This is a genomic window from Spiroplasma endosymbiont of Panorpa germanica (genome assembly GCF_964019765.1).
Lineage (GTDB): Bacteria > Bacillota_I > Bacilli_A > Mycoplasmatales > Mycoplasmataceae > Spiroplasma_B.
The window spans coordinates 865,070-980,412 of sequence record NZ_OZ026461.1; the positions used below are offsets into that span (position 1 = coordinate 865,070).

The 115,343-nt window shown below is 28.7% G+C and carries 97 protein-coding genes and 3 pseudogenes (1 of these 100 cut by a window edge); 15 read left to right on the forward strand and 85 right to left on the reverse strand.

The annotated features are described in order from the left end of the window. The first annotated feature begins 12 nt into the window (after positions 1 to 12). Positions 13 to 1,023, forward strand: a complete 1,011-nt coding sequence (gene trpS, locus AACK87_RS03990) for a tryptophan--tRNA ligase (protein WP_338971858.1) — start codon at positions 13 to 15, stop codon at positions 1,021 to 1,023. Between the two features lie 19 nt (positions 1,024 to 1,042). Here trpS and AACK87_RS03995 read toward each other — a convergent pair whose 3' ends face one another. From AACK87_RS03995 to AACK87_RS04205, 43 genes are all read right to left on the reverse strand, one after another. Continuing rightward, positions 1,043 to 2,608 (reverse strand): hypothetical protein, encoded by a 1,566-nt coding sequence (locus tag AACK87_RS03995; protein ID WP_338971860.1) that lies wholly within the window; start codon positions 2,606 to 2,608, stop codon positions 1,043 to 1,045. Between the two features lie 10 nt (positions 2,609 to 2,618). After that, positions 2,619 to 2,963, reverse strand: coding sequence for a hypothetical protein (locus tag AACK87_RS04000; RefSeq protein ID WP_338971862.1), 345 nt, complete (start codon positions 2,961 to 2,963; stop codon positions 2,619 to 2,621). Between the two features lie 995 nt (positions 2,964 to 3,958). Further along, positions 3,959 to 4,204 carry a hypothetical protein gene (locus AACK87_RS04005; protein ID WP_338971865.1) on the reverse strand — a complete coding sequence of 82 codons (246 nt, stop codon included), beginning with the start codon at positions 4,202 to 4,204 and terminating at the stop codon, positions 3,959 to 3,961. 455 nt (positions 4,205 to 4,659) lie between these two features. Beyond that, the gene (locus tag AACK87_RS04010) at positions 4,660 to 6,453 is read right to left on the reverse strand and encodes a hypothetical protein (protein ID WP_338971868.1); all 1,794 of its coding nucleotides are present in this window, start codon (positions 6,451 to 6,453) and stop codon (positions 4,660 to 4,662) included. Between the two features lie 129 nt (positions 6,454 to 6,582). Continuing rightward, entirely contained in the window at positions 6,583 to 6,795 is a 213-nt protein-coding gene (locus tag AACK87_RS04015) for a hypothetical protein (protein ID WP_338971871.1), read from the reverse strand. A 139-nt stretch (positions 6,796 to 6,934) separates the two neighbouring features. Next, positions 6,935 to 8,734, reverse strand: coding sequence for a hypothetical protein (locus AACK87_RS04020; protein ID WP_338971874.1), 1,800 nt, complete (start codon positions 8,732 to 8,734; stop codon positions 6,935 to 6,937). Between the two features lie 153 nt (positions 8,735 to 8,887). Next, positions 8,888 to 9,076 carry a hypothetical protein gene (locus AACK87_RS04025; RefSeq protein WP_338971877.1) on the reverse strand — a complete coding sequence of 63 codons (189 nt, stop codon included), beginning with the start codon at positions 9,074 to 9,076 and terminating at the stop codon, positions 8,888 to 8,890. Between the two features lie 139 nt (positions 9,077 to 9,215). Beyond that, positions 9,216 to 11,015, reverse strand: a complete 1,800-nt coding sequence (locus tag AACK87_RS04030) for a hypothetical protein (protein ID WP_338971879.1) — start codon at positions 11,013 to 11,015, stop codon at positions 9,216 to 9,218. A 149-nt stretch (positions 11,016 to 11,164) separates the two neighbouring features. Then, positions 11,165 to 11,545: a PTS glucose/sucrose transporter subunit IIB gene (locus AACK87_RS04035; protein ID WP_338971880.1), complete on the reverse strand. Its 381-nt coding sequence runs from the start codon at positions 11,543 to 11,545 to the stop codon at positions 11,165 to 11,167. 3 nt (positions 11,546 to 11,548) lie between these two features. Next, positions 11,549 to 13,453 (reverse strand): PTS transporter subunit EIIC, encoded by a 1,905-nt coding sequence (locus AACK87_RS04040; RefSeq protein WP_338971883.1) that lies wholly within the window; start codon positions 13,451 to 13,453, stop codon positions 11,549 to 11,551. A 45-nt stretch (positions 13,454 to 13,498) separates the two neighbouring features. Continuing rightward, positions 13,499 to 14,014, reverse strand: coding sequence for a lipoprotein (locus AACK87_RS04045; protein ID WP_338971885.1), 516 nt, complete (start codon positions 14,012 to 14,014; stop codon positions 13,499 to 13,501). Positions 14,015 to 14,192: 178 nt separating this feature from the next. Continuing rightward, complete coding sequence (gene rplT, locus AACK87_RS04050; RefSeq protein WP_338971887.1) at positions 14,193 to 14,552, reverse strand: 50S ribosomal protein L20; 360 nt, start codon at positions 14,550 to 14,552, stop codon at positions 14,193 to 14,195. Positions 14,553 to 14,568: 16 nt separating this feature from the next. Continuing rightward, a complete protein-coding gene (gene rpmI, locus AACK87_RS04055) occupies positions 14,569 to 14,763 on the reverse strand; it encodes a 50S ribosomal protein L35 (protein WP_115558397.1) in 195 nt (64 codons plus the stop codon). A gap of 22 nt (positions 14,764 to 14,785) precedes the next feature. Next, positions 14,786 to 15,319: a translation initiation factor IF-3 gene (gene infC, locus AACK87_RS04060; RefSeq protein ID WP_338971894.1), complete on the reverse strand. Its 534-nt coding sequence runs from the start codon at positions 15,317 to 15,319 to the stop codon at positions 14,786 to 14,788. 313 nt (positions 15,320 to 15,632) lie between these two features. Continuing rightward, the gene (locus AACK87_RS04065) at positions 15,633 to 16,124 is read right to left on the reverse strand and encodes a lipoprotein (protein WP_338971896.1); all 492 of its coding nucleotides are present in this window, start codon (positions 16,122 to 16,124) and stop codon (positions 15,633 to 15,635) included. Positions 16,125 to 16,240: 116 nt separating this feature from the next. Continuing rightward, positions 16,241 to 16,948: a phage minor capsid protein gene (locus tag AACK87_RS04070; RefSeq protein WP_338971899.1), complete on the reverse strand. Its 708-nt coding sequence runs from the start codon at positions 16,946 to 16,948 to the stop codon at positions 16,241 to 16,243. Then, positions 16,932 to 17,141 (reverse strand): hypothetical protein, encoded by a 210-nt coding sequence (locus AACK87_RS04075; RefSeq protein WP_338971902.1) that lies wholly within the window; start codon positions 17,139 to 17,141, stop codon positions 16,932 to 16,934. Before AACK87_RS04075 ends, AACK87_RS04070 begins: the two co-directional genes overlap by 17 nt. 14 nt (positions 17,142 to 17,155) lie before the next feature. Beyond that, positions 17,156 to 17,428: a hypothetical protein gene (locus AACK87_RS04080; protein ID WP_338971905.1), complete on the reverse strand. Its 273-nt coding sequence runs from the start codon at positions 17,426 to 17,428 to the stop codon at positions 17,156 to 17,158. A gap of 251 nt (positions 17,429 to 17,679) precedes the next feature. After that, positions 17,680 to 19,416 carry a lipoprotein gene (locus tag AACK87_RS04085; protein ID WP_338971907.1) on the reverse strand — a complete coding sequence of 579 codons (1,737 nt, stop codon included), beginning with the start codon at positions 19,414 to 19,416 and terminating at the stop codon, positions 17,680 to 17,682. Between the two features lie 1,185 nt (positions 19,417 to 20,601). Then, entirely contained in the window at positions 20,602 to 22,347 is a 1,746-nt protein-coding gene (locus AACK87_RS04090) for a lipoprotein (protein ID WP_338971910.1), read from the reverse strand. Between the two features lie 1,196 nt (positions 22,348 to 23,543). Next, complete coding sequence (locus tag AACK87_RS04095) at positions 23,544 to 25,283, reverse strand: lipoprotein (protein ID WP_338971913.1); 1,740 nt, start codon at positions 25,281 to 25,283, stop codon at positions 23,544 to 23,546. A 115-nt stretch (positions 25,284 to 25,398) separates the two neighbouring features. Continuing rightward, on the reverse strand, positions 25,399 to 26,499 hold the full coding sequence (locus AACK87_RS04100; RefSeq protein ID WP_338971916.1) for a DUF871 domain-containing protein: 1,101 nt from the start codon (positions 26,497 to 26,499) through the stop codon (positions 25,399 to 25,401). A 52-nt stretch (positions 26,500 to 26,551) separates the two neighbouring features. Beyond that, positions 26,552 to 28,753, reverse strand: a complete 2,202-nt coding sequence (locus tag AACK87_RS04105) for a PTS sugar transporter subunit IIC (RefSeq protein ID WP_338971919.1) — start codon at positions 28,751 to 28,753, stop codon at positions 26,552 to 26,554. 59 nt (positions 28,754 to 28,812) lie between these two features. Continuing rightward, positions 28,813 to 29,133, reverse strand: a complete 321-nt coding sequence (locus AACK87_RS04110; RefSeq protein ID WP_338971921.1) for a PTS lactose/cellobiose transporter subunit IIA — start codon at positions 29,131 to 29,133, stop codon at positions 28,813 to 28,815. A gap of 5 nt (positions 29,134 to 29,138) precedes the next feature. Continuing rightward, positions 29,139 to 29,435 carry a PTS sugar transporter subunit IIB gene (locus tag AACK87_RS04115; protein ID WP_338971924.1) on the reverse strand — a complete coding sequence of 99 codons (297 nt, stop codon included), beginning with the start codon at positions 29,433 to 29,435 and terminating at the stop codon, positions 29,139 to 29,141. A gap of 570 nt (positions 29,436 to 30,005) precedes the next feature. Next, a complete protein-coding gene (locus tag AACK87_RS04120; RefSeq protein ID WP_338971926.1) occupies positions 30,006 to 31,874 on the reverse strand; it encodes a lipoprotein in 1,869 nt (622 codons plus the stop codon). A 106-nt stretch (positions 31,875 to 31,980) separates the two neighbouring features. Continuing rightward, on the reverse strand, positions 31,981 to 32,814 hold the full coding sequence (locus AACK87_RS04125) for a sulfite exporter TauE/SafE family protein (protein WP_338971928.1): 834 nt from the start codon (positions 32,812 to 32,814) through the stop codon (positions 31,981 to 31,983). A gap of 219 nt (positions 32,815 to 33,033) precedes the next feature. Then, on the reverse strand, positions 33,034 to 33,930 hold the full coding sequence (gene murQ, locus AACK87_RS04130; RefSeq protein ID WP_338971930.1) for an N-acetylmuramic acid 6-phosphate etherase: 897 nt from the start codon (positions 33,928 to 33,930) through the stop codon (positions 33,034 to 33,036). 16 nt (positions 33,931 to 33,946) lie between these two features. After that, positions 33,947 to 35,674, reverse strand: coding sequence for a PTS transporter subunit EIIC (locus tag AACK87_RS04135; protein ID WP_338971932.1), 1,728 nt, complete (start codon positions 35,672 to 35,674; stop codon positions 33,947 to 33,949). A 93-nt stretch (positions 35,675 to 35,767) separates the two neighbouring features. Beyond that, positions 35,768 to 36,550, reverse strand: coding sequence for a MurR/RpiR family transcriptional regulator (locus tag AACK87_RS04140; protein WP_338971935.1), 783 nt, complete (start codon positions 36,548 to 36,550; stop codon positions 35,768 to 35,770). Between the two features lie 173 nt (positions 36,551 to 36,723). Further along, a complete protein-coding gene (locus AACK87_RS04145; RefSeq protein ID WP_338971937.1) occupies positions 36,724 to 37,551 on the reverse strand; it encodes a hypothetical protein in 828 nt (275 codons plus the stop codon). A gap of 6 nt (positions 37,552 to 37,557) precedes the next feature. Next, a complete protein-coding gene (locus AACK87_RS04150; protein ID WP_338971939.1) occupies positions 37,558 to 38,664 on the reverse strand; it encodes a MupG family TIM beta-alpha barrel fold protein in 1,107 nt (368 codons plus the stop codon). A 9-nt stretch (positions 38,665 to 38,673) separates the two neighbouring features. Continuing rightward, positions 38,674 to 38,982, reverse strand: a complete 309-nt coding sequence (locus AACK87_RS04155) for a hypothetical protein (RefSeq protein ID WP_338971941.1) — start codon at positions 38,980 to 38,982, stop codon at positions 38,674 to 38,676. Beyond that, positions 38,982 to 41,033 carry a PTS transporter subunit EIIC gene (locus AACK87_RS04160; RefSeq protein ID WP_338971943.1) on the reverse strand — a complete coding sequence of 684 codons (2,052 nt, stop codon included), beginning with the start codon at positions 41,031 to 41,033 and terminating at the stop codon, positions 38,982 to 38,984. The genes AACK87_RS04155 and AACK87_RS04160 overlap by 1 nt, the downstream gene beginning before the upstream one ends. 18 nt (positions 41,034 to 41,051) lie before the next feature. Continuing rightward, positions 41,052 to 41,363: a hypothetical protein gene (locus AACK87_RS04165; protein ID WP_338971946.1), complete on the reverse strand. Its 312-nt coding sequence runs from the start codon at positions 41,361 to 41,363 to the stop codon at positions 41,052 to 41,054. A 108-nt stretch (positions 41,364 to 41,471) separates the two neighbouring features. Then, positions 41,472 to 42,575 (reverse strand): MupG family TIM beta-alpha barrel fold protein, encoded by a 1,104-nt coding sequence (locus tag AACK87_RS04170; RefSeq protein ID WP_338971948.1) that lies wholly within the window; start codon positions 42,573 to 42,575, stop codon positions 41,472 to 41,474. A gap of 55 nt (positions 42,576 to 42,630) precedes the next feature. Next, positions 42,631 to 42,948, reverse strand: coding sequence for a PTS lactose/cellobiose transporter subunit IIA (locus tag AACK87_RS04175; RefSeq protein ID WP_338971949.1), 318 nt, complete (start codon positions 42,946 to 42,948; stop codon positions 42,631 to 42,633). A 187-nt stretch (positions 42,949 to 43,135) separates the two neighbouring features. After that, positions 43,136 to 44,524, reverse strand: a complete 1,389-nt coding sequence (locus tag AACK87_RS04180; protein WP_338971951.1) for a phosphatase PAP2 family protein — start codon at positions 44,522 to 44,524, stop codon at positions 43,136 to 43,138. A 34-nt stretch (positions 44,525 to 44,558) separates the two neighbouring features. Then, a complete protein-coding gene (locus AACK87_RS04185) occupies positions 44,559 to 46,427 on the reverse strand; it encodes a hypothetical protein (protein WP_338971953.1) in 1,869 nt (622 codons plus the stop codon). Positions 46,428 to 46,528: 101 nt separating this feature from the next. Further along, positions 46,529 to 47,011, reverse strand: a complete 483-nt coding sequence (msrA, locus tag AACK87_RS04190; RefSeq protein ID WP_338971956.1) for a peptide-methionine (S)-S-oxide reductase MsrA — start codon at positions 47,009 to 47,011, stop codon at positions 46,529 to 46,531. A gap of 710 nt (positions 47,012 to 47,721) precedes the next feature. Further along, entirely contained in the window at positions 47,722 to 49,563 is a 1,842-nt protein-coding gene (locus AACK87_RS04195; RefSeq protein WP_338971959.1) for a hypothetical protein, read from the reverse strand. An 85-nt stretch (positions 49,564 to 49,648) separates the two neighbouring features. After that, positions 49,649 to 51,490, reverse strand: coding sequence for a hypothetical protein (locus AACK87_RS04200; RefSeq protein WP_338971962.1), 1,842 nt, complete (start codon positions 51,488 to 51,490; stop codon positions 49,649 to 49,651). 62 nt (positions 51,491 to 51,552) lie between these two features. Further along, positions 51,553 to 53,535: a Vmc-like lipoprotein signal peptide domain-containing protein gene (locus AACK87_RS04205; RefSeq protein WP_338971965.1), complete on the reverse strand. Its 1,983-nt coding sequence runs from the start codon at positions 53,533 to 53,535 to the stop codon at positions 51,553 to 51,555. Between the two features lie 575 nt (positions 53,536 to 54,110). On the opposite strand from AACK87_RS04205, the gene AACK87_RS04210 reads away from it, so the two are divergent. Further along, entirely contained in the window at positions 54,111 to 54,536 is a 426-nt protein-coding gene (locus AACK87_RS04210; RefSeq protein ID WP_338971967.1) for a peroxiredoxin, read from the forward strand. An 88-nt stretch (positions 54,537 to 54,624) separates the two neighbouring features. Here AACK87_RS04210 and AACK87_RS04215 read toward each other — a convergent pair whose 3' ends face one another. Together AACK87_RS04215 and AACK87_RS04220 are read right to left on the reverse strand one after the other, a co-directional pair. Continuing rightward, the gene (locus AACK87_RS04215; RefSeq protein WP_338971968.1) at positions 54,625 to 56,148 is read right to left on the reverse strand and encodes a hypothetical protein; all 1,524 of its coding nucleotides are present in this window, start codon (positions 56,146 to 56,148) and stop codon (positions 54,625 to 54,627) included. Next, positions 56,138 to 56,866 carry an ABC transporter ATP-binding protein gene (locus AACK87_RS04220; protein WP_338971970.1) on the reverse strand — a complete coding sequence of 243 codons (729 nt, stop codon included), beginning with the start codon at positions 56,864 to 56,866 and terminating at the stop codon, positions 56,138 to 56,140. The genes AACK87_RS04215 and AACK87_RS04220 overlap by 11 nt, the downstream gene beginning before the upstream one ends. Positions 56,867 to 57,289: 423 nt before the next feature. Here AACK87_RS04220 and AACK87_RS04225 point away from each other — a divergent pair, with 423 nt between their 5' ends. Beyond that, complete coding sequence (locus tag AACK87_RS04225) at positions 57,290 to 57,703, forward strand: hypothetical protein (RefSeq protein ID WP_338971972.1); 414 nt, start codon at positions 57,290 to 57,292, stop codon at positions 57,701 to 57,703. Positions 57,704 to 58,036: 333 nt separating this feature from the next. Here AACK87_RS04225 and AACK87_RS04230 read toward each other — a convergent pair whose 3' ends face one another. The 11 genes and pseudogenes from AACK87_RS04230 to AACK87_RS04285 form a co-directional block, all read right to left on the reverse strand. Further along, on the reverse strand, positions 58,037 to 58,687 hold the full coding sequence (locus AACK87_RS04230) for a hypothetical protein (protein WP_338971975.1): 651 nt from the start codon (positions 58,685 to 58,687) through the stop codon (positions 58,037 to 58,039). Positions 58,688 to 58,744: 57 nt separating this feature from the next. After that, positions 58,745 to 59,422 carry a hypothetical protein gene (locus tag AACK87_RS04235; protein ID WP_338971978.1) on the reverse strand — a complete coding sequence of 226 codons (678 nt, stop codon included), beginning with the start codon at positions 59,420 to 59,422 and terminating at the stop codon, positions 58,745 to 58,747. A 31-nt stretch (positions 59,423 to 59,453) separates the two neighbouring features. Continuing rightward, positions 59,454 to 60,188: a hypothetical protein gene (locus AACK87_RS04240; RefSeq protein WP_338971980.1), complete on the reverse strand. Its 735-nt coding sequence runs from the start codon at positions 60,186 to 60,188 to the stop codon at positions 59,454 to 59,456. 695 nt (positions 60,189 to 60,883) lie between these two features. Next, complete coding sequence (locus tag AACK87_RS04245; protein ID WP_338971982.1) at positions 60,884 to 63,184, reverse strand: glucose PTS transporter subunit IIA; 2,301 nt, start codon at positions 63,182 to 63,184, stop codon at positions 60,884 to 60,886. Next, positions 63,184 to 64,638, reverse strand: coding sequence for a glycoside hydrolase family 1 protein (locus tag AACK87_RS04250; protein ID WP_338971984.1), 1,455 nt, complete (start codon positions 64,636 to 64,638; stop codon positions 63,184 to 63,186). The genes AACK87_RS04245 and AACK87_RS04250 overlap by 1 nt, the downstream gene beginning before the upstream one ends. Positions 64,639 to 64,737: 99 nt before the next feature. After that, positions 64,738 to 65,541: a hypothetical protein gene (locus AACK87_RS04255; RefSeq protein ID WP_338971987.1), complete on the reverse strand. Its 804-nt coding sequence runs from the start codon at positions 65,539 to 65,541 to the stop codon at positions 64,738 to 64,740. Between the two features lie 12 nt (positions 65,542 to 65,553). Continuing rightward, positions 65,554 to 66,309: an MIP/aquaporin family protein gene (locus AACK87_RS04260; protein ID WP_338971989.1), complete on the reverse strand. Its 756-nt coding sequence runs from the start codon at positions 66,307 to 66,309 to the stop codon at positions 65,554 to 65,556. A gap of 116 nt (positions 66,310 to 66,425) precedes the next feature. Then, entirely contained in the window at positions 66,426 to 67,775 is a 1,350-nt protein-coding gene (locus tag AACK87_RS04265) for a P-loop NTPase fold protein (protein ID WP_338971992.1), read from the reverse strand. 50 nt (positions 67,776 to 67,825) lie between these two features. After that, positions 67,826 to 68,944, reverse strand: coding sequence for a DNA recombination protein RmuC (gene rmuC / locus AACK87_RS04270; RefSeq protein ID WP_338971995.1), 1,119 nt, complete (start codon positions 68,942 to 68,944; stop codon positions 67,826 to 67,828). A gap of 220 nt (positions 68,945 to 69,164) precedes the next feature. Beyond that, positions 69,165 to 69,529: pseudogene (locus AACK87_RS04795) on the reverse strand (Rid family detoxifying hydrolase). Between the two features lie 408 nt (positions 69,530 to 69,937). Then, positions 69,938 to 70,624: a hypothetical protein gene (locus AACK87_RS04285; protein ID WP_338972003.1), complete on the reverse strand. Its 687-nt coding sequence runs from the start codon at positions 70,622 to 70,624 to the stop codon at positions 69,938 to 69,940. A 321-nt stretch (positions 70,625 to 70,945) separates the two neighbouring features. Here AACK87_RS04285 and AACK87_RS04290 point away from each other — a divergent pair, with 321 nt between their 5' ends. The 3 genes and pseudogenes from AACK87_RS04290 to AACK87_RS04300 all read left to right on the forward strand — a co-directional run. Further along, on the forward strand, positions 70,946 to 71,872 hold the full coding sequence (locus tag AACK87_RS04290) for a hypothetical protein (protein WP_338972006.1): 927 nt from the start codon (positions 70,946 to 70,948) through the stop codon (positions 71,870 to 71,872). 113 nt (positions 71,873 to 71,985) lie between these two features. Further along, the gene (locus AACK87_RS04295; protein ID WP_338972009.1) at positions 71,986 to 72,498 is read left to right on the forward strand and encodes a DUF4145 domain-containing protein; all 513 of its coding nucleotides are present in this window, start codon (positions 71,986 to 71,988) and stop codon (positions 72,496 to 72,498) included. Positions 72,499 to 72,740: 242 nt separating this feature from the next. Continuing rightward, positions 72,741 to 73,121, forward strand: a pseudogene (locus AACK87_RS04300) (family 1 glycosylhydrolase); the annotation flags it as partial. Between the two features lie 307 nt (positions 73,122 to 73,428). On the opposite strand, the gene AACK87_RS04305 reads toward AACK87_RS04300, so the two are convergent. Then, entirely contained in the window at positions 73,429 to 73,875 is a 447-nt protein-coding gene (locus AACK87_RS04305) for a family 1 glycosylhydrolase (RefSeq protein WP_338972010.1), read from the reverse strand. A gap of 389 nt (positions 73,876 to 74,264) precedes the next feature. Between AACK87_RS04305 and AACK87_RS04310 the strand changes: the two genes are divergently transcribed. Both AACK87_RS04310 and AACK87_RS04315 read left to right on the forward strand, forming a co-directional pair. Beyond that, positions 74,265 to 75,506 (forward strand): AEC family transporter, encoded by a 1,242-nt coding sequence (locus AACK87_RS04310; RefSeq protein WP_338972011.1) that lies wholly within the window; start codon positions 74,265 to 74,267, stop codon positions 75,504 to 75,506. Between the two features lie 22 nt (positions 75,507 to 75,528). Beyond that, complete coding sequence (locus AACK87_RS04315) at positions 75,529 to 76,527, forward strand: NAD(P)-dependent oxidoreductase (protein ID WP_338972014.1); 999 nt, start codon at positions 75,529 to 75,531, stop codon at positions 76,525 to 76,527. Between the two features lie 784 nt (positions 76,528 to 77,311). On the opposite strand, the gene AACK87_RS04320 is transcribed toward AACK87_RS04315, so the two are convergent. The 4 genes from AACK87_RS04320 to AACK87_RS04335 all read right to left on the reverse strand — a co-directional run bounded on the left by AACK87_RS04320 (position 77,312) and on the right by AACK87_RS04335 (position 79,575). Further along, complete coding sequence (locus tag AACK87_RS04320; protein ID WP_338972017.1) at positions 77,312 to 77,827, reverse strand: hypothetical protein; 516 nt, start codon at positions 77,825 to 77,827, stop codon at positions 77,312 to 77,314. A 76-nt stretch (positions 77,828 to 77,903) separates the two neighbouring features. Continuing rightward, the gene (locus AACK87_RS04325) at positions 77,904 to 78,443 is read right to left on the reverse strand and encodes a hypothetical protein (RefSeq protein ID WP_338972020.1); all 540 of its coding nucleotides are present in this window, start codon (positions 78,441 to 78,443) and stop codon (positions 77,904 to 77,906) included. A gap of 75 nt (positions 78,444 to 78,518) precedes the next feature. Further along, the gene (locus tag AACK87_RS04330; protein ID WP_338972023.1) at positions 78,519 to 79,103 is read right to left on the reverse strand and encodes a hypothetical protein; all 585 of its coding nucleotides are present in this window, start codon (positions 79,101 to 79,103) and stop codon (positions 78,519 to 78,521) included. A gap of 337 nt (positions 79,104 to 79,440) precedes the next feature. Next, positions 79,441 to 79,575: a hypothetical protein gene (locus tag AACK87_RS04335; RefSeq protein WP_338972026.1), complete on the reverse strand. Its 135-nt coding sequence runs from the start codon at positions 79,573 to 79,575 to the stop codon at positions 79,441 to 79,443. Between the two features lie 478 nt (positions 79,576 to 80,053). Between AACK87_RS04335 and AACK87_RS04340 the strand changes: the two are divergent. Continuing rightward, a pseudogene (locus AACK87_RS04340) lies at positions 80,054 to 80,446 on the forward strand (family 1 glycosylhydrolase); the annotation flags it as partial. Between the two features lie 162 nt (positions 80,447 to 80,608). Here AACK87_RS04340 and AACK87_RS04345 read toward each other — a convergent pair. The 3 genes from AACK87_RS04345 to AACK87_RS04355 are packed head-to-tail and all read right to left on the reverse strand — an operon-like array spanning position 80,609 to position 84,738. Beyond that, positions 80,609 to 82,516, reverse strand: a complete 1,908-nt coding sequence (locus AACK87_RS04345) for an AIPR family protein (protein WP_338972031.1) — start codon at positions 82,514 to 82,516, stop codon at positions 80,609 to 80,611. Then, the gene (locus tag AACK87_RS04350; protein ID WP_338972033.1) at positions 82,509 to 83,285 is read right to left on the reverse strand and encodes a hypothetical protein; all 777 of its coding nucleotides are present in this window, start codon (positions 83,283 to 83,285) and stop codon (positions 82,509 to 82,511) included. Before AACK87_RS04350 ends, AACK87_RS04345 begins: the two co-directional genes overlap by 8 nt. After that, a complete protein-coding gene (locus AACK87_RS04355; protein WP_338972036.1) occupies positions 83,254 to 84,738 on the reverse strand; it encodes an HsdM family class I SAM-dependent methyltransferase in 1,485 nt (494 codons plus the stop codon). The genes AACK87_RS04350 and AACK87_RS04355 overlap by 32 nt, the downstream gene beginning before the upstream one ends. A gap of 211 nt (positions 84,739 to 84,949) precedes the next feature. On the opposite strand from AACK87_RS04355, the gene AACK87_RS04360 reads away from it, so the two are divergent. The 3 genes from AACK87_RS04360 (at position 84,950) to AACK87_RS04800 (ending at position 87,906) form a co-directional block, all read left to right on the forward strand. Further along, positions 84,950 to 87,430, forward strand: coding sequence for a DEAD/DEAH box helicase family protein (locus tag AACK87_RS04360; protein WP_338972039.1), 2,481 nt, complete (start codon positions 84,950 to 84,952; stop codon positions 87,428 to 87,430). A gap of 199 nt (positions 87,431 to 87,629) precedes the next feature. Further along, a complete protein-coding gene (locus tag AACK87_RS04365; RefSeq protein ID WP_422397209.1) occupies positions 87,630 to 87,812 on the forward strand; it encodes a DNA/RNA helicase domain-containing protein in 183 nt (60 codons plus the stop codon). A 7-nt stretch (positions 87,813 to 87,819) separates the two neighbouring features. Continuing rightward, positions 87,820 to 87,906 (forward strand): hypothetical protein, encoded by an 87-nt coding sequence (locus tag AACK87_RS04800; protein ID WP_422397210.1) that lies wholly within the window; start codon positions 87,820 to 87,822, stop codon positions 87,904 to 87,906. A gap of 253 nt (positions 87,907 to 88,159) precedes the next feature. Here AACK87_RS04800 and AACK87_RS04370 read toward each other — a convergent pair whose 3' ends face one another. Genes AACK87_RS04370 through AACK87_RS04380 form a run of 3 tightly spaced genes read right to left on the reverse strand, consistent with a single transcriptional unit; the run spans position 88,160 to position 91,633 of the window. Continuing rightward, complete coding sequence (locus tag AACK87_RS04370; protein WP_338972041.1) at positions 88,160 to 90,709, reverse strand: Z1 domain-containing protein; 2,550 nt, start codon at positions 90,707 to 90,709, stop codon at positions 88,160 to 88,162. Next, positions 90,699 to 91,295, reverse strand: coding sequence for a hypothetical protein (locus AACK87_RS04375; RefSeq protein ID WP_338972044.1), 597 nt, complete (start codon positions 91,293 to 91,295; stop codon positions 90,699 to 90,701). Before AACK87_RS04375 ends, AACK87_RS04370 begins: the two co-directional genes overlap by 11 nt. After that, positions 91,295 to 91,633, reverse strand: a complete 339-nt coding sequence (locus AACK87_RS04380; protein WP_338972046.1) for a hypothetical protein — start codon at positions 91,631 to 91,633, stop codon at positions 91,295 to 91,297. The genes AACK87_RS04375 and AACK87_RS04380 overlap by 1 nt, the downstream gene beginning before the upstream one ends. 360 nt (positions 91,634 to 91,993) lie before the next feature. Here AACK87_RS04380 and AACK87_RS04385 point away from each other — a divergent pair, with 360 nt between their 5' ends. Continuing rightward, positions 91,994 to 92,800 (forward strand): hypothetical protein, encoded by an 807-nt coding sequence (locus AACK87_RS04385; RefSeq protein ID WP_338972047.1) that lies wholly within the window; start codon positions 91,994 to 91,996, stop codon positions 92,798 to 92,800. Between the two features lie 203 nt (positions 92,801 to 93,003). On the opposite strand, the gene AACK87_RS04390 is transcribed toward AACK87_RS04385, so the two are convergent. The 6 genes from AACK87_RS04390 to AACK87_RS04415 form a co-directional block, all read right to left on the reverse strand. After that, positions 93,004 to 94,662 carry a hypothetical protein gene (locus tag AACK87_RS04390; RefSeq protein ID WP_338972050.1) on the reverse strand — a complete coding sequence of 553 codons (1,659 nt, stop codon included), beginning with the start codon at positions 94,660 to 94,662 and terminating at the stop codon, positions 93,004 to 93,006. Between the two features lie 281 nt (positions 94,663 to 94,943). After that, a complete protein-coding gene (locus AACK87_RS04395) occupies positions 94,944 to 95,915 on the reverse strand; it encodes an LD-carboxypeptidase (protein ID WP_338972052.1) in 972 nt (323 codons plus the stop codon). A gap of 218 nt (positions 95,916 to 96,133) precedes the next feature. Beyond that, a complete protein-coding gene (locus AACK87_RS04400; protein ID WP_338972055.1) occupies positions 96,134 to 96,733 on the reverse strand; it encodes a hypothetical protein in 600 nt (199 codons plus the stop codon). Positions 96,734 to 96,753: 20 nt separating this feature from the next. Further along, positions 96,754 to 97,491: a putative cysteine peptidase gene (locus AACK87_RS04405; protein ID WP_338972057.1), complete on the reverse strand. Its 738-nt coding sequence runs from the start codon at positions 97,489 to 97,491 to the stop codon at positions 96,754 to 96,756. A 63-nt stretch (positions 97,492 to 97,554) separates the two neighbouring features. After that, positions 97,555 to 97,689 (reverse strand): hypothetical protein, encoded by a 135-nt coding sequence (locus AACK87_RS04410; RefSeq protein ID WP_338972059.1) that lies wholly within the window; start codon positions 97,687 to 97,689, stop codon positions 97,555 to 97,557. A 251-nt stretch (positions 97,690 to 97,940) separates the two neighbouring features. Then, a complete protein-coding gene (locus AACK87_RS04415; RefSeq protein WP_338972061.1) occupies positions 97,941 to 98,174 on the reverse strand; it encodes a hypothetical protein in 234 nt (77 codons plus the stop codon). 44 nt (positions 98,175 to 98,218) lie between these two features. Here AACK87_RS04415 and AACK87_RS04420 point away from each other — a divergent pair, with 44 nt between their 5' ends. Next, positions 98,219 to 98,350, forward strand: coding sequence for a hypothetical protein (locus AACK87_RS04420; protein WP_338972064.1), 132 nt, complete (start codon positions 98,219 to 98,221; stop codon positions 98,348 to 98,350). 154 nt (positions 98,351 to 98,504) lie between these two features. On the opposite strand, the gene AACK87_RS04425 is transcribed toward AACK87_RS04420, so the two are convergent. The 11 genes from AACK87_RS04425 to AACK87_RS04475 all read right to left on the reverse strand — a co-directional run bounded on the left by AACK87_RS04425 (position 98,505) and on the right by AACK87_RS04475 (position 111,556). After that, positions 98,505 to 99,359: a ribosome-inactivating family protein gene (locus tag AACK87_RS04425; RefSeq protein ID WP_338972066.1), complete on the reverse strand. Its 855-nt coding sequence runs from the start codon at positions 99,357 to 99,359 to the stop codon at positions 98,505 to 98,507. Between the two features lie 48 nt (positions 99,360 to 99,407). Continuing rightward, a complete protein-coding gene (locus tag AACK87_RS04430) occupies positions 99,408 to 99,968 on the reverse strand; it encodes a hypothetical protein (RefSeq protein ID WP_338972069.1) in 561 nt (186 codons plus the stop codon). 457 nt (positions 99,969 to 100,425) lie between these two features. After that, on the reverse strand, positions 100,426 to 100,692 hold the full coding sequence (locus tag AACK87_RS04435; protein WP_338972072.1) for a hypothetical protein: 267 nt from the start codon (positions 100,690 to 100,692) through the stop codon (positions 100,426 to 100,428). A gap of 245 nt (positions 100,693 to 100,937) precedes the next feature. After that, the gene (locus tag AACK87_RS04440; RefSeq protein WP_338972075.1) at positions 100,938 to 101,687 is read right to left on the reverse strand and encodes an ABC transporter ATP-binding protein; all 750 of its coding nucleotides are present in this window, start codon (positions 101,685 to 101,687) and stop codon (positions 100,938 to 100,940) included. Further along, positions 101,688 to 103,367 carry a hypothetical protein gene (locus AACK87_RS04445; RefSeq protein ID WP_338972078.1) on the reverse strand — a complete coding sequence of 560 codons (1,680 nt, stop codon included), beginning with the start codon at positions 103,365 to 103,367 and terminating at the stop codon, positions 101,688 to 101,690. 130 nt (positions 103,368 to 103,497) lie between these two features. Next, a complete protein-coding gene (locus AACK87_RS04450; RefSeq protein ID WP_338972081.1) occupies positions 103,498 to 104,247 on the reverse strand; it encodes an ABC transporter ATP-binding protein in 750 nt (249 codons plus the stop codon). After that, entirely contained in the window at positions 104,248 to 105,954 is a 1,707-nt protein-coding gene (locus tag AACK87_RS04455; protein WP_338972084.1) for a hypothetical protein, read from the reverse strand. A 20-nt stretch (positions 105,955 to 105,974) separates the two neighbouring features. After that, complete coding sequence (locus AACK87_RS04460) at positions 105,975 to 106,778, reverse strand: hypothetical protein (protein WP_338972087.1); 804 nt, start codon at positions 106,776 to 106,778, stop codon at positions 105,975 to 105,977. A 961-nt stretch (positions 106,779 to 107,739) separates the two neighbouring features. Then, positions 107,740 to 108,051: a hypothetical protein gene (locus tag AACK87_RS04465; protein ID WP_338972090.1), complete on the reverse strand. Its 312-nt coding sequence runs from the start codon at positions 108,049 to 108,051 to the stop codon at positions 107,740 to 107,742. Between the two features lie 442 nt (positions 108,052 to 108,493). Further along, positions 108,494 to 110,185, reverse strand: coding sequence for a PTS transporter subunit EIIB (locus tag AACK87_RS04470; RefSeq protein ID WP_338972093.1), 1,692 nt, complete (start codon positions 110,183 to 110,185; stop codon positions 108,494 to 108,496). Between the two features lie 9 nt (positions 110,186 to 110,194). Then, positions 110,195 to 111,556 carry a glycoside hydrolase family 1 protein gene (locus AACK87_RS04475; RefSeq protein ID WP_338972096.1) on the reverse strand — a complete coding sequence of 454 codons (1,362 nt, stop codon included), beginning with the start codon at positions 111,554 to 111,556 and terminating at the stop codon, positions 110,195 to 110,197. Positions 111,557 to 111,724: 168 nt separating this feature from the next. Here AACK87_RS04475 and AACK87_RS04480 point away from each other — a divergent pair, with 168 nt between their 5' ends. After that, a complete protein-coding gene (locus AACK87_RS04480) occupies positions 111,725 to 112,486 on the forward strand; it encodes a hypothetical protein (RefSeq protein ID WP_338972099.1) in 762 nt (253 codons plus the stop codon). A gap of 12 nt (positions 112,487 to 112,498) precedes the next feature. Here the strand turns inward: AACK87_RS04480 and AACK87_RS04485 are convergent, their stop codons facing one another. Continuing rightward, positions 112,499 to 115,343, reverse strand: partial view of a DEAD/DEAH box helicase family protein gene (locus AACK87_RS04485; RefSeq protein WP_338972101.1) — the 3' portion only. The gene runs 146 nt beyond the window's last position; 2,845 of the gene's 2,991 nt are visible here — the last part of the coding sequence; its start codon lies beyond the right edge, outside the window; it ends in the stop codon at positions 112,499 to 112,501.

Here is a 115,343-nt window from a genome sequence, read left to right on the forward strand (position 1 = left end):
AAATGGTGAACTATGGAAAAGAAAAGATTAATTTCAGGAATTACAAGTACTGGGAAAATGACACTAGGTAATTACCTAGGTGCAATGCAACAATTTGTGGAATTACAAGACAAATACGAGATGATGGTTTTTGTCGCAAATTTACACGCAATAGTTTTACCAATTGAAGCTAAGGTGCTTAAAGAAAACATCAAGAGCATGGTGGCACTTTATTTCGCTTGTGGATTAGATCCAAATAAAGCTACTGTCTTTCTGCAAAGTGATGTTTTAGAAGTTACTAACTTAGCTTGAATTTTATCTTGTAATTCAACAATTGGAGAACTTGAGAGAATGACTCAATTTAAAGATAAGTCGACAAAAGTCCGTGCTGATAATAAAACTAACTTTATTCCCACTGGTTTGTTAACTTATCCAACATTGATGGCTGCAGACATTCTAATTTATGACGCACAAGCTGTACCTGTTGGTAAAGATCAAAAACAACATATTGAACTTACCAGGAATTTAGCAGAACGTATGAATAATAAATTTGGAGATATGTTTACTATTCCAGAGCCAATTATAAGAGAAAACGGGGCTAAAATTATGGATTTGCAAGAGCCAAGCAAGAAGATGTCAAAGTCATCTTTAAATCCTAAATCTTATATCGGTCTATTAGATGATTTAAAACAAGTCGAAAATAAAATTAAAGCCGCAATTACTGATAGTGAAAACGTTATTAGATTTGATCCAGTAAATAAGCCAGGGGTTAGCAATTTAATGACAATTTATAGTTGCATTACTAAAAAAACTCATTCACAAATCGAAAAGCAATTTGAGAGCAAAAATTATGGGGAATTCAAAAACGAAATTGCCCTGGTTGTAGTTGAACTATTAAGTGGAATTCAAGAGAAATATCAAAAATTCTACAACTCCAACGAAGTTGATGAATGGCTCCAAAATGGAGCTGTCAAAGCAAGAGAACTTGCTCGCAGAAAACTTGAAAAAGTTGAATGAAAAGTCGGATTAAAATATAAAAAATAAAACCTTACGGTTTTATTTTTTATATCAAAAATTTAAACTGACTGTCTTGACCTTTTTTGGGAACATAGTCCTGGACTAATGAAATTGAATTAGCGGAATTAAAGTCTGTTGATAAAAATAATCTCAATCCTCAATTTATTTCACTAATTATTTTATTCTTTTCCGTGGCGTAAATATTACCCTTGTCATCAACATAGAAACTACCGTGATTTTTTAAACTCATTTGATTTAAGTTAAATGAGGGTTGAATTCCAAATTTATCAAGCTCTTTGATGGCTTCTTGGCAATCACTTGAACCTAAAATCGCTCCAAATAATTCATCATAGCTGTAATTTTTTGATAGTTCAATACTTTCGGGTTTATTAATTAACATAAACACATTATCACTCTCAGATTTTTTAGAAAATAAAGCGTTAAAGAAATTAGCAACCGCTTCGAGCAAATTCTCTTGGTAGTTTGTTGATTTAGCTTCCTGAGAAAAGATGGTTGACATTTCTGGTAAAACAAATTGATCACTACCTGCACTTACAATGACATTACTTACATTCATCCTTCCAAAGGCAATGGTTTCATCTTCTTTTGGTGATCAACTTTTTTCATCAAATAGGGTACCAAATTTTTGGCTTACATTTTTTTTAAAATTATCAAAACCAAATAGTTGATTTTTGCCTTCGCTTTCTGCCCCCATTTTTTCATAAAATTCTTTTAGCTTTTTACCGCTAGCCTCTCCACCTTTTAAAATTGCTCTTAATTCTGCTCTTTGAGTCTTACTGTGAACTAATCTTTGTGATAAACTATTGTAATTAAAAGGGTTTGTTGTGAATATAAAATTTTCGTTTACTGCGTCCAATTTAGTTTTAAAATCTGATTTTAATCCGCTATGAAAATTATCTGATCAAAATCTAGGATTAGTAACATCACTTTTAAAAACCAAATCGGCCTTATTAAGTGAGGATAAGGTTTTAGCATATTGTTTTGACAAAGCATCTGCTGTTGTTTTACCTTCTGAGTTGAAAACTACAATTGATTCATCAAATTCTATTCAATCTGTTTTTTCACCAAGACCTGATTCTTCTAAATAGTTAAAACTAAAAAATAAATTAAAAGTTACTAGAAAGGAATCTGTTTTCTTTTCAATAGCAGTTCCATCTACAGAGAAATTTATTTGTGTATTTTCTCTATCAGGTTTAATTAGTCGGTAATCAATTTTAGAATTAATGTCTCGGATGATATTTTCTCTAATATCGTTAATATTTATTATCTTACTTAAGTCTGATAATAGAAGCTTATCAAAATCTGTTTTCTCATCTACTTGGCTAAGAAAATTATAGTTTAGAAAATTAAACTCCTGTTCTTCATCATTATCATCGCTGATAATGATGTATTTTTGTGATAAAGTGTTTAAACCTTTTGAAATTAAATAGGTTTCGATTTCACTTTTGTACATTTGGGTTAAATAATGGTAATCCGCTGAGGGAAAATCTAGTCAACTATCTGATTTCTGATTACTTCCACATGATATAACCGAAGTTATAGGAAACGCTGAAAGCGACAAACTAGATAAAACTAACAATAACTTTTTCATTTTTCTCCCCCTACTGATGAAATTCTTCATCATATAATCATTTTACTTTGCGAATTTTCTCAATTCGCTTTGCTGCATTAGGCTTTTTTCTAAAAATCAAACACCCTTGATGAATTGCGATTAAATTATCTGACTGAAATAGCTCAGGTTGTTTTGTATTTATTAAGTCAACTGTTCAGTATAAAATATCTGCTGTTTTATCCGTGTAATAGTTTTCTTTTAACATATGAAACTTGCAGATATAACACATTTTTATTTTATTTGGATCGACATTTTCTAGTGAAATCGCCTTTTCTCAAGCCAAATTAAGTTCTAAGGTGTTAAACTCAACTTCATTACCTGTAATTTTTGCCATTTTTCTTTCCTTTAATTGATTATTAGGTTTAGACCTTAAAATAATTATACCTTGTTTGAATCAAATTAAAAAGGGACATAGTAACTTATTTACCGCTGGATTTGAAAACATTAAGGGAATTTAGATGAAAAATCATGTGAAAATCATTTTGTTAAAAGTTTTACTAAATAAACTATGTTTGTACAAATATTGTATGTGTTTTTAATGTTTAGGTTAGACTTTAAAAATTAAAAAATTTAAAATATTCCTGTATGATGTTAAATATTTTTCAAAGTTCAAATAATTTACTTTTTCACTGGAAAACAATACAAACTTTAAGAACTTAAAAAGTTTCATACACTTGCCTTCAGTACTGGGACTTGAGATGATGATATAGTTAATAATTTTTAAAAAATAGGTTTAACTAAAAGGGTTATCTTGGTTTAAACAAGTAGTGATTTTGCTAGTGCTTTTCAAAAAATACTAATTAAAAAATCCGAAATCTCTGCATATTAAAAAAACCAAAAACAATTTATCGATATAAAAAATTGTGAGTCGGTTATTTAGTGGTCTTTGCTAAATACTATTTCACTACTTTAATTGACATTAAAGCAGCTTTTAATTTTTTTTTAATTTCTTCAAGATAATTCAGAACTCAATCCGGGTTTTTATTTTTTTTGTATATTTATTTACTTTTTCCACGTTTCAACATCCTGTAATAAACAAATGTTTATTTTATATTCTCTAACTCTGATTTCAAAAGCTATTCTACTCATTTCAAAATTTAGTCTATTTTCTAGTTGTTCTTAGTTTTTACATTCGATTACTATCATTTATAATTTTTAGTTTATTCAAAGTTTTTCTTAGAAAATATTAAATATTAAATAGGAAATTTGAAAAGAAGAAATATTCCCGTTTTGTTATTTTCACAAATCAGAACTTACATTGCGATAATAAAAACTATTTTTATCTTGAAGATACTCTTAATTATCTAACAATTATTTAATCGCAAAACCTTACAACAATGGATCATCTTCTACAATTCATGCATAAGGCAGGAACGCCTCAAACATTGCAGTTTTAAAAATAGTAGCGACTTCACCAATAAAATTATTTAGAGCTTGGTTGTAGTCGTATTGTTTAACAGCTTTTCCCTTAGTTTTACAACTAACAACATAAATTGTGTGGGCACCACCATTAACGAAGTTGCAAGTATTTGCAGTAATTTTAAATTTTCAATCTCCTATTTTAAATATTAACAATTATACCTTTAAGGGTACTTTATTTGAATCTGGTTTTATTCTTATAAAAAACAAAAAACTAGCTGTGATTTAATAACAGTTTCTCAAATGAAGGTTTTAGAGATAATATGTGTGACCAATAAATTATTTGAACTCCAGTTCCAGAGACTTTTACTCCCAACGCTTTTGCTGATTTTAGTTTTGGTTCATCCACCAAAACTGCATTAAATAAAGTTGCTCGTAACAGAGCTTCACAGTTCTCAAGACATTCAATGTTGACATCTTTTACTAAACCATCAATAACGTTTCTAAGTGGTGTGATATCATGGACGTGGATTTGAACAGATTTCGAACCAGTACTTTTAATAAAGTCTTATGAAGCTTTGCTTGGATCTTAAAATTCAAAGATGAGTAAGTTTTGAAATTAATTAAAAAATCGACTCAAAAAGTCGATTTTAGTCAAATTATTACAGTGGTTATTTTCTCCATTCTAAAACGAAGTATGATCAATAGTTTTGTGATAGTCCAATCGTCTTCATGCCCTGTTTAAGTTGTATTACCCTATTTTCATCATCATTTTTATTTGTATAAAAGTATGTTGTTTTATCAACTACACCGTTATAAGAAAATAGATATGTTTTTAATTCGACTCTATTTGTTGGCTTTCCTCAACTTGTATCTCCAAAATGAGTTCGACGTTCCTTTGTGCTATTATGACGGCCATGTTGTATGTAACTTGGGAACTCCCCGGTATCAATCATTTCAAACTTTTGAACCATTCCTAATTCTTCTAAAAACACATTAGCTTCAGGGACATCAAAAAAATATTCTTCATCGCCTGGTTTAAACCAAATTCGAAATTTCGAGATTTGTTTTCAACCTTTTGGAATGCTGATGTAATGGGCTTGGTCATCAGGAGATTCTTTAAGTTCTCTTCCTTCCATGTGGTAGAATTTTTGTTGATAATCAAATGAATCACTTATAAATTTTTCATAATAGCTTCTAGTACTACTATAGCTGGTTTTTTGACGAATAAATAAAACTCTTTCAGAAAAATCATAGGTTTGTCCCTCCATTACGAAAGACAAATTTTTTAACTCAGCTCCGTAAGAAGCAATTGTTAACTTATCTTCATCATCTTTAATTTCAAATTTTGATTTATAAGTTGATAGCAATGTTTGAATAACCCTATTATCTGCTATGTTATTTTCTAGATTATATTGATTAATAGATCTTGAAATTCCAGAATCCTTTTTAATTTTTTCATCTAAAAAACTTTTTTCAGCAACGTTATCTATAACCGGTCTTATTCAATCACCAGTGTCATCATTGGAAGCGTTTCTTAAGAATTTATCTTTATCCTCACCGTTATAAATCATTGCTTTGTGCGAAGTAAGATAACGCTCCTTAAACTGAGCAATTCGAGCTTCAGTTTTATATCGACTTGCATTTTCTACAGTGTTAGAATTTACAACCAAGGATAATTCGCTTGTGTTAATTTTTTGAACATTTGAATTACTTGTAGCAAATATTGCCAGTTCCTGAGTTAGGTTGCTTTTCAAATCTGCACTTGAACTAATTTTGTCTGCAATAGCTCCTTGTTCACCTTTGTCACTGACAAAAGAATATTTATTGGCTAATGTTTCGTTAATTAATTTATCATAGCCCTCAGAAATATCTTTAGCTTTGTCAGCTAAAGATTTTGCAGCAAAAATATTCATAGTAGCTGTTGTTGCAATCTCTTGCAATCCTTTTTCTCCTGAAATTTCTTTGTAGGTAATTAAACTTGTAAATTTAATAGCCAATGATAAATTCTTGTCTTTTTTGTAAATCTCGATTGATTTTATATCAATTCCATTTTTTAATGGGGTTGAAGAATCCATTGTTACTAAATTATAGTTAATATTGTTGCTAACTTCTTGTGCTAATTTTTGATTAATTTTCTCTGTTGGAATAATGTTGTAAATACCAGCACTTACCTTGCGATAATAAAAACTATTTTTATCTTGGAGATGCTCTTCATTATCCAACAATTCTTGAATCGTAAAGCCTTCCAACAATGGATCATCTTCTGCAATTCATGCATAAGGCAGGAAAGCCTCAAACATTGCAGTTTTAAAAATAGCAGTAACTTCACCAATAAAATTATTTAAAGCTTGGTTATAGTCATATTGTTTAACATCTTTTTCTTTGGTTTTACAACTAACAGCATAAATTGGTGTGGGCACCACCATTAACGAAGCTGCAAGTATTTGTAACAATTTTTTCATTTTAAATCTCCTATTTTACATATTAATAATTATACCTTTAATGAGGCTTTATTTCAATCTGGTTTAATTCTTATAAAAACAAAATCAGTTGTGATTTACTTCCAATTTTTCAAATGCATGTTTCAGATATTATATGGGTAAGCAATAAATTACTTGAACTCCAGTTCCAGCAACTTTTAATCACGATGCTTTTGTTGATTTTAGTTTTGGTTCATCCACTGAAATTGCATTACATAAAGTTGCTTGTAACAGAGTTTCACAGTTTTCAAGACATTTAATGTTGACATCCTTTACTAAACCATCGACAATGTTTCTCAGTAGTGTGATGTCATAACCATCCATTTAATCACATTTTGAACCAGTAGTTTCAATAAATCCTTCTGATACTTTGCTTGGATCTTTAACTTCAATAAATAGTGGATTTGCAACTTAATTAAAAAATCGACTCAAAAAGTCGATTTTAGTTAATTTTTTAGAATGACTAATCTGTATATTCTATAATAAAGTATGATGGGTAATATATTGCTGATTTCATCGTCTTTGAACCTTTCTCCAGAGCTATTACCATATTAAGATCATCATTTTTATTGGTATAAAAATTTGTAGTTCTATCTACCGCACCGTTATAAGAAAATAGATATGTTTTTAATTCAACTCGATTTGTTGGCTTCCCTCAATTAGTATCTCCAAAATGAGCTCGACGTTCAATTGTGGTATTTTTATCAGTATGTTGTAGGTAAGAGGGGAACTCGCCAGTATCAATCATTTCGAACTTTGAAAACAATCCTAATTCTTCCAAAAACTCATTAGCTCCTTGAAGATCAAAAAGCATTTGTTCACCACCTGGTATAAACCAATTCCATTTATTTGATTTTAATCCTTTTTTTCAGGATCTTGGAAGAATTATAAGATGTCGCTGTTCATCAGGAGATTCTTTAAATTCTACATCTTCCATGTGATAGAATTTTTGTTGATAGTCAAATGAATCACTTATAAATTTTTCATAATAGCTTCTAGTACTACTATAGCTGGTTTTTTGACGAATAAATAAAACTCTTTCAGAAAAATCATAGGTTTGTCCCTCCATTACGAAAGACAAATTTTTTAACTCAGCTCCGTAAGAAGCAATTGTTAACTTATCTTCATCATCTTTAATTTCAAATTTTGATTTATAAGTTGATAGCAATGTTTGAATAACCCTATTATCTGCAATGTTATTTTCTAGATTGTATTGATTAATAGATCTTGAAATTCCAGAATCCTTTTTAATTTTTTCATCTAAAAAACTTTTTTCAGCAACGTTATCTATAACCGGTCTTATTCAATCACCAGTGTCATCATCGGATGCGTTTCTTAAAAATTTATCTTTATCCTCACCGTTATAAATCATTGCTTTGTTCAAAGTAAGATTACGCTCTTCAAACTGAGCAATTCGAGCTTCAGTTTTATATCGACTTGCATTTTCTACAGTGCTAGAATTTACAACCAAGGATAATTCGTTTGTGTTAATTTTTTGAATATTTGAATTACTTGTAGCAAATATTACCAGTTCCTGAGTTAGATCGCTTTTCAACTCTGCACTTGAACTAATTTTGTCTGCTATAGCACCTTGTTCACCTTTGTTGCTGATAAAAGAATACTTATTGGCTAATGTTTCATTAATTAATTTATCATAGCCCTCAGAAATATCTTTAGCTTTGTCAGCTAAAGATTTTGCAGCAAAAATATTCATAGTAGCTGTTGTTTCAATTTCTTGCAATCCTTTTTCGCCCGTAATTTCTTTGTAGGTAATTAAACTTGTAAGTCGAATAGCCAATGATAAATTCTTGTCTTTTTTATAAAGCTCGATTGATTTTATATCAATTCCATTTTTTAATGGGGTTGAAGAATCCATTGTTACTAAATTATAGTTAATATTGTTGCTAACTTCTTGTGCTAATTTCTGATTAATTTTCTCTGTTGGAATAATGTTGTAAATACCAGCACTTACCTTGCGATAATAAAAACTATTTTTATCTTGGAGATGCTCTTCATTATCCAACAATTCTTGAATCGTAAAGCCTTCCAACAATGGATCATCTTCCGCAATTCATGCATAAGGCAGGAAAGCCTCAAACATTGCAGTTTTAAAAATAGCAGTAACTTCACCAATAAAATTATTTAAAGCTTGGTTATAGTCATATTGTTTAACATCTTTTTCTTTGGTTTTACAACTAACAGCATAAATTGGCGTGGGCACCACCATTAACGAAGCTGCAAGTATTTGTAACAATTTTTTCATTTAAAATCTCCTATTTTACATATTAATAATTATACCTTTAATGAGGCTTTATTTCAATCTGGTTTAATTCTTAGAAAAACAAAATCAGTTGTGATTTACTTCCAATTTTTCAAATGCATGTTTCAGATATTATATGGGTAAGCAATAAATTACTTAAACTCCAGTTCCAGCAACTTTTAATCACGATGCTTTTGTTGATTTTAGTTTTGGTTCATCCGCTGAAATTGCATTACATAAAGTTGCTTGTAACAGAGTTTCACAGTTTTCAAGACATCTAATGTTGACATCCTTTACTAAACCATGGATAATGTTTCTCAGTAGTGTGATGTCATAACCATCCATTTAATCACATTTTGAACCAGTAGTTTCAATAAATCCTTCTGATACTTTGCTTGGATCTTTAACTTCAATAAATAGTGGATTTGCAACTTAATTAAAAAATCGACTCAAAAAGTCGATTTTAGTTAATTTTTTAGAATGACTAATCTGTATATTCCACAATAAAGTATGATGGGTACTGTTTTGCTGTTTTCATTGTCTTTTTAGCACTCTCCAGAGCTATTACCATATTAAGATCATCATTTTTATTGGTATAAAAATTTGTAGTTCTATCTGCCACACCGTTATAAGAAAATAGATATGTTTTTAATTCAACTCGATTAGTCGGCTTCCCTCAATTAGTATCTCCAAAATGAGCTCGAAGTTCAATTGTACTTTTTTGAGAAGTATGTTTTATGTAAGAAGGGAACTCGCCAGTATCAATCATTTCGAACTTTGAAAACAATCCTAATTCTTCCAAAAACTCACTGGCTCCTTGAAGATCATAAAGTTTTTGTTCCTCACCAGGTTGAAAAAAATTCCATCTAGATTTTCTTATGTATCCTTTTCAGTTTCTTGGAAGAATTATAAGATGTCGCTGTTCATCAGGAGATTCTTTAAATTCTATATCTTTCATGTGATAGAATTTTTGTTGATAATCAAATGAATCACTTATAAATTTTTCATAATAGCTTCTAGTACTACTATAGCTGGTTTTTTGACGAATAAATAAAACTCTTTCAGAAAAATCATAGGTTTGTCCCTCCATTACGAAAGACAAATTTTTTAACTCAGCTCCGTAAGAAGCAATTGTTAACTTGTCTTCATCATCTTTAATTTCAAATTTTGATTTATAAGTTGATAGCAATGTTTGAATAATCTTATTATCTGCAATGTTATTTTCTAGATTGTATTGATTAATAGATCTTGAAATTCCAGAATCCATTTCAATTTTTTTATCTAGAAAACTTTTTTCAGCAACGTTATCTATAACTGGTATTATTCAATCACCAGTGTCATCATTGGAAGCGTTTCTTAAAAATTGATCTTTTTCCTCACCGTCATAAATCATCGCTTTGTTCAAAGTAAGATTACGCTCTTCAAACTGAGCAATTCGAGCTTCAGTTTTATATCGACTTGCATTTTCTACAGTGCTAGAATTTACAACCGTGGTTAGTTGGTTTGTGTTAATTTCTTGGACATTTGAATTATTTGTTGCAAATGTTGCCAGTTCCTGAGTTAGGTTGCTTTTCAACTCTGCACTTGAACTAATTTTGTCTGCTATAGCACCTTGTTCACCTTTGTTGCTGATAAAAGAATACTTATTGGCTAATGTTTCATTAATTAATTTATCATAGCCCTCAGAAATATCTTTAGCTTTGTCGGCTAAAGATTTTGCAGCAAAAATATTCATAGTAGCTGTTGTTTCAATTTCTTGCAATCCTTTTTCGCCCGTAATTTCTTTGTAGGTAATTAAACTTGTAAGTCGAATATCCACTGATAAATTCCTGTCTTTTTTGTGAAGCTCGATTGATTTTATATCAATTCCATTTTTTAATGGGGTTGAAGAATCCATTGTTACTAAATTGTAGTTAATATTATTGCTAACTTCTTGTACTAATTTTTGATTAATTTTCGCTATTGGAATAATGTTGTAAATACCAGCACTTACCTTACGATAATAAAAACTATTTTTATCTTGAAGATTATCTTCATTATCTAACAATTCTTGAATCGTAAAGCCTTCCAACAATTGATCATCTTCTGCAATTCATGCATAAGGTAGGAATGCCTCAAAAATTGCAGTTTTAAAAATAGCAGTAACTTCACCAATAAAATCATTTAAAGCTTGGTTATAGTCGTATTCTTTAACATCTTTTTCTTTGGTTTTACAACTAACAGCATAAATTGGCGTGGGCACCACCATTAATGAAGCTGCAAGTATTTGCAATAATTTTCTCATTTAAAATCTCCTATTTTACATATTAATAATTATATCATTAAGGCAGTTTTATTTCAATCTGGTTTAATTCTTATAAAAACAAAAAATTCCTTTAACAGAAATAAATGCTAACATTCGTAACTATTGAAAGGAATTTTTAACCAATAAAATTAGTTGTGGTTTACTCACAGTTTTTCAACCGCAGGTTTTAGAGATGATATATATGGACCATAAATTACTTGAACTCCAGTCCCAGCAACTTTTACTCCCAACGCTTTTGTTGATTTTAGTTTTGGTTCATCCACTAAACTGGCGTCAAATACTGTTACTCGTAAACGAGTCGCACAGTTATCAAGCAATTTAATGTTGGCATCTCCTCCCAAACCGTCAATAATGTTTCTAAGTAGTGTGATGTCATAACCATCGATTTGATCAGATTTTGACCCACCTTTTTTAGAGGTTGTTTTTTTACCATCACTGTGTCCCATTAATTCATTTAGTTCATTATGAATAATTTCTGGGTTATCGTATTTAATGTAAATTTTAGCCATTTTCTAACCCTCAACTTTCATAGCTTTTGAACCAGTAGTTTTAATAACACCTTCTGATACTTTGCTTGGATCTTTAACTTCGATGATTAGTTCAGTTTTTGAATGATCTAAATCAATAATATTGTCTTTTCCTCCAAGTGCTTTTAATAATTTTTCAGCATTAGCTGAGTCTTTTTTAGTTCCTTTTGCAAGTGATGCTTTTAAAGCTTCAACTGCAACGTTTTCTTCACCAACTTCTTCACGACCTGGTGTTTTGTAATCTTTAGCTTTGATAATTCATCAGAATCCGAAGAAATATGATGGTGACATGATTAGTAATCCGTAGATTGGAATTCACATTGCCCCAGTTCTACCAGCTCAACTACCGAAGATTGCTCCTCCACTAGTTCCTGTTGAGTATCCTGGGATAATTCCAAAGAAGATTCAGTCAATAAATCCAGCTGCGAATCCTTGTCCAACTGTAACATTTAATAAGTATGCCATCATGAAACTTATTCCGGCCATAAAGGCGTCAAATAAGTATAACATTGGTGCTACGAATAAGAATGAGAATAGAATTGGTTCAGTGATTCCAGTTAAGAAACTAGTTGCGGCTGCAGAAATTAAAATTCCTGAACTTTGCTTACGGTTTTCTGGTTTTGCCATCATAATCATGGCAGCAGCTCCGAATGGATATCCATATTGCATAAAGGCAAAACGTCCTGACATAAACATTGTTCCTACTTCGTTTGTAAAGTGGTTGAAATTAATCATTCAGCTACCAGCTTCACCAGAAATTTGGTTTGCAAAGTTAGCATTTCAAACAGTGTTCATTTCTAATGCTGCACGAGCTTCATCTGTCATTTGTCAACCGTTTCCGCCCATTCATTTCATTTGTTCAAAGAAAATTGTGTATGCTCCAGAAGTCATTGTTCAACCTGTAATTACATTGTTTGAATCAATGATTGGAGTTAATCATTCCCCTCCAGCTGATGTATATCAGAATGGAGTATATTGTACATGGTGTAGTCCCATTGGAATTAGAAGACGTTCAGTAATACCAAAGAACATAGCAACTAGTGCTCCAGCTGTTCTAGAGAATTCTTCTTGTCCTCCAATTCCCATAAGTGAACCCATCCCTGATCCAATTAAGTACAGTAATTGTAAGAAGGCAGGTCATACGAAGAAGAATCCTAAACCTGCTGCGATTCCAAAGAAGAAACCAGCAATTGGTACAAATTTTTCTCCACCAAAGAATCCTAAAACTCTTGGTACTTTAATATTATATGTGCGGTTGTGGATTACTGACATCCCTCAACCAATTAAAATTCCTCCAAGAACAGATAGGTCAAGTGTTGGGGTAATTCCTAGAACGCTTTTCAACATCCCTTTGTTAGTTCCCTCACTAACCAATCCATACTTACCAGCTAATCCTCATGGGTCAAATTGAACCACTGCATCTCCGGCTGTATTTGTTGTTGGTAAGAATAGTGCCATTATTGTTGAAGACATAACTACGTATGCAACAAATGCTGAAACGGCTGCAACACCTTTAGATTGTTTTGCAAATCCAAAAGCTACCGAGGTACAAAATAGTACCCCTAAACAACCAAAAACGATATCTCCGATTGACTTCATTATGTTAAAGAAGTTAACTGCTCCATCCCCTCAATTATTTTGTTGAGCGGCGGCTGCAAATCCTCCCCCAATTCCCAGGAATAGACCCGCGATTGGAAGAACTGCAATCGGAAAAACGATTACTCTGGCTAAATTTTGTAATTTTGAAAAACTTGCTCCCTTAAATTTGTTTCAATTTTTTCCAAAATTAGAATTAGCAAAAGCTTCTTTTTTTTCAGCTTTTTTGGCAATTTTGTCCTCTTTTGAGAGGCTTTTATCGTTTTCTAGTGTGACGATTTTATCGTTTGCCATAAATTCTCCTTTTATTTGTTTAGATATTTTTTTATAAAGTGTTTATTATTTTGGTTCACTCAATGTGAAAATGAATGATCCTTCACCTCTTCAAAGTCCGTTTCCATCAACGGCTTTTAAAGTAACCTTTATAAAGTTAGTGTCAAATAAATCTCCACTAGCCTTATTCTGAATTGAATCTTCTGTTTCGGGTACTTCAGGTACTACTTCCTCTGATTTTGAAGCATAGAAAGATTTTGTAAACTCTCCATCTTCTTTATCATCTCCAGTTACTTCAAAAGTAAAATGAACATTTTCTTTTGAACCACTTACGATTTCAGCAGTTACCGATCTTACAGCCGCCACAAACGTATCAACTGGCATTTCCTTGCTAAAAGAATTAGATCCTGATTCATAGTATTTACTAATGTTTTCACCATCTCGGTCTCATCCACGTAATTTAGCTTGAATTGCTGGTGCATATTGATCAAATGATGCAATTTTAACATCACAAGAAACCACAACACCTGCAGCTGAAGCTGTTAGGGTGAAACCTGCTAATAGATTTAATAACTTTCTCAATTTGAATTTCCTTCCTACTGTACTAATATCTGTACTTATTTATTATATAGTTATTTTCCAAAAATTATACAAAAAATATAAAAAAAATAGAAATTTTGGAAACTTTTAACCTTGTTGGAAAAAAGTAAACTTGATATTATAGCGAAAAAAAAACTAAGTTTTAGCTTAGTTAGTTTCATTATTTTGCTAAAGATTTTTTAGCAGTTTCAATAATTGCCTCGAATTGTTTTGGTTCGTTAATTGCTAATTCTGATAGCATTTTACGATTTACCTCAATTCCAGCCAATTTAAGACCATTCATAAATTTTGAATAGCTCATCCCGTGAGGACGCACTGCAGCATTAATCCTTACGATTCATAAACTTCTAAAGTCACGTTTACGTAATTTACGCCCGACAAAGGCATAGGCCATAGAACGAACTACTTGTTCATGTGCTTTTTTGTAACTTGATTTTTTTGTACCGTAGTAACCTTTGGCACGCTTAATTCAACGTTTTCTTCTTGCTCTGGTTACTTTACCAAATTTAACTCTTGCCATATAATTTCGCTCCTACCTATCCTTGTAATAAACCTTTTAAACGTTTCATATCTGTTGAATGAACAAATATTACTTTTTTAAGGTGTCTTTTTTGTTTTGTTGATTTGTTTTGTGCTAAGTGTGAACAATAAGCTTGACCACGTTTTCATTTTCCAGCAGCATTTTTTCTTACGCGTTTTGCTAGAGAACTTTTTGTTTTCATTTTTGGCATAAATAAACTCCTCCTAATTTGATTAGCCTTTTTTCGGCACTACATAGACATCTAAGAATCTAGCTGTTAGTTTGGGTTCTTTTTCTACCTTACAAACATCGTCAATAATTGCTAAGAAAGCATTCAAAGTTTTTTGACCAAATTCTTGATGTACTATTTCTCTTCCTTTAAATTTTAGAGAAATTTTAACTCTATCTCCATTTGAAAGAAATTCGCGAGCTTTTTTAGCTTTGGTTTCTAAATCATGTTGTCCAATTCCTACAGTTAAACGAATTTCTTTGTTTTCTGTTCTCACTTGATTTTTCTTGTTTTCTTTTAGCTTACGCTTTTGCTCATATTTAAACTTTCCGTAATCTAAAATTTTTGCAATCGCCGTGAAATTATCTTGTTGACTAACTTGCATTAAGTCTAAGCCCTGTTCCTCAGCCATTTTGATTGCTTCCATCTTTGGAATTGGTCCAATTTTGTTTCCATCATTATCGATGATTAAAACCATTTTTGCTCTGATCTCACGATTGACAAAATCCGACTTTACGTCCTTTTTGATATCTGCCATTTAATTCCTCCATTAAAATAAAAAATGTGCCATTTAAAGACTAATAGCACACTAAAATATTATTAACTATTTTTAGTTATAATAATCAGATTTTACCGCATCATTTAATTGACGGTGAGCTTGTGCTACTTCTTTAAACCTTCTTAATTATGACATATTCAGAAAAAATGTCAATATTTATCATTACTTTATAGTTAATTTTTAAAACAATGGGTTATATGTGTATTTTAACAATTTTGATTGTTGGACCAATTTTTAATAGTTCACTAATCAAAATAGACAAAAATATTATAAGTATCTAAGATCTTTAATTTTAATCATTTTCAATGTCAAAATTTAAAGTATCAATGTAAATTTTAGTTAATTTATCAATTGTATCCGAATTTGCGTTAGTTCTGATATCTCAAATTCCTCAGTTAAATATTAAATCTTTAAAAATTTCTATTTTATCAAAAGGCATCACTGGTATCTCTGGTACCAAAAATCCAGGATAGAATTTTCAAAATTGAAATAATTCATAAAAAAGTTGTGCTTTTTCAATTAAGTATTCTTGATGTTTTGGGCTTTTTTTAGCAGATTCTAGAAATACATTTAGGTCATCTTTTAGTGTTGAGCCTTCGAAAATATGCTTTATTTCTTCATCAGCAGCTCTACTTAAATTAATTAGATTATTCCATTTCTTTTCAAACGTTTCTAGGACATCCATTGCAGTATTTGTTATTTTTAAGGTATCACACGATATTACACTCAAGGTAATTGGTGAGACCATGGAGATAGATGATAAAAAAATTAGTAGTTTTTTCATTTTAATACTCCCTTCAAAGCTTTGCGCCTTCAGATATATTAACTCAGAACTACTAATTATCAAGACTTTAAGAAGTTTTTGTAATTTTTTAAGGTTTTTAATTATGAATAGTGTATTTATTCAAATCTTTTTATGTCATCAACTAAAGGGTCTTCACGTTCTAGGCTTCTCTTCATGTTATTTTTTTCTAAAAAATTCAGGTAATCTAAAAGTTTCTCATTTAACTCATTTTGACTTTTTTTGACTTTTTTGTCATCTGGATTATTTGAAATATCATATTTTAAATCCCTGATTAATTGTTCAAATCTATACTGTTCTAAACGCAGATTGAACATTTTAGTCTTATGTTCATCACTGTATTTTTTTTCCGGAATTTTGGTTACTCCTTCAAAATAATCTAAATCAATATGTTTACATCCAACATGGTGGTATCCAGCCGCAATTGCTTCTTTCATTGTGGGAGCTTGGGAATGTTCATCAGCAATAATAATAACCGTATTTTCCCATGGTCGACAAAGAGCACATGGATCTTCTTCTTCTCGAACATAAACAACTTTTGAAAGTCTTAATGATTGTTTTTTACCAAATCAATTGTAAACTCCCATGTAGGGTTCGTTTTGCTTATCTTTAATTTTCTCTTCTTTTTGTTTTTCTAAAAGTTCTTGGCGAACTTCCTTGCGCTTGGTTATTTTGCCCCAAGGAACTATCATAAACAATAGAAGAACAAAGGCTATAATTATTAAAATAATTCATCATGGTAAGTTATTTATTTCGCTTCCATTAGGTTTTGTAGCATTAATGTTTTGATTAATTATTGTGTTCATTTAAAACCTCGTAGTATTTTTGAATTAAATCGATGTTGACTTGCTGCTGGCGATCACATTTCGCACATTTAAAAACACCAATTTTATCATTTTGAATTGATTGATCTGAATTAATTAAGAACTTTTGGTAGTCTCAACACTTTTTGCAAAATAAATATATAAAACTGCTTTCTGATACTAATTCTAATTTCATATTTTTCCCTCTCATTAATTTGAAATGTAGTAACTAACCCCCATTCCAAACATAAAAATTCCTGCTGCTATTGATAAAAAAATCATAAAAATAAAGAAATAATGCTGCCAAAAACTAAAGATTTTGTATCTTCCTGATTCTGTTGTGAAGTCTGCTTTTTCAAATTTACGCTTTACTTTTCATTTTCTATAGATAAAAATAAAACCAATTCCTAAAATAATAGCTAAAAAACTAAAACCAATCAATAAATTGCTTGTTAGTTGTGAAATTTCTCCCGATAGCAACATACCAAAATCTCCTTTTTAATATTATAACCGATTAATTAAGATACCACTAATTAAATAGATTATTTGACTCTAGTAAATAAAATTAAGGTTAATATTTTAAGATAATTACACCTGAGGCCAAAATTAATAATTAATTGACTGAACAAATAAAAAACAACCATAACAAATAATGTTGTGGTTGTTTTTGTATTATGTTTAATATCTTGACCAATTTCAAAATAAAATAATAGTTTTATTTTTGTTAATTTATTTTAAATAAATTTTCAAGGATTTGGTTTTTCGAGATTTTGTGTTTTGGCAATATCATATCTATAACCAAAATTAATTCCCATCCCCTGTTGTGCATATCCATAGCTGCGTGAGAAAAATTGAAAGTAAATATCTGGAAAAAAGTATTCCAATTCCCTATCATAGAAATAGACATAACCCTCTTCATTAAAGACTGTTTTTGAAATACGAGTGCTTCCAAAACCGAGTTTCATTTCTAATGTTAAATTTAATTTTTGTCTTATTTCCTCAGACTCAGGATTGGCGTCTAATAAATCTTGAAAGTAATCATAACCACTCAAAACTTGTAAAGGCTCAAATTCGTTTCAGCTTTCAGGTTTATTAAGGAAAAATGTTAATTCGGGATTTTGTTCCTCGGTTTTTTCATTAATATTATAAAATTTTTGTGCGAAGTTTAAAGAATCTAAATAAAAGTTTCGTGCTAATTCCTTTGTATTTTCAAAAGTTTTTAATTGCTGCCTCACAGCAATTGTCATATCAGATAGCTCAAAATTCTCACCATTATATTCCACTTTACTATTTTTAACAGATGTTTTTAGTAAGGCGATTGTATTCTGGTCTTTGTCCATATCTAAAAGAAAATGCGACTGCTGTTTTTCTAAAGTAGATTTTAAATTTTTTTCGTTATTAAAATGAAAATCTAATACGAATGGATTTAAATCTATTGCCATGTCAGGATAAACCTTGAGACCTTCTTCTAAACCGGGTATTAATGAAATTGAAAAACTACGAACAAATGAACTATCCTTTTCTACTAGGCCATCTAATAGATCATCAATTTTATCTTGTTGACCCATTAGAGCTTGTCTAACCGTTTCAATATGATTTAAACCTTGACCTCAAGTTCACTTATTATTTGGAAATTGATATGATGAAATAACTGCCGAATTTGTGGCTGTAGTTAATGTTGCAGATCCCAAACTTGCAATTCCCTCCACACTTTCAACAGCCTCTTTTATAATTTCATTAGCTTGTTGTTTAAGCGAGAAGTCTTCATCAATTGCAAGGGCAGTTTCCTCTATGTTACCTTTATCGCTTTTGAATATAAAATTATTAGAATTTTCCTCATTATTTATAGCGTCAGCGTATTTATTATTAGCTTCTTTAAGAATTTCTGCTGTTTTTTTCTCTACAAAAATAGTCATTTGCGCTGTGGATTTTATTGGTTCAAACTCCTGTTGTTCGGACTGATTTTTATATAAAATTTTTGAATCAATTTCTACGCTAAGTGTTACAGCGTTATTTAGAGGTTTTGGGATTATTTCAATTTTAGAAATTTGATATCCACCTTGCAAGGGATTTTGGTTATTATAAACCATCTTTTTGTAGTTAATATTTTGAACTACTTGGCTATTTACTTCACTTAATATTTTATCTCAGTTAATTATTGCTCTAATTTGAGTGTTAAGATCTTTGAACTCTTCACTATCGTTTTTAACCACACCCTCAATACTATTAAACTTTTCAACATTTCAACCTTCAATGGGAGAATCCTCTTCGCTTATAAAAATAAATTTACTGAAATCCTCTGCAATATTTTTTTGAAAAATTTCTCTAATAATATCAATCATTTGATTTTTATTTTGTTCATAATCATATTCGTCATCGATTTCTCTTGGTTTCTTTTGACAAGCAACAACGCTCATGGGGGTAGAAACCGTAATAGTTGCGACTCCCAATATGCTTAATAATTTTTTCATTTTTCCGCTCCTTATATAAATATAATATTATTTTATATGCTTATAAATGTTATTGCAATGGAAAATTTTTTTTATTTAAAAACTATTAAAGTCCAGAATCAGCAGTTTTTTTTAGTATTATTTAATCTTTTTAAACTGCCATCTAGTTTTTGGGCCAATAAAATTATATTTCTTTTCTTCATCCTTAAAGTTATCATTCAAAATAGTATGGTACTATCCTTTGCAATGCGATTCATTATCATCAATAATAAAAATATGATCTATATTGTAACTTGATTTTTATTTACCCGTAATAGCATTTTCTTTAATTGCTGGTGCTTGATAATGTTGGTCAGCGATAATAAAATAGTATTTTTCCGCGGCCCACAAAAAACAAATAGGCAGTCTTCTTCTTGAGCATAAATAACTTTTGACAATCTTATTGGTTGCGTTTTGCTAAACCAATTATAAGCCTCATTTTTCTTATCTTAAATGTTGTCTTCCTTATTTTTTCTAAAATTTTTTGTGAATTTGCTTGCGATTGGTTATTTTACCCGAAGGAACTACCACCAATAAAAGAATAGAAAAGGCTATAATTATTAAAAAAATATCAGTTTTGTCTCCTTAATTGCTTGATTTGAATTTATTAAGAAATCTTAGTCGTTTTAGCAAAATAAATATATAAAACTACTTTTCTACAATAATTCTAATTACATATTTTTAGTTCTCATTAATTTGATATGTAGTAACCTTCTCCAATTCCCAAAATAAAAAACGATGTTGCCAGAAACTAAATACTTCGTAGCTCTCTTATTAAGTTGTAAAATTTGCTTTTAGAAAATTACGCTTACTCTTCATTTACTATATATAAAAATAATGCTAATTGATAAAATAACAACCAAGAAACTAAAACTAATTAATAAATTACTTGTTAATTTTGGGATTTCTACCGCTAGCAAAATGCAAAAATCATCTTTTTAATTTTATATGTGATTAATTAAGATACTGCTCACTAAATATATTGTTTATAATTTATAAATAAAATATTTAATTTTATTAATGACTTAGGAAAAATTAGGGATTTTTGCGAGAACAGCAGAATACAAAAACAACCATAACAAATAATGTTGTGGTTGTTTTTGTATTATGTTTAATATCTTGACCAATTTCAAAATAAAATAATGTTTTGATTTTTTTTAATTTATTTTAAATAAATTTTCAAGGATTCGGATTTTCGAGATTCTGTTTTTTGGCAATATCATATCTATAACCAAAATTAATTCCCATCCCCTCTTGTTCATTTCCATAACTGTGTGAGAAAAATAGAAAGTAAATATCTGGAGAAAAGCTTTCCAGTACTTTATCATAGAAATATACATAACCCTCTTCGTTAAAGACTGTTTTTGAAATGCGTGTCGATGAAAAACCGGTTCTCATTTGTACTGTTAAATTTAATTTTTGTCTTATTTCCTCAGACTCAGGATTGGCGTCTAATAAATCTTGAAAGTAATCATAACCACTCAAAACTTGTAAAGGCTCAAATTCGTTTCAGCTCTCAGGTTTATTTAGGAAAAATGTTAATTCGGGATTTTGTTCTTCGGTTTTTTCATTAATATTATAAAATTTTTGTGCAAAGTTTAAAGAATCTAAATAAAAGTTTCGTGCTAATTCCTTTGTGTTTTCAAAAGTTTTTAATTGCTGCCTCACAGCAATTGTCATATTAGATAGCTCAAAATTCTCACCATTATATTCCACTTTACTATTTTTAACAGATGTTTTTAGTAAGGCGATTGTATTCTGGTCTTTGTCCATATCTAAAAGAAAATGCGACTGCTGATATTCTAAAGTAGATTTAAAATTTTTTTCGTAATTAAAATGACGATCTAATATGAATGGATTTAAATCTCTTGACATGTCCGGATAAACCTTAAGACCTTCTTCTAAACCTGGTATTTCTGAAATTCTAAAACCACCATTATAAAAAAATGAAGGATTACTTTCTACTAAGCCATCTAACAGCTCATCAATTTTATCTTGATTACCCATTAGAGCTTGTCTAACCGTTTCCAAAGGGCCGCCACCTTTACCTCAAGTTCAATTAATTTGTGGATATTGATATGATGAAATGATTGCCGAACTTTTTGATGATGTATCCAATGTTGCAGATCCCAAACTTGTGATTCCCTCCACACTTTCAACAGCCTCTTTTATAATTTCGTTAGCTTTTTGTCTAAGTGAAAGGTCTTCATCAATTGCAAGGGCAGTTTCCTTTATGTTACCTTTATCGCTTTTGAATATAAAATTATTAGAATTTTCTTCATTATTTATAGCGTCAGCGTATTTATTATTAGCTTCTTTAAGAATTTCTGCTGTTTTTTTCTCTTCAAAAATAGTCATTTTCGCTGTGGATTTTATAGGTTCAAACTCTTGTTGTTCGGACTGATTTTTATATAAAATTGATGAATCAATTTCTACGCTAATTGTTACAGCGTTATTTTCAGGTTTTGGGAATATTTCAATTTTAGAAATTTGATATCCACCTTGCAAGGGATTTTGGTTATTATAAATCATGCTTTTGTAGTTAATATTTTGAACTACTTGGCTATTTACTTCACTTAATATTTTATCTCAGTTAATTATTGCTCTAATTTGAGTGTTAAGATCTTTGAACTCTTCACTATCGTTTTTAACCACACCCTCAATACTATTAAACTTTTCAACACTTCATCCTTCAATGGGAGAATCCTCTTCACTTATAAAAATGAATTTGCTAAAATCCTCTGCAATATTTTTTTGAAAAATTTCTCTAATAATATCAATCATTTGATTTTTATTTTGTTCATAATCATATTCGTCATCGATTTCTCTTAGTTTCTTTTGACAAGCAACAACGCTCATGGGGGTAGAAACCGTAATAGTTGCGACTCCCAATATGCTTAATAATTTTTTCATTTTTCCCCTCCTTATATAAATATAATATTATTTTATATCTTTATAAATATTATTGCAATGGAAAAATTTTTTTATTTAAAAACTATTAAAGTCCAGAATCAGCAGTTTTTTTTAGTATTATTTAATCTTTTTAAACTGCCATCTAGTTTTTGGGCCAATAAAATTATATTTCTTTTCTTCATCCTTAAAGTTATCGTTCAAAATAGTATGGTACTATCCCTTGCAATGCGATTCATTATCATCAATAATAAAAATATGATCTATATTGTAACTTGATTTTTATTTACCCGTAATAGCATTTTCTTTAATTGCTGGTGCTTGATAATGTTGGTCAGCAATAATAAAATAGTATTTTTCCGCGGCCCACAAAAAACAAATAGACAGTCTTCTTCTTGAGCATAAAGAACTTTTGACAATCTTAATGGTTGCGTTTTGCTAAACCAATTATAAGCCTCATTTTTCTTATCTTAAATGTTGTCTTCCTTGTTTTTTCTAAAATTTTTTGTGAATTTGCTTGCGATTGGTTATTTTACCCGAAGGAACTAACACCAATAAAAGAAGAGAAAAGGCTATAATTATTAAAAAAACATCAGTTTTGTCTCCTTAATTGCTTGATTTGAATTTATTAAGAAATCTTAGTCGTTTCAGTAGTTTTAGCAAAATAAATATATAAAACTACTTTTCTACAATAATTCTAATTACATATTTTTAGTTCTCATTAATTTGATTTGTAGTGACCTTCTCCAATTCTAAAAATAAAAAACGATGTTGCCAGAAACTAAATAATACGTAGCTCTCTTATTAATTTGTAAAATTCGCTTTTAGAAAATTACGCTTACTCTTCATTTTCTATATATAGAAATAATGCTAATTGATAAAATAACAACCAAGAAACTAAAACTAATTAATAAATTACTTGTTAATTTCGGGATTTCTCCCACTAGCAAAATGCAAAAATCATCTTTTTAATTTTATATGCGATTAATTAAGATACTGCTAACTAAATATATTGTTTATAAGTCATTAATAAAATATTTAATTTTATTAATGACTTAGGAAAAATTTAGGGATTTTTGCGAGAACAGCTGAATACAAAAACAACCATAACAAATAATGTTGTGGTTGTTTTTGTATTATGTTTAATATCTTGACCAATTTCAAAATAAAATAATAGTTTTTATTTTTGTTAATTTATTTTAAATGAATTTTCAAGGATTTGGTTTTTCGAGATTTTGCTCCTCGGCAATATCATATCTATAACCAAAACTAATTCCCATACCCTTTTGTGTATTTCCATAACTGACTGAGAAGAATTGAAAGAAAAGATCTGGGGTTGCGTATTTCAATACATCATTATAGAAATAGACGTAACCCTCTTCGTTAAAGACTGTTTTTGCAATTAAATTTGCACCTCTAGCATATTGCATTAGTACTGTTAAATTTAATTTTTGTCTTATTTCCTCAGACTCAGGATTGGCGTCTAATAAATTTTGAAAGTAATCATAACCACTCAAAACTTGTAAGGGTTCAAATTCGTTTCAGCTTTCAGGTTTATTCAGGTAAAATGTTAATTCGGGATTTTGTTCCTCGGTTTTTTCATTAATATTATAAAATTTTTGTACGAAGTTTATAGAATCTAAATAAAAGTTTCGTGCTAATTCCTTTGTGTTTTCAAAAGTTTTTAATTGCTGCCTAACAGCAATTGTCATATCAGATAGCTCAAAACTCTCACCATTATATTCCACTTTACTATTTTTAACAGATGTTTTTAGTAAGGCGATTGTATTCTGGTCTTTGTCCATATCTAAAAGAAAATGCGACTGCTGTTTTTCTAAAGTAGATTTTAAATTTTTTTCGTCATCAAGTCTAAAATCTAATATGAATGGATTTAAATCTATTGCCATGTCCGGATAAACTAAGAGACCTTCTTCTAAACCGGGTATTCATGAAATTGGAAAACTACGAACAAATTCACTATTCTTTTCTACTAAGGCATCTAGCAGCTCATCAATTTTATTTTGTTTACCCATTAGAGCTTGTCTAACCGTTTTCAAAGAGCTGTCATTTCGACCTCAAAATCAATCATTATTTGCACTTTGATATGATGAAATGATTGCCGAACTTTTTGATAATGTAGTTAATGTTGCAGATCCCAAACTTGTGATTCCCTCCACACTTTCAACAGCCTCTTTTATAATTTCGTTAGCTTGTTGTTTAAGCGAAAGGTCTTCATCAATTGCAAGGGAAGTTTCCTTTATGTCACCTTTATCGCTTTTGAATATAAAATTATTAGAATTTTCTTCATTATTTATAGCGTCAGCGTATTTATTATTAGCTTCTTGAAGAATTTCGGCTGTTTTTTTCTGTTCAAAAATAGTCATTTGCGCTGTGGATTTTATTGGTTCAAACTCTTGTTGTTCGGACTGATTTTTATATAAAATTGTTGAATCAATTTCTACGCTAAGTGTTACAGCGTTATTTAGAGGTTTTGGGATTATTTCAATTTTAGAAATTTGATATCCCCCTTGCAAGGGATTTTGGTTATTATAAACCATCTTTTTGTAGTTAATATTTTGAACTACTTGGCTATTTACTTCACTTAATATTTTATCTCAGTTAATTATTGCTCTAATTTGAGTGTTAAGATCTTTGAACTCCTCACTATCGTTTTTAACCACACCAGGAATATTATTAAACTTTTCAACATTTCAACCTTCAATTGGAGAATCCTCTTCGCTTATAAAAATAAATTTACTGAAATCCTCTGCAATATTTTTTTGAAAAATTTCTCTAATAATATCAATCATTTGATTTTTATTTTGTTCATAATCATATTCGTCATCGATTTCTCTTGGTTTCTTTTGACAAGCAACAACGCTCATGGGTGTAGAAACCGTAATAGTTGCGACTCCCAATATGCTTAATAATTTTTTCATTTTTCCCCTCCTTATATAAATATAATATTATTATACACACTTATAATAAGCATTACAATGTAAAAGTTTTTGTTTAAAAACACCAACAAAGCTAGCTTTGTTGGTGTTTTTAGTCTTATTTTGTTTTTTTAAACTGATATCTAGTATTTGGGCCGATAAAATTCAAGATAAAGAGTTGTTCTGGTTTAATTGAGCCAATAAAATTATATTTCTTTTCATCATCTAAAAAGTTATCCTTTAAGATAATATGACACTCACCTTTATAATGTGAATCTTTATCATTTATAATAACAATATCACCCCTATTGTAAATTGATTTTTGCTTACCCACAAGAATATCTTCATTTTTATAATAAACCCTAGTCATTGTATAGCGAATAAACATTTCTGTAATATCCATTCGTCTAAAATGTAAATGGCTAAATAGGATTTTTTCTTCAGCTAAAGATAATTTATTTTCTAGTTTTAAATCAAAAGTAATTTCGTCACGATCTATTTGAGAAACCAATTTTAATTCTTCTTCACTGGCATAAGCATTTCCAAAGAAGACAACGTCAATTTCATCACAATATAATAAAATCTTAGCTTGGCTAACTACATCATAAAATCTCATGAACTCTAAAGTTGGAAACTCTTTATTTCCTAAAGCTGGTCCTTGAGTTCCAAAATGACTACCAATAAAGGCAGCGGTGCTTAATCGATGTTTTAAATATTTTTTATTAGCTTCTGAGAAAAAATCATAAGGGATGGCAGTATTTTTTTGAGGATAAAAATTATGACAACCACTTAAACGATTTTTAATTGGTTTAAAATCCATTACATTGGTAATTAAATTATCATTATTTGACATATTCAATTGCACATCAATTCCATAGCGATTATGGGTTAATTCTGCAATCTCACTTGGCAAACTTGGTGAATCTAATCTAATACAATCAATCCCCATTTCCAAGCATTTTTTGGGGTCTTTTAAATCAATTCCTAGACGTTCCAATGAAACATTTTCAAAATCAGCAATTGTATAAAAGCCAATACTTTTAGCATACTTTAAGGACTTGTTGATTTTTTGAATTAACTCAATTGGTTGATTATTTACATGAAAGTAACTTGTAAACACTTGAGTATAACCCAGAGATTTAGCTAAGTCCAAATAAGCTTTGTCCTTTTCAAAAGTTGATTGCTCTGGATAGATTGATATTCCTAATTGTTTTTTCATAAAAACGCCTTTCTAAAAAACAGATTCTTAAGAATCTGTTTCAATCATATTTTTAAACTTTTTGAGCTTTAGCTTCTAAAGCTTTACTTTTGGTTTCGGCTTTAGCTGCTTGTTTTTCCATATATTTATCTCATTTAGGTTTGTATTTTTCAACTTTGCTATCACGAGTAGCTTTGATTTCTTGAGCTTTTTGTAGGTATTTTTCTTCTTTTGCTTTAGCTTTTTTATTGTTGCTTTCAATCGCTAAGGCAAGTTTTTCTTTATTAACCATACGTTTTTCTCAGAATTCATTTACTGTCGCTGCATCATTTAATGCATTTTCTGCTTTTAATTCGTTACCTGAAACTTTTCTTTCAGTAATAACTCCATAACGATATTCTGGATCATTGTAGTAACGCATTTCTTGGTTGTATTGTTCAATGTTAGCTGCTTTTAATTTTTTGAAGTAGTTTGCATTGTCAATTAATACAAATGGGAAGTAGAAGATAATACTTACCCCTAGACAAATGGTTGCTGGAATAATCGCCATCGCATCAATTGAAGTTAATACAGCTCCAAAGATTCATGGACTTGTTCAAGGTGTTGCTACATATGAATATTTAACAATCCCTAAAACATCTGGTGAGAATAATCATCCAATAATTAGGTTAACAATTGGTGAGAAGATAAATGGTGCTACATAAATTGGGTTTAAAATTAATGGGTATCCAAAAATAGTTGGTTCATTAATTTGGAAAACTCCAGCTGGTAAAGCATATTTAGCAACTTCTCTTAATTCTTGACGTTTTGAAACGGCAAATGTCATAATTAGAAGTCCTAAAGTAGCTCCACTTCCCCCAACATACATATATGAGTCAAAGAAAGGTTTTGTAAATGCCCCCATTTGACCTGAATCTGCAGCCATTTGGTAACCCATTGAAGTTACTAGGGCTGCATTAATTCCTAAAATCATTCATCAAATTGGTTCAAAGATCCCAGCCATTAGGTTTGATCCATGAACTCCAAAGAATCAGAAGAATCCAGTGAAGAATACAAAGGCAATGGCTAAACCAATTCCCCCACTTCCAGTTGCAAAACCAATGAATGCAGCTGTAAAGATTTTATAAATAAAGGCTCCAGCACCAAATTGTGTGGGTCCTAAAACAATTGTTTGAAATGATGCTGATAAAATGTACCCTCCGTTAGCAGAATCTAAGTAGAAAGACATTTTAGCAGCCTCATTTAGTCATGCAAAGTTTGAGTGACCTTGTAAAGTTGCAATCGCTGTAGTTCAAACAGCTTGGTCAGCGGCTCCTAATGCATTATAAGTGTCAACAAAAGCTTTTTGGTTTTCTAATGAATTTTCTAGTGCCAATATTTGTAGCATTGGTGTTAATAATTCTTTATATTCCACAAAAGCTTGTAAAGCTCCTTTGTCTGCAAATAAAGCGTCAATATTATTTCCATCAATTGTTCCAAACATTTCACCAAATTGTTTTGAGGTTAAAGTAAAGTAGCTTCCACTATTTACAAATCAACCTCCACCAACAATTGCCATTGAAAGGAAGATAATGTTAACTGCTCCCACAGTTCCTAATGTAATTACCACGGGTAAGAATACAGCAAATGATTTACCAACTGCTGGGGGTACTCCGTCTGGTAATTTAATATTTAAGGCACGAACTCCTGATAAATAAATAAAGAATTCGGTTGCCAGTAATCCAAATAGTATTGCTTGAATTAATCCAACTGCTCCCATGAAGAAAGTAACTTCCCCCATACAAGCAAGTAGGAATGCTGATAATGAAACAAAACCAGCAATAATTGGTGATTTAAAATTACGACTTAATGCAATAAAGTATCCAAATAGGAAAGCAAAGTAAATTGCCATCATTCCTACAGTTACTGTATTGATATGTCCGAATGCCAATCCCCCAATTTTAGACGCTTGTCCTCATCCATTTGAAATGTCACCAAGTAATTCAGTAACTCCATCTCATGAAACACTAGGATTTGCAGCTTTACAAATAAGACCTAGAAGTGAAACATATCCACTTCCAGCCCCACCAAAGATAATTGCATTGATTAGAATTCCAATCGAACCTGCAATAATCAGTGGAATCATAGTTCCAAAAGAATCTCGAATCGCTGCTAAATGACGTTGGTTACCAACTTTAGCCATTCCCGGGACAAGCGATTCACTTATTCATTGTTTAAAGGTGCGTTTTTCTTTTTTTCGCACCTTTTGGACATCAAATTTTTCAACTTCTGCCATGATTAATACTCCTCTCCATATTTTTTTAAATAAAAAGTATGTTTCTTAGTTAATATTTTTTATTTACCTATTTTTTTATAGACATCAATAAACTCTTTTGCCAATAGAATAATAGTTTGAGTTGTTAATAATTGATCTTCGGCATGAATAAACAAAATCGGGAAGGTGATTTTCTCTCCTCCAGCTTCAGCGCTCACAATATCCATATGAGTTTTTTCTGCAGTTAGAATTGATTTTTCCGCTTCTTCAATTAAGTTTTCCGCTTCTTCATAACGACCATTTTTAGCAGCAACAATTGCTCCCATTGCATGGCCCTTTGCTTCCCCAGCAAAGGCAATAATTGTAAATGAGATTTCCTCAAAATTTCAAGTTTTACCCATCACAATTAACCTAACATTCTTTGTGCCATTTCGCACGCTTCCTTGGCTTTTGCTAAAGCATATATATTTGCAGGAATAACTTCAACTGGTTTATCAGTTAATTTTTTTAAATCTCCAAGAGCATAACTTACTTGTGGGCCAACCATAACGATATCTCATTGGTCAACTACAGTTTTAGCTTCTTGCATTGACATAGCCTCAATGGTTCATTCCAAACCTTCTTTACGAGCATAATCTGTCATTTTCTTGACAAGAGTACTTGTACTCATACCTGCTGAACAGCATAGTAAAATTTTCTTCATTTTATTTTCCTCCAATAATTTTTTCTATATTATTAGTATAACAATTATAGAATTTTTTTCCACTATTTTGACCAAAAAAGATTTTTTTCTCTACTTTATGCTAAAATTATTAAAAGAGGTTAATTATGGTTTCAAATCTAATTTATTATTGTTTTATTCCAATTGGATTGTGGTTGATATTTTTTCTAACAGTCTACATTTTGGAGACTTTTTTTCAAGTATTTATGCCTAAAAAGATTTTTTGACTACTTCTAACATTTGTTATTGTTACTTTAATAGTTATTGGCTTGGTGATCGGATCCTTACAATTTGAGTAAGAAAATTTTACATTAAGGCAAGCATTGAAAATAACCTTATCCTTGCAAATTTTGTAAGGATTTTTTAGTTCAATTACTATTACTAGTTCTTTAGTATATCACCTAAGAATATAATCACAAAATTATCAAAATAACATTCTTCATTAAAACTTCCATTTTTTAGACAAAAAAAACACCTCTAAACGAAATCAGAACAGTGTTTTTTACTGTTAATTTTGATTTAGGTGTTCAATTTATGAGGGGTTTTTAACTCTTAATTAAAGTCCTTAATTTTTCAATTAGTTGGGCTTTCCCCAAATGTATTCTCTTGCATTTCAGTTCTTCTTGGTATCAGTTTATCATGAGAAAGCAAAGTTCTAAGATAACGGAAATCAGTTCCGCTTGTTTGTCAATAAACCGCCATCTCCTTAATTTCCATTGAGGAATTTTGGCTCATATTGTATGTATAAATATAACCCTTTGAATTTATTCTCAAAAAGGAATTTATATTAGGACCAACTACTCCGTAAGTTCCATAAGCATTTATAAATTCGCTAACTAAAGGGTTACTTTTAGAGGCATTTTTAACAGCTTCTTCAAATGCGGCATCAAATATAGTTACAAATGAATATAATCGCGTTACCTCTAATTGACTCATAAGTTCTTCGGGTAATGTTAAATTATAAGTGAAATTGGGATTTTCCTTTACATCGAAGTTGGAGAATCCAAAAAATTCTCTAAAAAATTCTAAATAGGCAACATTAAAATTATAATTAAATTCTTTTGTATTTTGAAAGCTAGTTTTTTGTCGATTAACAATAAAATAGTTAGGCATTTCAACGGTAATTTCATTTCCACTTTTAGTCTCGTTATAAGAAACTGATATTTTTTCTAAATCTGTTCCAAATATTGCAATCGTCTGTTTGTCTTTATCTTTATCAATTTCAAAACTTGAATTTTTTATCAATTTTTTTAGTTGTAAGAACAGATAATTATCTTCGTTAAGACTTTCGGCAATGTTGTAATGATTAACAAATCATGAGCTGTTTGCATCTTCAAGTAGGTATTCTTTAACTTTAGGAAACAAATCAAAATTACCATTGTTAAAAGTTCTTGTTAAATCGCTATCAGGCTCGGTATTTATTCTTTTTGCAAAATTTTCTATTTGTTCAGAACCCTTTGATGTGATTGCAGAAACAAAACCTTCAAGCTTTAAATCAGATTCCATATTTTTTCATTCCCAAGCAATTGAATTTTGATTAGAAGGCGTCTGAGCATAAACAGAATTGACTTCGCTTGTGACCAATCCATAATTGTCTGAGTTAATTTCAAATTTATCAAAATTTGCATTTTGATCTAACGCTTTGTTTAAAGCGTTATTTATTGAAGTTTTTATACTTGCATTATTGTTAATCTCATTTGTAGTATTTAAAAGACTACCATTATTACTTGTAAAACTAAAACTATTAGCATACTCTTCACTTTCAAATTGGTGTCTTATTTGTTCATTAAGTTCATTTAAACTATCAGAAATATTAACATCGTTGAAAATATTCATGTTGATTGTGTGTCTAACGAAATCAGAAGTTTCTGGCCTACCATTAGAGTCTTGTAAAGATAGAGGAAACTCAAATTTAAATATCAGCATAACTGCATCGTTTGATTTTTTTGTGATATTTATGCTACTTAAACTAAATCCACTTTTTAAGGGATTTTGACCATTGATCAAAATTGGTTTGTAATTGATATTTTGCACAATATCTTTATTAATTTCTGAAACCATTTTATCAAAGTCAACAATATTTTTAAGATCTTTGGAAATATTACTAAAATATTGTGAATTTAAGGGTAGGTCAAAACTCTCGACTCCTTCATTTTCGGTTAAAACATCTAAAAGTCTCTTTATGCTGATACTTTCGAATTTGTCGTTAGCAGCTTCATTATCAATAAATAGGTATTTCTCAAAATCTTTGTCTAAGTTTCTAATTATTATTTCAGAAATTTGCGCAATTAAGTCCTTTTTTATTGCATCATAGTCAAAATCTCCAACATCGGTATTTTTATCTTTTTTACAAGCAATTACACTAGTTGTTGAACTAGCTATTAAAGTAATTGCCCCTAAAATACTCAATAATTTCTTCATTATATATTCCTCCATTTATAAAACTATAACACATATTCGTGTAATATTGTAAAAAATATCATGTTTTTTAAAAAAAGACAGAATGTAATAACTAAAGTAAATGATTTTAAATGAAGAAATCTACAATCATTTTAATAGCTGATAATCAAATTAGGATAATAAGTACCCACTTTATGTAAATTTCTTTTTTTAGGTATTTCTTTAAAATTAGTGCTAAAATTGTTCCTGATATTACTCCAATTATCATTGGCAACCCAATTGGTACCAATAGTTCGAAATTTTCAAAATTTTGATAATTTGTCAACAAGGCAATTAAAGATGATCCAGCGATTAACGCATGAGATATCGGACTTGCTTGTTTCATTGATAATTTGCATCAAATTAATAAAAAAGGCATCAATATCGGTCCGCCCCCCATTCCAGTGAGTGAGGTTACAAATCCGCCAGTCATAGCAATTGTTATTAATTTAATTGAACTAATATAGCTCTCATCATTTACTTTAATAAATCTAAATCCAGAAATAACTTGATTTTCATTGATTTTTTTTAATGTTCTATTTTTGAAAAAATACTCCACAAGTACCAAAAGTCCTCCAACAACTAGTAGAAGAAATCCTATAATCAATTTTAGAATATCAGCATTAAATAGTGTAACCACATAATTGCCAAGAAACACCATTGGTAAAGAAAACACAATACCAACTAAAATAACTTTATAACTAATAGATTTCTTAAACAAATTAAAGCCCACATTAATCGCAGCAGAAGCGAAAACTAATAATGTCGAAAGAAACTTGATCTCTTCAACTGAATTAGATTTCAAAAGTAAGAGTAGGATGGGGACAAAAAGTACTCCTCCACCAACTCCAGATAAACTTCCTAAACCCGAAACTAAGGCCGCTATAATTAATAGTGTAGGAATTTGTCATACTAATTGCATATTTTATCTCCTTTTTTTATTGAATAATTCAAAAATTATTCAAACAACACTCATTATTACAAACAACAGTGAACCAACGCCCATTAATATATATCCTAAAATAGCAATTTTAAAGCTCAATAAAACCACTCCGGTTAAAAGACAAAAAACCGCTATTAGCCCGATTGTGCAAATAGCAATTTTTTGAGATTTTAAAAGCGAACCATAAGATCCCATTTACTAAATTAAACCTCTTAAACTTTTGTGGTTTTTTTCAAATAGTAATTGAGCTTCTTGATAACTTACTTGATTTGTAATCATTATAGAGGCAAATTTGCAATCCATATCAGCCTCTTTTAAAATTGCTAAAGTTTTTTCGTTGTCACTTGTTTGGGTAAGTTCGTTAACTATTTTAATGCATCTAGCAACTAATTTTTCATTGGTAGCTTTAACATCAATCATTAGATTATCATATACTTTACCACTTTTAATCATTAAAGTTGTTGAAATCATATTTAACACCATTTTTGTAGCAGTTCCTGATTTCATTCTTGTACTTCCAGTAACAACTTCGGGTCCTGAATTTACTTCAATAACCCCATCACTGTATTTTCTAAATTCTGAATCAGTTGTCATACATAATCCAACACTAAAAGCATTGATTGACTTAGCATATTTTAAAGCCCCTATAACATAGGGTGTACGACCTGAAGCTCCAATGCCAATTACTGTATCATTGCTTGTTAGATTTATATTCTTCAAATCCTGAACTGCTAATTCTTCAGAATCTTCAGCTCCTTCAATTGGAATACGCAAAGCCAAATCTCCCCCGGCAATATAGCCAAAGAATTTATCTGCCACTCCATATGTGGGTAACATTTCACTAGCGTCTAAAACCCCAATTCTTCCCGAAGAACCAGCTCCCAAATAAATTAAGCGGCCATTATTTTGGAACTTAATAAAAATCTGATCAACAATTTTACCAATTGTTGGGATTTGTTCTTTTACTGCTTGAGAAATTTTGCTATCCTCTTGATTAATTAAGGTTAGAATTTCATTAGTAGTTTTCAAATCTAAATCATGGGTATTTTCGTTAACCGACTCTGTTAATATTTTTTGTAAATTTAATTCCTTCATATTAAAACTCTTTCTATTAAATTTTTAAACTAGCTAAGTTTTGTCTCTCACTTAGCGGAGTTTTTTGATACCAAACAATTCAAGTAACAAATATTCCAATGACTGTTATGAAAGCAAATCCATAACCAATTTTTACCATAAGACTAACATCACTATTTTTCTTAAAGATTGTTTTCATTTTGTTTGAACCGTTTAAAGCAATTTTTGAATAACTAAACCAGCTAAACGTTGCTCCTAAAATATAGGTTAACAACAATCCTGATAAGTAAGTTAGAATCCCAGCTACAACATTACCATCAATTGTTGTCATCATAATTGCAGCAGTTAATCCACCAGGTCCAGTGGCGGCATTCATTCCAACGTTTATCCCAGCTCAATAACTCATAGCTCCCATATAGAAACCTCCGATTGAGGCTGTTAAACAAGCAACAATAAATGGTCGCACTCTTGGTAAAATAATTCCATATAATAACGGTTCTCCAATTCCTAAAAATCCAGGAATGATTGCACCAGTTATTTGTTTTCTTAAAGTGGATCCTTTTTTAGCCATTAATCAAAGTCCAATACTTACACCAACCATCGAAGTTCCACCCATACACATGATTGGGAATAAACCGTTTACTCCAGTTTCTTCTATTAAAGCAAAATATACTGGTAAAAATCCTTGATGTACTCCAAAAGTTAGAGCAATCAAGAAGATACCCGCTAAGAAAGCAGCTCCAAAGGGATTTTGATAAATATTAATAAACAATCACGAAATCGCTGTGAATAAATATCCTGCTAAAGGAATAATTAACAAGAAATTAATCAATACCATTAAAAATATTACAATGATCGGAGTTAAGATTGTATCAATAGCTCCAGGCATAAAACGACGAAAGCCTTTTTCAATGTTAACAGTAACTCCTGCTGAAATCATGGCTCCAATTAATCCAGCATGAGCTGCCCCAAGAATAGGAACTCCTGCGCTAGTATAGTTAACAAATCCAACGGTAAATCAATTTGACTCGATATTAGATTTGGCAATTAACATTCCTAAGAAGTTATAACTATCTTCTTGTTCTACAAATATCCCAACAATTGTTGGTCCAACAAATGAACAATACATGGCAGCCATTAAAGCTGCAATTCCTGGATTGCCACCTCACTCTTCACCAATTCTTCAACCAACAGCAATAATAAATACATTAGTTAAAACAGTTAATGAAATACTCATAACTTGTCATCAACTTTTTAAAGTTTCATAACCTAACCAGTTTGGTCCGGTCTTATCAGGAAGTAAAGGAACTTGTGATAACATGATTCCTGCAATTCCTGAAAGAATTCCTGCACCAATAAAAGCTGGTATTAAAGGGGTGAAAACTTTTGATATTTTACTTAAAAAGTTTTGAACTTTGTTTTTATTACGGTAGTTTCCTTTATTCTCATCACTAACTTCTTGAGCTGTTTTAATTTCAAAGGCATCTAGATTTTCATCTACACTTTTTTGAGATTTTAAATTTACGATCTTAGAAAATTCTAAACTGACCTTATTAACAAACCCTGGCCCTAAAATTATTTGCAGCTGATCTCCAGCAACTACTACCCCTAAAACTGCGGGCATAGTTTTTAAAACTTCTAAATCAACACCGTCTTTGTTTTTGACATTAACTCTAAGCCTTGTCATACAGTTGGTAAATGAATTTATGTTTTCTTTGCCGATGATGTCACCAATTTGCTGGGCAACACTTTTAGCATTTTTCATATAAATCCTTCTCTCTATAACCTAATAGTATAATTACTAAAAAATAATACAATGTAAAAAATAAGTTATGGAACCAGTTCCATAACTTGAAAATTATTTGGCATATATATTGTTAAATAAGATTTTACTAAATTTTTCAGGATTAGAATTGTAAATAAAGGTGAACAGTTTTATTACTAAATAGAACATTGAGATTTTTGATTTCAATCCTACCAATCTTAAAGTATTTTCTGAATCATCTAGCTTTAAAATTACATCAGCTAAATCTAATAGCAAACTTTTTTCATCACGAGTAAAAGCAATAACCTGGCATCCCTTTTTCTTGGCAGCTTTGACGTGCTTAATAACCTCATCAGTTACCCCAGAATAAGAGAATGCAAAAAGAATATCTCCAGACTTCAAGTTATTGATGCTTATAAAAGTGCCATGATAGTCGGGATTGAATTCACTGGCGAACCCCAGACGATCTAATCGGGTTTTTAATTCCATCGCCACAGAGTTATTACCTCCCACCGAAGAAATTATTATTCGATTAGATTTTTCAAGCAAATCCTGAACTTTTTTAAATTGTTCAACTTGATTTAAATTAAAGGTTTGTCTAACGACATTAAAAATAAATTCGGTTTCAAAATCTTCATCTGGTTTTTGTTCAAATAAAGCTTTGCTTTCATTTTGCAAAAGAAACTTAAACTCTCTAAAACCATCAAATCCATTATCTTGAAAGTATCGCGTGATTGACGCCTTGGACATATAACAGTTTTTAGAAATATCATTAATCTCTAAATCTTGTTTGGCCTCCAATTTTTTACATATGTATTCAAGCAAATCTGATTTGACACGATTGTTAGTTAAAAAAGAGTAAGCTGATTTTTTCAATATGATCATCTCCTTTTAAATGAAGGTTTGCAAAACCTTCCACATTATTGAATAGATTTTAAAACTAAAATCACTATTATTATAATTCTTTTTTAAAGATAATACAACTTAAAAGTGTAAATAATTATTTTAGATTTAATATAAAAAAATGAGACAAATGTCTCATTTAATTTTTAATTTAAAATAGTTATATCTTTGGAAATTTTGGTGAACTCAGATAAAAAAGCTTTTTGGTATTCTCTAGATTTTAACAGTCCTCCGCTGACAAAGAAAGGCAGGTTTGCATCAAAGTTAGATTCCACCAATTGTTTGGCCAACTTCGCAGTAATTTGCTTAGCCACCAATTCTTTTTCTTTTGAAAATTCAGTTAGTGTTGTTAAAACATAAACGCTAAATTCCGAAATGGTTTGTTTAAAATTTTCTGGACTTAAGTATAGTTTTTTAATTTCCTCAAAATTTTTTATTTTAAAGAAATCCTGAGTCACTTTTATAAATTTACTATCTAGTTTGTTATTTTCAAAATCGATAATCCCAAAACGAATTCAAGTATTACCAAAATCAAAGGCTGATCCATTATCGCCAAAGAAGTGTCCTCAACCACCAAGTAGTCTAATAGAGTTTTTTTTCTTTTCTAAATTAATAGAACCCGTACCTAAACTGATGAAGTTGAACTCTTCTACATTGATAAGTAAATTAGCTTGTAATTCAATGTCGGTTAGAAAATGAATATCAACAAATTGGGATTTGAAAATATTTTTAATTATTTTCAAATCATATATTCTGATTCCTGGAATCCCAAAGTATATTTTTAAATCTTTATATGGTTTTAAAATTTCAGTAATTTCTAAAAGGTTTGCTAAAGTTTCCTTTTCAAAAGCTACAAGATTTAATCTTGGACCTGACTGAGTAGAAATGATATTTTTAAACTCATCACAGAAATGAATTTTAGTACTAGTAGCTCCCCCATCAACATAAATAACTTTGCATTTTATCATTTTCATGATTCCTTACTTTGTAATCTTAAATTTAAATCTAGTTCAAGGCTTGATGTAATCTAGTAAAAATAATTGGTCTGTTTTTACTTTTGCTACTAAATTTTTTCGATTATCTTTTTCTACATCATCAATAATAAGTTGTAGTTCACCCTTGTAAAGACTAAAGTTGTTATTACCAATGATAATGTCTCCCTTTTTAAAATCATCATTTAACTCTTTTACAGGGAAGTCATCATTTTTGAACTTAACTCGACTTTGTGTCGAACGAATAAATTTAGGATTTACATCACCGCGACGGAAGTGAATTTCTTTATTTAAAATCTCTTCCTCAATTTTAGTGGCATTTTTTTGTAAAGCTATTTTAATTTCTGGTATAAATCGATCTAAGTTACCTAAGTCTATAAGTTCTTGTTCAGTAGCATAGGCATTAGAAATAATAATGTCATCATTTAAACCGCTTGCTCAAAGAGCAATAGCTTGAGTGGTAACATCCTTATCTCTTAAACTTTCTAGAGTACAGCAATTGTCATCGATTGCTCAGTTAGAAACTTTGTTTTCGTTTAAACTAGAAATAAAAGCAGTTGTTCTTAAACCTAAAGCTCTAAATTTTTTAGAAGTTTGGATAAAGTAATCATCAGTTAGCCCACAGTTTTTTTGAGGGTAAAAATTATGACTACCTTGAACGCGATAATGAATTGGTTGATAGGATAACACATCATTTACAAAATAATCATTGTTATCCATATTTAATTCCACAGCAATGTTGTGGTCATTAAAAGTTAGTTTGGCTAAGTTAATAGCTTCGATTGGAGAATCAAAACGTATCACATCAACACCAAGATCAATAAAGAATTTTAAATCATTGTTAAATTTTATTTCATTAAGAATTCTGGAGTTAACATCTATAGTGATTGACATGTTTTTTGATTTACCATAACTAAATATTTCCTTATACTTTTTTAAAATGTCTTTTGATTTTGAATCACTTAGATCAAGTTGTAGTAAAGCACTTCATAAAATTGAAAATCCATTTGCTACAGCCTTATCGATATAATCTTTCATTTCCGATATTACCATTTTTTCAGGATAAATAGCGATACCCAATTTTCTGTCAAACATAAATTTCTCCTAATCTATTGTTATTGGAGTTTTAGAACTGCCATTTCTTTTTCGAAATGATCGATTCGAAACTAGATTCAAGAATATTCCAATATATATCCCAAATAGAACTCCGGTAATAGTTTTGGTATAAACATTATCTGCTCAAAGCATGAATAACCCAACGGCTAAAAGCATGACGGCTATCATTCCAATTGTGCCAAATAATATTAATCCTAATTTAGTTCTTTTGATATATTTTTCTGCTAAAAAATAACTAATAATAAATACTACCATTCCTATTGCCAGAGCAATTGTGAATTGTATTCCTTCTTGCATTATTTCATCTCGCTTGCCATTAATTTTTTATCATTGAATTCATTAGCTAAGTCTACTCGTTTAGTTCAGTATTCTAGTTTTAATTCGCTGTATTTTATTTTAGTATCAATTAAAGTGGCTGAGTTCTTATCAGTAGTTTTTATTTTGTTAACAATATCAGTTTTGTTCTTAATTCAGTTTTTGATCAAGATGTCTTTTTCATTTTTGAAATCTGACTTAATAACTTTGTACTGATTTTTAAATTCTTTTTTGTGAATTTTTTGTTTGTTACGAACTTGCAGTTCACTTTCTGCCATAATAAATTTATTTTTATTAGATTGCAGTTTCACAATATCGTTTTGATATTTTTGTGTCTTAACAACTTCTCAAATATTTTCGTTTTTACGGTATTTAGCTAAAGCTACTTCTTTTTCAAATTCCAAATTCCTTAGAGCAATTTGTAAATCAATTTTTAATGCATTGTTTTTTAATTTGTTTTCTTTGTTAACTAGTTTATCACCAGTTGAAGTTGATAAAATTTTATTTTTAAATTCTTTTTCTATAGTTATTTTTTGATAGTTGAACTTAATTCTAATTTCATCTATTTTTGTTTTGTTAGTTTTTTCTAATTTGTTTGGTCACTTAATTTTTAATGATAGTGAACCTAAGAATGAATAGTGTTCCTCTTTGTTGTAAACTTTTCCCTCAGAGAACAGTTCTTGTTTTAATAAACTTTTATCGTATGCCATCATAAATGGTGCATAACAAACCGTTGATATTCCGATTGTCGCGAGCGGAATAAAGACTGCTTTTCAATCTACTCCCGCTGAAAGAATCGCTCCAATTGGTCCTGGTAAAGTTCAAGGAGCTGTGGCCACAAATCTTACATTTAAAACTTGCATTAATAATGCTCCCACTAAAATACAAATTTGTGGAGTTATGATAAATGGTATGAATAAAAAGGCATTTAACATTATTGGGAAACCAAAAATTACAGGTTCATTAATATTAAAAATACCTGGGACAATACTTACTTTACTAATAGATTTAATTTGTTTTGATTTAGCTAGTAGTAGAGCTGATATTAGTAATCCTAAAGTAGCTCCACTTCCCCCAACTCAAACCCCTCATTGAAGAAACTCTTCAGGATAAAGGTAAGGAATATCTAGTCCAGCATTGAAAGCATCGTTGTTGGCACTAATTGCAGTAGTTCAGAATGGTCTCAAGAAAGATCCCACAACACTGGCTCCTGAAATCCCCAACATTCAAAAGATAGTAATTAATAGGGCAGTTAACATAACCCCAGGCAAAGTTCCAGTTAAGGCTCCTTGGATTGGAGTTAAAATTTTTCCTAAGTCATTAATAAAATCAAATCCTAATCAAAATCTAGTTAGACCAACAACAGTGGCTCATAGAAGGATTGGAATTAATATTATAAATGAGTTCGAAACAGATTTTGGAACCACGTTTGGCATTCTAATTGTGATGTTGTACTTTTTGCATAAACGATAAAATTCATACATCGCAATACCAGAAATAATAGCAACAAATAGTCCTTTTGAACCAATGTTGGCCATATTCATAGCTCAAACTCCTCCAGCTAATCCACCTTCAGCATTTAAACCAACATATAACATGTCAGCTCCTACTCACATCGCAAAAGCGGTGAAAGTTAAAACTCCTCCAGTGGTCGGGTCCATTTTATAAGATTTTGCTAATTCTGACCCAATGGCAAAGGCAGTCACAAATGACATTAATCCCATTGTCATTCGATTGATTTGTTGGAAAGTTGTCACTAACCTTGGGGGAAGTATTGAACTTAATAAGTCACTACTTCCACTTCCGATTGGGAAGTTTAGGATAATTAGAAATAAAGCCCCGATAATAATCAATGGTATATTGGCTACAACTGCATTTCGCAAAGCCAACATGTGGCGTTGGTTAGCAAACTTGGTTAAACCCGGCATTACATTATTATTTACTCATGATTGTGATAATTCTTTTTTCTTATCTTTAACTTGAGTCTCGAGACCGAATATTTCTTTTTCTTTATCGGTCTTTTCGATATTCATAATTTTCTTCTTTCTAAGCTATTTAGCCAATTCTAATTTTATTTCTTCATATAATTGCTTTGCTTGTGTAGCAACATAGAGTTTAGGATCTATTTGAATACACTTGATATTTTTACTATCACAGATTTTTTTGATTTCATTAAAACGAAATCTAATTTGAGGTGAAACTAAAACAATTTCATAATCAGTAAAGGTGTCATTTGAAAAACCTCCAGCAGAAATTCCTAAAGCATCTCACTTAATTCCCTCAGGAATGGTAATGTTATCTAAAGCTTGAGCCATCATGGTAGTTGAAAAACCACCCGAACAGGTCAATAATCCTTTTTTCATAACTATTTTCCTTTCTAATAGAATAAATTCTATTGATTTAATTATCTTTAATATTTTTTTTTAAACAATATTTACAAGTCATTTTAAAATTAGTTTCATAAATAGAAACTAAGACATTAATTTAAAGCGTAGTCATGGTTCAAATAAATTTAAAAGACTTAAGTTTTCTTCTGATAATTTTGCTACTAAGTTTTTATCCTCAGATTTTGGTATCCTAGTCTTAACGATTTGTAATTCGTTTTTATATAAACCAGATTCATCATTGCCAATTAGAATATCTCCCACTTCAAAGTATTTAACTTGTAAAATCCTTTTTGGATTAGATTCGTTTTTGTACTTAACTCTTGTTTTGGTCGATCTTATCAAATAGTCATTGATATCCCCGCGATTTTGGTGTTGGTTTTCAAACATAACAATTTTTTCAATAGGATTTAAGTTGCTTTCTAGTTCCACATCTAATTCAAAAATAAATCTATCAGTTTTTCCCAACGTAATAATTTCTTCAGGCAAGGCCGGACAGTTTGCAATAATCAAATCATCAACTTGCTTTGTCATTCACATAAATTTAGCTTGCACAGTAATCGGTAAATTACGACATCACTCTAATGTCGGGGTTCTTTTACTATTAGGTCAAGAGCAAAATGCTTTAGGATTTTGCGAAGTCAAGTAACTTGTCGTTTTTATACCATTTTCCACAAAAGGTCGAGAAGTTTTTTCAAAGAATTTAAGACTTAGACCTGTGTAGTTTTGTGGATAAAAATTTTGACACCCTAACAAATTTCTTTTTTTAGGATCATAACTGAGAATATCTTGTAAGGCAAAATTAGGGTTGCTCATTTGTAACTCGAATTTGATATTTTCTTGGTTATAACTCAAATTAGCAATGGTCTGAGCATCCATCGGCAAATCTAATCGCACTATATCAATTTGATTCTTCTGAAATCAAATTGAATCTGAAATTGTAATTTTAAGGATATCTAAAATTCTTTGATTTACATCTACGGTAATGTTAAAACCGATTTTTTTAGCTACCTTGATAGCATTCAGAATTTGTGGTAACAGTGTTGTAGCGTTATTTTCCAATAAGTTAATTGGTAAAAAAGTAAAATAAGCTCTTGTGAAGTTATTTTCAAAGGCAAATTTTAAATAATTTTCTATTTCCTCAACACTCATCTTGTCAGGATAAATGCTTAAACCTAGTTGTCTTTCCATAATAATCCCCCTTTTGTCAATACAAAAATGACTAAAACTATTTAGTCATTATATTTTAAGATTTAGTTATTTTGTAAAGCGAGATTATCTCAACTGCAAACTCAGTTGCCAACTGAGCAGTAATCATTTGATCTTCTGAGTGCATGTATAATGGGGAGAAACTTACTTGATTCCCTTGCGCCTCTTGAGCGATCACTTCCATGTGAATTTGACCAGCTATTGCCAAACTTTTTTGAGCTTCTTCAATAAATTCGTCAGCTTTTTCAAAATCTTTTTCTTTAGCAGCCTGTATCGCCATCATAGCTGATGATTTGGCCATCCCCGAATTAGCAATTAAGCCCATAGAGATTTCTTCTAATTTTTCTTTATTCATTTCGCATTTCCTCCAATTAAATTTTATTACTTTTAAAATTTAATTGGGTTTTAAGGTTAATTGTGTAACCAGTTTCTCAAAATGAAAATAAGCTAATAGGTATTTAAGGTTTAGCTAATAAGAGAACAAAAAAACCGAATCAAGGTTCGGTTTTTTGGTATTAAAACATTTGTATTAAGCAAATCGGCTATTCACTTTGTTGGCTTTGATTAATAACTTTGAGCTTCTCAATTTGTTCTATTCCCAAATACTTGTCTACTTTTTTTTCTCATTTTTTAGATTTAAAATTTGAAACAAATATCTTATTATCTTCTTGGAAGAAAATAAAAATTTTATTGTCAATTATTTCAAAAAAATTATCTTCCCTTTTTTTATTACGTTTTTTTAATACTATTTTCGAACTAGTAACATTACTAATTTTTAGCGAAACAATCAATGCGAATGTGCAATATGCAAAAGAAAATCATGTGTCTGAAATATAGTGAGTTCTAGCAACAACAAGTAAATTTACCATTAAAATTTCACTAAAGAGCCAAATACTAAACAAGGTATTGGTTGTTATTTTACGTTTTCTTTCGTCTTTAATTAATGCATTGGCAAATAAAGCGTAGTATATTCCAGTAAATCCCGAGACTGTGTGACCTGAAGGAAAATCTTGGTTTAGTCAACATAAAGGTTGCTTATATTCATGATCAAACTTAATTCATCAAGTCAATCACCTTAGATTTGTTCAATATTGTAGGTTTTGAAATCAATTACCGTTTACTTCATACCACTTGTAATAGCCATCTGCTTGTGTCCAATAATTTGATTCATTGTAGCTTTGCAATATTTGTTGTTTAAGATCTGGGTGCTGGGGTTCTAATTTTTTAACCTCTGGGGTTAAATCAATATCCACAGCAAATCCAGTTTCATCTAAATGAACTTTGCCAATATATCTTTCAAATTTAACATTTAAGTAATAAGGTCTTCCGAATGTTTGCTTTAGTAAATAATTAATGGAGAAGAAACTAATTATTCCAAACAAAATTGAACTAATTGCTAATATTCAAACTCTGTTTTCAAGCAGAATAGATGATTTAGAAATTTTTAAGCGCATTAGCAAAATAAATGAAATTAACAATGATGCTTCGATAATAAAAATACTTATTCTCGAGATAATTTTAAAAGTATTGTCAGTTAGGTACTCAACATCAATTCCTGGGCCTCATCCGGTATTTTCGTTAATTACCCCAATTAGTCTATTTAGATTGTAATTCAAGAAAAACGCAAAAGTCAGCACGTGTCCTACATAAATGAAATTATATATTTTTTTGTTTTCCTTATACCTTATAAAAAAACTTTCTATTAAAACAACAAAAGAGATCGAACATACCAAGAATAGAGCCGTAAATCCCATTTCATTGTAAAAAACAACCCAAAATTTCATAAAGTCATTTTTGATTCATTCACCCATTACATCAGCAAATCAGCGGTCAATATTTCCAAATGATGTCAATATAAACCCAACAAAAAATACCAGGGCGATCGAAACTGTTGTTATCATATACCAGCTTTTAAAAATAGATTTTTTCATTTTTTCCTTTTGTATAATTATATTTTGCTAATAATTATTCTATTGATTTAAATTTTCACGGGGTTTTGGCATTGCCTAGTTCATCCATTTTTAGATCATCTCTGTGTCCCAATGTAAAGTTTATATAAGAATCTGGTCCTTGATATGAATAGTTGTAATCACCAGTGCTATATGAGGTTGCCAAATAGTATTTTATTCTTTCTCCTTGTGAAGAATAAAGGTAAATATAGCCGTCGCTATCTACTTTAAAGTAGACGTCTTTGTCAGCAAAACCAAAACCATTAATATAGTCTTTAAATGAACTGATGCTATATTTAGATTTTTCAAGCTCTAATTTGTTCAAAGCTTCTTCGACCATTAGTTGAAAGACTTCCTTAGCTTTATATGATTTGTCTGGAACCATCACATCATCAAATTTCTTTGGTTTTTGGAACTGGAATGTGTAATCAAAGTCTTCTTTTTGAACATCTTGATCTGCGAAGCCAAACAATTCTCTGTAAAAAATTAAGTTGGCTTTAACATATTCATCATATAGTTCTTGAGTATTATTAAAGCTTGTGAGCTGGTGATTAACAATAAATTGGACTGGCATTTTTAAAGTAATTTGCTCACTATATTTATTTGTATATGTTAACTTTAAGTCTCTAATTTGAGTTCCATAAAGTCCTATTACACGGCGTTGCTTTTCAGTTGAATTTCCATTATCTAAAGAAATTTTTCTCTCAGAAACGGCATTTTTTAAAGAAGTCATGTAATCATAATAAGCTCATAGATTAAAAGAGTTAATTACCTCTGACGAAACTTTATCTTTACTAGATAAATACTTTTTCAAGTCTTTAGAAATGTAGGCATTGTTGTATAGGGAGTTTCGACGTGAAATTTCTTTCGCCCCATCATTTAGAGTTTCACCACCATTTTTCATAATATCTTTGATCAATTCAATTCTATGGTAGTAATCGTCTTTTCAACTTAGCTCCGGTCGATCATTGTTATGGGTAAATTGTTGTGCTAAAACTATATGATTGCTATTGACAACCTGAATGATGTCTTTTGGTTCAAATTTAAAATCTTTACCATTGATTCTGTTATTTTCATTTGAAAATAAAACCTTTTGTTCAATATCATTGACAAGAACATCTTCGAAATTTGATAGTTTTTCAATATTATCACTAATTTGCAAAGAATTATATGAGTTACTTTCAAATCCAAACTCATTTGCATATTGATTAGAAAGGTTTCTTTCTAAATCTTCACCAATTCTGATAAAACTATCAGCAGTTTCCTCGTTTTCAAATAATGTCATTGAAAACTCAAAATTAATATCTCTAGTGGAGACATTCTGAGTTGCATCTAAAAACTCCACTGTTGTTGTCAGTGTAGATTCAAAATTTAAAATTCTATTATCTGCGCTTTCATCACTAGTTTTTTCTGTAGCAACAACTTTTTTAACTTCAATACTTTTTGTAAATGGGTTTTTACCATTTTTCAGAAGCGTTCTAAAGTTGATGTTGCTTGTTATTCTTTGATTTGCATCCTTATTAAGTTGATCTAAATCAATTACTTGATCAACAAATTTAGAGAAGTGCTCTATTTCGGGTGAATTTTCAGGAAAGTCATAACCCTGACCATTTTCTATTTTAGTTCCTAAAAATTCTCAAAGTTTATCGAAATCTAAACTTGGGTAGAAATTTTGAGCATTATTAACACTCAAGTAAAAGAATGGCTGAAAATTTTCTGCCAAATTTTGTTGGAAAACTAGTTCTGTAATTCCCAAAAATTTACTTAATATATCTTCATAATCAAAATTCTTGATTTTCGATGGATCTTTTTGACAAGCAACCACACTTAGGGGTGCGAACGTTATTAATGATGTTGCTGCCAGGACACTTAGTAGTTTTTTCATATCGTATCTCCTATAATTATTTATATCTATTATATAATTTTAACTATTTTTTTAATTAATTGCAAATCTATAAATTAAATATCATAATGGTGAAAATTTAATTATAGTTTGATATGACAATAACCGTTTGGGTTTTTTTCTAAATATTTTTGATGTCTTCCTTCTGCTTTTATGTAGTTATTTAAAGCTTTGACTTCTGTTAATATCGGCTTACTATACTTTAAGGCGATATTTTTTAGAGATTGATCGATGATAGTTTTAGCAGAATTCTCATCCGCTATATTATAATAAATACCTGTACGATATTGAGAACCAAAATCATTACCTTGACGATTTTTTAAGGTTGGATCAATAATAGATCAATATTTTTCTAAAATAGATTCTAAACTTATTATCTTATTTTCAAATTCAACTTGACACACTTCTACAAAGCCAGTGTTTTCTGAACAGACTTCCTCATAAGTAACAAATTCTCTGTTGCCATTGGCATATCCAACAGTTGTTTTTTTAACACCTTCAATTTTGTCAAAATAAGCTTGGACACCTCAAAAACAGCCCGCTGCTAATGTAATTGTTTGATTCATTTTTTTCCTCCTTTGAGCGATTGATTAATTAATTCTACTCCAAATTTCGGCGATAGACTAAGAAATTAATTATTAATTTAAGATTTAGTGTTAATAGAAAAACGTTTAAAATTGATTTGTTCATATGAAAATACTTCCATAATTTCTTTTTATATGCTAGTTTAAATCGGTGTTTATTTCTATAAATAAGGCAAAATTTTTTATTGATTTTGTGCTGAATTTAATCAATGGGAATACTATTTTTTAATGGTGTTATTTTATCCATTATTATTGGTAAATTGTTAATTCATAAGGATGGGTTTACAATCAAATATCTATTTATCTCAAATTGTGGGATTATTTTATAAATTTTTTGAGCAACTTTTTTGTAGATGCTAAAAATTAGCACTGATAAATCATTAACATTTTCACAAATTTTATTTATGTGAAACCTGGATGCAAATTTTTATCTTAAACTCAGCTTCGCGATTTAAAGGTTTCATAGGAAAGGGTTTGAAGATATTATTACTATTTTTGCACAAATTATTTTATAGGATAATTGCAATCGACCCAATTGACAATTTCTTATTTTTTACATAAAACTACAGTTAGTAATTTATATACAATTAAACTTACAGTTGCTCAAATTCTTAATATTTTATTCATAATCACCTCTATTATATAGTTAAAAACCCTTATGAAGTAATAAGGGTTTTTGTGATATTGTTAATTTATCCTAAAATGCCATGGTTCGAGGTTCATGGACTTCAACTCTTCAATAGTTGTTCTTGTTTTTCTTTCTCGTCAGATGATAATTTAAAATTAAGTAGATAATGTATATTATAAATGAAGAACTTGGGTTTATTTTGTCGTTTCAATCCTGATGAAAAGAAATAAGTTTCTACTCAGAAAAAATTTCATCGAGTATTGGGAGCCACTAAAAGCTGGAGTTGTTGAGTATATCGACTATATAAAAATCTGTCGGGTCCAAAAAGCATTCCTGGAGCAACTCATTTTGAAGTTAAATCAAATTTTTCAGCGTAATAATTAGCATTTTCATTTCCTGTCAGAATTTGATTTGAGATTTCATCTGTAAATACTTGCTCTGTGGATACTCAAAATTGGGGACTTGATAACGGAAGTTCCAAATAGTATTGTGTATATAATACTTCTTCACGATCTTCAGAAATACTTTTACCCTCTAAACCAAAAAGATTTCTTTGGTAATAATAAGCCGCTTCCATGTAAGCGTTGTAAAGATCTTTAGTTGTACTAAAGGTTGTTTTTTGTCTATAACAAACCATTCCATTTGGTAAATCATAGTATTCATCATCTAATTTAAAACCAACTTCTGTGATATTTGCTCCAAATAAGGCGATTGTTCTTTTATCGCTTCTCATTTCTAATTCGAAAAGTGATCTGTAAGAAGTTAAGGCTGACTTTAAAGCACTATTATCATAGTTATATTCTAAATTATAGGGATTAATCGACTTAGAAATAGATGGGTCTTGCTCAACGGCTTTTAATAGTTCTTCTTCATATTTATCATTTTCATTAGCCACATTTCAATCTGTAAAAAGAGCACTTTTTCGAAATGTATCACTATTTATTTCATTAAAATATTCTTCCTGGAGAGCTTTATTTCCAGACATCCCCTTCATTACTCATCGATAATGTTCTATTTCATCATCTATGTCTCCTAGCAAAGCATCTCTTCTAGACTTTGTAGCAAATCTTGAGGCATCTAAGACTGTGTTAGGGTTTACCTTAGTTTTTAAATTATTGACAACCATTTCTGGATTTAGGATTTTATCAATTCCGGTTTGAAGATCAATTTTATTAATTAATCCCATTACTTCTTTACTAACGATTCCTTCTTTTTCTAGTCTATTTGAGGTATTTTCCAAATTACCCTTATCACTTTCAAAAGAATATTCATTTGCATGGTCGGCTCCGTATAAAATATCATTAAATCTTTCATTAATTTTTTTACCCGCTTCAAGTACGTTGGGAACTTCTAGAATATTAATTGAAGTAAAAGTTTCAATATTTTGTGAAGTTCTCAATCCGCTACTGTCCAAATAGAAAATGTCGGTTGATATTTCTATAAATAGGGTAAAATTTCTTCCCTTGGACTCACCTTGTAGTGACTTGATTTTAATTCCATTTTTTAACGGGGTTCCTTTATCAATTACTATTGGAGAGTATTTAATATCTGATGCCAGATTTTCTGATAAGTTTTTATTTATTTCATTTGAGGGTATTATACTATAAATTAGGTTTGAGACTTTTTTATAAAAGCTTGAGCTTTGGTCCTCTAAATCATCTGCATTTTCTCTAATTTCATCCATTGATAAGCTTGGGGGTAAATTTTTATCTGACATTCAGTTTCAAGGTATGAATGACTCATAAATTTGGGACTGAAAAATAATCGCAGTTTCAGCTACAAATTCGTTTATTAAATAATTGTAATCAATTGTTTCAGTAATCTCCTCTTTTTTACAAGAAATAACAGTTAGTGGTGCTGAGACAACCAGACTGGAGGTTGCTAAAATACTAAATAATTTCTTCATAATTTACCTCTTTAATATAATTATAACATAATAATATAACGAAAAACCCTCATGAAGTAATAAGGGTTTTTGTGATAATGTTAATTTATCCTTTATTGGTAGTGTTTGCTAGGGTTCATGGACTTCAACTCTTCAATAGTTCTCCTCGTCTTTCTTTCGCATCATATGGCAACTCAAGTTTAAGTAGATACTGTGCGTTATAAATGAAGAACTTGGGTTTATTTTGTTGTTTCAAACCTGATGAAAAGAAATAAGTTTCTACTTGGAAACAATTTCATCGAATATTGGGAGCCACTAAAAGCTGGAGTTGTCTAGTATATCCACTATATAAAAATCTATCGGGTCCAACAAGTGTTCCTGGAACAACTCACTTTGAAGTTAAATCAAATTTTTCAGCGTAATAATTAGCATTTTCATTTTTTGTCAGAATTTGATTTGAGATTTCATCTGTAAACACTTGCTCTGTAGATGCTTGAAATTGGGGAATTGATAATGGAAGTTCCAAATAGTATTTTGTATATAATACTTCTTCACGATCTTCAGAAATACTTTTACCCTCTAAACCGAAAAGATTTCTTTGGTAATAATAAGCCGCTTCCATGTAAGCATCGTAAAGTTCTTTAGTTGAACTAAAGGTTGTTTTTTGTCTATAACAAACCATTCCATTTGGTAAATCATAGTATTCATTATCTAATTTAAAACCAACTCCTGTGATATTGGCTCCAAATAAGGCGATTGTTCTTTTATCACTTCTCATATCTAATTTGAAAAGTGATCTGTAAGAAGTTAAGGCTGACTTTAAAGTGCTATTATCGTAGTTATATTCTAAATTATAGGGATTAATCGACTTAGAAATAGTTGGATCTTGCTCAACGGCTTTTAATAGTTCTTCTTCATATTTATCATTTTCATTAGCCACATTTCAATCTGTAAAAAGAGCACTTTTTTGAAATGTATCATTATTTATTTCATTAAAATATTCTTCCTGGAGAGCTTTGTTTCCAGACATCCCCTTCATTACTCATCGAAAATGATCTATTTCCTGATCGGAGTTGGGGAAAGAATCTCTTATAGACTTTGTAGCAAATCTTGAGGCATCTAAGACTGTGTTTTGATTTAACTTGGTTTGCAAATTATTGACAACCATTTCTGGATTTAGGATCTGATCAATTTCGGTTTGAAGATCAATTTTATTAATTAATCCAGTTACTTCTTTACTAACGATTCCTTCTTTTTCTAGTCTATTTGATGTATTTTCTAAATTACCTTTATCACTTTCAAAAGAATATTCATTTGCATGGTTGACTCCGTATAAAATATCATTAAATCTTTCATTAATTTTTTTACCAGCTTCCAAAACGTTGGGAACTTCTAGAATATTAATTGAAGTAAAAGTTTCAACATTTTGTGAAGTTCTCAATCCGCTACTATCTAAATAGAAAATGTCGGTTGACATTTCTATAAATAGGGTAAAATTTCTCCCCTTAGACTCCCCTCGAAGTGACTTGATTCTAATTCCGTTTTTTAATGGGGTTCCTTTATCAATTACTATTGGAGAGTATTTGATATCTGATGCAAGATTTTCTGCTAAGTTTTTATTTATTTCATTTGAGGGTATTATACTATAAATTAGGTTTGAGACTTTTTTATAAAAGCTTGAGCTTTGGTCCTCTAAATCATCTGCATTTTCTCTAATTTCATCCATTGATAAACTTTGGGGTAAATTTTTATCTGACATTCAGTTTCAAGGTATGAATGCCTCATAAATTTGGGACTGAAAAATAATCGCAGTTTGATCCACAAAGTCGTTTATTAAGTAATTGTAATCAATTGTTTCAACAACTTCCACTTTTTTACAAGAAATAACAGTTAATGGCGCTGAGACCAATAGACTTGAAGCTGCTAGAATACTAAATAATTTCTTCATAATTCACCCCCTGATAAATTTATAAAATAATAAATGTAATAAACTCTAAAAAATTAATCATCCTAGTCCAAGTAGTCATACGGATTAAAATTAAACATCATCTTTCGATCGTTTACTTTTCATACTTTTTCGTCCCAACTTAGATATTCCAAATCTGATCTTTTACCAAAACTGAAATAAGTCTGCTTTGATTTTGATTTTAAACCATTTGAAAAGAAATAAGTTCTTAGCTCAGGAGCATAAGTTGGGGCTCTCAAGTTAATAGTATCTGCCCTGGATATTAAATCAAAATTATTGTTTTTAACTATATATCTTCTCTGTAATCTATCTCCATAACTAAAGATCAAAGAGTACTTTGTATATGAATCACTAGATCCACTAGTAAAATCTGAAGATAAATTAAATTTTCTAACGTCCTGTGATTCGCTGAATAATTTGTATTCAATTAATTGACTCATAATTTCAGAATAAAAAAGTGGTGAATCTTCCTTGTATTTTTTTGCCATAAAGGTTCTTAAATCATCTGGAACGTCTAACACCACAAAGTGATGTCTGTTGTTGTATTCACTTCATTTAATATCTCTTGGTTTCTCATCACCCAAATAAAAGTCCTTTAGATAACCTTCAAGGTCGTTAAATAAAAAATCTTGTTGGAAAGTAATGGCAGCTTTTAAAAATTCTTTGTAAAGTAGTTGTGTATTACCATATGAAGTATTTTGCTTAATAGGAACAAAATAGTTCTCCAGGTCCATTGATACAGTTTCACCCAAAGATTTAAAATTTATTTTTGTTCCAACAAATTCTCCCCCATAAGCAGCTATAGTTTTGAAATCTTTTTTTTCATCAATAGCAAATTCATAGTTTGAACTTTTTATTTGTTTTTCTAAGGCACTACCTTTTAGGTTGTCTATTAAATTAAAATGATTAATCGGCTCAGAAACAGTGATATTTGAATTTGAATTAATTTTTTTCATAACACTTTCTGGTATCTGATGATCAACTCATTTTTGATCTGTAGAGGTTAATTTATCGATAAAAGACTCAGTAGCTCCTTCTTCTTTTTTCATCACTGGGCCCATTAATTCTTCCCATCACTCGGGATGGACGTAATCATAATCGACTTCTCAGCTTGTGGGTTTTGATGGTGACCAATCTGGATCAAAATCATCTTGACGTTCTAAATTATATTTAAATTTTGAATTTGCAATTGAACCCACCTGAGCAGTTGAATTATTAACTTTTAATTTTGCTGTTTCAAGGTCTACACTATACTTTGGATTATCATTTGCAGATTTAATAACGTCCCCTACTTGTTTTTTTAATTCTTCATCGACATCCATTTCTTTTGCATTAATCTCTAGATCGCCAGAATCAGAAATGAAAGTAAAATCATTTGCAGATTGTGATAGTTTTGTTTTGATATTTTTATTTAATTCTGTTAAGTCTGAAGCAACATCTTCTTCTGAAACAATATTTATGATTCCTTGATAATCGGCTGTGTAGCTTGCATATTCATCGTTATTTCCAGTTAAAACTTCGTAGGTTCCAGTTCAAGTGAAATAAACCGATACTAATGCACTTTGCTGAGTAATGATTTTCAGATTATTAAGTTCAAACTTTTGAAAAAATTTCCCACTATTTTTTATAATCGGTTTGTAATTGATATCAGAGATAATGCTTTCACTAATTTCGCTGTTCAGTTTTTCGTAATTAATTATTTCGTTCAAATCGTTTTTAATATTTTTAAAAAAATCAGAGTTTTGGTCTTTTAAATCGGGATTTTCATCCTGATTTGCTAAATTCTCAAAGCTAATGAAGTCAAAAACAGAGAGCGCTTGATCTTCAGTGACTATTTTGTGATTTAAAAAATCCTCTTCCAAATTTCTGTTATAAATTTCTTGAACTTGGGATACTAAATCATTGGTTAATTCCTGATAATCAAATTCATCTTCAATAATTCTTTGCTTCTTGTTACACGAAACAACAGTTAATGGCGCTGTTATAGAAATGGAAATAACGCTCAAAATAGATAATAGTTTTTTCATTTTTTAGTCCTCTTTCAGAATTCCCACACTATTTATTTTATGGAAAATTATAATTTTAATAGTAAAATTTTACTTTTTAGTTGATTATTTGTCGAAGGTTTTAATTATTTAACTTTGGCGCTTAATCTATTAGACAAGTATTTTTAATTTACATATTAATTATATATAAATAAGCGAATAATTCAAGGTAAAATATGGATAATCTGAGTTAAAATACATCTAATTGAGAATGATTGACACACTTATTTGCCTTGTTTATTAAGGAATAACTCTTTGATAATGTCTTTGATTAATTTTTTAAAAAACAAAATTTGAAAAAATTACCAATTTAAAAAATTTTTAGAAAAATCAACACATTTTTCGATAATGGTTTATTATCAGAGTAAGGTTTTGAACAAAGAGAAAAGTACTCTACCTCTTGATTTAAAGTATGACTGATATTATGTTAAATCCCTATTATTTAAAAGATGCTTTAGATCTTGCAAGAATATTAATTTATTACTCCCGCTAAAATTATAAATTTAATTTTATTGCAAATATTTTTATTGTCAAATAGGAATTGGAGGAGGTAAAATATGAACTGAAAAACTGAAAAATACTTGCTAGATAACGGGGACACTAAAATGATTAGTGAGCTGACTGGCGAAAAAGGATTGGTATTATTCTTTTACCCAGTTGCAAATGCAGATCATTGTTCTATGGAATTGAAAGCTTATGAAAAAAATGCCATGGCTATAAATAACAAAGGGTATAAAATTGTGGGAACATCAAGAGATGATAAAATGGCGCAAGAAATATTTGCAAAAACTTGCAATATAAACTATGCATTAATAAGCGATACTGATTTAACCCTACATAATGAATTCAAAGTGCTCACTAGTACTGAACCCGCTGAAGAAGACAGATCAACTTTTATTTTAGATAAAGACCTGAATATATTACACGAATTTAGAAGTGTTGACACTACTAAACATATTGATGAAGTCTTAATGAAGTTATAATAAAAAAATAAAAAGCCCTTTAACATTAAATAGTTAAAGGGCTTTTTTAAATTGATTTCAAGATTAGTTTATCATGGTTTAAATTTAACTATCTTGAAAACTTATAACGATAAGGGAAGTAGCAAATTCCTAAAATTGTGATGCTTAAAATTGCATAAGCAAAATACATCCCAACCACACTAACAGGTTCACTAAAATCATAGTGGATTTCATCATCTTCCAAATATTCCTTGGTTATCTTAAGGTTCAGAATTTGACCAGAAAGGTATTGATAATTTGATATTTGGGTGTATAAAGATTGTCTGCCATAGCTTTTTCCAAAATACATTAGCGATAAATTTCCAAAAATAGTGAATGTATTATATTTTCTAAATGCATTTAACTCACCTTTTAGTTTATCAAATTTTTTTTCAAAAAATTCATTTTTTGTAAGTTCTGTGTACAAAAATATTTGATTAATTCATGAGAAAAAATTGTATTCAAAGGAGCTATAATAGTTTTTTTCAATTAAAGAACTATACTTTCCGGGACTACTTATGTTTCCTCTTGTATTTATATCCATTTCTCGTAAAAATCAATGATTATCAAATAAATCATCTAAAAGGTTGTTTATAAAATTGTATTTTTTTTCAGTATTTTTATTTTCTAAAGATTTTTTAAATTTTTTTAGCTTTGCATATTCTTCAGAATTTGTTAAACTATAAAATTCTTCAAACCCAGTTGATCATCTTGGGCTATTCTCAAAAATTTGATGAAAGTATAGTGCCATTTCGCTGTAGTTAGGATATTCTTTATTATAGACCATCCCTTTACCCCATGCTGCTGGTCCAACTAAAAATTTTTCTTCAGATTCCCATCGTGGACCCTCATTTTCATCTTCTATTTGCTCGTAAATTTCAATTGCTTCTTTATATATATCAAGAGAAAAAGGAGAACTTTTTATTTCATCAGCCATATTTTGATTTGTATATATTTTTAATATCTCTTCTCCAGAAGGTGTTTCATTTAGCTTTGTAAAAACAGAAGAAACGGGTCCAACCATAATAATCGAAATCTCTAATAAAGTTATCACAAATATGCTTAAAATTAAAATGACCACAGGTTTTAAAAAAAGCGATAAAATAACTATTAATGAAAAAATCATCAAACCCCAAATTAAATATCAACCCACCGGATTAAAGTACAAACTTTTACAAATAATACCTTTGATACTAAAACCGTAAAAAATTGAATTTAATAAAAGAATCGCTGTTAAAGTTATCAAGTAGATTGCTGCCAATACTGTCAATCTTGAGAAATAAATCTCTTTATTTGAATAACCGACGCGTTTTTCTAAGGCAATAATTTTTTCATCGTAATGTTCACAAAAAATTTTAATTCCAATCATGCAAATAAAAACAGTTAAAAATAAGGTAATAATCATTGGAAAACTATTTAGAAGTGGTTTTCGCTCCAAAAAGGAAGTAGAGCTTAAATACATCATTCAAATGCTTATGAAATTCAAAGCAACATTTGTAATTATAGTTAGTGAAAACAACACAATAATACCTTTGTTTTTAATTAACCTTAAAAAAAGGTTTTTACATAAGTTTAAATAGTGATTATTTTTCATTTTTAAGCTTCCTCATAATTTCAGACTCGCTACTTTGACCAATTACTTTGGCGTAAGTTTCTTTTATATTTTTTAAGTCTTTGCACTTAGCTTCATAAACAATTTCTCCGTCTTTGAAAACAACAATATTATCTAAGAGTTGGGATACCTCTTCAATTAAATGGGTTATAATAATGATTGTTTTATTTTCAGACTTCAAATATTTCATGGCGGTTATTATTATATTTTTGTTTTCAGAATCTAAATTAGCTGTTGGTTCATCAAAAAAGTATATTTCCGATTCAGCTAAAAACAGAATAAATAAAGAAAGCATTTTTTTCTCTCCCGCTGATAGCCTTTCAATTTTTGATTTACAGTGCTTGTTATAATCAAAAATTCAATCTAATTGAGATATTTTTTCTTTACTTAATGGTTTCATGAATCTTAGTCCTAAATAGTATTCGCAATATTCTTTGACTGATAGAGTTTTAGGTAATTCATTATTTTCTGTAAAAAAATGCAGTTTCGAATAATCTTGAGGTTTAATTTGGTGATCACCTAAATTAATTTCACCATCATTTGGAACCAATTCGTTAAAAATTATTTTTAAAAGCGTTGTTTTTCCAACTCCATTATTTCCCAACAATCCCGTTACTTTGTTTGCTTCAAAATTTATATTTATATTTTTAAGAACATCATTTTTCTTAAAACTTTTATTAATATTTTTTACACTAAGCATGGTAGATCCAACTTTCCGTTAAAATAATATTTGTATTTGATAAATTATTTATTCATTGATTGATAAAGTTTCATTTTAAAAATGACCTCCAAATAACAACCGAGTTTCTCAATTCATACTTTCATAAACTGTAAATCTTTTTAAATTCTGAAACTATAGTGTAATTATACATCACATTTATTCTATATTATTATTAAAATTAATAAAATAACTTTAAGATTCATTATCTATTTTTTAAAAGTGTTTTCATATTATATACAAGCAGAAGTTGGAGCAAGTTTCTTTTCGATTACTAGAGTTTTCAAAACTATTGGATTTGAATATTTTAATTTATTTTGAAATAGCATTTACAACTAAATTTTTATGACTATAATTAACTTAATTCAAGATTAAAGAAAGGATCAAGAATGGAGTAAAAATAATATGACAAATAAACTATTTTCTAGTATTATAATATCTTGAATTTTGCTGATGATTTTATTCAATTTGACTCTGGGATGAACCTTTGCATTGCAAGAAAATTTTAGATGGGAGTCAGTAGTGATTATGTTAATCACTTTGGGAATATTATTATTGATGACTATTATTTATTTTTTTAGAAATTATGTTAGAAAATGCCCTAAGTCAATTAATAAAACCTATAACTTTTTTTTCATGAATATTGGTAAGTTTAAAATAAATCAAAAAATATTTTTTATGCTAATGTGAATTATTTCTGGTTTACTAACGGTGTGATCCTCTTCATTTACTTTATTTTTAACTTTTGCTTCAATAAATTTAATCACTATAAACAATTTGACAATTTATATGTTATTAGTAGTTGGATTAGCAAGTTAAGCATTTTTCATAACCGGTTCTATTTGAATAATAGTAATCTTTCAAAAATCTTCTGACTTCTATAATGATGTAAGATTCGCATTCCTTTTGATGCCTTTTTTTGGATGAATTTATTTCTTTACATACCAACCAACAAAAAGCGAACTTTCAATTTAGTTTTCCACTTTTTTTAACTGTGCTTCCCTAAATTAATCAGACATTAAAAACCCTTGAAAATTATTTCAAGAGTTTTTAAATTTGTCAGTATTTTTAACAATTAATAATTTGAAAAATAACTATTTTAATTTTTTAGCAAAGATAAAATAAGAGCACCATACAATAAATTGATGTTCATTATTTTTTTTGATAGTTTTTTTTATCAATAACTATTCAGTAAATTGATGAAACAATAGTTATTATAGTCAAGATCAAGGCTACAATATTTAATGGTAAATATTTATAATAACTTACCGATTGATTAATTGAATCTTTCAATATCTCAAGTTCTATCTTTAGTTTTTCAGTACTGAAAAAATCTTTTCCAAAAATATCAAATATTTGTTTTATGAAATTTTCATCAAAATTATTTTTATTCAAAGTTCCACAAAGAGCGATTAATATAAATAAATTGAAAAATGTGGAAACGTAGATAAAAAGTCTTGCTCATTTAAGCTCTATACCATATCATGCAGAATGAAATGCCAGACATAACACACCCATAATTACGAAAAGAAACAACATAACCATTTTATGACCTAGCTTAAATAAATTATTCCCAAAATCTCAAATAAGATATCTATAAGATATAAATGCCTTATTGTAGATATATACATTTTGTACTATAAAACCGTTGAAAAAATCATCTTCAATATTTGGTAAATCTCTTATATAAATTTTGTCCTCTATCATTACTACAAAAAATGCAAAAGAAAGAATAAGTGAAGCTCCAATAACGAACCATAAAATCACTACTCACTTGTCTTTTGATTTAATTAATTTTTCCATAATTTATTTATTCCTGTCTTCTTTTTTATTTATCACTTTATATTTATCCTATTTTTTCTAATCATCGTCTTGTTCATCTAAAAAGAAGATTTTATATATAAGTATTAGCACTATAATTAGCAAAGTTAAAAAACCTATAGTCAACATTATAATCACGAAAGTTTGATATTTGTGATCATAAATCGACTCTAACCCTTTTACAGCATTGGCTATTTGTTCTTCAAGTTGTTCAGCTCCAACATTTTTAATTAGATAATTTTTCTCATAATTTCCAAAGATTATTTTTCTAAAAGTTACTTCAATAATATTAGGATTTAAGAAAAGTATTAATTGTACTAATATATTTGTAATCAATATGAATGTGATTGATCCAAAAAATAAAATATGTTTCTCGGTTATCTTGTTTTGCTTTATGTCTTTTATTCAAATAAACTGAATCGAATTAATAACTAACAGCGGCAAAACTGTGATATAGCCGATTAATTCAAAATCAGTTATTGGCAGTTTTCCAAATGAAAATAACATTGACCCGGCAGTGAACGTAGTTAATTTTGTGCCTCTACCATCTTGATTCACAAAACCATTGAAATAATCACTTTCTACATTTGGAATATCCTCGAGAAAAACACTATCAAATGACATAATTATAAACAAAATTGTTATTAGCAATGAAAATAATAATGACAAGGCAAGTATTACTGCAAATGCTATACTTAATTTTTTATCATACTTCATAAATAGTTGTTCTCTCTATTGGAAAATCTCATTATTTCCATTCTTCTAGTTTTTCTACTTGATTCTCCAGGTTTGATTTATTAATTATTTTCTTGGCAAGTAGTAAATTGAAAGTTATTGCATAAGTACCAAGAATTAAGCTAATTGATCCAAATACAGTTGAAGCAATGATTAACCCATCAGTTCTCGATTGATGCAAATCTTTTAACCCATCAATAACTATTTTTGATTGTGCATTTAGTTCGTCAATACCTATTTTATCTATTAAAAATGTTTTATCAAAAGTTTCAAATAGTGTTTTATTAAAGATTATTTCAAATAAATCACAATTCAAATAAGTGATGCAGTGGAAAAAATAAAATATTAGAAATCCTAGTGGTATACAAAATAAATAAATGTTTTCAATTCCCCAAATGCGAAATTCTTTTTTTCAGCTTTTCATTATTTTGAATACCGGGAAAAATCAAACAAGACACATCGGTAATACTAAAAGAACAAAAAAATCATAATACTCATAAAAACCAGTTGTTGGAACTCAGGGACTAAAAGGCATTAAAATATTGTTTGGAAAGAAATAAAAATAATTAATATACTTTGAGTTTTGATTAATAAATCCATTAAAAAAATCTTCATCAACCCCTGGTAGATCTTTAATGTCTATCACTTGTAATGAAAAATAAGCAACAAGAGACAGAATAGAAGTTAAGCTAATAAAAAAAGTTAGTAACCAAAAAAATATTAAATTGTGAGTTTTTAGTTTTTTCATTGTTCACCTATCTATTTTATTATATATATATTTTCAAATAAAAACAATTAGACGGAAAAAAGATTTTAATAGAACCTCTAAAGTTTTGTAAAAATTCACCAAATTATAATCGAAAAATTATTTCGTTTACCTAAATAAAGCAAGGCTAATTTTAATTGTTAGGTAAAAATATTTTCAATGTAAAAGTAAAAACTGATTTTAGTGGATTGGCTTTTTAGTAATTGTAATTTAAACAATTATAATTTTTGCATAACTGAAATTTTATCCATGGATTGCCTTAATTTATTAATCAATTTTCTTTCGCCATTTTGTTGAAGTAAGGTGTTGTAGTCCTCAGACAATAATCATTTTTAATGATCTTAAGAAACTTTTTGGATAGTCAAAAGTTAATCGAAGCTAACAAAATATTTATTAGTTTTTTTATTATAGCCACAAGCAACATATTGAAGTTTAAATATTTGATGATAATTCGATGCTAATTTAAATTGTTCTAAATTTTATTACGAGATATTTTTATAATTTTAATCAAACCATTAATAAATTGAAAGTTTATGTAAATAACGAATTCAACTAAAGATTGGTATAAAGTTACATAAAACAACCGAATTAACACTCTCAAAACATAAACTTCTATAATTTTCCAAAAAGCACAAAAGCAAAAACCAAGAATTTATTTTCATAAATTCTTGGTTTTTTTAAACTCCATAATTTAAATTAAGAGACTTTATTTTTTGATCATATTTTTTAACAATTTTAGTTTTAGTTTGATCATTTTTAAATTCTAAATTATTCAAAATTTCATTAATTTCATCCCCTCATTGGTTTTGATAATCGCTTAATTGTTGCAGTGACAAGTCAATATCAACTGTTATTATTTCTTTTTTCTCTTCAAAACTTGTTAACAAAGTTTGATTTTTTTCACTAAGATTTTTTTGCTTTTTAAGCTTAGTTATTTTTTCTTTATTTTTTTGATCTGCTAAGATTTTAGCTTCAAGTAGTTCAATAAAACTAGTTTGTTGTTGAATTTTTTCACTAACAGAATTTAAGCTATTTTGATTATCTTCACTTAATTCTTTAACAACTTTGCTTAAGTGTTTATTTAAACTAACAACACTTTTGTACTCATCTGCACGTTCACGATATGTTAGTAAAGTAAACAATAAGGCTAACCCAACAACTCCAGCTCCCAGGGCTAAATAAATCCAAATATTTGTCAAACTATTGAAACCTAATGCAGAGAACACCCCATTACCTGTATAGTTGTTCATCTCTAAGTTAATTAGACCAGCAATAAATCCTCCGATTCCTGCAGCTGTACAAGCACTAATAAATGGTTTTCCTTTTGGCAAAGTAATCGCATATAATGCTGGTTCAGTAATTCCAAAAACAGTTGCTATTGGGAAAATTCCATAAGCATTTCTTTTAAAGACTAAATCTTTACTACGAATGGCAGCTCCCAATACTGCTCCACCCTGACCAAATGCAGCAAGCCCAACACATACAAAGTAGATTGAAGCTTCACCTGTGTTAATCATTGATTGCATAACAATTGTTGATAAAGCTAAATGCGCTCCAGTTAATACAAGTGGTTGTAATAAGAAGGCAACCAGAAGTGGTCCGATTCCAAAAGGAATTTTTAGTGATACCAAAACCCCTTTTGCTAAGATTTCTTCAAATAAAGTTACAAAAGGTCCAACCACGAAGAATGCAACACTAATTGTGACTCCAACACTTACAATTGGAGTAAAAATATTTGAGACACTGTCAGGCATTCATTTTTCGACTCAGCGATTTAAGTAAGCGTAGCCAATCACAGCAATAATATAAATTAATACTGAATTTTCATATCCTTTTCAACTAATACTGCGATCACCAAAAACATTAGCAATAATTGGTCATTCAACCCCAAATAATAGTCGACTTGATAATGTTAAACAAATTAGTAACGCTAATATTGGATTAGCATCAAAATATTTAGCGGTGGTGTATCCAAAAAATACTCCCAAAAGCATAAATCCAACTCGTGAATTAATAATTAAGAATGCTGAGAACGGATCTAATGTTCCTAAACCTTCTCATCCTGGTTGTGCTCAACCTAGTTGTTGGAATAAGGCGGCCACCCCACTGCTTAGTCCAGTGTAAAACATTAGTGGCAAACATGGAACAACAACCGCCACCACAAATTGTAATAAGCGACGATATCAAACAACCTTAGTCTTATTGGCTGTTGGTATATTTTTAATACTTGCTTTTAAAATTTCATCTAAGGAGTTTTTAACTTTACGAACCTCAGAACCGATTACAATTTGTAATTCGCTTCCATTCCAAACCAATCCTTTTACTAGTTCATTTTTACTAATAGATTCAGTATCAACTTTATCTTTATCTAAAATAGTAAATCTTAATCGAGTTAAACAGTTACGATAATCACTAAAGTTTTCTTGACCTCCAACTAGATTTAAAAATGAGCCCGCACTTTCATTAATAACCTTGGCTTTTAAAACCGACTTTTTAATATTGGTTTCATCAGCTTTTAAAGTTAGTGAACCAATAATTGTTCCAGCTTTTACTGTACCGTTTGTTATTGATTTTGTCAATTGATATTTTTTTAAAATATCATCTTCAATTACTAAAGCAGTTTGTGATGAGATTTTTTTAGTTTTTAATAACTTCAAATCAACATCAACTACTTTTTCTTGAGCGACAAATTTATCATTGACATTTTTGTAAAGATTAAATCCTTGCCCGTTTAGTTTGACTGTGTCAATACCAATGTGCATCAACAAATTAATATCATCATTTTGAAAATAAATGGCGTGTTTAGTTTCAAAAATCATTGGAATAGTTCCAGATTCAAAAACCGGATAAAAAGTATTGTTAGTTGGAGTGATACAAAATCCATCACCAAGACTTTTACTTGAAAAAGCTTGATCATCCATGGCACTAATATCATTAATAACACCATCACAAGGTGCTAGTAGTTTAATTGTCTTCATTACAATCCCTCCTTTATAGAAGTATCCCCATTTGATTTAATTACTTTTTTGTATCATTCAAATGATGTTTTTTTAATTCTTTTTTTAGTTCCGTTTCCATAATCATCTTGGTCAACATAAACTAAACCGTAACGTTTTGACATTTGATGAGTGGAGAAGGAAATAATATCTAAAGCGGATCAAGTTAAATAACCTCAGCACTCAACACCTTCACTTACCGCTGACTTGATTTGATCAATATGATCTTTCATATACTTAATTCGATAGTGATCGTTTACAACTTTTAAATCAGGATTATCCTCTTTAACTCCGATGCCATTTTCTAAAATGAATAACGGTTTTTGATAGCGATCATATAAATCTAACATGGCGATTTTTAAACCAACTGGATCCACTTGTCAGCCCCAATCAGTTTTTTCTAAATACTCATTAACCCCAGTAGCAGCGACATTTCCTCCAGTAACTTTCATATCGTCGCGATAAGTCGCAGTTCCCGAAGAGTAATAACTAAAGCCAATAAAATCTGCATTGTAATTTTTTATTAATCCCAATTCTTCTGGAGTAGTTTTTAATGTAACCTTGAGTTGATTAAATAAATCTGTTGCATACCAAGGGTACTCTCCTTTTAAAAATACATCAGCAAAAAAATAATTTTCTTTTTGCATTTTTTTATAGTTTTCTAAAACATCTAATGGATGACAAGTCAGTGGGTAAGATAACATTCACCCAAGCATAGTTCCAAATTTATTTTCACAATCAATTTCTTTTCCCAATTTAATAACTTTGGCATTGGCAACAAACTGATTATGAAAAGCATTATAAGATTGATTAACTAAATCTTTGGTGTCATCATATATTGCTGTATTGTCAAAGCCCAAATGATTAAATTCATTGAAAGGCACTCAGTATTGAACCTTGCCCTTAAATCTTTTCATCACACTAGTTGCATAGTTAACAAAGAAGTCAATAACTTTTTTATTATTTCAGCCACCATAATTTTGGGCAATCCCTAATGGAATTTCATTATGCTGGAGAGTGAATAAAACTTTAATATCATACTTTAAACATTCGTTAACAACATTTTCATAAAACTTTAAACCAGCTTCGTTAGGTTTGTCTTCATCTCCGTTAGGAAAAATTCGCGTTCATGCAATTGACATTCTAAATATTTTTAATCCTAACTCCGATAAGATTTTAATATCTTCTTTATAAGTCTTGTAAAATCCAATTCCATTTCTTTTTGGAAAGTAATAGTCGTTGACTGGGTCTAAGTACTTAGCTATTTTTTCTTGAGTCATTGTAATTCCTTCGATGACATTATTAACATCAAAATTTTTATCAATCGGTCAAGCATCAGCAGTTGAAATTCCTTTGCCATCAACGTTAGTGTAACCCTCTGCTTGATTGGCAGCAATTCCAGCTCCTCATAAAAAATCTTTTTTTAATTCTTTCATTTCATCACCCAATTAAATTATTACTCCAAAATTGTTTTAAAATTTAAAAAGATTTTATTGGGAAAAAGTTTTGCATATTGCAACTTGTTGTCAAAAAAACTAGAGTAAGAATGTTGGTTCATTTCCTCTAGTTATTTTTGAATTAATGATATTAATTATTTGTTGGTTAATGTAGTTAAAATAAATTTCTTTGTAGTTGCTATCAAATCGTGAATCCACAGGATCAATGATAATAATTTTATCACGAGCAATGTTTTCAAACTTTTTTGATTGTGATAGTGAACAAATCACATAAACATTTTCTGGCCAATGAACGTTAGCAAACACTTTCATTAAATACTCATTGTCAACTCCTGATACATAAATAATCATAATGTCGTTGACTTTCATTTTTTTTATTACAAAAGAAAAAGTTTTTTTGTTTTTAGGATTCCAGCAAGGCTTGTCAATTGAAAGTAAGTACTCATTCAAACCTTCACTAACATTAATATTTTCATAACTTGAGAGTAAATAAATATCTTCGGCTTTAATTACGGCTTCTGCTAAATTAACAATTTTATTTATTTGGTGGTTAATGTTTTGGATTTGTTCAATAAAAGTTTTATGAAACTCTTTAAATATTTCATCGCTTGTTGTTGGAGTGATAATACTATTTTGATTTAAAGTAATTTTTTCAACTTCTAATTTCAAGACAATAATAAAATCTTTATATCCTGAAAATCCAAGACTCTGACAAAATCTAGTTATTGAAGACTTGTTTGTAAAACAACCAGAAGCTACATCTGAAATACTCATGTCTCCAACTTGATGTACATTTTGTAGTAAAAAAATCGCCACGGTTTTATAGAGCGTATTTTTATCTAGGTTTTTGTATTTATTTAAATCTTCTAAAACTTGTCGCATATATTCAATCCCTTATAAAATTAGTAAAAATATTGTACCCATAATAATTGCTGCCAATAATGGAGCCGCTACGGGGATTCATGCATATTTTCAATCTGCTTTTATTTTACCCTTAATTGGTAATAAATGATACATCACTCGCATTGTTAAATCCCGAGTTGGAGAAATAGCTGAACCAGTTGTTCCTGAAAACGACAATCCAATTGCTAAAATAGCTATAAAGGTAAAAATGAATGATGTTTGAGGATTTAAAACATCATTGAAATTAAAAATGATAAAAACATAAACAATTAAAAAAATTATCGTGGCTAAAAATTCAGAAGCAAAACTAAAAAAGTTATTATAGTTTTTAGCAGCTGAGCAAAAACTCATTTTCAAGTAAAATGATTCTTCAGATTTAGCAGTTATAGTCATATTAACTCAATAGATCATTATCACTACTAGTTGTCCAAGAATATATCCCAAAATTTGGGCCACTAAAAATATTGAGATCAACCAATAAGAGGGAAAGTATTTTAATCAGTCCATAAAAATAAAAGCAAAAGTAATGGCAAAGTTTAGATGACTGACTCCACCAAGCATTAAACCAACAACAATTCCAATAGTAATTCCACTCGCCCATCCAAAAGCAACTTGCAATAAGTTTGATTTAACATTGCGACCATACGAATCTTTTAAAAAAGTATTGGCCATAATTCCATTACCAATGGCTACCAGTAGAAAACTACCAACAAATTCACTTAAAAAATAAACATCCCAATTTGTCATGATAACCTCCGTTAAATTAATTATATAATTTTGGGTAAAATAATAAGTTAATTGAAAAGTAAAAACAACTAATTGCCCAAGTGGGAACTAGTTGTTTTTATTGAAGCTTTAAAAAGTTAATAAATAGTTCTTGAAGCTTTCAATATTTTCTCAAAATCAAAATCTCAAACTATGGGCCTTTTTTTTATATTATCAAAAAAGAAATCTAAAAATTCTATGCAACTTTCATAAATGAAATTCTTATTTTTTGAATAATCAACAATGAATGTAGTGTAATGACTTTTATGATCATTTTTAGCATAACTCAGAGAAGAATCAAAATCTGATTTAAAAAAAGGTAATATGTATAATAAAGGTAATTGTACTTGCTTTGCTGTTTTTAATTTAAAAATAGATCCTATACCATGTGGTGGTTGGGTCTCAATTTGAAAAGCATTGATGGAATTTTTGTAATAATTTAAATTACTTAAAAAACGATCAAAGTTTTGCTTTACCTCCTCTGTTTCATTTTCCAAATTAAACAGACTTGAAAATCAGCTATCATCAATTTCAATACTCTTAATTGCATTTTTGTAATCTTCAAAATGGTCTTCTTTCAATTTAAAAATTTGAAAAAGAAACAATTGTTCATAATCATTTTCAAAAGTTATGCCTGCTTTTAAGGTATTTTTGTATATTTTATTTATTTTTCTAAAATCCTTATTTGGATTCTGACTAATGTACTGAAGCAATAATTTATTTTCTATTTCTGTAATTTTGTTATCTCATTCAATAAAATCACTGATTCTTATTTTTTGGTCAAAAATTTTATCAATATATTTTTCCGAATTGATTGAAAGCATAGAATTTATATGGTCTTCATTCAGAGAACAAACAAAGAATATTTTTTTTGATTTCATATTAAATAAAATATTCTTAAAAGTGGTGATAATCGTTAGTACGGTTTCATTTGAGCATCTATCTAATTCATCAAAAAAAATGATATAGTTATTTTCAAACTCATTAACTGTTTTAACAACTTCACTTATTACATTCGTAATTAGAGATGAAACTCCAACTGAATGATTTGAATTTAAATCTTCGATTGTATTATTTTTGCTCTCATTAGCAAGAGCACCTCAAATTTCTTTTGGAGAAATACCAATTTTGCTTTTAAGAATTAAACTAAATATTTTTCCAAACTTTTCTTTTAAATTGTGGGATTTTTTTTCTTGAGGAATAATTTGATCCACAATATCTTTCAAAACAAGCATTATTGTGTCATCTCTTACAATTTCATAATTTCAAGCATTTAAGACAATAGCCTTGTAGCCTTCCTTTTCAGATTGCTTTTCAATTTTATCTATTACTGTTGTTTTACCTGAGCCTCATTTTCCAGATAAACAAAAGTTATTAAAATCTGATTTTCCGCAATGTCATTTTTTTGCGGCTTCGGTTATTATTTCTGCTATATTTTCAATATTCAAATTTTTGTTTCTCTCTTTCTGATTTTAATTAATTTAAATCTTATCTATTTCTATTCTCCACTTTCTTTTAATAATTTTTGATATTCACCTCTCAACGATTTGGCTTTTGTTCGATTATTTTTCATTTTATCTAAAACTTTTTCCAACTCTTGATACATTTCATTAATGCTACTATCATAATTTTCAAAGTAGGTTATGACTTTACTTAAAACTTCTAACTTTTTGTCGTAATTTTTGATGTCATCAAAAATTGTCATATATTTGTCAACTGAGGAAATTATCGCCATTAAAGTACTTGGTCCAGCAATAATTACTTTTTTCTTATATGCTCTTTCAATTAAATCTGAATTAGTATTTATAAAACTAAAAATTGATTCTGAGGGAACAAACATTATCGCATAAACAGTATTGTCTTCAATGGAGATATATTCACTAACTTTATCAATATGTTTACTAACGTCATTGATAAAGGCTTTGTTATTAGTAGAGTCACCAATAAATTCTCCTTGATCGTTGAACATTTTATTGTACTCATTAAAAGGTAATTTACTATCGATTGGAATATTAACAAATCGACTGTCGTTTCCTTTAATCATTAAGTCAATTATTAAACCTTTATTTTGAGAAGACTTTTTCTTTAGTTGATACTGTCTTTCAAAGAGAATGTTTTGGTGATGAGATGATCCAGTAATATTACCAATGATTCTTTCTAAGATGTATTCCCCTGCTTTTCCAGCCTTGTTGTTTTGGACTAATAAATTTGAAATACTTTTAACATCACTATTGATCGTTTCAATATTTGCGGTATTTTTGCTTAAATTTATTAAATGGTTATTTATTTCAGATGCCTTATTATTTTGATCTTGTCGTAATATTTCATTCTTACTATCAATGTGTTTAGTAACTTCACTTAAGAGTTGATTTGAATTGGAATTGCTGTGAGTGACTAGTTTATTAATTTTTTCTTCAACATCTTTGGTTTTGTTTAAATGGTCGGTGAGAATATCGTTTTTTATTTTCTCCAATTCTAACTTTAAAGCATCCCCATTTAATTGACCATCTGTTACTAGATTACTACTGGGTTTTTTAAAAACCTTTACCACTATGATTGCTAGAACCACAATTAAAACAAGTAATAACACTAATAATATAATTTCTAGTATTGACATAAAGACCTCGCTTTGCTGTTTTAATTATATAATTTATTTGAAAATAATTATAGTTAAAATGTACTAATTTTCAATGGATTATCTAACAAAAAAAGTAGGTTTGCACCTGCTTAGTAAATTTAATTTAAACGAAAGGCAAATTATTGGCTTTTATTTTTAAGTCGTTTCGCTTTGTGTTCTTCAACTTTTTTTAAAACTATCTTTAACTAGATAAATCCTCTTAAAAAGTTATAACTTCAATTTCGATTAAACCATTTAATGGCAGGGCTCCAACTTGAAAAGCGCTACGAGCGGGTTTATGACCGACAAAGAATTTTTCATAAACTTGGTTCATTTCACCAAAATCATTAATATCTTTTAGCAAAAAAAGCTTTAATAATGTTTTTTTTTATAGTCAGCTTCATTTAAAATTCCTTCAATATTATTTAAATAATTTTGTGTCTGTTCAACAATACCTGCCCCCATTTGATTGGTGACTGGGTTAATTCCCAACTGACCAGAGGTGTATAAAATTTTGTTAACCTCAATAGCTTGTGAGTATGGCCCGATAGCTGCAGGCGCTAATTTTGTTTTAATTATTTTCATTTTTTTCTCCTTTTTTAAATAAATATTATTTCCAATCTTTCTATCAATTCTAATTGTTTATCCTTACTCATTCCAATATTAATTCTAAATCAAGATTCCTCATGAGAACCAAATTCATCACCATAAGGCTTCCTTCTATAAAATATGCCCTGCTTAACATTTTTTGAATTAAAAAAGAGTGATAAAGCACTCTTCAAAATTTATTCAAATTTCATAAAATGGCAATTTAAACTAAACTTAATCTGATTCTGAATTTTTAACAAGAAAGTCTGAAACGCCATTTCCCAATTTGCAATTGCTTGCATCGTGACTAGGTCTAAATTTATTATGCACTTGCAATTTAAATTTAATGAACCCTATATAAATATAAGAAAGCGATTAGATATCGCTTTTTTCATAATTATGACCTTACAAGTTAAATAAGAAAAGTAAATAGTAAAGTACAGATGCTAATAAAAGTGGTTTATAGTCAAAAACGGTGTCGTCTATTGGTCTCCCCTCTTTAATATCTAAAACTTTTATTAAACTTGAATGGTGTGTTATCGTATTTCTATGTTGAATAAGAAAATTTTTGAACATCCCTACTTTGTCTAACTTTAGGTTAAATTCAGATTCTCTGAAATTTGTACCTCTTATAAACCGTTCCTCTTTTCCTGTTATCTGAGCTTCTTTTCATTTTTCATTTTTTCTTTCGTTAAGAATTAGGTTTTCTTGCTCAAGAACATCCAGTCTATTAACAAGGCTATTGAATAAACTTTCAGCTTCATATCTGTTCTGATCTAGAAAGAAAATTGTATAATCGCCCAGACAATTTATTTTATTTATCACTCATCTGTTAAATGAAGCGTGATTTTTAACCATGTTTTCTGTAAAAATATTTTTTTTAAATATAAATTGTTCCGTTTTTCAAATCTCAACTTCTAAATATCTTTTCAATCTATAATTATCGACCAAACTGTTTTCGCCCGTAACAATTAAACCGTTTTGTAAAAACTCTCGCATTTTCTGTTCTATTTTTTTATGATTAACTTCACCAGAATTAAAGACAAAATCTGCAAAATTATTAAAAATACTATATTCGCTCTTATTTTTCATATTCTAATTCAATAGCCCTTCTTTCTATCCTAAAATTGTTTTAGTTATATTGGTTTAGGTGTCATAATCAATCACTTAGACTTTATAAAAAAGCGGTGTCAAACCAGTTGTAAATTTGTATATATTTTTATTTTTACACATCCCGCTCTTGTGGCTTACAAAAATATTTTTTATCGCTTTCAATATTTTTTAAATCTTAAATAAATTATATCATAACTAATTATTCATTTTAGTAAATAAAAAAACAGCAAATTCGCTAAAGTGTTGACTTATTAAGACAATAAAACTAAAATTATATATAAGGATTGCGAGATTTTTAAAATGGAAGAAAATAAGAAGTATCTAATAAGTGACTATGAAAAAAGATTAAATTTTTTATGTTTTAATTTAATGAAAAATGATAGATTAATTCATGAAAATTATTTATACAAATCAGGGAAAAAGTTTTTATTTTTTGGCAGTCAGATAATTATAGATCAGGATTCTATCAACACAGTTAAAAATTTTTTGCCCACTTTTTTCGAGAGTTTAAGTAAATCTTTTTTTTCAATCAACACCAAATCAAAGGGAGATGGATTGTATGAGAAATTTGCAACAATTTATTTAGAGCCTAATGTATTTAAAAAAATAAATGAAATCGGTTTTATCGGTGATAATTATAAAAAAAATGAAAATACGACTCGCTTTTCAAAAAATCAAAAGTATTCAAACATTTTTGAAATTATTACTGAACGCGTTTTGTCTGAGTTCAAGCAAAAAATGAATAAGGAGGGCCAAGATTTCAGCAGCTTCTTCTTAGAAGAAGCAGTAGGAACTATTGAAGAAGGAAATGCTCAAAAAAATGTGTTTTACATAACAACAATGGACAATGGCTATAAAACAAAATTTGATGTGCTGAAGGGCATTCTTGGAAAAAGTAATTTTTCTTTAAAATTGTTGGATCCATGAAGTGATGAATTTGTAAATGAAAAAATAATTGCAGAGATTGAAAATAATAGTTATTTTATTGTAGATTTGTCTCTTTTCGGAAAAAATGAATTAAAACCTAACATCTCATTTGAATTGGGGTATGCCAAAGCTTTGAAGAAAAAAATTATAGTTTTTTGCGAGGAAAAAGACTTCCAAAATTATTATAAATCTAATGGTTTTTCAGATTTGGGAAGTAGTTACTTTGTAAATACATACAAAGAAATAACAAAAGATTTGGACAATAAAGTCCTGAATGAAGCAATGGAAAAATTTATTTAAAATTAAAAATATGAAAGTTGGTATTTATGGGTTATATTTGTCATAATTGTGGAATGATTACTTTTGCAGAAACTCTAATTTTCCACAATAGGGTTTACTTCGACGAATACAGTATGAAAAAAACATTACAAGGCGGTGGATTTGATTACTCACCCACTGAACCTGGTTCTTATTATATTGTGTGAATTTGTTCCAGATGTAATCGGGTAAATTTAAATATGAATGGAAACATAAAACCAATATCTTTAATTCCGACTTACGAAAGCCTTGATATTTTGAAAAAACTCGATAAGTGTGAAGATAGTAATTTGATAAAACTATTTAATGAATTTATTAAGTGTGCTAATTTAAAATTTAATTCTGCAGCAGCAATGTTGGGAAGAAAAATATTAGCCCATCTAGTACAATCTGAGACTAAATTTAATTTTGACAAAAAAATGAGCTTCCAAACATGCGTTGAAGCAATTGAAAAAAGTGGAATACTTGGAAATAAATGAAAGCAAAAGTTGGAGAGTCTGAGAAAAATAGGTAACGCGGAGAACCATCAAATAAAAATAGCCACAGACGAAGAAATAAATTTGGTAAAATCTATCATAGAGGGTTTGATTGATAATATTTATCATTAAAAACTTAACTAATAATATTTAATAATAAATTTTATACTTTTATTAACAGTTATGTTAGGGAAACTAGAGCAATATGTGCTCACAAAGATAAGCAATAAGATACGTCTTTTGAATGTTTGAAAAAGGCCCGCAAAGACCTTTTTTTGTTTCCTAGTTTTAAAAATAGCAAATAGGTTATAACATTAAAGAAATCTTGGTAAAAACGTGACAGAAAATAATTTTTAAGTTTTTATGGTTGATAAATAGATCCCACAGGTTTTAGAACTACTCTAAGAGAATTATACTCAAGATATCACTTACCATTAATGATTACAGAAAATGGTGTAGGAACTCGTGAACAATTAAATGAGCACAATACTGTTGAAGATGACTATCGTATCCAATACTATCTAGAACACATTCTCCAAATGCGTAAAGCTATAAGTGAAGGAGTTGTAGTTATCTCATACAATCCTTGAACGGCGATTGATTTAGTCTCCTCACATCAAGGTTTTCAAAAACGCTACGGATTTATTTATGTGTATCGAGACGAACATAATTTAAAAGACATGAAACGCTATTTTAAAAAATCATTTTATTGATACCAAGGACTTATTAAGAATAACGCTAATAATATTAAATAACAAAAACCCAGTTGATTGGCCAACTGGGTTTTTGGATTTTAGTTTTGGTTGGAGGAAATTGTAGATATTGAAACAATTAGATAGTTTTGAAACAAATCTTGTTGAATATCTTCATCACGCAATTTTTTTAATTTTAAATAGTTCAAATTTTTTAGATTATTAAATATCTTTAATTATTTATAAACTAAAATTTGAAGTCAACACTATAAATAGATATATAAATGATCACAACAAAAACACCAACTTTTATTGAGAGCAATAATAGTCTCTTAGAGTCAGTGTTTTCAGTTTGTTAAAACTATTTATTTTAAATCTTCACCACAATTGGCGATAATTTTTGAATATCAGTGAGAACTTTTTTTCTATATCTTTTTAAGTCATTTATTTTTTCATCGGTGCGATTGATAAATACAAAGCCGTATCGCTTTTTTATACCCTCGTGAGTTGAAACAAGGTCAAAGGCACTTCAAGGATTGTAACCAAATATTTGCACTCCATCATTTAATGCTAACTTTAATTGCAATAAGTGATCTTGATAATATTTAATTCTATAATCGTCGTTAACTTCATTATTTTTATCTAATTCATCATAACCACCAATTCCGCTTTCAGTAATTATAATTGGTAGTCTGTATCGCTCATAGGTTTCTCATAATGTGTTTCTTAATCCAATCGGATCAATTTCTCAACCAAATTGAGTTTTATCTAAATTATCATTTGGTACTTGTTGATATCAACCAACAATAGATCTCAAACGTCGCTGGTCAGATAGTTCTTTTGTTGTTAGTTCTTTTTCAAATGGAGATTAAAAAATACTATTTCTTGAATAAATAACTAATCTATTATCCAAAGTTTTTTTTGAAAAAACATCATCTGATTAATGTTATATGTCTCTGACTTCACAATCAACTGGCGCGTATAACTTTATTTTCATAATAACTTCTTCCTAAATAAATTATATGTTTTAAGAAAAAATTATTGTTATGAATTGTCAAATTTTGAAATGGTTTAATTTTTTTAAAATATGGACGTAAGGTTTTGTTCTCTTTAAAAATGTAAATTATTATTGCAAATAAGCCATTCAATGGAAATTATTATTGTTATTATTTATTATATTTGTTAGAATAACTTTGGAGGTTTATAATGTTCAATATTTTACTTAGTAACAACTCAATTACTGATGCATTGAAAACGACACTAGTTTCGTGATCACTTTGATCTGCTATAATCGCAACAATTTCAGTAATTGGTTTAGGTTTTTTTCTTACAGTTAAAGGCTTTTTAAATAAAGACTGGGAAAAAGCCTTTACCCGTCTAGTAATGCTTGTTGGGTTGCCCTCACTTGCATTGAATGGATTTTTAAAAGACGTTACCCCAGAGGAATTGAAATCAGAATTATCAATTATTATGATTGGTTTCATTTTCTACTTAGTAATGACAATGGGGGCAAAAATTTTCTTCTATAAATACAACAAGGATATCCAAGATACACTTGCAATGTGTATCGCCTTAGGTTCAACTACCTTCTTTGGGATTCCGCTAATCACTGCTATTTATGGTAAAGAAGGTGCAACGACCGCTAACAACTTTAATATCCCTTATAGAATATTCCTTTATTCTCTAGGATTCTCAATTATGAGTAAAAAGAATATCGTAACTCAAAATGCTGGGTTTTTATCAAAGAAAGAAATTAAATTGCAACTTCAGAACTTACCAGTTCAAGAACAACAAGCATTCCTTTCAAATCAAAAGCAAATTCGCAATGAGATTCTTTTGAAAGAAGCTCCAGAGCGTAAAAAAATTAGAAATCAAAATTTAAAACAGATATTTTTAAATCCGATTCTAATAGCAACATTTTTAGGGTTCTTCATCTGAGCGACTCAATTAATTCCAGGAATTAAAGCTGTTCAATACGATGGTAAAGAAGCATTTTCACCACTTAGAATTGACTTACTATTCCCACCAATTAAATCAATTTTGGATACTTTAGCAGCAATATGTACCCCATTAGCTTGAATAGCAATTGGTATGACTATTGCTAAAGGAAATATTAAAAAAGCAATGAAATCAAAAGTGGTTTGATATGCAACTGCCATTAGAGTATTGGTTGTTCCAATTGTAGCTTTATTGTTTGTAGTATTGTTTGCTTGAATTGGATCAGCTAGTGGTGGATGAACCATTTCTTCTACTCAACTTACTGTTATTCTTATTATGGCAGCAACTCCACCAGCAAATGTTGTAGTGGCATATGCAATTAACTATGATAAGGAATCTGAGTTGGCAAGTAACGTAACAACATTATCAACAATTTCTGCTATTGTTACAATGCCAATTTGAGTAATCATTGGTACTGCAATTGGAGCTACTGGATTATTTATCAGTTAGATTTTAAAGGAGATTTAAATTTATGAAAATGATTTGTTATGGAGTTAGAGATACTGAAAAAGAATTCTTTAATGAGATTAATAAAAAATTTGGTTATGAACTAATTTTAGAACCAAAACTACTAACCCACGAAAATATAGATACTGCAAAAAACTGTAAAGCTGTAATGCTGCGAGCAAATTGTGTCGCTGATAAGGCTAACTTATTAAAAATGAAAGAGTTCGGAGTAGAGTATGTTTTAACCCGAACCGTTGGTGTCAATCATATTGATACTAAAGCTTGTGAAGAATTAGGAATGAAAACAGCATATGTTCCCTTCTATTCACCAAATGCTGTTAGTGAGCTTGCGTTGAGTTTAGGGATTGGTTTAATAAGAAATATTTTTCACACAACTTTCAAAACTGGAATGCAAAAGGACTTCACGGTTGATTCATTTATGTTTGCAAAAGAAATTAGAAATTCAACAATTGGTATTATCGGAACAGGAAGAATAGGTCTTGAAACTGCTAAGGGTTGAAAAGGAATGGGTGCCAAAGTAATTGGTTATGATATTTATGAGAACCAAAATGCAAAAGGTATTATTGAGTACAAAAAATTAGATGATGTTTTAGCTGAAAGCGATTTAGTAACATTCCACTGCCCTTATATTAAAGGTGAGAATGATCATATGATTAACAAGGAATTTTTAAGTAAAATGAAACCAAATTCTTTTTTAGTTAATGCTTCAAGAGGAGAAATTCTTGATCCAGTTGCATTGTATGATGCAATAAAAAGTAATCACATAAAAGGAGCGGCACTTGATGTTGTTGAAAAAGAATCTCAGATATTTTTCAAAAAATTTGGTAAGGAATCTATACCAGTTGATGAATATGAAAAACTTCACCAACTGTATCCAAGAGTTGTAATCACTCCACACATTGGTAGTTATACTGATGAAGCTGTTAAAAATATGGTTGAAACAACTTATATGAACTTACAAGAATACATTAAAACAGGTGACTGTAAAAATAAAATTAAATAAAAAAAATCATGGAAATTTAAATTCCATGATTTTTTTTATTTAAATGATAGTTAGCTTTTGTTTTTTCAATTTATTTTACATTACCTTACTGCACTATCCTGAAACTGAATTTTCGTTTCGATTATATCTAGAGGCGCTTACTTGACAATGGCAGGTTTTTATAGAGCTCTATCACCTTAACAAAATTAATTGAATTTGAATTAAAATTTCCTTTTTATAAAAATATCTTCATCTAACATATTTCAGTTTTAACTCAATTATTATTTTAATATAAGATTGCCCTAGATATTTAAAAGTTTTTTCATGATCATTTTTTAAAACCATGATCTTTATCTCTACCAATTGTTATTAAATGAGTTTTATACTAACAAAATTAGCTTTAAATCCTTTTATTACTATTCACTTTTAGTCTAATTTCTAAGTTTTTATCAAGTTTAAAGCAATTAATTTCTTGTGTTTTTCTTCTTTCTCATTTTTAATAAAGCTATTACTAATAGCTTCAAGCCTTCTAATCTTTGATACTTTTTGTTCTTCAACTTTATAATTACCAGTTATGGTTTTTTAAGCTGAATAGCTCATGGTGAAACTTTAATCAAATCAGCAGCAGCGTCTGAATCTTTAACGATACTTTCAGATGATACAGCAGTATGAAAATTTTGTTTGGCATCAAAAGAATGTGAACATTTGACCACCACAATTTTTTATTTATTGATTGTAGTAAAAATTATGCTAACCAATTCTCTATTTTGATAATCTAGGGTCTTTTCATCAGTTTACATTTAATTTATTTCCGGTCTAAAATATCCCCTTCCTTGAATAGGTTCTCCTTAACTTTGTTAAGTAGGCTCAATTCATTAGTCGAGGCGACGTTAAGGTCAGTTGATTTATTTCAGGATTTTATATTCCACTCTAATATTTCTTTAAAGTCAGAAATACTTTCTGTTTTGTCGTACGTGTTATAACGATTTTTATTTTGTTCAAGCATTCTGAAATTAAATCTCTCTGGGTCTATAATATTATATGATTTTTCCACAAAATTATTTATTTTTCTAAAAACCTCTTCATCCAAACACCCTGTTTTACAATCACAAGAATTAAAAGCTATTTTTTCGAAATCATCATTTGAAATATTTTTTAGTTTTATTTGTAGAAAATTATTAGTTACGGCGTATGTTTCTTTAGGCTCGGATCTTGAAAACATTTTGCAATTTGTCTTAAATTCAAAAAATTGTGGCAGCGGTCTTTTTTTAGATGTCAGAGAAATAAGATTCAACTCTAAATCGTTAGATCACTTTGACACAAGAAAAAAACGAGGATATTTAGCATATGCCCCCTCTTTTCTTCAAATTTTCAAGACTAAATTTTTTATAACCATTCTATCTTAAAACTGCACTTTCTTTTGGATCAAAACCAATAAGCGAGATGTAGTTACTTGCCAAGGGCGAGTTTTTGTAGTGCTCTCTCACTTTTTCAAAATTAATCACACTTGAGTCGAAATCGTCGTTTTGGTAAAAATATCTTCATCCAGCATCAATATGGTTTAACTCAATTACTTCTTCAATAGACAATTGTACTAGATACTTCAAAGTTTTATTAATGACATCAAGTTCCTTTTCTGTAAACAAACTCATATCACCTGAAACTAAAGAGTCAATATTTTGTTGATTAGAATTGATAGAACTTGCATAACTACCGTTATCAAAACTTTTAAATTCTAAACTGAGCATTTTTTCTCCAGTTATTAAAAAATGACTGAGCTCAATGAAATAAGCTGCCTTGTGTAACATAAAATAATGTTTTGTCACATCCTTCTGAACACCTATTAAACCCATTTTCTCATTAGAACTAAACTCTTTGCTATGTTTTCTAAAATAATCTGAAATTATATTTATAATAGCCTTTTCTTTATTTTTCATCCTATTTCCCCCAATTGATAATTGTTATTAAATTAATTTTATACTAATAAAATTAATATTAAAGTCTTTTCTTTATTATTTCTCACTTTTATTTTTACCTTCTAATTTGCGATCAAGCTCAAAGCTATTAATTTCTTCCTTCTTGTCTTCTTTATTATTTTTAATAAAGCTATTATTAATAGCTTCAAACCTTCTAGTCTTGGATATCCTATTTTCTTCAACTTTATAATGATCAGCTATCCTTTTTTTAAGCTTAATCGCTCATGGTGTATCTTTAATGAAATCTTTAGCAACACCCTCTAAATCTATTGTTTGACCTTCAGATAGTAGGTTAATAATAAAATTTAGTTTAACATCAAAAGAATGTAGCCATTTGACCACCTCAATTGTGTGCACATCACTTCTAGCAAAAATTCTGTTAACCAATTCTCTATTTTGATAATCCAGAGTTTTTTCAACGCTTTTTAAAACAAAATCTTCTGAGTCTTCAATAATTTCTTTCTTCATAATGTTTATTAACTTATTTTCTATTGTTCTTGAAAATGAGATCTTGAATTTCTCCTTTTTATTCATATGAAGACCCTTAAACATTTCATAAATACTCAAATTTTCTAAAGAAGAAATTCTAAAAGAAATTTGATGTCTTTTTTCTTTATTCATTTACTGTTTTTCCTTTCTTAGTTTCTGACTAATAAATAATCAAAAACATAAATAATTTAGCATTTTAAAAACCTCTTCTTTTTATCTAATAAAGTCGAAGTTTAAAAAGTCAATTTATTTATTTTTCATTCCTTAAAATGAAGATTTAAAAAAGAGTGCCAAAGCACTCTTTAAAAATTTATCAATTCCCAAAATAGTGCTTCAAACTAAACTTAATTTAATTTTGACTTTTTCGCGAAAAAGTCTAAAGCACTATGTCCCCGATCTGCAATTTCTTGCACCAGGACTAGGTTTAAAGTTATTATACATTATTAATAATTGTTTACAATATCTATTTTTATGATTCAAAATCTTCTAAATTAATTTTAAGACCATTTTGAACCATATTTTGTATCATTTTCTCAAATTTTTGTTCTCAAGCTTTGTTAACTTTTAACAATTCTTGTTCTATTTCTTTTGCACATTTTGACATATCGATTCTGTACTCCTTAAAAATTTTCTATTATATATACTATATCTTTTAATCTCGTTGAAATCAAGGTTCATATTAAGCGCAAACTTATAAAGCGTTACTGAAATAATCGGCGATTTTCACTAAAACTGTCTGTTGTGCATTATGCTTTTCTTTTAATACAAGAACCTGACAATTCTATTCAAGATAGTTACTAATTTCATTTGTATTTTAGTAAATTTAAGAGGTTTTTCAAAAGTGTAATAAAAATACACTTTAGTTTTATAAATAAAATGCTATAATTATATTAACCAATTATGTTGGGGACGATAGAGCGTGATGTGTTCACGAAGAACAGCTATAAGATACGTCTTTTGAATGTTCGAAAAAAGACCTGTAAAGGTCTTTTTTTTGTTACCTAATTTTTAAAATCTGCAAATAGGTTATAAAACTAAAGAAATCTTGATTAATACGGAGCATAAAATAGCTTTAAAGTTTGTATGGTTGAGAAATAGATCCAATTGGTTTTAGAACCACTTTAAGAGGATTATACTCAAGATACCAATTACCACTAATGATTACAGAAAATGGTTTAGGAACTCGTGAACAATTAAATGAGCACAATACTGTTGAAGATGACTATCGTATCCAATACTATCACGAACACATTCTCCAAATGCGTAAAGCTATTAGTGAAGGAGTTGTAGTTATCTCATACAATCCTTGAACGGCGATTGATTTAGTCTACTCACATCAAGGTTTTCAAAAGCGCTATGGATTTATTTATGTGGATCGAGACGAACATAATTTAAAAGACGTGAAACGCTATTTTAAAAAATCATTTTATTGATACCAAGAACTTATTAAAAATAACGCTAAAAATATCAAATAACAAAACCCAGTTGATTGGTCAACTAGGTTTTTGGATTTTAGTTTGGGGTTGAGGAAATTGTAAATTATTTTTGTAGTGATTTCTTTATTGATTAATTGTTAAAAAAATATTCTTTTGAAACAGCAACCTTTTTATATTAAATCTACATAACTATTTTAATTACTAAATCTCCACAAATAATTTTTTTAGACGTTCTGCTTTTTTTCCTATGTCAAATTTAGTTTCAACTGAAAAAAGTTTTTCAATAAATTTATCAAAATAAATTTCTCTAAAAGAAAAGGCACTATTAGAAATAATGGTGGTTTTTTTAGTTTTGGAATCCTTAACTTCTCTAGCAGCCATATTATATGATTCGACAAGAGCGTTTAAACAGTCTTGAAGATAGTAAGTAAGGTTTTCGTCAAATTCTTTATCATCCTTATTTAGATCAAAATTCACATTTTTAATTTCGCTATTTTTATAAATATATTCCTTGAAATCACCCGATCTTAATAAATCTTCAATTTTATCCCTATTTGAAGCTACCATTCACAAAGCTGATATTATCCATCATATTGTGCTTCTCATAATACTGCTTATGTCATTTATTTCTAATTTCTCTTTAAAGGATTCGATATTTATATTGTATTTAAAGCAAGATTCCAATTTCTCTTTTGAAACATCAAAGAAATTGATAATTGAGTAAAAATCCAATTCGTTTAAATTTTTATTCTGAAAAATCTCCTTGTAAATTTTTTCGTCTTCAAAAATCTTTGACTTATTCTGCAAAGCCTTTCAAGGTTTTCCCAATAGCAAAGCCATTACTCTTTGGCCTAGCACTTCGTTATTAATTGTTATTATTTCTTCTTTTTTAAATTTTTCCAAATTGATAATATCTTCTTTGTCTTCCTTATCTTTAAAATCTGCGTCACCTCTTTTAATATTTAAAATAATTCCGCGTCATTTTAAGAAATCTTTAAGTTCTCGCATTTCTTTAGAATTAGACTTAAAGTCTCTTGCTTTTATTGGTTTTTGGTTATTAGCAGCTTTGGTAATCGTTTCAATTACACTAATTAAATTTCCAGAATTTTCTTTTTTTGGTTTTATGATTTTAGCTAAAACGTAAACATCTTTTAGGATATTTTTATCTTGACTACCCCTTCAAAAATTATATAAATTTGTGACAGTCTGAGCTCCATTTACTATTGAGAAACCTTTCAGATGTATTTTGTTACTAAAAAAATCGGGATCATCAAAATCATTGGAAACAATTGTTATACCGTTATTAAAAATTCAAAATTTATCTCTTTGCTTTAATATAGTATCTTTAATTTCTCTGTCGACTTGTGAATTAGCTTTTCCGTTACTAATAGAATATCTTACATTATAATCGAATAGTCTGTTTTTAAATTTTTCATATGCCATGGCCAATGAATGCGCTTCAATTGACATTACAATGCCTTCTTCATCAGATGAACTATATTTTATTATATTGTTATTACCATCATTCTTATTATAATTGTTTTTATTTTGAAATTTAAAATCAAAATCTTTTACTTCGCTGCTTGATTCTTTTATATTATAATCTTTTAATGCTAAATTGATTTCAAATCTTTTCAAATCAAATATTTCTATTGAAACATTCTCATCTAATACTTTATCTAATTTAAAAATCATTTCTTTTATTTCGTTATCCCTTAACGTCTCATTAAAAAAAATAATTATTGTGATTTTAGGCTGTTCAGCTTCTTTTAGACTATCAATAACTTCAAGAAAAGATTGAGAATATTTTTTTTCATCAATCAATCCATCTTTGAAATTCTTTATAGCAATTTTTAATTTCATTATCTTATCAATTTTTTGTTCTGATGTAAAACCATCTTCAAAAACGGTTGCAAACATATACTCCTCATCTTCAATACGTTCACCTATATTTGGCAAATTTATCTTACTAATAAATTCAGAATTTTCAAAATACCATTTTTTTGTTTCCTCAAAGTCAGCTCCGCTTGAAAAATTGTAATGTGTCTTGACACATAATTTTTCATATTCATCCAAGTTATTTATAAAATCCTCTATTTCTTTATTCATTTTTTAACCCTCTTATCTTATTTACTACATTTACCAAAAAATCCAAATATTCATTAAAAATCACATTAGGTCCAAACTTCAGATTTTGATCAAGTTTATATTTTTGAATAGAATTTTCTTTTTTTAAAAAACTTTCATCTATGAAACGATTATAATCTCTCTTATTTTTGCATTGCCCCCCAGATTTTAGAAGGTTGAAGGCAAAAATCAAAGTACAATCGGGGACATGTTTTAAATCTTTGCTGTTTGCAAATGACAAATTTAAATAACGATTTACCCACTTTAAATTAATAGTCTCCATTTTCAGATCATTTGTTAATGAAAAAACTGGCGCTTCTGCATTTAGGAAAGAAACCTGAAAAAAAGGTATATTTACTGATCTCATATTTGCAGACTGACCTAATAAATTTTCAAAATTATTTGATAAATTTTTTGAAATACTTGATAGGTGCATTTTAACCTCGATTACTGCAACAATTTTTTTATCAGAAATTCTTTCAATCGCGATGTCTACATTTTTATTTACGTATGCGCCTTTAACGTTAACTTCATTTCCGGTCGTCTTCTTTGTCCTTATCATATAATCACTACCCAAAATAAAGTCTAGATCCTGAGAAATTCTTTCGTGTATCCCATCCACCTTTTGGCTACTTCTAGAATTTTCAATATGATTTGGTGAAACAATAAATTTAATTGTTTTTTCAACTACTTCAAGTATCCCGTTTTCAAATTTTTCTTTATTTTTTTCAGTTAATAAATTCTGTAACATTTTTATTTTCCTTATTTCTAATTATTTCCAATTGGTTTATTTTGAAACTTAAATATTTTTTAAGGTCTATAGATGAAAAAGAATAATACTCTCCATTTTTATCTTTTCCTAAAATTTTTAAATAATTAATAAACTCTTGCTCGCAAATTATATTTTTATAAAATTCAAAATTACGATTTTCATCCAAAATATATAAACCGCTGTAAATAACGCAACCCTCTTCAATTTCTCTAATTTTTATTGAGTCTATCGACCTTATTATAGAATTTATGGCAAATCTTTTTTTGTTAATATCCTTAATACCTTGTGTTCTTGCAAATTCATATCATTTCTGTGATTGAAGCGATCTTTTTTCAAGTTGTGGTTTGAATGAATAGAGATTTGAATGCATTTCTTTATTGTTAATTTTAATTTCCTTTAGAGTTACAGTGTTTAGATTTGAATCATAAGGAAAAAACACTTTTGTATAATTACCCGTTGAAGCTTTGTATGCCTTTGAAATGTATTTTCCGGTATAATCTTGGTTATAAAAAAATGAATCCAAATTGGTTGAGACCCCATTTTTCACATCAAAGTCTTCTCTAATTTTGGTATTAACAATTTTTTTAAAATCTATTAGATTTTTAACTGAGTCAAAATAAAAGCAGTTATTTAATCATAATTCTTTATATGGTAATTTACTACTAAACAATGGTTTTTTGTTTTTTTCATCGTATGTATAATATTCCATATTATTTGAGGCATGGTTAGTTTCTAAAATTGTAACTGCTGGATAGGTCACAACCCCCTTAAATGGGTTAAAATGTCTTAAATTAACCATTTTAGAAAGCATTTTATTTTCTATAAGAAACTTTCTCATTATTAGACCAGAGCTGCTCGTAAAAAAGGAATTAGGTGTGATATAACCTAGTTTCCCCTTTTCATTAAGCATTTCTATACCAAGCTCAAAAAAAATTAAATAAAGATCGATCATACCTTGTGTTGCAAATTTGAATTTCTTAAATTCAAAATTTAAGTCGTGAATTCTTATATAAGGCGGATTACCTACAACAAAATCCATTTTTCCATTAAATTTACTAATCTCAAGCGAATTACCGTATTTGACATCCCATTTAACTTTTTTTAAAATTCCGTTTTTTTCAACAAGATAGTCCAAGGATTTAATAGCTATTTTAACAGATTCAATTTCAATATCTACACCATGAACATTTGATTCTAATTTAGAAACTATTTCATTTTCAGATAAATTAAAAAGTTTTGACGAACTCAAAAATCTTTCAACTATTTTTAAAAGAAAAGCACCCTGTCCACAGCTGTTGTCTATTATTTGATAATTAAAGATTGGTTCACTATGAATATAACCAACTTGGTCAAGAATATTATTTACGATAAATTCAGGTGTATAAACTTCACCTGTTTTATTTTGATAGATTTCATTTTTCTTTGATTTCATAAAAATTTCCTCGATATTTAATATTATATAACATTAAATATCTAAAATAAAATTTTTATTACTTTAATTAATTTTCCGTGAACAAAATAATAAAAATATTATTGCAGTAATAGTTGTTGTCACCTTTTGGTTCAAAAAGATCTTTTTTATATTTGAGGAAAAAATAATAGATGATTATTATTAATAGTATAATATCAATAGAGGTATTATTATGATATTTACAGATTTAGAACATAAAAAATTAATTAAGACTTTTAAGGATTTAATTGCAAAAAGCCATGAAATTAAGATAATTTCACCCTTTATTACCAAAGAAGCTTTTAACCTCTTTTATGAAGAATTTGAAAGTTTCTTTGCCAATAATGGAAAATTACAAATTTTAACAACTACCTATAATAAAGCTGCTAGTTCTTTTAATATTGATGATTTAGCTCAAATTAATAAATTTAATAATACCCAAATTAAGGTCCAAGTTATCAATTACCAAAGCCCAATTCATATGAAAGTTTATGTCTTTAATACTAAAGATGGTATCTATGCAATCTCAGGTTCTAGCAACATGACCAACAAAGGACTAACAAGCGGAGAAATTAACTTTTCTTTTGTTAAAAACGAAGAAGCCCAGATATTAAACGATCACTTTAATTACATGTGAGATGATTGTGATAATCATTATGGATGGATTAATTTTAGCGAATTAGACCCAAATGATTTTATGAAATTTGATAACCATAAAGCCATTAAAGCTGAGGTCTTTAAACCACTTCTCTATCAAGAAGAGGTTATTGATGTTTTTAAAAAACGTAACCAGCTCAAAAACTTGATTGTTTTACCAACCGGGACTGGCAAGACTTATTTAGCAGCCTTCATTTACCAAGAAATTATGAAAAAAATGGCTAATCAAAGGATTTTATTTATTTCTCATCGTCAAGAAATTATTATTAATGCTAAAGCTATTTTTGAAAAAATCTTGAAATTAACAAATACCACTTTAATTAAGGGTGGCTGGATTGAAAATTCAGAGGAATTAAAAAACAACCATTTATTTGTAGTGGATAAAAGCTTGAATAATCTTATTGACCAAAAAAAGTTACAAACAAATGATTTTGGAGTAATTTATTTTGATGAAGCTCATCATTTAGATGGTAAAAGTGAAACAAATATTATTGCCAAAATCGAAAACTACTTTAAAGCTCAATACAAAATAGCTTTGACAGCAACTCCTGAACGTATGGATAAATTCGACATCACAACAATATTTGGTAAACCAATTTATGAGATGCGTTTAAACGATGCTCTAGAAAATAATCTAGTAGCTCCGTTGAACTATTTTCTCATTAATGATGACTCAACAGTTCTAGATAACCAGGACTTAAATAGTCTTGATAGATTAACACAAAAAATTAACACAAAAACGAGAAACGATTTAATTTTACAAACCATTGAAAAGCGCATTTCTTATATTGATAACAATTGCGTGATTTTTTGTACTACCATTGAACATGCCCAAGTCATTAATCAGATGCTACTTGAAAATAACTACAAAAGCGCCGTTCTTACCAGCGAAGACAATAAGGAACGATCAACAATTTTAGAAAACTTTAAAAATCAAAAACTTAACTTTTTGTGTGTCGTGGATATTTTAAATGAAGGTGTTGATATTCCAAACATTAACAACGTTATCTTTGCTCGTCCCACAAATTCAAGTACTGTATTTTTACAACAATTAGGTCGTGGTTTGAGAAAGCAACCCGATAAAGTTTTAAACGTCTTTGACTTAGTTGCCAATATTAACAATGATTCATACTGGTATAATCGTTTAGCAAATATTACAAATTTGGTAAGTGATAAGACCAATAATAATTATCAAATTCAAGAACTACAAAATGTTAATTTAGTCTACGATCAACTAAGTTATCAAAAAATTATAAAAAATTTAGCCATGAAATGAGACACTCAATTTAATAAAGCTGTTGGTAGTTATAAAATTAGAAAAACACTATGCTATGATGACTTCACTAGAAAAGAATTGGTGGTTTATTTTTTATTTAATAAAAATAGTGATAATAAATGGGCAAATATTTTATATCAATTTAGTGATAGTCTAGAATTGTTTGATAATATTAGCTCATTGGAAAAAATGGACCTGCGATCATTGGAGGACGATTTTAAAGATTTAAAATTCTTTAATTTTATGAAGAAGTATCAAGATGAAAATTCCAACGGTTTAAATTCAGAAGATGCGAGAAAACTAGTTATAGAGCATAATAAGAAAACTCGCGAGTACAAACTATTGTATAACTTTGTTAAACTCGTTGAACCCGAAATTGAAGAATTATCTATTGGTGAAATTTTAACTAAAAAAGTAGACAATAAGTACTTATCAACAATAACTATTGATCAGAGTGGCTATTTACTAAAATCAGGTTCACATTTTAAACCATATGGTCGTAAAATTTATGAACCCCTTATTGAAGATTTGTGAAGTAAACATTGTCATTTAGGCAACTTGATTGATAAAGAAAATAATATATTTATTTTAAAAGAAGATTTGCACTTTCCTAGCCGTAATCTTTTAGCACAATTTGTCATTGGGGGTAACGCAAGTTTTCCAATCGAATTTAATATTGAAAGACTTGGTATCTCGATTCAAAAATATATTGTTGAAAAGATTAAAAAGATTATAAGTTAATTAAAATCATTGATTTTTTGACAACAAAGCTAGAATATTAGCTGGTTATACTTTTGATTGAAAATCAAAAAATAACGATCAAGTTTTTGATATTGAAATTAAAGATTTTAAAAAACGCTGAAACTTAGTTAAAGATGATACTTGAGCTATATCAAAAGATTCCTTCGAGCAAGTTGGATGTATTCATACTTCACAAGGAATCGAGTTTGATTATGTTGGGGTAATAATTGGTGATGACATGTTTTATGAAAATAATAAATTAAAGACTGACTTTAAGAAACGTTCAAAAAATGATTCTAGTGTTAAAGGGTTAAAAGGTAAAAAAATTGAGCCATTAAAGACTCAATTTATTGGTGATAAAATTATTAAAAAATACTTATAAAACCTTAATGACTCGCGCCATGAAAGGTTGTTATATATATTGTGTTGATAAAGGGTTGGGTGAGTATTTGAAAGATGAGTTGCTAAAAATTTAAATACACAAAAAAATAAAATAATTAATTTTGCATTTATTTTTTGAGTAAACTAAATTAACCGAATTGCTTTTGTCATTATTTACTCTTAATTATTAAATATTCGAAATGATATTTAAGATATTAATAGTAAATCGTTGAATTTCAAATTTCTTTAAAACTTAATAATCTTGTTTTCGGATGTCCAAAAAGTCATTTTTTAAATTAACTTTAATAATTAATTTAATTACTTTTGTATTTTTGCTGTGTTTGACATCTATTTGTCGTCAATATTATTTGTTGTGTTTATGTAATATGGTTCGTCATAATACCTTGTAAATTCTTCATCTGTATTTTTAGGTATAATATAGGCAAATATTGGCGCTACATCTAAAAATGTATTTTCTGGGTTTTCTTTTGAAATAATTTTTGAAAATACAATGAACAAAACAGGTCCATCGCTCATTTCTCTTATAACAGCTTTTTGTGACTTGAATTCTTTTTGTGATTTAGAAATTAATTCAAAATTTTCAGATGCTGTGGTTAGTACGGTTTTCACTCTAAAAGTTTTCAAATTTGTTTCATCATCCATCTGAAGGTTATGGGAGAAAATAGACTTGCTTGATAGATTAATGTTAAATTCTTTAGTCTCAAAAACACCATTTTTATTTCCTTTATTTGTTGGAATAACAATTTTTCATTTTTTATAAAAAGCAGCATTTTTGGTAATTTTATTTATTTTAGATAATGTTAATTCAATTTTCTCCTTTTGAGATTTAGGCAATTTTAAACTATTCAAAAAAAATTCAATTGTTGAGAATTCAACACTTTCATAAATTTTAAATCAAGGGTTATTTTCAGCAACCTTAAAACTCTCTATAAATTTTTTTGTCAACTCGAGGTTATATTTATTTGAATTTTCATCTCTAAAGTAAGTAGATAAAAAATTTCTTCCACTAAAGGTAGTTCTATTTGCTTCAATAGCTCCTTTCATTTTATTAGGAGAGGTTGGTATCAATCCTGGGTTAAAACTTTTTATTTTAATATCAAATTCGTCTGGGGTGATATCAAGACTATTCATTTCCCTCAAATCAGTTTTTAAAGTTTCAAAGTTTGAAAAAACAGAAATTAAATAATTTATAATCTTACTTGTTGAAAATATCCTAATTAAATCAATGTAGTCACTTCTATATCCATATCATCTAGTCATTTGCATTATCGTATCTGCAAATCCAGTATTTCTGTAGAACAGAACCACCAACAAACATGGAACGGTCAACCCTCTAGATAGTTTATATCCTCCAATTCAAATCTGCAATTCTTTAGAACTGCTGATTGAGCTGTTATCTTTATTTACAACAACCGCTTCGATTTCATCCTGATTTAATACTAATGAAATTTCCTTCTCCACACTTTCCCAACCGAAATTACAAACTTCTTCAAATTTTTCTGTGTAGTTTTTTTTAATTTTGTTTATGAGATCTTGGCTATCTATGTTGCTTTTATAAAATTTAACTAGGTTGTCCATTTTAATCTTTATTTCTGATTGAGCGATATTTTTATGATTAATATTAATCATAAGAGTTTTTATTTTATTTTTTTTAACTTCTAAACTTTTTTCTCTCAATCTCAAAATTGAAGAAGACAATAAAAAATTTATAAAAACCTTTTCAAAAATTGGGTTTTCATTTATTAGTTTGGGATTTACTTTAAAAGATTCATCAAAATTTTTAACTACCTCTTCGTTTAAGATAGAAACAGCATGATCAGAATTTTCACAAATTTCGTTAAATTTTGAAAATCCAGTATAATTTGATCCCGGATTTAGAATCGTAATAAAGTCGTCCGGGTATAAATTAACACCATTGGCAACTCTATTTTTATCTGTCAGTAAATTAGCAAATGGGGAAGCGGTATATCCAATATAAACTTTACGTTTAAACAAATTATAAAGCTTTGTAATCTCTTCAAAGGTTTTGCTAACTTCACCTTCTGGAGCATTACGATTTTTATTATCTAAAGATGCCAAATCTGATTCATCATCAATTATAAGGGTCTTATAATTTATTGGCTTATTATTACCATCTTCACTCATTTTTTTAACTTCTTCGAAGTAAGAATTTATTTTTTTAAGAACATTGACATTTTTTTTAATAACTCATACACTTTTCCTTTTTATTTCATTGGATTTATTTTGAAGTACATCTTTTTTTAAATCTCCATTAGCCGTTGGTAAATTAATCCCCTTATCATTAAACAATACTCATTCATCAAAATTATTATTTGTTCCATCTTTTGGATAATTAACTGCTGCTTTGGTTCTTTCCATCGTTTGAAGTCTAAGATCTTCAATTAATCCAGAAAGAATAATAACTCTCATATAGCCCAAATCAAAAGCCAAATTTGCAAGCGCCAAGAAGTTGGTAGTTTTACCAGATTGTATATCACCCAATGCCAATCCTTTTATGGAAAATTCTTCAGCTTCATCTGAAACATTTATTTTCTTTCCAATCTCTAATGTGGTTCTTTTAATTTCTTCTATATCATCATATAAAAACTCGCCTGAATTTAGAAGGTTCTTTATATAATCCTTAAAATATTCTAAATTTTCCTCTTTTATTGGATCAACGAAATATTCCTTTTTTCTTTTGATCTCAATAGTTTTTGAATAACCTCTATCCAGTAACTCTAGTAACTGCTCTCTTGTGATTGGGTGTTTTTTAACTACTAGTTGTATGGCTTCCTCTTTTGATTCTTCTTCTGTCCATGCTAAACTTAAAAAACTCTTGTAGAGATTTGTAAAGTCTTCTAAAATTTTATAACACATTTTTTCTAATCTCCTTCATTATTAAACTAACTTTATGATTGTCAAAGCCAAATTCGTTAGATAGTACATCATACAATTTCAGTTCACTCATTTCAGAAGACAATATTTTTAATTCATCGAGATTGTCCTCAATACTTTTTTGGTTATTTTTATAAATTATTATTTTGAGATTGTTAGTAAACACATTTCCTCTTATTTCATAATTTAAATTATCAACCGAATTCAGAACTGAAAAAATAATGTGAGCACTAGTTTTAATTTTGGTTTTTTTACTTATTTCAAAAAAGGTCATTTCAATATTTTCAAATTTCGATGGATCTATGCATCTAGAAAATAAATTGAAATCTAATAATTCCTTTATTTTATTAAGATAGTCTCGGTAATTTAAACCATGAATTTCTTTAACTAGTTTTATTTCATTTGGTCTGATTAAAATTATTTCACTATTTTTAATTTTTTCTATTATGTTTTTTTTGAATTCTCCAATACTTGTTTTTAATCCCATTTGTCTAAAAATATTAATAAAAATGTCATCCAGATTTGTTAGATTTTTATTAAAAATTTGATCATTTATCAGTTCTAGCATTATAAGTTTCTCCAAATTTTACTTAAAATATATTCAGATATACTAAGTTTTTTTTCATTTAACTCACTTAATAAAGCGTATTCCTGGGCAAACATTCCATGCGCTTTAAAGATTTGTATATAACCGATTATTACCAAAGGATTTTTTTCAGTGCAATATTTATCCTTATCTTCTAAAATTTTAGACGCTAAATTTTTTTTCATTCTTACACTTACAGAGCTAATTTTTGAGTCAGAGTCAATACCGTGGCAATCAACAATTAAATTAAAATATAAAAATTCTCCGTACTCTTTAAAAGACCCGCTGTCAATATATCCTCTTAAGCAACCTATATTCATCAAAACCTCTTTTAAATAATTATACAATAAAAATATATTATATTATTTTATTTATAAAAAATTTCAATAGCAATTAAATACTTAAAAATTGCTACAATTTATAGACAAACCTAATATTCTCTCCTTTATTATAAAATAACCAATATATGAAAATTATTCGTTCTAAAAAAGGAAAAAACATTAAAAATCCTCTAAAGATTTTAGAGGATTTTGATAAAAATTGCTTATTAATTGAAAAAGCAGTGCAATTAGATTATTATTTTAGTAACGTAATTACATGGAGGTAATATTATTAAAAATAAAATTAAAAACAATCCAAAACTAAGGCTTTTCATTTACGGAAAGGAAACTAATTACAAAATGACTTTTTGAGAAAAAATTGATTTTATCCGCTATATTTTAATTGCGATTATTTTTTTATTTTTTATTTTATCGTTACCTTTTGCTATTATTTTTCAGGGAATTGGAGATGGATGGGTAACTTATTTTTCTCTATTTTTATTAATATTTGTTAATGTTTTAGCTGTTATATTACTAGCTTTTTGAGAGGTTAACTTGGATGAAAAAATAAATCATCGGCAAATTTTTGGATTTAAAGGTAAAGAAAGTTACAACGTCATAGGAAAAAGGTTAATAACAAATTGTAAGGCAAAAAATATTTTTTTGATTCTTTTCGCGATAGTTTTATTTATATTTATTGCTTCAAACTTCATCGCAACTACAAAATTTATTGCTTATTTTAAAATTCATTGACTATCTAGTTTAATGATTGATTTGACCAATTTCTTTATCCTTGGGATATATTTAAAACTTTTAGTAAAATTTATTTCAAAAATCTTTGCAGCTAATAAAAAAGTCAAAGATAACATAAATAAATTCTATGAGGCTAATTTGATTTACTCTAATTTGTTTAATGACTTTGAAATAGAAACAAGTCAAAGATTTGCGGTAAACAGAAAAATGGGATTAAATTCAAAAACTTCATATTTTAGCATTCAGTTAGAAACAGAGAAACCAGGTTGAAATGATGAAATATTAAACGAATATAAGGCTCTTTGAACTGAATTTTGACTCTTCTTTGAAAATGTTGAAAATCAAAAAGGTAAGAATTTTAACAAAATTACAAAAGAATACATTTTTATTTTTAAAAATTTTCTTGAAATTTAATGAAATAAATTATCATTAAACTATATAAGATAATTATATTCAAAAACTAAAGTATTAGATTATATTTTACTAATTATTTAAATCATGTAATGAATTTTGAGCCGAGAAGTTTTGGAAGCTTAAAATTAAAATATTGAAATTAGTTATTCCAATTTTAGTCCTAAATTTCATTATGTGATTTATTGTATGAATGGGCGCCGATTTTAAATATTTTTAAAGAAAATATTGTAAAAAATTTCTTCAATAGTTGATAGCAAAATTATTCTTAGGCAGTTATACGACAAAGAAGTATTATTTTCTAATTTATAGACATCTCCATGCATAAGCGAATTTCTTAAATCTAAGCCATTGTTTTTTATATCCAAATAAAGGTGTCAATATATAGTTTCAATTGTCTCTTTTGAAATGAAGTCTAAGAAAATAGTTTTAAAATTATATTCATCTTTTTCATAGTTCTCTATAAGATCTCTTGAAGGTTTAAACTCTTTTTCTTCTCCATTATTAGAATAATTTTTGAAATAAATCATCTTAAGTAAATTTTCAAATACACTAATTATTGAAAATAATGAGCATTGCATTTTTGCAAGATTTGCAAATTTTCATTTTATCTGAAATGTACTAAATAAATTATCAAAGTGTGATTTAAAATATTGAATTTCATAGTTACTTAAATTAAAATAATTTAAAATTCAATCAATTTTTCTAATCAAAATAAGATAGTACTGAGCATAATATCTGGGATTATTTATAAAAAAAACATTAAAAAAATTTGCAATATTATTTATAGAAGACTTCTGAACGGATACTTTTAACTGAGAAAAATTACCTGGATTAAGTATTTTTACTAAATTAGAATTTACATTATAATTTGGTAGATATGATAATAATTTTTCTGAATTATTATTAAAAGATAGAAAAAGAAACCCATTATTATTTATAATTTTTTTACTTTCATAGGTATATTTTTTTAAGTCATCTTTAGACATTTCGAAGTGACTTGATTTACCAAATACCGTTGTACTAGCATGATCAATTTGCACAGAATTATCCAATATTTTTATATTATTTTGAATAGAACTGCTATTTATAACTCTACTTTTCTCAAACATAAATTTGAATTTTTTTAGTAAATATTCTTTTAAATGAAAATCTCATTTTTTGTCTTCGAGAACTTTCTTCGTAAATTTATTAAATATTTTCTCAACTTTATTAATTTCATTTGAAAAATCAAAGTAAAGTAAAAGACATTCAAAAAACAAATCACAGTTATAAAGATCATTCATGTAGAAATCATTTTTTTCAATTATTTTTACAAAATAATATTTTAAATCCTTGTTAAAATTTTTAAAATTATTTAAAATAATATTTATCATGAAACCTTCATTAGCAAGTCTATCAATGGTTAACTTCTTTATTTTATTGTCGCCATCAACTTGATACTTCTTTTGGAAAAAAACATCCTGCAAAAATTCCCTAAAATATTCAGAAAGCAATGTTTCATCCATAGTCAAAATATAATTAAAATTTTTTTTAAAAAAATTAACCATGTATAACTCCGTTTTATTTTTTCCATAATTTAGTTCATCCACTATTTTTTCAGTCAATTCGGTGTAATCTTCCTTAAAATTTATTTCGTCTTTTGATTTTGCTTGTTTTCAATCTTTTATAAATTTTTGAATTTGTCATTGAAAAATATGAATTTCAATTTCATTTATAAGTTCCTCATATGAATTTATTTTTTCTACGCATTTATTTTTATGATTTTTGATGTAATCAAAATTATCTCTAACACTGTCGAGAAATGATTTAGCAAAAAAATTATTTAATCCGTAAAATTTAATAAATCTTTTTTTATTTTTCAAATTAAACCTCCAATAATTTAGTAATTTTTCAAATATATAATATTATTATATATTAATTAACATTTGAAAACATAATAACAAAATTAAAAACCTATCTATGCAAAGTAACACCTAAGTTTTTGAATTTGCTATGTATGACTTAAAATTATATTTATCAATTAAATAATTATGCTAGTTGAATTAGTTTTATAAACTAAAATCCAGATCGGATATTTATTAACTAAAAAACGTCTCATTATTGTTTAGTCAACATTAATAAGCAATTTTGTATAGTCAATAATTTATATTAAATCCTTTATCTTGATATATTGAGTGATTTCCTTGTTATTAAAGTCAATTTTAATTTTTTTTCTCAATAAAAGACTATTTGTGGGATGGGTGTGGCCACAATCAATGTAATAGACGAAATTTGGAATTTGAATTTTATTGGCCTTGTATATTTCCTTCATTAAAATATGAGGCTTAATTTTTGAACCAAAGTCTTCATATTTTTCATACTTGCCAAATATAATAGCTTTGATATTTTTTAAAGCTCCGCTGATAAATAAAAATGAAAACAACTTTTCGATCTGCTCCAAGTTTTTATGACTATCTTCAATAAATAAAATTTTGTTTTTAAAGGATTTTGTTTTTCAAAATAAATCGGTAGTTGCTAAAGAATTCAAATTGCCCCCAATTAGTTTCCCTTTTATAATCCCCTTGCCTTCAAATTCAGTTTTGTTTTTGTGCTTTTGCTTGGCATTTTCAAATTTATCTCAATTTATGTAGTCATCTGTTCAATAGTCAAATTCTTCAATGACATTAACTTTGCTTGTTATAGATTCCATCAATTTAGCATATGTTTTATCAGAATAAATTTTCTCTCATTCACCAAAATGAGAAATTAATGATGGACCGTAAATTACTCGAGCTTTTGTTTTTTGAGAAATTGTATTTAGAATTGGTGAAACATCAGAGTTTCCAACAAATATCATGTTTTTATTTATAAGTTTAAAATCGATTAAACACACTATTGAATTACTGCAAAAACCCCCAATGGATGAGATATAAATATCGCATTTTAATTTTAATAAATTATTGAATTCATTGGCTCGATCTTTAATACTCCCTGATCGATAAAAATCTTTATTATAAAAAAGTTCTCCAAGAATAACTTCATGACCTTTATTTTGCAAAAACTCAATTGCATTATTCGCTCGATTTGGACATTGCTGAAAAGCTGGGGCACTTGCGCTAAAAACTCCGATCTTCATTTTAAAACTCCTTATTTTTTTAAAATAAATTTTACTAGTAATTAAATGTTTCTATTCCTAACAACAAATTTCTTTCTATAAATATAATACTCTAAATTGGTAACTTATCAAGTTGATATTCATACTGTATAATTTAAATTCTAAATCATCCTATTCTAATTGAACTATTAATCAAGAGTTCAATTTAACTATTTATAACTTCGTTTACAAAAAAAGCTTTAAATAAATGTAATATCAATGTCGACCAGGAATGCATCGTGTCAATATATAGTAAGATTTTCTTCAAGATATTCATCATCAATTTCAGTGGTTTTATTTTCAAGCGTAACTATGATGAAATCATTATTTTTATCGATTACATGTGTTATATCTACGTGTGTATCTAATCCGTAATAAATTTTTTGATCTATTTTTGGATCATAGGTTTTGTCTAAAATATTAATAATAAAGCTGCCCTTTCTTTGAAACTCATTAAAATTGCACTTAAAATTAGGTTCGTCAGCACCACCATAACTTAGTTTTGAATTGTAATATAACTTAGCAGTACTGCCAATTTTATAAGCTATTCCTCCTGCCAATTGTGAAATAGTGGCAATATTTGATCCTATCTTCAAACCAATTCTCAAATAATTAATATCGGGATTTAATTCCTTTATTCTGTCTAAAACTAACTCTCTTTTTGGAATTGGGATAAATCCTAAATTCCTTTCTTGAATAACACTGTTCAAATCAACTCTAGATTTCCCACATGAGACAACCATTGAACTTGTGGTTGCTGCTACTAAACCCGAGAGCATTGTTAAAATAATTTTTTTCATATTAAAGTTCCTTTCACTATTTACATTTCCTCAATATCATCAGCATTAAATCCCATATTTTCTAATTGGGTTCAATTGTATTTTTGACCTTTATATTTAAACAAGAGTTTTAATTCCCCCTTAACTACATTTGGGGTTGGATAAAAAGCGTTTCAAAAACCCATTGAAAAAAGTCTTCAAATATCCGCTTTATTTATAATTCGAGATTCTTTATATTCTCATCCATAATGAACCAGATATCTGTTTGTGGGTTTATCATGTCCATAAATCACAATATTATGCTGATTTTTAGCTCAAGAAACCATAACTGGAACATCGTATTTAATAAGTCACTCCTCAGGACTTGAAGTATGCAACCATGCAGCACTGTATTCATCGTCCATTTTTCAAGGCAGATTTAAATGCTTATTTCAATTTCTGAAAGTAGTGTGAACAGAACCCCCTCCTTTTAAATCTGTTTTTTTATTATTTAGTTCTCATAGTTTAACGGGTAAAGATTTTTCAGGTTTATTACCTTGATAGTGTTTATGATATGGTGCGATGATTTTCTCGCTGTAATTGTTTAGTGAGTAATCAAAATATTCATTAAAAGAGTTTTGGGTAAAAACAGATGGAGTTTTAAATAATTCCAAATATGTCATTATCGTTGACAAGGAAATATATTCACACAATCCCATTGAGCCTCTTAAAACAGTTTTATCTGTATAGCCAAATGACTTATTAGATTTTAGTTTTGTGAATCATTGATAGTTTGTCACCTTATTAGAAAATCCAAGTATTTCCCTATCTGTGGCTGGCGTACCAATTGGATTGCCCCCTGATTACCTAACTTGGGATTCCATATTAGCTTCTTGAACTAGGATATTATTATTATTTTCGTTGTTAACATTTTTTATTGCTAGCAAGTTTGGTGTTGCTATTAAACTTGAAAGTAATATCGAACTAATTTTAAACATGATCTTCCTTCCTTTGATCTTGTGAATTTATAAAGTTATAATCTCAAGATAAGGGTTGGTGTCACAGCAAACAGATTCTTTTTCTACCGTTATAGTACATTTAAATTTGCTATTTGTCCACTGTAAATAAAAACATCATTAATTTTTTAATGATGTTTTTATTTTATTAATGAATATAGAGTTTTAGACATTTTTGGCCTTAGTCAATTTTTTTAAATTTTTAGTTTTGATTTTTTTAGTTTTTTCAATTTCTATAATCCTTTTCATTCATCTTTAAGAATAGTTTTTAACTTAACAGTATCTTCATCATAGTCTTCTAAAATTAATGAAGCACTACGGTTTTCGAAATATTTAATTTTTCCTAAAAATATTTTCATTGAGAAAGTAACTCCATAACTAACCATAATAGAGCTCACCCCTCACAGATAACCTCCCCCAAATCAAGTGGTAACCACAGTTGGAGCAAGAGCATTTTGCAGGTACATCAAGATTCCAAAAATTAAGCCGCTTCCCTATAAGACGTAATTATTTGAGGTGATCAATTAAATTACAAACAAAACGTCGAAGACAATATACTTCAAGTGGGTTTGAATATTTCACAGATACTATGCCAGTATGAAAAATTAAAAATAATTTGGAAGTTGAAATTTATAAAAATTAATTGGTAAAAATTTAGATTACTTAAAACAATCTTAAAAACCTTGCAATATTTTTTGTAAGGTTTTTAAAGATGCTAAATAATTTATGCCCAAAAAAACACCATCAAGAAATCTTGATGGTGTTTTGAAACTAATTTTTAAATTGAGGTTTTTATTTTATCCATTGGGCTTATTAGCATAAAATGCTAATATAAAAACTCAACGAATGGCATCAAAAGGATAAGAATTATCTCAAAATGTTCTAGTGATTCCACCTCAGTTAGTGACGGTTGGTCGAATTCTTTCAGCTCAATTAATTGAGTTGAAAGAGTCTGCCTCTAATACTCCAACCATTAAAGATGTTACTCGATAAAAGCGTAGCGATTCAGAAATCAAAGTAATTAATATTACTAAATTTCTATTTTGCGTTCCTGAAGAATTAGAACTTGAGCTAAAATTCAGTAGACTTTGGTACATATTTGAAACAGCTGCCCAATTAATATGCAAATTACCATTACCAATTAAGTGATTATAATTTCCGGAACGATAAAGTAATCCAGCGGTTCTGAACCCTTGAATATTTCTAAATTGTTGATCAACATCACCAAAATGAAAGTATTCGTTATTATTATTTATAATTCCTGCAACATATAAATCACCAAGAGTGACAACAACTCTTATTCCTGGGCCCTCTTCATATTGAATACCACTATGTCGTAAAGTTAATAGAAAGTAGCCATCTTGTCTTCCATCTAAACTAATCAAAGGTTCGCCAATATGTCCCAATTGAGCTATTCTTGTTGCAACCCCTCTGGCAGAAACCAGGTTGAGCCTAGTGATTGATAATCCCTCAATAAATGATTGGCCATTTACAAGATCAAGTACAACCTCAAATTCTGGAGGTTTGCCACCCTGTCTCACTAAATCAAAATTTTCTTTAGTTTCTTTAGATTGAGATAAATTTTCTTCTGGTTCTAAAATTGGTGCAGAATATAGTTCTGTGATATCGTTTTTATTTAATGTCTTTTTCATTTAAACCCCCATTTTCAAAATAAAATTTAATAATAAATTTTAGATTTTTTAGGAATTAATTAATAAAAGTTGTTTAAAATCTCAAGAAACTCAAGGGTATGTATCTGATAATCTTCCCTCGGCAAACATTTCTCAATGAAGCACTACTATTCGTGAATACGGAACCACTTCATATGTTAAATCAATTCCTGATTGATGATTGGCTCATCCATAATTCTTATAACTATGAAAAAAAGTCTTTTTTCCTGAATCCAGTACCGACGAAGGAATCTGAGTGTATTTTAATTCTTTAGATAGAAAATGATTTCCTAAAGAATAGTGTCTTACTGTAGAATCTTCAAATTCAATAGTTTTAATCTTTTCTTTGAAATCATCAATGTCATCGGCATAGTCCAGCAGTTTGAAAAGTGTCAACGAGCCACTTCTAGTGTAACGAGAACTGATACCACCAACGACTTTTTCATTCAACCCAACATTTATGATGGTGTTTCTTGGTGATGGTTTAGAACCTGAAGGTTCGCTATATGACTGATCCATTTTATTTTCACTATTATCGTTTGAAGGCGACGCTGAGAGCGGAGCCTCTATTATAGAACTTGTTTTTTTCAAAAATTCACTCCTCCATTTAATATCTATTGAAATAGTAATAATTAAATTATAAAAAGGAATTATTAAATGTATTTTTTAACTAATCTGATATGTTTTACAATTGTATAAAATTATGTACATTGTATAAACCTTACCTCCCTTAGTTATGTACAAAAATATTATAGCATCGATTTTAATAATATTTTTGATTTTAAAATAAACTCATAAAATCAATAAAAATTATAAATCAAAAAATAATTTAATGATTTTAAAATAATAGCAAACTTAATAATACAGATGAATTTGAATTTGAAGCGACAAAGCGAGATGCTCTAAGTTTTAACACGATTTTTCTCCTTTTATCTTGTAGATTTATAAATTCATAATCTCAAGATAAGGGCTGGTGTCAATGTTAACAATTCTTTTTCTACCGTTACAGTACAATTAAATTAACTATTTATTTACAGTAAATAAAGTTTTAGGCATTTTTCGCTTTGATCGATTTTTTTAGTTTTTTAGATACGATTTTTTTAGTTTTTTCAATTTCTATAATCCATTTTCATTCATCTTTGGGAATAGTTTTTAACTTAGCAATATCTTCACCATAACCATAGTCTTCTAAAATTAATGAAGCACTACGATTTTCGAAATATTTATTTTTTACTAAAAATATTTTCATTGAAAAAGTAACTCCACAACTAACAATAATAGAGATTGCTCCTCAAAGATAACCTCCCCAACTCAAGTGGTTACCCCAGTTTTATCGGGCGTATTTTGTAGGTACATTAATATTTTTTATCTAATCTTTAATAATCCAAAGTTGTTTATTTCAACAATGCCTTCAAGGTAGCTTGATGTCTAATTACATCGTTTTTGCTAATATTTAGCTCATGTTCTTGTCTCTCCATTTAGATACATTTAAATCATTAATTTTAATGTGCCTTTTCTAGTTAATATAATGTTTTATTATTGACAAAATAAAAACGACAATTACTGTCGTTTTTCCTTATTTTTAGTAAATATGTTTGAGTAATCTTTTTCTACTTTGACGTTTGTTACTTTTTTATAAATAGCTTCTATTGAATCTTTTTTTGGTACAAAAGGATTGTTGTGTCTTGTGACTCCGTTTTCAATAATTACTAAATGATTAATGATTTCTTCTAACTCATTAATCATGTGACTAGTAATTAAAATCCCGACCCCTTCTTGAGCTAAAATATTTAAAATTTTGTGAAATTCAATTCTAGTTCCTACATCTAAGTTAGCCGTTGGCTCATCTAAAAATATGTAATCAGGTTGAGTTACTAAACAAATTACTAAAAAAGCTCGCTTTTGCATTCCTGCACTCAATTCAAAAAAAGTTTTATCTTTGTAATCAATTAGATCAAATTTCTCTAAAAGCATTTCTATTCTTTCTGTCGCAGCTTTTTTATCGATCCCACATAACTGTGCATCATAAATCGCAAATTTTGAAATTGAAATATCTTTGGGATAAACACTCTGGTCGGGAAAAAAACAAATTTTCGCTAAGTTATTATTTTGATAAATCGATTCATCGTTTAATAAAACTTCGCCAGAATCTTTTTTGTATTCATTAAAAACACTTTTTAGCAAAGTTGACTTTCCTGAACCGTTATCTCCAACTAAACCAATAATATCTTTTGGTTTAATTTCCAAACTAAAGTTTTTAATCCCAGCTCCGGTTTTAAAACTTTTTGAAACATCAATTATTTTTAGCATTTAGTCAACCAACTTTCTTTCATCTTTGGTTTTACAAAATGAGCGATAGCCTAATCCAGCTAATAAAGTTCCGATACCAATAAACACCAAATAATTGGCTCATACACTAAATGGTCGTTGAGAGTAAATTAATTCTCCTTGAGAATTCAAGTCATAAAAGCTAAATTGAGAAATTGGCAGTGGTGCTTCAGCTGACATAAAGTAGTTTACTTCTGGATTGTTTTTACCAGAAAAATATACCATTTCATAAAATCACATAAATGGGTTTGCGCGATAATTTCAAATGGCATTAGGTGTTCATTGAAAATAGTCACCAACTTTAATTTCCATATCAAAATATCCTAATAATTCGTAATTTAATAAATTAAATAAGTAAGTTCCTGGTGAGTAACGACTATCATTAATTCAGAATTGATAATTGTAAAAAATGTTTTTTGTATCTGGTTGTCCATATGAATCGATATCAAGAATCTGTTCGTTTGAATAGATACTTCATTCAAATTTAAACATATTAATTAACGAATCATGTAATTTTGCTAATTCGTTATCTGAAATATCAAAATCATTGCGATCAATATTTTTCAAATTAGTTAAAACCTCTTTTAATTGTTGAGGTTTATTGTAATTTTTTGAACTGTTTTTATAATAAAAAGAATTTTTAAAATTTTTAGTTTTGTCACCTTGTGATTTAACACTTACTTCTTTAATGAATTGATAGTATAAATTATTCTGAATTCCTGTTCTCAATTCCTGTTCATTGATTTCAATTTTTTGTTCTTCCAAACTAGTATTGAATTTCTTGAAATATTTTTCAATGCTACTTGTAAAAGCATCCTCTTCAATTAATTCTCCAAAATAAGGCAACATCCCTCTGCCAAGAGTATCTCAAATGATATATCCAGGGCTAAATAAATATATATCATTTCCAACTCGGTCTGATGTTATATTTTCGGAAAAAATATCTCTCAATTCATTCATACTATCATGTAATTCAGTCAAAAATCTATCTTCTTCGTTTTGTGTATCTTGTAATTCTTTTGCATTTTTTATAATTGGACTATAGTTATTTGTTGTTGGGCCATCGGATGCAAAGGCGAAAAATATCGGTCCAAAAATTGCAAAAAACATAAATAGTGTTGTCAAAACCCAAACAGTTGGTAAGGTTCTTTTTAAAGATTTGCTTCGCGCTGCTAAAAACAAAGTAACACCAAATATTAAGAAATCATAGGCCAATAGACTCAGAAGTCCAGTTCCTAAATTAATAATTATAAAATCTTTCAAGTAAACAGGAGAGATTGCTGAAATCATCACATATATTAAATAAACTAGGCAAACAAAAGTTGTTGTAACTATTTTTAGCGGCAGAAATTTAGCCCAAAATATCGAAGAATTTTTTAAACCGCGACGGTTTTCTAAACTTTGAATCCCGTTACGACTGTCTGTGATAGCAATTGAAGCAATGTTACCAATATTTACATAAGATAATCAAAAAATTCCCAGCACAACAATAAATATTAAACCAACATTATTTTTATATAAAATATTATCTCCAATATTCATTGTTAAACTTTGAATTAATATGATTAAGGCCAAAATAATAGTTGATAAGATAATAAAAACTTTATTTTTGATAATCCTTAAAAAAGAAAACCTGAATACTACTTTAAATCCTTGGTTCATAAATTCTCCTTATTTAGTAAATTTTAAATTAGATCTTTAATTAATCCAAAATCAATGGATATAACTATATCCACACATTTATTATACACTCATTTATTAAACATAAATATGCAATAAGTAAAAACGACAATTACTGTCGTTTTTCCTTATTTTTAACATAAATGTTTGAGTAGTCTTTTTCTACTTTAACATTTGTTACTTTTTTATAAATAGCTTCTATTGAATCTTTTTGAGGAACAAAAGGATTGTTGTGTCTTGTGACTCCATTTTCAATTATCACTAAGTGGTTAATGATTTCTTCTAGTTCATTTATCATGTGACTAGTAATTAAAATCCCCACCCCTTCTTGGGCTAGTAGTTTTAAAATTTTGTGAAACTCAATTCTAGTTGCTACATCTAAGTTAGCGGTTGGCTCATCTAAAAATATGTAATCGGGTTGAGTTACTAAACAAATTACTAGAAAAGCTCGTTTTTGCATTCCAGCACTTAGCTCAAAAAAAGTTTTGTCTTTATACTCAATTAAATCAAATTTTTCTAAAAGCATTTCCAATCGCTCTTGGGCTTCTTCCCCATCCATCCCACATAACTGCGCATCATAAACAGCAAATTTTGAAATTGAAATATCTTTTGGATAAACACTCTGATCGGGGAAAAAGCAAATTTTCGCTAAGTTATTACTTTGATAAATTGATTCATCGTTTAATAAAACTTCACCAGAATCTTTTTTGTATTCATTAAAAACACTTTTTAGCAAAGTTGACTTTCCTGAACCATTATCCCCAACTAAACCAATAATATCTTTTGGTTTAATTTCCAAACTAAAGTTTTTAATCCCAGCTCCGGTTTTAAAACTTTTTGAAACATCAATTATTTTTAGCATTTAGTCAACCAACTTTCTTTCATCTTTGGTTTTACAAAATGAGCGATAGCCTAATCCAGCTAATAAAGTTCCGATACCAATAAATCCTAAATAATTGGCTCAAACACAAAATGGTCTTTGAGAGTAAATTAATTCTCCTTTAGAGTCAATTGCCATTTTTGTAAACTCACTAATTGGTAGTGGTGAGGTATTAATAACATTGCTATCATTGGCAATATTATAAGGACCAGAAAAGTAAACCATTTCATAAAATCACATAAATGGATTGATTTGGTAATTTAAAGCTCCATCAAATTTAAAGTCGCTTTTTTCTCCCTTAGCTATTATTTCTTCGTTTTTTTCTTCAAAATAACTAATTGGTCCAACTAAATTGCGATAAATTTTATTAAATAAATAAGACCCAAATGAGTAGGTACTTTTTTCTGCTCAAATTGCACTATTTTTAAATCATCCTCTGCGATCTGGTCTTCCTTGATATTCTGGATAAATTTGTGCATTTGAAAAAGGTGCTATTTCAATAAAGTATTCATCTTCAATTGCTTTAACTAGGGCATTTTTTTCAGCTTCACTAATAACTCCTTGATTTGAATAGTCTTTTAAATTGTTAATTACCTCTTTTAGTTGTTGTTTACCACTGTAGTTTTTTGAGTTAGCACTATGGTAATAAGAGTTCTTGAAGTTAGTAACTTGATTACCTGAAGCCTTAATATTAATTTCCTTAATGAATTGATAATAGTTATTTTGAGATAATTCGTAGCTGATTTTTTCTTCATCAATTTTAATATGATAGTCATCCAAAGATTTATTGAAATGTTTTAAATACCAGTTGGTTTCTTCTGTAAATTTCCCAGCTTCAATTATTTCCCCAATTCATGGCAAATACCCCTCATATAAGCTTAAATTTATCACTGAATTAATCATATCTTGCGCTTCACGATTATAATCATTTTCATCTAACTTGTCATATTTGATTGATTCGTGAAAAATATCATATAAATCCGAAAAGGACTGTGATTGGCTTGAAAAAAATTTATTTCCTTGAGACTGGACTAACATAAGATTGCGTTGATTAACACTAGTGATAGAATATTGGTCTTCATAATAATCACCAGGGGAAAAGGCAAAAAAGATTGGACCAAAGATTGAGAAAAACAAAAATAAAGTCGTAATTACTCACCCAGCTGGCAAAGTTCTTTTTAATGATTTTGTAGCAGACGCTAGGAGAACAACAATTCCAAAAATGAAAATATCATAGGCGAATAAACTAAATAATCCAATTGCTAAATTGCTAATGATAAAACTTCTAGCTGATATTGGCATTACCGAAGCTAGAAAAAAGAAAATTAAAATTACAGCTGTAATGTATGAGAAAGTAACTATTTTCAAAGGTAAAAATTTGGCAAAAAAGATTTTTGAATTAGAAACTCCTCGACGATTTTCCAGTCCTTGAATACCAGATTTGCTATCCAAGACAGCGATCATAACAACATTGGTTATATTAACCAGAGAGATTCAAAATATTGAAAATATCACTGTGAACATAATTGAAATTTGCACACCAAATGCTATATCTCCAACTAATCCCATTACTAAAATATTGATAAAGAATACTAGCGATAGCACTAGCGTTGTGGTGACAATAAATAATTTGTTTTTAACTATTCTGAGAATCGAAAAGTTAAAAACAGTTTGAAAATTTTTATTCATAAATACCCCCTGATCTTAGTTTATCCAACAAATTTTAAATCAAAAATTTCCATTTGGTTTCTTGCGTGTGCTCAGTAGGCATTTCAAGCAGTAGCATATGCGAAGGCCTCAACAGTGAAATTTAATTTAATTGTTTCTTCTAATCATTCGTATGAAAAATGCCCATATGACTTCATCGAATTTACATTGCTATATTCTCTACTATACAATTGTGTTTTTTTCATACTTTTATTAAGTATTGAATATGTTTTCTTGGTTGGCATTGTTTTGTCTTTATCCTCAGATCCATTAATTGCACTTTTTTCATTGTGGTATCTTGTAGCTTTCTCAGATTTTCCTTTGTTGTCTCAAGTTACCCCTCTTCAATAAAATTCTACATGTTTATACTTTTCTAAAAAAGCATTTCTCCCTAAGTCTGGTGCGTATTCAATAGTTAGAGTATCTGCATCATCATCTTTTGAATTATAGGCTCTTGCGTCAACAGTCTTGGTATTTCCAGAAAATTTAAACGAAAGTTGAGAATCAAAAGAAACATATTTACTTCCTGAGTAATCTTTTGAATCTGATTTTGCCAATATTCTTGTACCCGAATAATCAAGATTGCTATATTCAATTTGTTGAGAATCGATATTATATTTTGATTCCAAAATATTATTCAATTTTTTTTCACTGGGATCTTCGATTTTTCCTAAGTTATTATCTATAATGATGTCTTCCAAATTAACCTTCATTCTGTTTTCGTATCGAGATACGATGTTTTCAAAATTATAAGCATTTGAAACTGGATTGACCATAGAAATTGCTAATAAAATTTTTGTTAGCATCTTTTATTTCCTTTACATTTGATTTATTAAATCATAAATATTATAACATATTTAAGTTTTTATTATTTCTTTTTTTTTGAAAATTTCTATGTAACCTTATTACAAAGTTCATTGTTTTTCCGGATAAATTTATATAATTAAATAAATATAAAAAACTCAAAATTGAATCAACCCACAAAGCGCTGTTTATTTGATTTTTTAGAGAGGGATTCTTTAATTATTTGTCTGCTTCTATTAAGATTTGCCCTTATAACTCTATTTTTGTTCAAATCAAAAATCGCGAATTCGTAGATAATATTTTCACAATTGATAATGTTGACTTTTTTATTCACCGTATCTATGAGGTCTTGTTTATTTATCTCAGTCATATAATAATTTAGCCAAACATCTTTATTTTTTAGTCCAATTTTAATAATATTTCTAATAATTTCTGACTCGTTTCTCAAGGAAAAACCAAAAATAGTAAAATTAAAAAACTTTGGCGTTTAAATTTTGTCATAACAACTTTTCAAAAAAGGATTTATTTTTTTAGATTAATATTAATTTCAACATTATCGTAAGTTAAAACTTTGTTTTCAAAACGACCCTAATGTAGTAATCCAAAAGCTTTTTTATATTTTTAAAGAATTCTGACTCTTGGTCTCTATCTTGAATTTCTTCAAAATCCCTAATAAATTACTAACCAATTTTATTTAATAAATCTCCTACTGTACTTTCTGGATCAATACTTCCAAATTCTTAAATGAATAAATTTGTTTTCAATTAATTTATCAACCAATTAATACTGTTAATTTGAATAAAAAAGCACTATATCATCTAAAGGCAATGTCATAACTATCTTGAGGATCCGTTGCGTTTTTTTCTTTTATTGAAAAATGCCAAATCATTTGATTTTCTTTGATAATTTCAGGACCCTCTACATTTAAAAATTACTACCATGAATAAAATATTTATAATTATCTTACTCGCTTAAAGGGTGGTTGATTGGGTCAAGGATAGTTAAATCAACATCACAAACATCATCATAACTATTCAGCTGACATTCAATATTTTCATCAACTCCCGGTTCTTTATAAACCAACTTAATATAGTAAGTGATTTCAATTTTACCTTTATAAAATGATTTAAGTCACGGGCTTACTGCTAATGTTCCGTTGTAACTATTACCTGAGAAACTAAGAACATCTTTTTTGGTATTAGGATTTCTTTTAGTAAATGAATCAATAATAGTTTTTTGTTCTAAATTTTCAATATATCCTAAATCTTCATCCACCAACCCATCTGAAATATCAATTTTCTTGTCGGAGCAAGCAGCGACATTTTAAGTTACTGCTAAAACAGGAGATAATCCTGCAATTATTTTAATTATTTTCTTCATTTAAAACACCTATATCTTTCAGTATCTTTGACAGTTAATTTTTGCCAATTCTTTTCAGGTATTCCTTGCCTTGTTAACAAATTGGTTTTCATATTATCATTAGATTAAATTATTATAGTGTTATGGCCAACTTGATTTGGATAAGTTGGAAAAACGACCACTTTGGCGTCATTTAAGATCTTTTCAAGGCCATCTACAATAACGAAAACATTTTACAACTGAAGCTCAATTTTGTGATTTTAACTCATTTTTAAATAAGACGTTTGTCCACTTTAAATAAAATAAAAACCTCATTATTTTTTAATGAGGTTTTTATTTTATTAATGAATATAGAGTTTTAGGCTTTTTGGGCTTTAATCGATTTTTTTAAATTTTTAGCTTCGATTTTTTTAGTTTTTTCAATTTCTATTATCCCTTTTCATTCATCTTTGGGAATAGTTTTTAACTTAACAACATCTTCACCATAGTCTTCTAAAATTAATGAAGCACTACGATTTGCGAAGTATTTAGTTTTTCCTAAAAATATTGTCATTGAGAAAGTAACTCCACAACTAACCATAATAGAGATTACCCCTCACAGATAACCTCCCCCAACTCAAGTGGTTACCCCGGTTTTATCAGGAGCATTTTGTAGGTACATTAAGATTCCAAAAATTGAACTACTTCCTTGTAAGGCGTAAGTATTTGAAGCCACTAAAATTAGGGTTCCACAAAATACTCCAATTGAACAAGCAATTAATGGGAATAAGTGTTTTAAGTTAATAGTATACAATGATGGTTCAGTAATTCCCCCAACAATGGCTGAAACCCCGTTAGAAATTCCTAAATCCTTCATCTTCATAACTCTTCTGTGTAAAACTACAAAGGCAATTGAAGCAATCCCTTGAGAGATATTTGAAATTGTAATAAATCCTTGAATTATAGTTGCCCCATAAGTTGCTTGACCTTGTAAAATAATTGGAGTTAAAGAATGGTGTAATCCAGTAATTACTAATGGACCATATAGACCCCCAATTACAGGGATAGCAATATATTTTGCAATTGAATTTGTACTCAATCAGTTAATAGCAATTGATAAGTAGTTAGTAAATAGTAATCCAATTGGGGCCATTACAAAGATTGCAAAGATAAAGGTTCCCCCAATTATTAGAACTGGTGCTAAAATCATTTTCGCAGTATTATTGTTAATTCTTTCAGTTCCACGCTCAATGTAAGCTCCTAGAATTGCTACAATAATCATCGGAATAATTAAACCATTGAAATTTATTTTTCAAGGATAAACTATTCCTTCACCAAATAGAGTTCATCCCTCATAGGCTTGTAAAATACTTTGTCCTGGTTCAGGTTTAACATCACCCATTGTTATAAGTCCTGGAGCTGTTAGAACTACAGCAATTATAATTCCATAAATTCCATTTCCCTGCATCGCTTTAAACACAGTGTATCCAATTACAATAGTAATAAATAAAGAAAAGGCTCCTACTAAAATATCTAATATTCCAACTAGTTGACCGATAAAATGTGAACTACCCGCTGCACTACTCCCTTCTCCACTTCACTCAACAGTTAAAAGTGATCACAGAGTTAAAATTAATCCATAACCCACTAATGGTACAACAATTGGAGAAAAGACTTTAGAAATAAAAGCTAGACTAGTATTTAAAAATCCTTTTACTTTGAATTTTTCTTTCATAGCTTTGATTTCAGTGGCTTGCTTAGTTGAGAAATTAGCATCCTTTTCAATAATTGTTTTACCATCATCTTGATAACTGTTAACTTCACAAAAAACTTTATAAAATTTGGGAACATCAGCTCCAATTATGATTTGGAATTCTCCGTTACTTTTATTTTTATTAATCCCTGAAGCATATTCCCCATTTTTAATACTGGCTTCATCAACTTTTTCTCAGTCATGAAGTTGAAAACGCATTCTTGTCATACAATGAGTAAAATACTTAATATTTTCATAACCCCCAAGACTATCAAAGAGTTGCTTTACATAAACTTCATAATTTTTGTTTTTTTTCATAACGACTCCTTATTTTGATTTATTATTAATTAGACTTTGATATCAATAAGCTGATTGTTTTAATTTACGACTTTGATCTGCTAAATTAACTTCAATTAAACCATAACGATTTTTATAAGCGTTTCGAAAACTTCAACAGTCCAGAGCAGTTCACAAATGATAACCAAAACAATTGCTACCTTCATCTAATCCTTTTTTCACTTGAGTTAAATGATCATTTAGATAATCAATTCGATAAGTATCATTTATAATTCCATCAGCTCCGCGATACTGAGCTTCATTTTCAACACCCATTCCGTTTTCAGCGATATATCAAGGAATATTGTTTAACTCTGTTTTAATAGCCATAGCAATTTCATACAATCCTTCAGGATAGATTTCTCATCCTCGATGAGGATTTATTTTAGCTGTTGGAGGAATTGCTATTTTCATAGTTTCTAAAACTCAGCGAGCTTGTTTATTTGGTGTTGATTGAACACGACAAGGAAAGTAATAATTAATTCCTAAAAAATCAACTTTAGTTTCTTTAATCACTTCAAGTTCTTGTTCGCTGTAATCTGGTAGTACGTTAAATTCTTTTAAAGTTTCTACTAGAACAGGATCAATTGTTCCACTAACCATAATATTCAAAGGACCGCGATTTACATAAGCATCATAGATTCGAGCAGCTTTAACATCGGCTCCACTTTGTGAATATGGGTGTGTGAAGTTTCAATTATAAACAACACCGATCAAAGCTTTTAATTTAAATTTTTTAAAAGCTTTAACAACTTTAGCATGAGCTAAGAAAATTCCATAACCTTGTTGAACCGCTTGTTTGGGATCATTAATTGCAGGATAATGCATTACCCCGGTATAGCCTTCAAAGACTGTTACCAATGGTTCATTAAAAGTTACATAATAATCAACTTCATCACCAAACTCTTGAAAAACAAATTCACAATAACTCACAAACTTATCAATTACTTCACGACTAGCTCAAGCTCCAAGTTCATGGGCTCACATTGGCATATCAAAATGAAACATTGTCATATATAACTTGATGTTATTTTTTTTAAACTCTTGAATAAATTTATGATAATATGCAACTGCTTCATGATTAACATTTACTCCATCAGGGAATAAACGTGCTCATGAAAAACCGGTACGAATTGAATCTAAACCAATTTCTTTGAATTTAGCAATATCATCAACATAGTGATTCATAATATCACTTGTTAATTCAGGTCCAACTTGTTGATAAAACAACTCACGATGTTCTTCAAAGTAGGTATCCATTGTTAGTTTACCAATTTTGGTAGTTCCTCGACCTTCTGTTTGCATCGCACTAAAAGATGCTCCCAGTTGAAAATCCTTTGGAAATTTTAACATTTATATCTCTCCTTTTTGCGAAATATTTCCACAATATTTTTATATCAAAAAGTGAATGAGAACTAAATCAAAATTAAGAGATCCAAATCTAGTTCTCAAATTACAAAGTACTTTTCAGAGAATGGGAGTTATTTTAGTTATAATTAAAGAAACAAGGAGTGTGGTTATATGTTTAAAAGTATCAAAGAGAACTTAACTATTATTAGCAACAGTGTAGAGAATCCCTCTTATACTTTAATAGCCAAATATTTACTAAATTGTATGGAAAATGGTGTTCCTGTTAAAAGCAAAGAATGTGCGATTAATTGTTTTGTTAGCGAATCAGTTCTGACAGCTTTTGCTAAAAAATATGGCTATGACGGTTTTCGAGAAATCGCTTTGCGTATTAAGGTTGAAAACGAATACTACCCCACTCAAAATAATTTAAAAGTAAATCCCCAGGCCTTAAAATTAAGTAACTATCGTAAATTCTTTGATCAAAACTTAGACATGATTGATGCTCAAGTGCAGGGTATTGAAAAGTTAAAAGAGCTGATTGAAAAAGTTTCAAATACTTATTTAATTGCGAGTTATGAACAAAATGATATTGTTGAACTATTTGCAAGTGAGCTACAGTTTTTGGGGTTCAACGCTTTTTTCAATAGCCAACGAAAAAGCAATTCTGCTTGGCTAACAAAAGCAAAAAAAGAAGACTTATTTGTCTTCTTTGCATTTGGTCTGGATAATCAATATGTTGTTAATTTTTATCAAATAGCTTTACAAAAATGTGCCAACGTGGTTGTTGTAACTTCATCTTCTCAAAAACATAAGTTTTTGGACGCAAGTTTTTTTGTTATTGTTGACTACCCTGATCGCGAAAACGTTTCAATATCTATGCGATCTGCAGTTTTGGGATATTTATTGGGCCAACTAATCTATGAATTAAAATAAGAATAACTTATTTTAATTTTGAATGCAATCGTCAATTTTTATTTCAAAGTAAAGACCTTTATTTGTATTTGGTGATATTATTTTAGATGAGACCTGTCCTTTAAACTCAAAAACCTCGTCGTTAAAATTTTTCTTCAAAGCAGAATCCTTGTAAAAGACAAAAACTGTTTCAGAATCCAAAAATTCTTGACATGTTTTATTTTTTTCGTTTCAGTCATCTGGTGAGGGCCAACCCATGGTACTTTTGGATTTATCATAGAAATTTTGAAAGTCATACTTTTCTTTACCTGAGGGGTCGCTGGCTCAAATTATGAATTTTTTCCTGTCTTTATTTTTAAAGACTCCTTGAATCAACTGGATACTGAATTCATCTAAATTTGAAATTCCAGTAACAGCTAGTGATTGTCTTTTTGTAAAATAAGTGCCAACAAATTTGAGTTCGCTGTCTATTTTTTTACTTGAAATTAAATTTTCATATTTTAATTTGTATTTTAGCAAGAAGAGAATCTCCCTAACTAAATATTGATTTTCTTTTGAAAATATAATCTTATTAAAATCTGTTGTACCAAATTTTTCTTTAATTTTTGACAATGAAGAATCATTGTAGAAAAATGAATGAACAAAAATATTATCAATTGTTTTGTCTCCAGAAAGAATAGATGAATTTATTATTGATATAAATTTCGAAACTAATTCATAATTGTTAATTCATAAAAATTGTTTCATTATTGATGTTGATTTAAATTTAGCTCTATTTTCCTCGAAGAGAAATGTTTTTAGTCCATTTTCACTCCCTTTATAGTAAACTTCACTTAATGATAAGCCGGTTTCTAAAAAGAATGTCTCATATGAACCGAAATTGTCGGACATATCACTGTTACTTAAATTCTTGAAAATGTTTTTTCTGTTCTGAACAGCATTTTTAATTGCTTCTATAACTTCTTTTTGCACTTTAGCATCTAAAAAAACATTGGACCCTTCTGGGAGAAGATCATTAAGATTATCTAGAGAATGTTCAAATGTAAGTCTATTGTTTTTGTTCAAAAAAGCGTTCAATATGTTTATTGGACTATAATTTTTGTTAAATTTCATATCCACATTGTTTACAAAGTCTAATACCTGCAATTTCTTATCCAGTTTTCATCTTAAACCTCTTCCAAATTGCTGTATATAAAGAGTTAGAGATTGGGTTGGTCTCAAGAAGATCAAATGATTGACATCTGGTACATCAATACCCTCGTTGAAAATATTGACAACACATAAAAAATTTATATCCTTATTTTTAAATCTATTAATTGTGTCGCTTCTGGAATTATTATTATCGGAAATCAAATACTCTGATCTAAGTCCTTTTGATTTCAAGAAACTATCAACACTTAGCGCGTGCTTCTGATCTACACAAAAAATCAAAACACTGTTTTCAATAACTTTTGGATCAATATATTTAATAATATTTTTATATACAAACTCATTTCTCAAATTTGTTCTTAATTTTTCAGAAATTTCACTTGTATTTTGAAGACTGATTCCTGAAATATCAACCGAATCATCTTTAATAAAATAGTAATCAAATTTAGAAAGCATATTTTCAGATACAGCATCTCACAGCCTTAGCTCAAAAGCATATTCTCCATCAAAATATTCATCTTTAATATTGGTGCCATCTTCTCTCTCTGGAGTTGCTGTGAGCCCGATGATTTGATTATTTCTATTAAGGATATTATAAATTTCTGTAAAGCTTTTTGCTTTAACGTGATGAGCTTCGTCAAAAATAACCAGGTCAAATTCCTTATTAATTAATATTTCCTTATAGTTCAATAATTTTTGAACCGTTGCAAAAACATAATCTTCTGTTTCTAAACTGGTATCATGTTCCCCAGAAAATTCAACTCCAAAACTTTGATCATTTATTAATTTTCTGAACGCATTCATTGCCTGTCTAATAATTTCAACCTTATCAGCGATAAATAGCAGTTTAGGCTTAACTCCGTTATTTTCTTTTATTTGATTTAAATAATCTAGGGCTGCGACAATGGTTTTACCAGTACCCGTAGCCATTACAACTAAATGTTTTTTAAGCCCCTGATCTCTTCTGTTTTTAAGTGCATCTAGAGCTTCTTGTTGATAGGTTTTGGGAGTAATTTTTTCGTGATTAAAAATTATTGTTTTCTCATTTTTATATTGGTTCTGGTTATCAATAATTCCTTGCACCATTTCATCGTTATTAATATCAATTAAATCAGGATTGTTTCATAGCAATTCAAAGTTATAAACAATTTCCTTAAATACAAAACTATTCTCAAATTCACTTGTTTTGTGATTTCATTCATTTCCAGTAATCATACCTGTTGTTGTGTAGTTGCTGCTTCCGACGTACGCGCTTCCAAACCCGTTTTCTCTCTTAAAAATATAGCTTTTAATATGAATTCTCGAAGAATTTTTATTGAATAAGTTTTCTATTTTTACTTCTATATCTACATTGCTAAATTCTTTTACTACACCTCTTAGTCCGTCCAAATCCAAAAAAATACTTTTTCCATCAAAAGTAGTAGTTAAAATTTTTATTTTTAAGCTATTTGATTCGTCTATGTTTTCCAAAAATGGTCGTAAATGCGTATTTATCATATGTCTTGAAAAAAATGGAGCAATAATGTTTATTTCATGAGATGTTGAAAACTCACTTTTAAAATCTTTAAAAAAATCTCTGTTTGTGTATATGGCATTATTTGAAAGATTTTTTTCAAATTTTGGACCTTTATATGACATTTTATTAGAAAACTCCTCGTAATCTAATAAATTTAGCATAGAATTAATAATTTTATTTTTAGAATCGTAGTCAGGCAAACTACTAATTTTT